Source organism: Rhodococcus sp. P4_B6 (genome assembly GCF_056402215.1).
Window position 1 is genome coordinate 1 of record NZ_JBFUHV010000016.1, and the last position, 114,003, is coordinate 114,003.

The 114,003-nt window shown below is 65.8% G+C and carries 99 protein-coding genes and 8 pseudogenes; 72 read left to right on the forward strand and 35 right to left on the reverse strand.

All coding sequences use genetic code 11. The features are described 5' to 3' along the window. Positions 1–466 precede the first annotated feature (466 nt). From AC1DWT_RS10375 to AC1DWT_RS10390, 4 genes and pseudogenes are all read left to right on the forward strand, one after another. Positions 467–679, forward strand: a pseudogene (locus tag AC1DWT_RS10375) (IS1380 family transposase); the annotation flags it as partial. Between the two features lie 225 nt (positions 680–904). Further along, complete coding sequence (locus AC1DWT_RS10380; protein ID WP_477920412.1) at positions 905–1,270, forward strand: hypothetical protein; 366 nt, start codon at positions 905–907, stop codon at positions 1,268–1,270. Positions 1,271–1,275: 5 nt separating this feature from the next. Further along, positions 1,276–3,792, forward strand: a complete 2,517-nt coding sequence (locus AC1DWT_RS10385) for an HsdM family class I SAM-dependent methyltransferase (protein ID WP_477920414.1) — start codon at positions 1,276–1,278, stop codon at positions 3,790–3,792. Next, positions 3,789–4,601: a GIY-YIG nuclease family protein gene (locus AC1DWT_RS10390; protein ID WP_477920416.1), complete on the forward strand. Its 813-nt coding sequence runs from the start codon at positions 3,789–3,791 to the stop codon at positions 4,599–4,601. Before AC1DWT_RS10385 ends, AC1DWT_RS10390 begins: the two co-directional genes overlap by 4 nt. A gap of 799 nt (positions 4,602–5,400) precedes the next feature. Here the strand turns inward: AC1DWT_RS10390 and AC1DWT_RS10395 are convergent. From AC1DWT_RS10395 to AC1DWT_RS10420, 6 genes are all read right to left on the reverse strand, one after another. Further along, positions 5,401–5,928: a DUF8176 domain-containing protein gene (locus tag AC1DWT_RS10395; protein ID WP_477920418.1), complete on the reverse strand. Its 528-nt coding sequence runs from the start codon at positions 5,926–5,928 to the stop codon at positions 5,401–5,403. A gap of 213 nt (positions 5,929–6,141) precedes the next feature. Beyond that, entirely contained in the window at positions 6,142–7,377 is a 1,236-nt protein-coding gene (locus AC1DWT_RS10400) for an insoluble domain protein (protein ID WP_477920420.1), read from the reverse strand. A gap of 108 nt (positions 7,378–7,485) precedes the next feature. After that, positions 7,486–8,895, reverse strand: coding sequence for a CpaE/TadZ family protein (locus AC1DWT_RS10405; RefSeq protein ID WP_477920422.1), 1,410 nt, complete (start codon positions 8,893–8,895; stop codon positions 7,486–7,488). 2 nt (positions 8,896–8,897) lie between these two features. Next, complete coding sequence (locus AC1DWT_RS10410; protein ID WP_477920424.1) at positions 8,898–9,248, reverse strand: hypothetical protein; 351 nt, start codon at positions 9,246–9,248, stop codon at positions 8,898–8,900. Between the two features lie 46 nt (positions 9,249–9,294). After that, a complete protein-coding gene (locus tag AC1DWT_RS10415) occupies positions 9,295–9,480 on the reverse strand; it encodes a hypothetical protein (protein ID WP_005245116.1) in 186 nt (61 codons plus the stop codon). A 32-nt stretch (positions 9,481–9,512) separates the two neighbouring features. Beyond that, positions 9,513–11,630, reverse strand: coding sequence for an FtsK/SpoIIIE domain-containing protein (locus AC1DWT_RS10420; protein WP_477920426.1), 2,118 nt, complete (start codon positions 11,628–11,630; stop codon positions 9,513–9,515). A gap of 1,248 nt (positions 11,631–12,878) precedes the next feature. Here AC1DWT_RS10420 and AC1DWT_RS10425 point away from each other — a divergent pair. The 8 genes from AC1DWT_RS10425 to AC1DWT_RS10460 all read left to right on the forward strand — a co-directional run bounded on the left by AC1DWT_RS10425 (position 12,879) and on the right by AC1DWT_RS10460 (position 22,680). Continuing rightward, positions 12,879–13,199 carry a hypothetical protein gene (locus tag AC1DWT_RS10425; RefSeq protein WP_477920428.1) on the forward strand — a complete coding sequence of 107 codons (321 nt, stop codon included), beginning with the start codon at positions 12,879–12,881 and terminating at the stop codon, positions 13,197–13,199. A 44-nt stretch (positions 13,200–13,243) separates the two neighbouring features. Next, positions 13,244–13,639 (forward strand): hypothetical protein, encoded by a 396-nt coding sequence (locus AC1DWT_RS10430; protein WP_005245113.1) that lies wholly within the window; start codon positions 13,244–13,246, stop codon positions 13,637–13,639. After that, positions 13,636–16,689 (forward strand): ATP-binding protein, encoded by a 3,054-nt coding sequence (locus tag AC1DWT_RS10435; protein WP_477920430.1) that lies wholly within the window; start codon positions 13,636–13,638, stop codon positions 16,687–16,689. The genes AC1DWT_RS10430 and AC1DWT_RS10435 overlap by 4 nt, the downstream gene beginning before the upstream one ends. Positions 16,690–16,757: 68 nt before the next feature. Continuing rightward, the gene (locus AC1DWT_RS10440) at positions 16,758–18,884 is read left to right on the forward strand and encodes a hypothetical protein (protein ID WP_477920432.1); all 2,127 of its coding nucleotides are present in this window, start codon (positions 16,758–16,760) and stop codon (positions 18,882–18,884) included. Then, positions 18,884–19,723, forward strand: coding sequence for a hypothetical protein (locus tag AC1DWT_RS10445; RefSeq protein WP_005245110.1), 840 nt, complete (start codon positions 18,884–18,886; stop codon positions 19,721–19,723). The genes AC1DWT_RS10440 and AC1DWT_RS10445 overlap by 1 nt, the downstream gene beginning before the upstream one ends. After that, positions 19,720–21,306 (forward strand): peptidoglycan DD-metalloendopeptidase family protein, encoded by a 1,587-nt coding sequence (locus tag AC1DWT_RS10450; protein ID WP_477920435.1) that lies wholly within the window; start codon positions 19,720–19,722, stop codon positions 21,304–21,306. Before AC1DWT_RS10445 ends, AC1DWT_RS10450 begins: the two co-directional genes overlap by 4 nt. A gap of 61 nt (positions 21,307–21,367) precedes the next feature. After that, complete coding sequence (locus AC1DWT_RS10455) at positions 21,368–21,955, forward strand: hypothetical protein (RefSeq protein WP_477920436.1); 588 nt, start codon at positions 21,368–21,370, stop codon at positions 21,953–21,955. Between the two features lie 167 nt (positions 21,956–22,122). After that, positions 22,123–22,680 carry a hypothetical protein gene (locus tag AC1DWT_RS10460; RefSeq protein ID WP_477920438.1) on the forward strand — a complete coding sequence of 186 codons (558 nt, stop codon included), beginning with the start codon at positions 22,123–22,125 and terminating at the stop codon, positions 22,678–22,680. Positions 22,681–23,041: 361 nt separating this feature from the next. Here the strand turns inward: AC1DWT_RS10460 and fabG are convergent, their stop codons facing one another. The 3 genes from fabG to AC1DWT_RS10475 form a co-directional block, all read right to left on the reverse strand. Beyond that, positions 23,042–23,767 carry a 3-oxoacyl-ACP reductase FabG gene (fabG, locus tag AC1DWT_RS10465; RefSeq protein WP_005245106.1) on the reverse strand — a complete coding sequence of 242 codons (726 nt, stop codon included), beginning with the start codon at positions 23,765–23,767 and terminating at the stop codon, positions 23,042–23,044. A gap of 26 nt (positions 23,768–23,793) precedes the next feature. After that, positions 23,794–24,750: a hypothetical protein gene (locus AC1DWT_RS10470; RefSeq protein ID WP_005245105.1), complete on the reverse strand. Its 957-nt coding sequence runs from the start codon at positions 24,748–24,750 to the stop codon at positions 23,794–23,796. A 432-nt stretch (positions 24,751–25,182) separates the two neighbouring features. Continuing rightward, complete coding sequence (locus AC1DWT_RS10475; protein ID WP_005245104.1) at positions 25,183–25,629, reverse strand: helix-turn-helix domain-containing protein; 447 nt, start codon at positions 25,627–25,629, stop codon at positions 25,183–25,185. A 709-nt stretch (positions 25,630–26,338) separates the two neighbouring features. On the opposite strand from AC1DWT_RS10475, the gene AC1DWT_RS10480 reads away from it, so the two are divergent. From AC1DWT_RS10480 to AC1DWT_RS10530, 11 genes are all read left to right on the forward strand, one after another. Next, a complete protein-coding gene (locus tag AC1DWT_RS10480; protein WP_143767486.1) occupies positions 26,339–26,608 on the forward strand; it encodes a hypothetical protein in 270 nt (89 codons plus the stop codon). Next, complete coding sequence (locus AC1DWT_RS10485) at positions 26,605–27,132, forward strand: hypothetical protein (RefSeq protein WP_005245102.1); 528 nt, start codon at positions 26,605–26,607, stop codon at positions 27,130–27,132. The genes AC1DWT_RS10480 and AC1DWT_RS10485 overlap by 4 nt, the downstream gene beginning before the upstream one ends. Continuing rightward, on the forward strand, positions 27,129–27,434 hold the full coding sequence (locus AC1DWT_RS10490; RefSeq protein ID WP_005245101.1) for a hypothetical protein: 306 nt from the start codon (positions 27,129–27,131) through the stop codon (positions 27,432–27,434). Before AC1DWT_RS10485 ends, AC1DWT_RS10490 begins: the two co-directional genes overlap by 4 nt. Positions 27,435–27,665: 231 nt before the next feature. Further along, positions 27,666–27,923 carry a hypothetical protein gene (locus AC1DWT_RS10495; protein WP_005245100.1) on the forward strand — a complete coding sequence of 86 codons (258 nt, stop codon included), beginning with the start codon at positions 27,666–27,668 and terminating at the stop codon, positions 27,921–27,923. Positions 27,924–29,966: 2,043 nt separating this feature from the next. After that, on the forward strand, positions 29,967–30,548 hold the full coding sequence (locus AC1DWT_RS10500; protein WP_477920443.1) for a hypothetical protein: 582 nt from the start codon (positions 29,967–29,969) through the stop codon (positions 30,546–30,548). Positions 30,549–30,960: 412 nt separating this feature from the next. Then, a complete protein-coding gene (locus AC1DWT_RS10505; protein ID WP_477920444.1) occupies positions 30,961–31,953 on the forward strand; it encodes a hypothetical protein in 993 nt (330 codons plus the stop codon). Positions 31,954–31,965: 12 nt separating this feature from the next. Beyond that, positions 31,966–32,196, forward strand: a complete 231-nt coding sequence (locus tag AC1DWT_RS10510) for a hypothetical protein (RefSeq protein ID WP_477920446.1) — start codon at positions 31,966–31,968, stop codon at positions 32,194–32,196. A gap of 1,288 nt (positions 32,197–33,484) precedes the next feature. Beyond that, on the forward strand, positions 33,485–34,267 hold the full coding sequence (locus tag AC1DWT_RS10515; RefSeq protein ID WP_005572408.1) for a ParA family protein: 783 nt from the start codon (positions 33,485–33,487) through the stop codon (positions 34,265–34,267). After that, positions 34,264–34,635: a hypothetical protein gene (locus AC1DWT_RS10520; protein ID WP_133988359.1), complete on the forward strand. Its 372-nt coding sequence runs from the start codon at positions 34,264–34,266 to the stop codon at positions 34,633–34,635. Before AC1DWT_RS10515 ends, AC1DWT_RS10520 begins: the two co-directional genes overlap by 4 nt. Positions 34,636–34,790: 155 nt before the next feature. Continuing rightward, entirely contained in the window at positions 34,791–36,074 is a 1,284-nt protein-coding gene (locus tag AC1DWT_RS10525; protein ID WP_477920449.1) for a DUF2637 domain-containing protein, read from the forward strand. Positions 36,075–36,448: 374 nt separating this feature from the next. Next, on the forward strand, positions 36,449–36,757 hold the full coding sequence (locus AC1DWT_RS10530) for a hypothetical protein (RefSeq protein WP_005574595.1): 309 nt from the start codon (positions 36,449–36,451) through the stop codon (positions 36,755–36,757). A 784-nt stretch (positions 36,758–37,541) separates the two neighbouring features. Here the strand turns inward: AC1DWT_RS10530 and AC1DWT_RS10535 are convergent. Beyond that, positions 37,542–38,486: a phospholipase D family protein gene (locus AC1DWT_RS10535; RefSeq protein ID WP_477920451.1), complete on the reverse strand. Its 945-nt coding sequence runs from the start codon at positions 38,484–38,486 to the stop codon at positions 37,542–37,544. A gap of 263 nt (positions 38,487–38,749) precedes the next feature. Between AC1DWT_RS10535 and AC1DWT_RS10540 the strand changes: the two genes are divergently transcribed. From AC1DWT_RS10540 to AC1DWT_RS10585, 10 genes are all read left to right on the forward strand, one after another. Further along, positions 38,750–38,983 (forward strand): hypothetical protein, encoded by a 234-nt coding sequence (locus tag AC1DWT_RS10540; RefSeq protein WP_477920453.1) that lies wholly within the window; start codon positions 38,750–38,752, stop codon positions 38,981–38,983. 127 nt (positions 38,984–39,110) lie between these two features. Then, complete coding sequence (locus tag AC1DWT_RS10545; protein ID WP_005245088.1) at positions 39,111–39,281, forward strand: hypothetical protein; 171 nt, start codon at positions 39,111–39,113, stop codon at positions 39,279–39,281. A 238-nt stretch (positions 39,282–39,519) separates the two neighbouring features. Further along, positions 39,520–39,864, forward strand: a complete 345-nt coding sequence (locus AC1DWT_RS10550) for a hypothetical protein (RefSeq protein ID WP_477920455.1) — start codon at positions 39,520–39,522, stop codon at positions 39,862–39,864. After that, positions 39,861–41,867: a hypothetical protein gene (locus AC1DWT_RS10555; RefSeq protein WP_477920457.1), complete on the forward strand. Its 2,007-nt coding sequence runs from the start codon at positions 39,861–39,863 to the stop codon at positions 41,865–41,867. The genes AC1DWT_RS10550 and AC1DWT_RS10555 overlap by 4 nt, the downstream gene beginning before the upstream one ends. After that, positions 41,867–42,664: a hypothetical protein gene (locus AC1DWT_RS10560; RefSeq protein WP_477920459.1), complete on the forward strand. Its 798-nt coding sequence runs from the start codon at positions 41,867–41,869 to the stop codon at positions 42,662–42,664. The genes AC1DWT_RS10555 and AC1DWT_RS10560 overlap by 1 nt, the downstream gene beginning before the upstream one ends. A 245-nt stretch (positions 42,665–42,909) precedes the next feature. Further along, positions 42,910–44,910, forward strand: a complete 2,001-nt coding sequence (locus AC1DWT_RS10565) for a cutinase family protein (RefSeq protein ID WP_477920460.1) — start codon at positions 42,910–42,912, stop codon at positions 44,908–44,910. After that, positions 44,907–45,167 carry a hypothetical protein gene (locus AC1DWT_RS10570; protein WP_477920462.1) on the forward strand — a complete coding sequence of 87 codons (261 nt, stop codon included), beginning with the start codon at positions 44,907–44,909 and terminating at the stop codon, positions 45,165–45,167. The genes AC1DWT_RS10565 and AC1DWT_RS10570 overlap by 4 nt, the downstream gene beginning before the upstream one ends. 577 nt (positions 45,168–45,744) lie before the next feature. After that, positions 45,745–47,754 carry an ADP-ribosyltransferase gene (locus AC1DWT_RS10575; RefSeq protein WP_477920464.1) on the forward strand — a complete coding sequence of 670 codons (2,010 nt, stop codon included), beginning with the start codon at positions 45,745–45,747 and terminating at the stop codon, positions 47,752–47,754. 68 nt (positions 47,755–47,822) lie between these two features. Next, complete coding sequence (locus tag AC1DWT_RS10580) at positions 47,823–47,999, forward strand: helix-turn-helix domain-containing protein (RefSeq protein WP_477920466.1); 177 nt, start codon at positions 47,823–47,825, stop codon at positions 47,997–47,999. Then, positions 47,996–49,093: an ADP-ribosylglycohydrolase family protein gene (locus AC1DWT_RS10585; protein ID WP_477920571.1), complete on the forward strand. Its 1,098-nt coding sequence runs from the start codon at positions 47,996–47,998 to the stop codon at positions 49,091–49,093. The genes AC1DWT_RS10580 and AC1DWT_RS10585 overlap by 4 nt, the downstream gene beginning before the upstream one ends. 54 nt (positions 49,094–49,147) lie before the next feature. Here AC1DWT_RS10585 and AC1DWT_RS10590 read toward each other — a convergent pair. Then, a pseudogene (locus tag AC1DWT_RS10590) lies at positions 49,148–49,328 on the reverse strand (YegP family protein). Positions 49,329–49,481: 153 nt separating this feature from the next. Between AC1DWT_RS10590 and AC1DWT_RS10595 the strand changes: the two are divergent. After that, positions 49,482–49,829 carry a histone-like nucleoid-structuring protein Lsr2 gene (locus AC1DWT_RS10595; RefSeq protein ID WP_477920467.1) on the forward strand — a complete coding sequence of 116 codons (348 nt, stop codon included), beginning with the start codon at positions 49,482–49,484 and terminating at the stop codon, positions 49,827–49,829. A 315-nt stretch (positions 49,830–50,144) separates the two neighbouring features. Here the strand turns inward: AC1DWT_RS10595 and AC1DWT_RS10600 are convergent. Then, positions 50,145–50,396, reverse strand: a pseudogene (locus AC1DWT_RS10600) (ATP-dependent DNA ligase); the annotation flags it as partial. A 178-nt stretch (positions 50,397–50,574) separates the two neighbouring features. On the opposite strand from AC1DWT_RS10600, the gene AC1DWT_RS10605 reads away from it, so the two are divergent. From AC1DWT_RS10605 to AC1DWT_RS10630, 6 genes and pseudogenes are all read left to right on the forward strand, one after another. Further along, a complete protein-coding gene (locus tag AC1DWT_RS10605; protein WP_477920468.1) occupies positions 50,575–50,853 on the forward strand; it encodes a hypothetical protein in 279 nt (92 codons plus the stop codon). Next, positions 50,850–51,176 (forward strand): hypothetical protein, encoded by a 327-nt coding sequence (locus AC1DWT_RS10610; RefSeq protein ID WP_477920470.1) that lies wholly within the window; start codon positions 50,850–50,852, stop codon positions 51,174–51,176. Before AC1DWT_RS10605 ends, AC1DWT_RS10610 begins: the two co-directional genes overlap by 4 nt. A gap of 1,250 nt (positions 51,177–52,426) precedes the next feature. After that, the gene (locus tag AC1DWT_RS10615; protein ID WP_477920472.1) at positions 52,427–53,668 is read left to right on the forward strand and encodes a saccharopine dehydrogenase family protein; all 1,242 of its coding nucleotides are present in this window, start codon (positions 52,427–52,429) and stop codon (positions 53,666–53,668) included. 549 nt (positions 53,669–54,217) lie between these two features. After that, the gene (locus AC1DWT_RS10620) at positions 54,218–54,463 is read left to right on the forward strand and encodes a helix-turn-helix transcriptional regulator (RefSeq protein ID WP_477920474.1); all 246 of its coding nucleotides are present in this window, start codon (positions 54,218–54,220) and stop codon (positions 54,461–54,463) included. A gap of 220 nt (positions 54,464–54,683) precedes the next feature. Further along, positions 54,684–55,379, forward strand: a complete 696-nt coding sequence (locus AC1DWT_RS10625; RefSeq protein ID WP_477920475.1) for a class I SAM-dependent methyltransferase — start codon at positions 54,684–54,686, stop codon at positions 55,377–55,379. A 1,211-nt stretch (positions 55,380–56,590) separates the two neighbouring features. Then, positions 56,591–56,884 (forward strand): annotated as a pseudogene (locus AC1DWT_RS10630) (protein kinase domain-containing protein); the annotation flags it as partial. 343 nt (positions 56,885–57,227) lie between these two features. Here the strand turns inward: AC1DWT_RS10630 and AC1DWT_RS10635 are convergent. Beyond that, a complete protein-coding gene (locus AC1DWT_RS10635) occupies positions 57,228–58,667 on the reverse strand; it encodes an NAD-dependent succinate-semialdehyde dehydrogenase (protein WP_477920477.1) in 1,440 nt (479 codons plus the stop codon). Positions 58,668–58,818: 151 nt separating this feature from the next. Here AC1DWT_RS10635 and AC1DWT_RS10640 point away from each other — a divergent pair. From AC1DWT_RS10640 to AC1DWT_RS10650, 3 genes and pseudogenes are all read left to right on the forward strand, one after another. Then, a pseudogene (locus tag AC1DWT_RS10640) lies at positions 58,819–59,094 on the forward strand (alcohol dehydrogenase catalytic domain-containing protein); the annotation flags it as partial. A 33-nt stretch (positions 59,095–59,127) separates the two neighbouring features. After that, a pseudogene (locus tag AC1DWT_RS10645) lies at positions 59,128–59,974 on the forward strand (IS701 family transposase); the annotation flags it as partial. 364 nt (positions 59,975–60,338) lie between these two features. After that, entirely contained in the window at positions 60,339–63,797 is a 3,459-nt protein-coding gene (locus AC1DWT_RS10650; RefSeq protein WP_477920480.1) for a protein kinase domain-containing protein, read from the forward strand. A gap of 27 nt (positions 63,798–63,824) precedes the next feature. Here the strand turns inward: AC1DWT_RS10650 and AC1DWT_RS10655 are convergent, their stop codons facing one another. From AC1DWT_RS10655 to AC1DWT_RS10685, 7 genes are all read right to left on the reverse strand, one after another. Further along, the gene (locus AC1DWT_RS10655; protein WP_477920482.1) at positions 63,825–64,634 is read right to left on the reverse strand and encodes an IclR family transcriptional regulator; all 810 of its coding nucleotides are present in this window, start codon (positions 64,632–64,634) and stop codon (positions 63,825–63,827) included. A 444-nt stretch (positions 64,635–65,078) separates the two neighbouring features. Next, the gene (locus tag AC1DWT_RS10660; RefSeq protein WP_477920484.1) at positions 65,079–66,605 is read right to left on the reverse strand and encodes an aminobutyraldehyde dehydrogenase; all 1,527 of its coding nucleotides are present in this window, start codon (positions 66,603–66,605) and stop codon (positions 65,079–65,081) included. A 55-nt stretch (positions 66,606–66,660) separates the two neighbouring features. Beyond that, positions 66,661–67,554, reverse strand: coding sequence for a dihydrodipicolinate synthase family protein (locus AC1DWT_RS10665; RefSeq protein WP_477920486.1), 894 nt, complete (start codon positions 67,552–67,554; stop codon positions 66,661–66,663). 61 nt (positions 67,555–67,615) lie between these two features. Next, a complete protein-coding gene (ribB, locus tag AC1DWT_RS10670; protein WP_477920488.1) occupies positions 67,616–68,857 on the reverse strand; it encodes a 3,4-dihydroxy-2-butanone-4-phosphate synthase in 1,242 nt (413 codons plus the stop codon). A gap of 165 nt (positions 68,858–69,022) precedes the next feature. Then, positions 69,023–69,997 carry a DMT family transporter gene (locus tag AC1DWT_RS10675; protein WP_477920490.1) on the reverse strand — a complete coding sequence of 325 codons (975 nt, stop codon included), beginning with the start codon at positions 69,995–69,997 and terminating at the stop codon, positions 69,023–69,025. Positions 69,998–70,065: 68 nt separating this feature from the next. Next, on the reverse strand, positions 70,066–70,584 hold the full coding sequence (locus AC1DWT_RS10680) for a flavin reductase family protein (protein ID WP_477920492.1): 519 nt from the start codon (positions 70,582–70,584) through the stop codon (positions 70,066–70,068). Positions 70,585–70,636: 52 nt separating this feature from the next. After that, positions 70,637–72,022 (reverse strand): LLM class flavin-dependent oxidoreductase, encoded by a 1,386-nt coding sequence (locus AC1DWT_RS10685; RefSeq protein WP_477920494.1) that lies wholly within the window; start codon positions 72,020–72,022, stop codon positions 70,637–70,639. A 584-nt stretch (positions 72,023–72,606) separates the two neighbouring features. On the opposite strand from AC1DWT_RS10685, the gene AC1DWT_RS10690 reads away from it, so the two are divergent. Further along, the gene (locus AC1DWT_RS10690) at positions 72,607–73,950 is read left to right on the forward strand and encodes an MFS transporter (RefSeq protein ID WP_477920572.1); all 1,344 of its coding nucleotides are present in this window, start codon (positions 72,607–72,609) and stop codon (positions 73,948–73,950) included. A gap of 175 nt (positions 73,951–74,125) precedes the next feature. Beyond that, on the forward strand, positions 74,126–74,671 hold the full coding sequence (locus tag AC1DWT_RS10695) for an NAD(P)H-dependent oxidoreductase (protein ID WP_477920496.1): 546 nt from the start codon (positions 74,126–74,128) through the stop codon (positions 74,669–74,671). 320 nt (positions 74,672–74,991) lie between these two features. On the opposite strand, the gene AC1DWT_RS10700 is transcribed toward AC1DWT_RS10695, so the two are convergent. Further along, the gene (locus AC1DWT_RS10700) at positions 74,992–75,888 is read right to left on the reverse strand and encodes a LysR family transcriptional regulator (protein ID WP_477920498.1); all 897 of its coding nucleotides are present in this window, start codon (positions 75,886–75,888) and stop codon (positions 74,992–74,994) included. A gap of 246 nt (positions 75,889–76,134) precedes the next feature. Between AC1DWT_RS10700 and AC1DWT_RS10705 the strand changes: the two genes are divergently transcribed. The 3 genes from AC1DWT_RS10705 to AC1DWT_RS10715 all read left to right on the forward strand — a co-directional run bounded on the left by AC1DWT_RS10705 (position 76,135) and on the right by AC1DWT_RS10715 (position 79,325). Then, complete coding sequence (locus AC1DWT_RS10705; protein ID WP_477920500.1) at positions 76,135–77,574, forward strand: amino acid permease; 1,440 nt, start codon at positions 76,135–76,137, stop codon at positions 77,572–77,574. Positions 77,575–77,668: 94 nt separating this feature from the next. Then, the gene (locus AC1DWT_RS10710) at positions 77,669–78,634 is read left to right on the forward strand and encodes a zinc-binding dehydrogenase (RefSeq protein WP_477920502.1); all 966 of its coding nucleotides are present in this window, start codon (positions 77,669–77,671) and stop codon (positions 78,632–78,634) included. A gap of 85 nt (positions 78,635–78,719) precedes the next feature. Continuing rightward, positions 78,720–79,325 carry an NUDIX hydrolase gene (locus AC1DWT_RS10715; protein WP_477920504.1) on the forward strand — a complete coding sequence of 202 codons (606 nt, stop codon included), beginning with the start codon at positions 78,720–78,722 and terminating at the stop codon, positions 79,323–79,325. Positions 79,326–79,375: 50 nt separating this feature from the next. On the opposite strand, the gene AC1DWT_RS10720 is transcribed toward AC1DWT_RS10715, so the two are convergent. Next, on the reverse strand, positions 79,376–79,993 hold the full coding sequence (locus AC1DWT_RS10720) for a TetR/AcrR family transcriptional regulator (protein ID WP_477920506.1): 618 nt from the start codon (positions 79,991–79,993) through the stop codon (positions 79,376–79,378). Positions 79,994–80,273: 280 nt separating this feature from the next. On the opposite strand from AC1DWT_RS10720, the gene AC1DWT_RS10725 reads away from it, so the two are divergent. The 8 genes from AC1DWT_RS10725 to AC1DWT_RS10760 all read left to right on the forward strand — a co-directional run bounded on the left by AC1DWT_RS10725 (position 80,274) and on the right by AC1DWT_RS10760 (position 88,747). After that, positions 80,274–82,361 carry an acetate--CoA ligase family protein gene (locus AC1DWT_RS10725; RefSeq protein ID WP_477920508.1) on the forward strand — a complete coding sequence of 696 codons (2,088 nt, stop codon included), beginning with the start codon at positions 80,274–80,276 and terminating at the stop codon, positions 82,359–82,361. A gap of 40 nt (positions 82,362–82,401) precedes the next feature. Continuing rightward, complete coding sequence (locus AC1DWT_RS10730; RefSeq protein ID WP_477920510.1) at positions 82,402–83,226, forward strand: enoyl-CoA hydratase; 825 nt, start codon at positions 82,402–82,404, stop codon at positions 83,224–83,226. A gap of 17 nt (positions 83,227–83,243) precedes the next feature. After that, complete coding sequence (locus AC1DWT_RS10735) at positions 83,244–84,404, forward strand: iron-containing alcohol dehydrogenase (RefSeq protein WP_477920512.1); 1,161 nt, start codon at positions 83,244–83,246, stop codon at positions 84,402–84,404. 95 nt (positions 84,405–84,499) lie between these two features. Then, positions 84,500–86,047 carry a CoA-acylating methylmalonate-semialdehyde dehydrogenase gene (locus tag AC1DWT_RS10740; RefSeq protein ID WP_477920514.1) on the forward strand — a complete coding sequence of 516 codons (1,548 nt, stop codon included), beginning with the start codon at positions 84,500–84,502 and terminating at the stop codon, positions 86,045–86,047. Continuing rightward, complete coding sequence (locus AC1DWT_RS10745; protein ID WP_477920515.1) at positions 86,040–87,095, forward strand: enoyl-CoA hydratase/isomerase family protein; 1,056 nt, start codon at positions 86,040–86,042, stop codon at positions 87,093–87,095. Before AC1DWT_RS10740 ends, AC1DWT_RS10745 begins: the two co-directional genes overlap by 8 nt. Before the next feature lie 40 nt (positions 87,096–87,135). Beyond that, positions 87,136–87,951, forward strand: coding sequence for an enoyl-CoA hydratase/isomerase family protein (locus tag AC1DWT_RS10750; RefSeq protein WP_477920517.1), 816 nt, complete (start codon positions 87,136–87,138; stop codon positions 87,949–87,951). A 122-nt stretch (positions 87,952–88,073) separates the two neighbouring features. Then, positions 88,074–88,346 carry a hypothetical protein gene (locus tag AC1DWT_RS10755; protein WP_477920519.1) on the forward strand — a complete coding sequence of 91 codons (273 nt, stop codon included), beginning with the start codon at positions 88,074–88,076 and terminating at the stop codon, positions 88,344–88,346. Then, positions 88,343–88,747, forward strand: a complete 405-nt coding sequence (locus AC1DWT_RS10760; protein WP_477920521.1) for an acyl-CoA thioesterase — start codon at positions 88,343–88,345, stop codon at positions 88,745–88,747. The genes AC1DWT_RS10755 and AC1DWT_RS10760 overlap by 4 nt, the downstream gene beginning before the upstream one ends. Before the next feature lie 605 nt (positions 88,748–89,352). Here the strand turns inward: AC1DWT_RS10760 and AC1DWT_RS10765 are convergent. From AC1DWT_RS10765 to AC1DWT_RS10790, 6 genes are all read right to left on the reverse strand, one after another. Next, a complete protein-coding gene (locus tag AC1DWT_RS10765) occupies positions 89,353–90,384 on the reverse strand; it encodes an IS110 family RNA-guided transposase (protein WP_477920523.1) in 1,032 nt (343 codons plus the stop codon). 75 nt (positions 90,385–90,459) lie between these two features. Further along, the gene (locus AC1DWT_RS10770; protein ID WP_477920525.1) at positions 90,460–91,605 is read right to left on the reverse strand and encodes an alpha/beta hydrolase; all 1,146 of its coding nucleotides are present in this window, start codon (positions 91,603–91,605) and stop codon (positions 90,460–90,462) included. A gap of 322 nt (positions 91,606–91,927) precedes the next feature. Then, a complete protein-coding gene (locus AC1DWT_RS10775) occupies positions 91,928–93,184 on the reverse strand; it encodes an MFS transporter (protein WP_477920527.1) in 1,257 nt (418 codons plus the stop codon). 269 nt (positions 93,185–93,453) lie between these two features. Next, positions 93,454–93,621 (reverse strand): hypothetical protein, encoded by a 168-nt coding sequence (locus tag AC1DWT_RS10780; RefSeq protein ID WP_477920529.1) that lies wholly within the window; start codon positions 93,619–93,621, stop codon positions 93,454–93,456. An 8-nt stretch (positions 93,622–93,629) separates the two neighbouring features. Further along, on the reverse strand, positions 93,630–94,670 hold the full coding sequence (locus tag AC1DWT_RS10785; RefSeq protein ID WP_477920531.1) for an NAD(P)-dependent alcohol dehydrogenase: 1,041 nt from the start codon (positions 94,668–94,670) through the stop codon (positions 93,630–93,632). 112 nt (positions 94,671–94,782) lie between these two features. Next, entirely contained in the window at positions 94,783–95,244 is a 462-nt protein-coding gene (locus AC1DWT_RS10790; RefSeq protein WP_477920533.1) for a MerR family transcriptional regulator, read from the reverse strand. Positions 95,245–95,449: 205 nt separating this feature from the next. Here AC1DWT_RS10790 and AC1DWT_RS10795 point away from each other — a divergent pair, with 205 nt between their 5' ends. Together AC1DWT_RS10795 and AC1DWT_RS10800 are read left to right on the forward strand one after the other, a co-directional pair. Next, entirely contained in the window at positions 95,450–95,896 is a 447-nt protein-coding gene (locus AC1DWT_RS10795; protein WP_477920535.1) for a hypothetical protein, read from the forward strand. After that, positions 95,886–96,767 (forward strand): hypothetical protein, encoded by an 882-nt coding sequence (locus tag AC1DWT_RS10800; RefSeq protein ID WP_477920537.1) that lies wholly within the window; start codon positions 95,886–95,888, stop codon positions 96,765–96,767. The genes AC1DWT_RS10795 and AC1DWT_RS10800 overlap by 11 nt, the downstream gene beginning before the upstream one ends. Before the next feature lie 155 nt (positions 96,768–96,922). Here the strand turns inward: AC1DWT_RS10800 and AC1DWT_RS10805 are convergent, their stop codons facing one another. Next, the gene (locus tag AC1DWT_RS10805; RefSeq protein WP_477920539.1) at positions 96,923–97,213 is read right to left on the reverse strand and encodes a DUF4193 domain-containing protein; all 291 of its coding nucleotides are present in this window, start codon (positions 97,211–97,213) and stop codon (positions 96,923–96,925) included. A gap of 111 nt (positions 97,214–97,324) precedes the next feature. On the opposite strand from AC1DWT_RS10805, the pseudogene AC1DWT_RS10810 reads away from it, so the two are divergent. Beyond that, a pseudogene (locus AC1DWT_RS10810) lies at positions 97,325–97,482 on the forward strand (DDE-type integrase/transposase/recombinase); the annotation flags it as partial. A 230-nt stretch (positions 97,483–97,712) separates the two neighbouring features. Here the strand turns inward: AC1DWT_RS10810 and AC1DWT_RS10815 are convergent. Then, positions 97,713–98,207: an N-formylglutamate amidohydrolase gene (locus AC1DWT_RS10815; RefSeq protein ID WP_477920540.1), complete on the reverse strand. Its 495-nt coding sequence runs from the start codon at positions 98,205–98,207 to the stop codon at positions 97,713–97,715. 164 nt (positions 98,208–98,371) lie between these two features. Here AC1DWT_RS10815 and AC1DWT_RS10820 point away from each other — a divergent pair, with 164 nt between their 5' ends. The 3 genes from AC1DWT_RS10820 to AC1DWT_RS10830 all read left to right on the forward strand — a co-directional run bounded on the left by AC1DWT_RS10820 (position 98,372) and on the right by AC1DWT_RS10830 (position 100,537). Next, a complete protein-coding gene (locus AC1DWT_RS10820; RefSeq protein ID WP_477920541.1) occupies positions 98,372–98,542 on the forward strand; it encodes a hypothetical protein in 171 nt (56 codons plus the stop codon). Positions 98,543–98,730: 188 nt separating this feature from the next. Beyond that, positions 98,731–98,916, forward strand: a complete 186-nt coding sequence (locus AC1DWT_RS10825) for a hypothetical protein (protein WP_477920543.1) — start codon at positions 98,731–98,733, stop codon at positions 98,914–98,916. A 469-nt stretch (positions 98,917–99,385) separates the two neighbouring features. Next, positions 99,386–100,537 carry an Lsr2 family DNA-binding protein gene (locus AC1DWT_RS10830; protein WP_477920545.1) on the forward strand — a complete coding sequence of 384 codons (1,152 nt, stop codon included), beginning with the start codon at positions 99,386–99,388 and terminating at the stop codon, positions 100,535–100,537. Between the two features lie 1,096 nt (positions 100,538–101,633). Here the strand turns inward: AC1DWT_RS10830 and AC1DWT_RS10835 are convergent. Further along, the gene (locus AC1DWT_RS10835) at positions 101,634–103,031 is read right to left on the reverse strand and encodes an exodeoxyribonuclease VII large subunit (RefSeq protein WP_477920547.1); all 1,398 of its coding nucleotides are present in this window, start codon (positions 103,029–103,031) and stop codon (positions 101,634–101,636) included. Between the two features lie 295 nt (positions 103,032–103,326). Here AC1DWT_RS10835 and AC1DWT_RS10840 point away from each other — a divergent pair, with 295 nt between their 5' ends. The 4 genes from AC1DWT_RS10840 (at position 103,327) to AC1DWT_RS10855 (ending at position 106,019) form a co-directional block, all read left to right on the forward strand. Then, on the forward strand, positions 103,327–103,953 hold the full coding sequence (locus AC1DWT_RS10840; protein ID WP_477920549.1) for a hypothetical protein: 627 nt from the start codon (positions 103,327–103,329) through the stop codon (positions 103,951–103,953). Further along, positions 103,954–104,598: an RES family NAD+ phosphorylase gene (locus tag AC1DWT_RS10845; RefSeq protein WP_477920551.1), complete on the forward strand. Its 645-nt coding sequence runs from the start codon at positions 103,954–103,956 to the stop codon at positions 104,596–104,598. It abuts the gene before it with no gap. Positions 104,599–104,867: 269 nt separating this feature from the next. Further along, positions 104,868–105,326 carry a hypothetical protein gene (locus AC1DWT_RS10850; protein ID WP_477920553.1) on the forward strand — a complete coding sequence of 153 codons (459 nt, stop codon included), beginning with the start codon at positions 104,868–104,870 and terminating at the stop codon, positions 105,324–105,326. Between the two features lie 267 nt (positions 105,327–105,593). Further along, entirely contained in the window at positions 105,594–106,019 is a 426-nt protein-coding gene (locus tag AC1DWT_RS10855; protein WP_477920555.1) for a hypothetical protein, read from the forward strand. A gap of 701 nt (positions 106,020–106,720) precedes the next feature. Here the strand turns inward: AC1DWT_RS10855 and AC1DWT_RS10860 are convergent. Then, positions 106,721–107,275, reverse strand: coding sequence for a hypothetical protein (locus AC1DWT_RS10860; RefSeq protein ID WP_477920557.1), 555 nt, complete (start codon positions 107,273–107,275; stop codon positions 106,721–106,723). A gap of 328 nt (positions 107,276–107,603) precedes the next feature. Between AC1DWT_RS10860 and AC1DWT_RS10865 the strand changes: the two genes are divergently transcribed. Beyond that, positions 107,604–108,587, forward strand: coding sequence for a hypothetical protein (locus tag AC1DWT_RS10865; RefSeq protein ID WP_477920558.1), 984 nt, complete (start codon positions 107,604–107,606; stop codon positions 108,585–108,587). Positions 108,588–108,610: 23 nt separating this feature from the next. Here AC1DWT_RS10865 and AC1DWT_RS10870 read toward each other — a convergent pair whose 3' ends face one another. Both AC1DWT_RS10870 and AC1DWT_RS10875 read right to left on the reverse strand, forming a co-directional pair. Further along, entirely contained in the window at positions 108,611–109,108 is a 498-nt protein-coding gene (locus AC1DWT_RS10870; RefSeq protein ID WP_477920560.1) for a hypothetical protein, read from the reverse strand. Between the two features lie 2 nt (positions 109,109–109,110). Further along, complete coding sequence (locus tag AC1DWT_RS10875; RefSeq protein WP_477920562.1) at positions 109,111–110,526, reverse strand: TerD family protein; 1,416 nt, start codon at positions 110,524–110,526, stop codon at positions 109,111–109,113. A gap of 357 nt (positions 110,527–110,883) precedes the next feature. Here AC1DWT_RS10875 and AC1DWT_RS10880 point away from each other — a divergent pair, with 357 nt between their 5' ends. Then, on the forward strand, positions 110,884–111,459 hold the full coding sequence (locus AC1DWT_RS10880; protein ID WP_317763229.1) for a TerD family protein: 576 nt from the start codon (positions 110,884–110,886) through the stop codon (positions 111,457–111,459). Between the two features lie 111 nt (positions 111,460–111,570). Here the strand turns inward: AC1DWT_RS10880 and AC1DWT_RS10885 are convergent, their stop codons facing one another. After that, positions 111,571–111,780: a hypothetical protein gene (locus AC1DWT_RS10885; protein WP_477920564.1), complete on the reverse strand. Its 210-nt coding sequence runs from the start codon at positions 111,778–111,780 to the stop codon at positions 111,571–111,573. Positions 111,781–111,862: 82 nt separating this feature from the next. Here AC1DWT_RS10885 and AC1DWT_RS10890 point away from each other — a divergent pair, with 82 nt between their 5' ends. From AC1DWT_RS10890 to AC1DWT_RS10905, 4 genes and pseudogenes are all read left to right on the forward strand, one after another. Further along, positions 111,863–112,189: a DUF2510 domain-containing protein gene (locus AC1DWT_RS10890; RefSeq protein ID WP_477920566.1), complete on the forward strand. Its 327-nt coding sequence runs from the start codon at positions 111,863–111,865 to the stop codon at positions 112,187–112,189. Positions 112,190–112,239: 50 nt separating this feature from the next. After that, a complete protein-coding gene (locus tag AC1DWT_RS10895) occupies positions 112,240–112,401 on the forward strand; it encodes a hypothetical protein (protein ID WP_477920567.1) in 162 nt (53 codons plus the stop codon). 300 nt (positions 112,402–112,701) lie between these two features. Continuing rightward, complete coding sequence (locus AC1DWT_RS10900) at positions 112,702–112,899, forward strand: hypothetical protein (protein WP_477920569.1); 198 nt, start codon at positions 112,702–112,704, stop codon at positions 112,897–112,899. A 465-nt stretch (positions 112,900–113,364) separates the two neighbouring features. Next, positions 113,365–114,003, forward strand: a pseudogene (locus tag AC1DWT_RS10905) (hypothetical protein); the annotation flags it as partial.

Sequence of the window (114,003 nt, forward strand, 5' to 3'; positions counted from 1 at the left end):
CCTCCACACGGTATCCACGACGGTCGCGAACCCCGTGGAGTTCACGGTAAGCCGACCACACACCCGCCGGCGGCCGAACGCATCCTTTCCGGCGGCACCGTCCCACCCCCGCCGGGACGTGTCATCTCCCCAGTTCAGAGCGCTCTTCGGCGTTGTGGCGGCGGTCATGGCGCACGGAATCTACGACCTCCCTGACCACCGTCGACCGGCTGCGCACCCACGCTGCAGGACCCAGCGGCAACGGCGCGCCGAAGGTTCTGGTCCGCGGCGACTCCGCTGCCGGCCAGACCAGGACCGATGCTGTGCGAAGGCTGCGCCGTCGCTCCTAGGGTTCCGGCAGAACGCGTCGCTGCTCTCTAGCGCCTTCTGAGCGCGGCAGCCTCCTCGTCGAGCCGGTAGAGCAGGCTGCAGGCTGCAGGCTGCAGGCGAACATAATGGCCTGCACCGCGTTGCTGCGCCTGCTGTACTGGCGCGCGCTCACGGCACCCTCACCGGCGATCCGAAACTGACGAAAGCGACCACCGGCACCCTCCGGCGCACCCTCGTCTCGGTCCCCGCCCGCATCGCCTCCTCGGCGAGGCGATTGACCCTGCGCCTCCCGCAGAACTGGCCGTGGGAAACAGCGTGGCACAACTTGTTCGACAACACCTTCGGTCGCGCACACCCGATCGTCACCTAACGCCCAGGACACCTATCCGCCCTCAACGCGAAAGCCTCAGTGGAACAACCCGACACGAGAGGTCGGATGCTCAACCACGCCCACACACCGTCCCCTGCCGCCCAACGAAACTCGCAGCGATCAGGTCAGCGAATCGGTGAATTTCACGCTATGGTGTGAAACACATCTCAAGTGCCGGTCTCGCCGGCATGCTCAGCGCCGACCGGATCCGGAGAACCGCCTGTCGTGTCAGTCCTGTCAAGCTTCGTAAGGAGTGTCGCCGACACTCTGCGCGGTCCCTATTCTGAAGCCGAGTACGTGATCGCAGCGGCCGGAATGGCCGAGGAAGACCAGCGGATCGCCGACCAAATCGACCACAACGCCGTCGACCAGTTCCTGGCATCACCCGAGCTGCGCGAGACGCTGACCGATGCCGCGGTGCTCACCGAGGGCGCGTTCGGCAAGCTCACAGGCGCGCTGACCGGTGAGAACGAGCGCGCCGACGAGTTCATTCGGCTCATCGGCGCGTATCTCTACCAGTCGCGCCGGATGCGGATGACGGACGATGGAGCGGCCCCGGATGACGTCGAAGCCTCGGACGAGAACCGGTAAGTGCGATGCGAGTAGAGGGCGCTCATCCAGGGATTCGCGCCGTTCTCCAGGCTCCGACGAGCGAAGCATTCTCCGACAAGGAGCGTGGTTCAGTCGGTCTGGAGCAGACCACGAGCCTGTCCTTGGCCCGCGCTCTCGCAGTTGGGTGTCTTAGCCGCCTGGATACAAGCCGTAGGTCAGTCGACATCTGGGATCCCGCAGCAGGTTCTGGATTTGCAGGCCTCATGCTTGTCACTGCACTGGAATCGGCCGGATTGCAGGTCCGGTATCGCGGCCAGGACATCAGCGAAGGCGCGGTCGTGGCGAGCCGGGATCGCTTCAAAGCTGTTGCCGACGCGGAACTGGCTCTAGGAGACACTCTCGAGCACGATGACTTCGAGGACTTCGAAGCCGACCTGGTGCTCGTCGACGCTCCRTGGGGCGCGGACTGGAGGGGTGCCGCGTCGGCTGTCAGAGCGCGTCAGCGTTCGGGCGCGTTCAGATTCGGTCTTCCGCGAGGTTCCGACAGCACGTGGCTCTTCATCTCACTGGCGCTTGAGAAGTTACGGCCAGCGGCCGATGGCGGCGGACGGGTCGCAGCTCTCGTTAGCCCCAGGGCATTGAGTTCCGGAGGTGCCGACGAACTTGTGCGGCGGAAGATCGTGGATGCTGGCTTGCTCGAGTCGGTGACACGATTGCCGGAGGGTCTCGCCCCGAATACGTCGATTCCTCTGTACTTGCTGACCTTGACGAACCATGACAGCAAGAGCCAGCGCGGCAAGGCGATGATTGCCGACCTTCAGACCCAGTTCACGAGTGAACGCCGTCATCGTTCGATGCCCGTCCAGGCATTCGAGGAGCTCGAGTCGGGACTGAGGGCATGGAAGGCGGGGCCCCGGAACCGCAGCGTCAGCCTTCGGCAGTTCATCCGCAGGGAGGCGCAACTCTCGCGTGTGTCCAGCGAAGGGAACCAGCTCTCGTGGCGTCTCACGACGTACAACGACTCACCGATCGACGCTCTGCTCCTGAAGGCTCGATACGGTCCAGGTTCCGGCGTCTCGGTCAGCGAAGAGCAGCGCGAGTTCGTAGACCTGAACCCCAGCCGCATCTTTGGCGATAATTCTCGTGAGTTGCTCGCTGATCTGGCGGCGAACGGCTGGCCCGGCCGACGGCTCAGCACTCTCCTTGCGCGAGAGCCCATATCGGTCAAGGACTCGACCGGAGTGGCCCACGGGCAACTTTTCATCCCGACAACGCGTGTCGGCACTGTCTCCGTTGATGCAGCTGGCTCAGGATCCGATGGCCGAATCCTCTCGATCGCACTCGACGGCGATCTGGTTGAGCCAGCCTTCTTGGCTGCGTGGCTCAACTCGGAGCAAGGGATCGCCAGCCGGCGCAGGGCGATCGATGCCAGCAGCTCCGGCACGCATGTGGTCGCACTGAGGTCTGACCCCCATTCGCTAATGCGGTGGGCCGACGAGCTCATCATCCCGGCTCCCAGCAAGGCGGTGCAGTTCGCTCTCACTTCAGCCGACGAACGCCTTGCGTCGTTTCAGGCTGAGCTGAGCAGCCAGCGAGAAGGTATCTGGGCCTCGCCCGAGGACGCGGAGGAGGTCGTGAGCAAGCTCGCGGACGCGTTCGATGACTCGCTCACTGCATGGTTCGAGCAGCTTCCCTTCCCCGTCGCATCAGCTCTGTGGACAGCGGAAACGGCAACCTCGCTCGGAGACCAGTTGCAGGCGTACCTCCATGCCTGGGAGGCTCTCGTGACCTTTCACGCGACGGTACTGCTGTCTGCCTGCCGAAGCGATCCGGGTAGCAGCGCCGAGATCGAAGCGGCCATTCGACAGGCGTTGAACGACCAGCACATCGGCATCGAGCGGGCCTCGTTCGGGACCTGGGTGGTCATCCTGGAGAGGACTTCCAAGCATCTTCGCGCTGCTGCCGACAGCGGCGATGCGGACGAGGTTGCGCGTATCCGTGCGACGTTCGGTGATCTCAGTGAGTCCGCGATTGAGCGTCTGATTGCGAAAGACGTCGTCAACAAGTTCAAAGAGGTGAACTCGAAGCGCAACCGATGGAGTGGCCACGGCGGGCACACATCCGAGGAGGAGCGGAGGGGACAGGTTGACTCTCTTGTATCGGACCTACGCGAGCTTCGCCAGCTTCTTGGCAACGTCTGGGCGCAGCTCCTCCTCGTCCGCGCCGGGAGTGCCAAGCGCGGCCGTGACGGGTACACCCAAGCTGCAGAAGTAGCACGCGGTACTCGCTCCCCATTCGTCACGAGGAACTTCAGGGTGGGTGACGCCATGCTCGACGGCGAGTTGTATCTGGTGCGCGATGGCTCGCAGTCGCCGCTGCGTCTCTGCCAGTTCGTCCAGCTCCGCGCGGCTCCGCACAATGCCCAGTACACGAGCTACTTCTATAACCGCACTGAAGGGTCCAGGGTTCGTATGGTCAGCTACCAGTACGGGCCGGCGAGCGAAGTGGGGGACGATGCGGAGAGACTCCGCCACGAGTTCGGGGCGCTGGTACTGGAATGACTCTGACGCTCGAGCCGATCCTGCGGAGCGCTGGCATCGACCCCGCGAACGCCCAGGTGATCCGCCACGCCTACGTCCGTGAGCACGAGGACACGGGTCTGGCGGGCATCGACGCCGACTCCACCGATGAGGCCATCCTGGCGTACACGAGTCGGCAGTCGGCGAAGCCACGGACCTTCCCGGTCGTGCCGCCCAAGATCTGGGTTGTCTTCGTTCGCGAGGGCGGCGACCGCGCGCGCTTGTGGTCGGTCATCGAGAACCGCGGCGAGACATCGACCGACGGCACACACCGCCTGTTCGACCTCGTCATCTCCGAGCACATGGTGGAGCTCAGGAACCGTCTCGTAATCGGCTGGAGGTCGCCGCGCACCTGGCGGCTCAATGGTCCAACCGCCGCCGGTTACCCGGTCATGGAGATCGCCGACGCCCAGCCGGTCCCGTTCCCCGGCTTCGACCGGCTCGTCCTCGACCGTGCGCAGCTCCAGTCGGTGATGCGCGAACACAGGTACGCGGCCTGGAGGACGGCGCTCTCATCGGTGGTCGGCGTCTACCTCATCACCGACACGGGGGACGGCCGCCAGTACGTCGGCAAGGCCGACGGCGCGGAGAGCATTCGCCAGCGCTGGAGCGCTTACGCGGCCAACGGCCACGGCGGCAACGTCGAGCTGCGCAACGTCGATCCGACCGGATTCCGCTTCTCAATACTGAGGGTCTTCGACCCGGCGACGCCGACGACGGTGATCGACGAGGCGGAGAGCCATTTCAAGTTGGCGCTGGACACCAGGAAGCACGGCCTGAACCGGAACTGAACGTGGGGCTGACCCGTGGTCGTTGACGCGGCTTGGGTCGCGGCCGCTCATCCTCGAAGGGATCGCCGATCTCAGCGACCTGGCGGCGGTGTCTGATCGATGTGCGCGCGCAGGTTCGCGTAGCGGTCGCCTCTTTGCGCTGGAGCACCGTCCGGGTGTTCAGCAGTCGGCAGAGGCTCAGGCGGTGCGATGAACAGGTCATCGTCAGACGTCACCGTGCTCTCGATAGAAGGCTTGAGCTGGGTGTCGTCGTTGACAGAGCCAACGGCGAGTTCCAACCCTGCGGGGCAGCAGCGGTGGCCGCGATATCGACCTCGTCTGGCTGCGACCAGTCAATCGACTGTGTGATGTCGAGGTACTCGTTGGTGGCGTCGACGTCGGTTCGGGCGAGGCCCTGGTCGTCGTTTTCGATGGCGAGTATCTGAGAGCCGCTGCTGGCGTGAATCTTCCATCCGTGCGGGGCGGTGATGTCGATTGCGAGTGCGTCTCCGCTTCCGTAGCAGCGAGCGTCGAGCTGGTCGGGGCGTGGCGTGGTGTTTCAGTGTCCGAGTAGTCCTCTCCCCAGCCGGTGATGATGCTGCCCAGATCGGTGCTCGCATCGGTGACGATCACTCCGCTGGTCGAGGCTGAGACCGCCGCGGCCATGCGGCCCTCGTCGCCTCCGCAGGCGGTCAGCGCGGTGATGGCGCCGACGGCAAGTGCGACAGCGGCAGCTGTCCGGCGGGGCCGCCTGTGGGACAGGGTCATCGGTTCGTGGTTCCTTTCGGTGATCGGTGGCCATGCCGCCCGGTGGGCGGGGTTACTTGAAGACGTCGACGAACCAGCGGCCATCGGTCTTCTGGGTAGTGACGGTCTGGGTGCCGCGGTCCACCGGTTGTCCGGGCTTCATCAGGGAGAGGTCGACCAGGTAGACCCCGTCGGATAGCTTGATCGTGCGGATGCAGTAGTTGGTGCCGACCGGCACAGCGTCGATGAACTTTTGCAACTCGGGTGCGGGCTGCACCGATGAAGTAGGTGTCGCAAGCGCTCGTGCGGCTTCCCCGTTGCGCTGGCTGTAGTACGCGTGGTTGAACGCTGCGATGACGCCCGCACCGCTCTTCTGATCACCGCGATCGGCGCGGCAATCGCCGTCCCCTGCAGCCTCCGGTTCCTCGACCCTTTCAGGTTCGGGCAGGTTGAGCGTGGGCAGTCCGTTCTCGTCGGTCGGGGCGGCCGCCGTCATCGCAGCCTGAGCTGGATCGGGGTTGTCCTCGCGCATCTGGTCGTTCGCCACCACCACGGCCGCAACGATGGCGGCGGCCATGCCAATTGCGGCTTCGGTCTTCACGTATGGGCGGCGACCACCGGCAGGGTCACGCGTTCTCCGGGCTGCTGTCGGTAATGGCTTGGCCGGCCCCCCGGGCACCGCATCAGTGGTGGGAGTGCCTGGGGGGACGTTGCCGGTGGGTGTACCACCGAGAAGGTCGATTACGGCGGGATGCCGCGAGGACTTACGTCCGAGGTTCGGCTTCTTCATGGTGTTGCACCCACTCTCTCGGTATCAGTTGCCGTGCGCGACGCCGCCGCCGACGGCGCTGGCCAGCAGGTTCCCCGCCAGACCCGGCGTGGCGTCGTTGAAGAACGAATTGAGGGTGTTGTTGACCTGCTCGATCGCTTGCTGTCCTCCGGGCTGGGCCGAGGCGAAGTCGCGGGCCTGCTGGTCGATCGCAGGCGCAGACTCGACGGTGTCCTGCACGGCCGACGCGGCGGCCTGTCCGATCGGGCCGGAGTTCTCCCAGTCGGTGAGGACCGTTTCGGTCTGAGCGGTCACTGCCTCCTGGTCGATGTCCGGGACTTCGACCTCGTGGGGTTCGCCCTTGTCGCCCGCCGCGAGCGGGGTGACCGCGGCCACTGCGATGCCGCCGCCGACCAGGGCGCCAGCAGCAGCGGCGGGGATACCCGCTGCCGCGGCACCGATACCCGCGCCCGCGGCGGTGCCGATGACGCCGACCGGCACCCATCCAATTCCGGGGAGGAAGACGGTGCCCGCGGTCATTCCGGCGATGCCGCCGATAGTGCCGCCGACCAGAGCGCCTGCGGTGGCGGCCGTCGCGCCTGCGGTGAGGGCACCGACTGTCGCCCCTGCTGCTCCGGCACCGACCTGGGCGGCGGCGATCCGGTCGGCTCGGTCGGTCTCGACACCCATCGATCGCCAGGCCGTCGACACCCCTGATTCGACCACCGCGAAGGTGTTGTTGGTGCGGTCCTTGTCCTCGTCGGTGATCCAGTTCGGCTGCTTGATATGCATTTCACCGATCCGGAGGGTGTCGCGTGGAGCGATGATCGGAGCGGTCGGCGCGACGGCGGTCGGCAGGTGCAACTCCTGCACCTGGACCGGTGCGACGTAGTAGTCGTCCGGCGTGACGTACGAGTCGTTTTCGTAGTCGTAGTTCGGCAATGCTCGCCATTCGATGTCCTGGTACGCGGCGGGCGGGGCGACCCAGTACTCCGGTTCCGCCGGCGCCTCGGGGACGTATGCGGGCTCGGCCTCGGGTGCCGGTGTGGAGGTGGTGGTTCCGCCCTGAGTGTCGGCTCCGGTCACACCTTCTTGGTTGCTTCCACCGGTGACACCTCCCTGGATCGGCGCGGCCACCGCGGACGGCGACAGGGCGATTCCGGAGGCCAGGGCAGCCGTGGCTACCGCCAGGGCAGTGGCCGCGTGCGTAGCGTTGGCTCGACGGTGCCGGCCACCTGCGCGGCGCGCGGCCCGATTGCCGGCGGGGATCTGGTTGCTCATCTCGAATGTGCCTTTCAGCTGGGATCGGCCCGAATGCGGCCGGTGAACGAGGTGGGTCGGAGAAGTCCTCGAAGTGACGTCCGGCTCGGGACTGGCCGGACCAACGCATCAGCCAGCGGCACGGTCCATCAGGCCGATGGCGGTCGAGGCGAGCACGGTCAGCGCCTCTTGGGTCTGACGGCGCAACTGAGGCAACGCGATGCGCTTGCCGCCGGCGAACAGTGGCTCGTACGGCATCCGGCATACCGGTACCGCCAGGTTGTTGAACCGCTCGACGATGTCGTGTTCGTCTTCTGGGATGTCTCCGGGGCCATCGGTGATCACGATGACTGTTCGGCTCAACAGGTCCGGTCGGACGGCGGCGAGGGCCTTGAGTGTGCGTTGTGCGCCGATCGCGGCGTCGGTGCGGATCGGCACCGGGATGAGCACCACATGCGCGGCGCCGGCCACCCACTGCCAACTGTCGGCGAGGCTCGAGTTCCCGGTATCGGCGACGATCAGGTCCCGATGCTGACTGAGGATCATTCCCAGCGCCTGCGCCTGGTCGTACCTGAGAGGCGCGGCCGCACCGCCGATCACGACATCCGCCCCGCTCGGTTGCTGGGTCAGGTACTGCCTCAGCGTCGTCGGCCGGATATCGGTTGCCGCGGGGGTGATCTCCGCCAGTAAGCCGAGCGCATCCGAGCCATGAGCGGGCGGAACCGCCACCCGATCGGGGAAGCTGCCACCCACTTCCCCGAGGTCGGCGCATACAACGCGGCGGGAGCCGCGATAGGTGGCAATGCTGTCGGTCAGCGCAATCGACAGAGGCGTCTTCCCGACACCACCTTTGACCTGCATGACACCGATCAGCGCACGGTCCGGCAGCGGGCCCGCGATGATGGTCTGCGCATCCCGCAGTCGCATCTCCAGTGAGGCTTCTTTCGGCACCAGTTTCAGCCCGAGCGCTGCATTCAGCCGCCCTCGCAGGCCGAGCCGTGCCGGATCACTTGCCACGGGCGAGGCCGGCGCCGCCACCAGATCCGCCAGCGCCTCCAGTGGGCCGGTGACGGCCTCGTCGGTTCCCTGGTACTGCGGAGTGCGGGAACGGGTCTGCGGGTGGGCCTGCGGCCGACTGGGGGCCGGCGTCTGCGGGTGCGGAACAACCTCAGACTGGGTTTCGTATGTGAGGGGTTCGGCGGCCACGACCACGGGCCCCGTCGGTGGTGCGGAGGAGTCCTCCGCCCGTGCCGGCGGGGGTGCCGTGGGCGCGGTGGTGGGGATCGGTGTGCTGGGCGTGCGCGGCTCTACCTTGCCGTTCGGGAGGACGGTCAGGTGGCGGCTGTTCTCGCCCTTCCGGTACACGACCTCCAGATCGACGTTCTGGTCCTTGGCGACTGAGTGCAGGAACCTGTGCACCACGGCCTCGAGCGTCTCGGTTTCGGTCGCTTGCAGGTCCACCGGGTCCACTTCGGCGGAGGCAAGGATCGCGCGGGCAGTCGTTTCGGAGGTGATCTCGACATCGATGGTCGGTGTCATCTTTAGTTGATCCCGCTGAAGGCGTTGGCGCCGGACAGCTCGGTGTCCATCTCGTCAACGATGGTTTGTGTGCGGTCGAGAGCTGCGAGCGCCTTGTCGCGGGCTTCGCCTTCGGGCAGTGCCTCGTACACCGCGCGGCGCTTGTCGACTGCGTCTTTGATCTCGACCAGGCGGTCGCGGGTCAGCTCCTGTGTCTCGCTGAGCTTGGAGAGCCATCCGGGCACGGAATCCTTGAGGTATCCGCGTAGTTCGGTGATCACCGGATCGCTGACACCTTTGGTGACGAACGGGCTGCGCAGCGCGCTGATGTCCTCGGTGGTCGGGGTGATCGACTGGGAGATGCGGCGGCTCATGGTGTGTCCTCTCGGGTTGTTTGTGTGATCGGTGGAGCGGTGGAAATCAGTCGCCGTAATGGGCGTCGTGGATGGCCGTCTGGCTGACGTTTGAGAGCGGTCCGAAAGAACCGCCGATAGCCGATCCGAGTAGTCCTGCAGCCGCAGCGATCGACCCGATGGCCGGTCGGGGCATACGCGGTTTGGGCTGCTGCTCCGGGGCGGTGGAATTGGTGTCGGTGTCTTCGGTCATCGTGATTCCTTTCCTGGGGCGGGTGGGGTGTTTCAGACGGTCGCGGGGACCCGGTCGGGCCCGGGGAGGAACACGACGTCAGTGGGGCCGTAGTGGACATTGGTCTTGACCCGTCCGCCGGTGTTGATGGACAACGTCGTTTCGAGAACGTCCCCGGTGACCTTGTCTCGGATGACGGTGACCGCATCGACGGTGACGGGCACTTCGCTGCCCTGGCCGTCGTCGACGAGCACGACCATGCCCTCGGTGATCGCGGAGGCCGGGATCGCGTCGGCGACATCGTCATCGTCGGCGGCAGCGCTGACCGGGCTGTCGCCGAGCACGATTGGTTCCGGAACGTCGCCGTGCTCGCGGGCTCGCTTGGCCAATGCGCGCTCGGATTCGATGAACTCGGCCAGCTCACGCGAGTAGCAGGTGAACTCCGGCGCTTCGGCTGGTTGGAGCCCGTCGATGATTGCCTTCTCCGACTCGGGGAGCTGGCTCCACTTGTTGGGGTGCCGGTCGACGTTCGGGGTCCACCACATCTGTGCGTCGACCGGGCTGCCGTCGGTGCCGAGCGCGATGCCGCGTCCCTTTACCGAGGTGTCGACCTCGCGTCCGACCGTGGAGTCACCCCACATCATCAGCGCACCGTCCTGGGAGAGATTCCCGAGGCTCAGGCGCGTGCCGAAGTTGTCACGGGCGTTACCGCTGGCGCCGCCGAAAAGACTGGCGTCCGGCCGTTGGACACCGAGCAACAAGCGGATGCCGGCCGAGCGCGCCAGGACGGCGAGGTCAGCCCACGCCCCGAGCGGGTCGAGTTCCTTGAGTCGCTCTCGGGTCTCGTCGTCGCCCGTCTTCGCCAGCCGTTGCCACTTGCCGGAGAGAATGAAGAATTCATCGAGGACCGCGATCATCAGCGGTAGCTGCGAGCCCTCGATCTTCTTGTGGTGAATGTAGGCGTTGCGGGCCATCATCTCGGTGTGCAGCGCGCGCACGAACATTGCCGCGCGGAGCGCGTCGTACACGATCGCGCCACAGCCGGGGTAACCCTCGAGGCCATCGAGTTCGATCATCTTCGGATCGACGCCGACGAACGGGATGCCACGGCGCGCCGCCTCGGTGAGCAACGTGCGGATGACGGATGTCTTGCCGCCGCCTGTCGGGCCCACGATCAAGCAATGCGGCTTGTTCGAGCTCGTTGACACGTCCCAGAACATCGTCAGGTCCGCCGCGCCGGTCGCATATGGTAGGTGCCGCAGGTCCTCGTCGACCAGGGCGAGCGGGTGGTCCACCCTAGTCGGCATCGCAGCCACGAGCCGCATCACCAGGTGGCCCTGCGAAGGGGTCCACTCCGTGGTCCAAGTGCGGCCGGACTCGTGCACGCCCGCAAGAGATGCCAGTGCTTCGTCAACCTTTGCTTGGAAGCCTCGCGCACCGGAGTTCATCGACGGCTCGAACGTGATCTTGAAGCCGGTCTCGACGCCGTACTCGTCGACCGAGTCGACGGTGACCTTCGCGTCTTTGAGGATCGCGCCGGCATCGAGCGCCGCCTGCAGCGCCTTGTGCCGCGGGGAGCGAGTGTCGGGGATGATTTCGGCGCGGGTGATGAGGATTCGATTCTTGTGCGCCTCATGCTTGACGCGCACCTCCCACTTGCCGCGGCCGGGGCATGCCTCCTCGATTGCCCTGGTCAGCTCGTCGAACGCCTTGGGCCGGATAACGGTGCCGGGGTGCAGTTTGATCGTTGCCCGGCGGATGGCCCGTCGTCCGGGAGCCAGTGAAACGATGACCTTCCGGGGAAGGTGACCGGTGGTCTGACGTACCACGGATTCGAGCATCTGAATCGACTTGTGCGCGCGGTAGCGGGACGCATCGAGCGCGCACAGTGCGGCAGCGCCAGCGAGAAAAGGCCACTGGTAGCCGTGCAGCTGGGTGAGGAGGTCCGTCGCGGTCTCGTTGCCGTCGACTGCCGGCAGCAGCCGTGGCGCGTACACCGCCGCGGAAGCGCCAGCGACAGCGATCGGTGAGGTGGGGGTGAAGCGGCCGATGCGCGTCGGGTTGCCGTCCGAATCGACCTGCTTGCCTGCGCGTGCGGTGTCGGAGTCGCCGAAGATCTCGCGGTACTGCTGAACCACCCAGTCTTTGACCGGGTCACGACTTGCGTTCACCGCGTCCCCCTTTCGCTCGGTCCGACATTGATGCGGGAGCACTGTGGCAAAAAGCGCGCGCCGGGTTCAACGGGGTATGTGGATAACTTCCGAGCGACGCGTTCGACGAATCGTCCCGAGCCCGTTGGTGCCCACGTAGAGCGTCCCGGCGACTCCGGATCACAGCAGTCTGCGCGTGGCTCACCGAGACCCGGTTTGTGCTTCGCAAGTCGGGGCGAGGTCGGTATCCGGGGAACTCGTTCGCTGTGTCGATGTGGCCTCCGCGTGGCGGTGTTCGCCGCACTTGGCGGAGCGGCGCGGGTGCAGCCATGGACCAGCCCGTCGCAGCGCTCCGAACAGCAGTCGCGGATCACGTTGCAGAGCGCCCGAATGAGCGGTCGAGTGCGAGGCGTTTCCACCGTTCTCCGACCGCTGCGTCGAGCAGGTCCAATACCCGCCCGAGCATGTGTGTGAGACGCCTTGCTGCGAGCGATACGGGCAGGGGTAGGCGTTTGTCGGTCGAAGCGGTCCCGATGCCGCCACGGGGTCCGTGGAGGGCGTGCTTTACAACGTCCCGCTGCGCGGTCGAAACAGCACCGCAGGAAGCGTGTGACATGGGCGTTTCGAAATAGGTTGGCGAGGCGCAATTTCTAGTAGTACACTCCCCCCTAGGCCCGAAGGGCCGGGGGGAGTGACCCCCGGAGGGGGTGGGTTTTCCCCGCTGTTCCGGACGCTGGATTCGACTGCTGGATTCGACTGCTCGGACGCCCGTTCTCATGTCTTGCAGAGCGCCCTCTGATCGGTGCCGCACCACACCCTGTTTCGATCCTCATTTTGAGGGTGAGAAGACGCGTGCTTGCGTGCGCCTGAACACGGTGGGCCAAGCCACCGTTTCCGCGCTGAATTTGGCTCTGCCACGCCATGCTGCAGCCCCTCCTCCGCCGCGCTCCCGTGCACTGCCTGTTGAGCTGCTCTGCGGACCCTCATCTCAGCCTGATGGGCAAGGCGTCGCACACCGAACGCCATACGACCCGTCAGGGGTCTGCGCATGGAACCCTCACGGCCCACGCAACTGGTACCCGCGCCCAGCACATCTGTGTGTCACCAGATTGTCGAAAAGCAAGCACCACCGATGCGGCGCCGGCCACCGCAACGCCTTCCCGGCGGAAGTTATCCACATACCCCGTTGAAGTCGGCGCGGGATTTTTCTTACGGTCGCCCGCACCAAGTTTCAGGTGCTCTCGCCAGATCCGACCCGAGGAGAACCCCATGTCGCTTGCGTCCACCGTCGTCGACGCCGCACTCGCTTTGCCCAAGCCCACCCAGATCGGGGGTGACTTTCTCGCTCAGGAAACCGAGGTGAACACCAACAACCTCAAGGACTGGATCGGCGACAACGTGTTCGTCGTGATCTTCCTGCTGGTTGTCTGCGCGATCGCGCTCGGAGCCCTGAAAAGCAACTTCTCGAAGGTACTGACAGTCGGCGGACTGTCTCTCGTCGCGATCACCTTCTTCGTGCTCGCCGGTAGCCAGAGCGCGATGAACGGGCTCGGGACATTCTTCCTCAGCCTCTTCGGCGTCGACGTCTGACGCGTGCTCGTCCCTGTGAACAAATCCTCGAAGGGAGTGAGCGCGTGATCGACAACGACGATCTGCTCTATCGCGTGGACTCGCACTACCTCGGCCCCTCCGGCAGAACCCTCCCTATTCGTATCCGGTACTCCGCCGTCGGGGTGGGTGCAGCGATCTTGGTCACGGTCTTCGTTGTCGCCCGCATGATCGTTCACGTCCCTCTGGGGTTCACGCCACTGGCCGTGATGGTCACGCTCACCGTCTTTCTCACGACCAAGATCACCCGGTACATCAACGCCGACCGACCCCTGCATTCCGTTTTCATCGCGGCGTGGAACGACTTGGTGGCGCCACGGTCGCCGAAGCCCGGACAGACCGTCCTGGCCCCGGTGCCAGCTGCCTCACGGCCCGCCGTCTTCGACCTGTCCACTATCCCGATCGAAGGTGAAATCCGATGAGTCTGAACAAGGACATCGCCGCCCTGTTCGACCCGAACTTCGACGAGCCGGAACCGCCGCTCGTGCCGCCGGGTGCCCTGCCTCCCTCCTGGGCCGCTGCAATGCGCAACGTCGCCCCGACTGCCCCGACGGCCGAACCGGCACCGCAGCACCTGGCCTGGTCCCAGGTCCCCGAGGCCAGCATGCCGCTGGTCGAGCCGCTCAGAACACCTATGGCGAGCCCCGCAGCCACCGAACCGCCCGTCGTCGACGAACCCGCGGGCCCGCGGCGAGGCCGCAAGCGTGGCAAGACCTCCGAAGCTGAGTTCGATCGGCAGCGCACCGCGGCGAAGAAGCAGGCCAAACGCGACCGCAAGGCCATCCGGCTCGCGCTGACCGGCGTCGAGGGCAACATCACCCGCACCCGCAGCACCTCGACGGCATGGTTCGTCCAGCCTCCGGGGCCTTGGAATATGAGACCAGTCGGCCGTCAGCGCCAGTACATTCGCAGCGAGGCTTTGGTATTGGCCAACCTCGCCGAATCCGGGGTGACGACCTTACATCGGCGGGTGGTTCGAACGCCGTGGCCGGTGCGGCAGTGGGCGCAGCAACACGACGCGTGGGCCGAGCCGATCGACGATGTGCCCGGCGCCCTGTCCTGGGCGGATTACCTTCACGGTCACCAGCACGCGATGCTGTGGGACAACCCAACCCTCAAGGGTCGGTACTGGGGCATCGACCTGCCGCCGCGATCAAGACTCGGACAGGCACTCGACGCCATCGCGCAGGTTCTGGGAAAGGTCCTCGACTGGCCGCTGCTCGGACGTCTGGCTCGGTTGGTGCGCCGATGGGCTGCCGACGCGTTCATCAATGAGCGAGACACGATGGCCGAGCATCTCGCCACCATCGAACGCCACCTCGCCGGACAGGGCGTGCGGGCGCGGCCCGCGACACCCGGGCAGATGGACTATCTGCTTCGGCGCTCGGCCACACTCGGATTGCCCCTCGACGCGGACGGCGTCCTCGCCGGCGGCGGCGACTGGGAAGCGTCCGACATCCCGGCACTCGAGGACCTCGCTCAGGTCGCACTCACCCCCGGTGACGGGTACACCACGGTCTCGGGTCTGGTGGACGGCCGCGACTACACCGGGTACGCGATCGTGCTGACAGTCGGGCGCATGGCACCGCTGCCGATCCCCGAGCGGATGTTGCCGTGGCAGGTAATCGGTGACCCATCGGGCGAGCCGATCGAATGGTCCGAACGCATCCGCGTGCACAGCAAGGGAGAAACGCTGCGCAAGATGCGCCGACTGACCTCGAAGATCGAGGCGCAGTTCGATCACTACACCGTCGAGCACGACGAGTCGCCTCCGCAGGAGTTGGCCGAACAGCACACGCGGGCACAGCACGTCATCTCCGACATTGAAGAGGACCACTCGGGCCTGTCAGTGCGCACCGAGGGCTATTACCGGCTCCTGGTGGTAGGTGCGTCCCCCGAGGAGGCGAAGAACAAGGTCGCGATGCTGCGCGAGATGTACGCCCCACACATCTCTCTCGAGCAAGAGCACGGCCAGTACCAACTGCTGCGCGAATTCATGCCCGGCGAGCGGCTGGCGAATTACGCGCACTGCCGCCGGATGAACGTCGAAGCCCTCTCCGCCGGTATGGCCGCCGTGGGAGATCGCCTCGGTGACCGCACCGGCGTGGTGCTCGGCCAGACCGCGAGCATCGCCCCCCGACCCGTGATTTGGGACTTGTTTGCCGCGCACTCGAAGAAGGACAAGTCCGGGCTGACTCCGGTCGTCGCCGTCCCCGGCTCCGGCAAGACGTTCCTCGCCGGGGTGACCGTCTATCAGGCGGTACGGGCTGGCGCCTACGGTGTGGTGCTCGATCCGTCGGGACCACTCAAGAAGCTCGCGCAACTGCCCGAATTCCGCGGCATCGCAGAGGTTCACGCGCTCACCGGTCGGAGCTCACGCCCCGGGTCGCTCAACCCGTATCGAGTGATCGTCGACCCACGCCGCACCGATCCCGAGTACGACCCGGCCAGCCCCGACTACCTCGACGACCTCGACCCGGCCGCGGCCGCGGCCGCCCAGTACGAGGCGGACATGCGCGCGGCCGCCGCCGAACGAATCTCGGTCGCGGTGTCGGTACTGAAGATGATGCTCACCCCGGCCCGCCTCGAGCACGAATGGACCGAAACCGTTCTGCAGACCGCGGCGAACAAAGTCGGCGGCGAACGACATCACAACCTGCGCGAGGTCCTCGACGCCATCGCCGTAATCGGCGGCGAGGACGAGAACGTCGATCTGCGCACCTGCGCGAGGAGCGTCCACCAGGACCTGGTGATGATGGCGGACCTCGCCGAGGCACGCGTGCTGTTTCCCGAGGAGGGCACGCGCGGCGAGGTCGACGACGTCGACAGCAGCATCCGGCTGACGGTTCTGACGATGCCCGGCCTGCAGCTTCCTCCCGAGCACACCGATCCGTCGCAGTGGACGCCGCAGCAGCGGATGGCCGGGCCGTTGATGCACATGGCAGCGTGGCTGGCCAACCGACTGGTCTACGAGCTGCCCCGGCACGTGCGCAAGGTGCTCTTCCTCGACGAGAACAAATACCTCGAACAGACCGGCGCCGGCCGCACCCTGAACCAGCGGATCTCTCGCGACTCACGCAAGTGGTACGTCCGGGCGCTGGTGTGCAGCCAGTTGCCGGACGACTTCCTCGGTGTCGACGGGTCCGACGACAAGTCCGCCTTGTCATACGAAGTGATCATCGGCGACCTCGGCGGCAATGCCCACGCGATCGAGGGTGGGCTGAAATTGCTGAACCTCCCCCTCGGTGAGGGATACGAAGACCTGCTGGCCAATCTCGGCAGCGGCGGCGAGGACACCCTCGATGAGGACACCGACACGAGCGACTTCGACCAGGCCCGCCGGTTCGTGATCAAGATGGCTGACGACATCGAACTCGTCCGGTCGGACTGGACACACTTCACGCACCTGGCGCACGTGTTCGACGCATTGAACTCGCGCGCCACCCGAAGCGCCTTCGGGGGTGCCGCATGATCGGCCCGCTGCGCCCCCGTCTCCCCCGCGTGGGCACCGCTACTGAGGGAGATCGCCTCAGGCGCTATGTGAGCATCTGGGCGCGGTTTGCGGTCGTGCTGGCGCTGGCGCTGGCACCGGTGATCACTCCCGGCGGCCCGGTCGCCGCCGCCGACGGGTTCGACTGCAAGGACGTACCGCGCCCGGAGTTCCCCAACGACGTGTTCGAGACGTACTTCGACGCCACCAGCGCCGACCGGACACCAATGCCCGAAGGCGGCGGCCAAGGCTCGACCGGCTATCAGTCCTACGGCTGGGCGGGGCTGAACTGGTCCACCTACGACCTCGGCTGCGGCAACGACCTCGTCCGCGCCCCCGACGCCGTCGGTGACACCGGACTCGGCAACATGTTCATGACCATCGGCAAGTCGCTCGCGGCGGCCGCATTCTGGCTCGACGACCAGACTAAGACCGGCCAGCAAGCCGCCGAAGACGGCGTCGGCTCCGCGCTCGAGAACTTCGACCGCATCCTCAACTCCATCGTCACCGGAATGTCCGGCGTATACGGAATCTGGCTCGGACTCGGCCTGACCGTGGCCTCAACAATCATCCTGTGGAAGGCATTCAAGGCGGACGCCGCGGGGGTCACCAAGACCGCAGGCATCGCGGCCGCCGCACTGACATTGGGCGCATTGATGGTCGGGGCGCCGCAGAAAGCCATCGACATCGCCGACGGCACCTTCGGGGCGGTGATCACCGAAACCCAGGACGAGATCTTCTCAGTATCGTTCGGCGACGGCGACGGCGCCGGAACTCTCGCCGGCGGCGAAACCGACCCGCGGAACGTGCTGCTCGACAAGATCTTCCTCGAGGACTGGCGCAAGGGGTGGTTCGGCACGAACTACGACCCCCAGGACGTCGCGGGCTTGGGTCCGAAGCTGCGAGATGCACTGGCATTCAGCTATGCCGAACAACGAGCGGTCGCCGACGACCCGAACGCACAAAGCGAGCTGGCCGATCAGAAGGCCGAGGGGTTCCGCGAGATCGTCGCGTCCCTGGAAAAGGACCACAAGCTCTCATATCACCAGTTCCAGGGCAAAGAGTCCGGCCGGTCCACGACCGGATTCATGGCAATGATCAAACTGGGCTTGCCCTCGATCCTGTGGATCGGCGCATCGCTCCTCAAGCTCACCGCCCTGCTGGCCATCCGGTTGGCAATCCTGTTCGCACCGGTGTGGGTGCCGATCGCCATCGCCCACGGCGGGCTGCTCGCCCGGGCATTCCGGATGCTCGCCTCTGCCTACCTGTGGGGGGTTGCCGGCGCTGTCATCGTGGCGCTGTACCTGATGATGGTGGTGCAGCTCTACGTCACCAGCAACGGAGCTCTCGACGGCAGCTGGCGCCTGTGGTTCATGGTGTTGCTATCTGTCGTGTGCTGGTCAGCCATGCGCCCGTTCAAGCGGATGACGCAGACCTTCACCCAGAACAACGCGAGCATGGTCAACCGCAAGGCTCGCGGCGCCCAGAAATCGATGAAGCGCAAGCTGTTCGAGGCCGGAAGCTTCGTCGCCGGCGGTCCCGCCTCGGCGATCGCTGAGAAGGCCGCGGAGCGGTTCGCCCGGCGCGGTGGCCGCGACCTCGACGACAACGACACCTCGGTCACCCCGGTACGCCCGGAAGGCCGGGGCCTGAACAACCGGCGCCGCCAAGAACTTGCCGAATCCCGCGCCGGAGCCCGCAAGAACCTGCTCAGCCAGCAACTCGGTCGCGGTGACCGCTTGGGCTCGACCAGAAGGGACACCGAGGACCGCGACGCCCGTATCGCAGGGATCGCGGCCGTGGCCAGCAGCGACATAGCCAAGGGCCGAAACAAGCTCAGCGACCGCGACACCGACCGCGCCCTGCTGGCCGGTACCTCCGCGTGGCGACGTCTCGACAAGGACGAAGCCGAGGCACAGAGGCAGGAACGGCGCGCACGTCGGGAACTGGCCACCGCCTCGGTCGGGCAACGCTGGGACGGTGGAGACGGCTCGGCCATCGCACCGATGCGGGTCTACACCTCCCACCGCGGCACCGCCGCGTCTGACGGCGCCGCGGCGGTGGCGAACTCGGCGCCGCGCCAGCGCGTGCGGAGCCAGCAGTCCCACGCGCGGCTATGGGACGCCTCGCTCCGCAATCAGTCCACCTCCCCCCGGAACACGGACAGGTACAACTGATGACATCCTCTGGCCCCAACCCCGTCCTCGCCCCGATCCGCCGATGGGTGCTCTATTCACGCACCAACCTGGCAATCACCGTCGTGTCGGCGATCCTGGGACTGTTCCTCATCGGCATGGTCTTCGGCGAGCAGAAGCCGGCCACAAACACTGCGAAGACCGCCGCGGCCGCCGCATCGAGCACCACGTCGGCAAAGGTGGAGCCCATCAGCTACGAGCTGACTCCGGTCCGCGAGTCCGAAGTGGCCGGCAAACCGGCATACAAGGTGGCCGCCACCGCCACTGCCACCGCGATGGCGTACGCACACGCATACGTCGACACCACGCCTTCGGATACGAAGTGGGCCGAGGTGATCGCCCGATACACCTCCACCCAGCCGGGCGACACCTTGCTGGCGGCAAGGCCGCAAACCATGGTGGCTATCACCGGTCCGACAGCCAGCGAACTGATCAACGCAGAAGGTGGCACACGCAAGGCTGAGGTGACGATCCCGACGCAGGCCGGGAACCTCCGAGTGACGCTCGTCGTCGAAGACACCACCGGCGGCGAACAGCGTTGGGTGGTCGACACTCCCCTGCCGACACTCGACATGTCCGAGGTGGCGATGCTCGCGCCGGACACCACTGATCGTCCCGGCCCGAACTCCTCGACACCAACTCCGAACACAACCACTCCGGAACCGACCACCACGACTGCGGCCCCCACGACGACTCCGCAGGCCAGCGAGGACACCGAAGAGCTCCCGAGCCAGAAGCCGATCCCCTCGCCCGCCCCAGTCCCGGTCCCAGGACCGATCCCTCTCCCCGAACTCGACACGCCACTCCCAGGGGCGTTGTGATCGTCAGCCGCGCCGCACGGGCGCTGCTGATGACCGGGTCGCTCGCAGTCGTACTCGGCACATCGGCGTGCTCGTTCTCCGGAATCCCGGTAATCCCGAAAGATCACTGCAAGACCGTTCCGGCCGACTCCTCCGAGGCCGACATTCGTGCCGACGGTCAAGCTGGCCCCCTCACCCCGTCCGGACCGATCCGCATGCCGGTCGAGCCCGGCACCACCCAGTTCACCTCCGGATTCGGTGAACGATGGGGCGCCCAACACCAGGGTGTCGACCTGGCCGGCCCCGTGGGCACGAAGATCCTCGCCGCGCTCGACGGCATTGTCGTCAAGTCAGGAACTGCCAGCGGATTCGGACACTGGATCGTCATCGACAGCAACGTCGACGGGAAGCCCGTCTCCACGGTTTATGGCCACATGTTCGCGGACGGCCTACATGTGCGTGAAGGCCAGCAGGTGCGCTCCGGTGATCACATCGCCGACATCGGCAACGACGGCGGGAGCACCGGTCCGCATCTGCACTTCGAGTACTGGGAAGGCGGGCGACTCCAGGGCGGCACCGCGGTTGATCCGCAGACCAAGCTCGGCGATCTGAACGCACAGGCCGGCCGTGCTCCCGCAGCCCCACACAGCGGCGACAACGTGCAGCTCGCCGCCGCATCACGATCGACAGCCGACTGCGCCGGCTTCGGCATCGCCGGTGCCGGCGAACTGGCCTCTGGCATCGTTCCGCCCGAGTTCGAGGAACCGATCCGCAAGGCCGGTGGTGTGTGCCCGGAGATCGACTCCCCGCTGATCGCCGCGCAGCTCGAGCAGGAGAACGGATTCCGCTGGGGCGCAGGCGCACCGGTCTCATCCACTGGGGCGATGGGACCCAGCCAGTTCATGCCCGGAACCTGGGCGACTTGGGGCAAGGACTACGACGGGGACGGCAAGGCCGACCCAAACTCGATCGATGACGCGGTGCTCTCCCAAGCCCACTTCATGTGCGCGCTCCACCAGGACGTCTCCGGCATGATCGGGGCAGGAAAGGCCACCGGGGACCCGGTCGAGCTGACGCTCGCCGCGTACAACGCCGGCCCCGGCGCAGTGCAGCAGTACGGCGGCATTCCTCCGTATCCCGAAACGCAGCACTACGTTCCCAAGATCATGAAGGCTCGGGCAAAGTTCACGAACCCGAACTCGACCGGACGATTCCTTCCCGGCCAGTCGGCCAATGGCGGACAGGTCGTCAACGCGGCCCGCGAGTACCTCGGCACCCCGTACGTGTGGGGTGGTGGCGGTACCGGCGGCCCATCCGGTGGCGGGTTCGATTGCTCAGGATTGACCAGCTACGCCGTGTTCGCTGCCAGCGGAGGTAAGACCACGCTCCCCCGCACCTCGGAGCAGCAGTGGACGGTAGGCGTCGAGATCCCGATCAACGACGCTCAACCCGGCGATCTCGTCTTCGGCTCATGGGGCCCTGGTGGCCCCGGCCATGTCGGCATCTTTGCCGGCAACGGCCAAATGGTTCACGCCCCAACCACCGGCGACGTCGTCAAAGAGGCGCCGTTGCAATCGGGGATGAGGGCCCGGCGAATGACCTAACCAGGGGACATGCCATCTATGCAGGTCAAACCACAAATTCGCGGACAGAAAGGAACTGGAGATGACGGTTCGTAAGGTCCTGGTCGTTCTCTTCCTGACTATCACGGCCGGTCTTCTCGTATACCTGCAGTTCGGTCGCGACGACCGAGACGACCCGGACGCGGGCGCCCCGCCGGCCACCACAAGCAGCCACCCAACGACAACGAGCGCCACCGTCGCACCCGAGGACACGACCCCACAGCAATCGCCCGGCGCCCGTGCGGCCGAAGATGCGGCCCGTCAAGGCTTGACGGTGGCATTCACTTGGAACCCGGCAACTGACGGTTCCCCTTCCGATGCGTATGCCCGGGCCCGCCCATGGTTTACCGAGGCATTCTCTGCCCGCACGATCGTCGACGGCGGCCCTGAGCGCGGGCCCGGCATTCAGTGGGACCAGTGGGCGAACCAGGGCGCCAAAGTGGTTGCCGACGTCGACCTTGGATGTTCGGGATGCCCACCAGACTCCGACACCGTCGTCCACCGTGTCGCCACCATTTCTCAAACCGCCATCGTCGGCGACCAGACCGAAAAGGTCACTCCCGACACCAACGTGTGGATCACGCTCACCCGAAACAACGAACGATGGCTCATCGACAACATCCGCTACTGACCACCGACATGCTCCGGCAACGCTCGCGGCCGGGCCTCCGGAACACGAGACAGGCGGTAGGCGTTGGGTTTTACCACCAGCGACATGCTATCTTCCCAGTTCAGGGGCCTGGCTTATGGTCTGCATCAGGGGATTTCACTCCCCACCGTTGATCGAGAAGGGCTGAGATGAGGAAATCACCACTCGCTGCTGCCGCTGCGGCAACCGTCACGGCGGTCGGTCTATCCCTGGCAGCCTGCTCCAGCTCGGAGTCCGAGACGGGCAACGCCGGAACGGTTTCCCCACCCGTGGACACGTCGGTCAAAGACCAATGGGAGGACGCGATCTCCATCGGGGTCGGCAACAAGCAGGGCACCGGCCTCGTCACCCAGTCCGCGGCTGACCAGGTCACCGCGCGCTGCATCGATGACGGCGACAACCTCAAGATCGAGTTCACGGCGCCGGACGGTTGGCAGGCGGTGCTCACGCACGGCTCTCAGATCGTGAAGGTGAAGAACGACGATCTCGGCTACCCCGAGCACGACTTCGAGACCAGAGAAGGGATCATCGAGGCGACTCAGCCTAAGAAGGATGAGCCCAACCGCTTTTCGATGGGCGTCACCTGGGACAAGCCCGGGCCCGGCGAGGTCGAGGTCCAGCTCGAGGACGAGACACCCCCACACTGGGTGGTCGACTCGCCGTACAAGGAATTCGCGATGTACGCCCACATCACCTGCGCAAGCTGACGAGTTCCCGACATCCATCTGTCAGGGACGTGTCATCTGCACTGATCAACACCGGTTTGCTCGCTTCACTTCTCCAACTACAAGTACCCAAGGAGGCCTCGATGGCATTCCACACTCCGTACGGACCCTCACGCCCTGCGCCGCCGATCACCGGACGACCACGTCCCCACAGCGCGGCGCAGCCACAGGATGGTCCGTCAACGACCGAGATGATCCATTCCCGGATCTTCAGCGACTTCCGCCCGGACCGGTCATCTCACCGAAGCTGATTGCATTTCCCCGGACGCAGAAGGCTGGGGCACTTCCGAGGAAGTGCCCCAGCCTCAGGGACGTGTCGTCTATGCAGTTCAGAGACTAAATTTCAGTGCCCCATACCGATGCCACCGTCGACATTGATGACGGTTCCGGTGATGTAGGCAGCACCCGGGCTCAGCAGGAATGCCGCGGTGGCAGCGACCTCTTCCGGCTTGCCGAACCGGCCCAGAGGAATGTGCGACAGCGCCGTCTCGACGACCTTGTCGCTGACCGCCGCGGCCATGTCGGTCTCAGTGAAGCCGGGAGCGATCACATTGGCCGTGATGCCACGGGAGCCGAGTTCGCGGGCCAGTGAACGGGTGATACCGACGACGCCGGCCTTGGCCGCGGTGTAGTTCACCTGACCTGGCATGCCCGAAAGGCCGCTGGCCGAGCCGATGACCACGATGCGGCCGGCACGGTGCTTGAGCATGTTGCGAGTCGCGCGCTTGGTGACCCGGAAGACGCCGGTCAGGTTGGTGTCGATCACGCGGATGAACTGCTCACTGCTCATGCGCATCACGAGGGTGTCGTCGGTGATGCCGGCGTTGGCGACGACGCCTTCGATGGGACCGTCTTCGGTCTCGACATGGGTGAACGCGCGGTCGACCGAGTCGTCATCGGTCACATCGCATTCGACGCCGTGGACGCCGTCCGGTACTGCGGAGCCACGGTGCGTGCCCCACACGGTGTGCCCCTCTTTAACGAGATGGCTGGCGATCGCGGCGCCGATTCCTCGGTTGGCTCCGGTGACGAGGACGCGCAAGGGTTTACCTCCAGGTAGTGATTTCATCGTTCGGAAAGATGTAGTGGGAAATATCAGACCGGTGCCGGAACGGCGTCTTCCTCGACCAGCAGGATGATAGCGACCGGGTCGCCATGCTTCTCACGCGCCGAGTGCAGCGCGAAGGTCGACGCTATGAAGCGCTCGCCGTTGATTTCAAGCTTCTGGTCAGATGGCGTCTGGCCGTCCGTTCGGGTCAACTCGTCGAGATTGACCTGCTCCATGACCTGCGTGATCCGATCCTCCCCGAGCGGCGCGAGACGGCCGATCGTGGTCAGCGGGATCTTGTCTCGGGCTTCGACGAGAAGCAGCGTGGCGTTGCTGAACCGGATGAGGGACGAGATATTAGCTTCCAGCTCACGGTGTTCGATCTTGAGTGTGAGGCCGTAGAGATGCCGCTGGTTGCCCTCATTGGTGACGCGCAGGCGGCAACTCGACCACATATGGACGTACTCATCCCCGCCGGGACGCAAGCTCCAGTAGCTCTGGATGAGATCGCCGTCGTCACCGGTCAAGGCGTCGTAGTAGCCGCCGACCATCGAAAAGGCGTCCTCAGGGTTAAGCCAGGTGAATAGGTGCTGGACATGACGTTCCTCACCGGCCTGCCGGCCGTCCCCGATCATGCCGGGATCGTCGCCACTGGTACGCGTGGTCTTTGCCGTCATATCCAGGACCCAGGCGTTGTAGGTCGGGCGCGGATTCGGCTTGCGCGAGCCCACCCAGAGAATCAGTCCCACGGGTGTGCCGTCGGCTGCGTCGATCTGATGCGTCTCGACATTCAGTCCGTCGACCGCTGGAATGGAACGCCCGTCGAGGGTCGCTTCCACTACCGCGCGCACGACTGCCTCCCCGGCCCTATCGAAACCGAGTTCGCTCGCGCATCGCTTCAGCCGACGGGCGACCCGCTCTCCCGCCGCCGAGTGGATGAACACTTCCCCTGTATGCCGGGTGCCGATGATATCGACAGCCAGCCACATCCCCTGGATAGCCATTGCGACAGCATATGGGAGGTACCCGTTGACATTTCGCGGCGCCCGGCTAACCCACGACGATTCGATAACACGTTCTCGGTTGCCCTGAAATAGCCCAACTCCCGAGTTCCGCAACACGCAACGACTTTCCATCGCTTCGTCTTGCACATGCGTTACACCGGTTGGTATGTTTTCCGCTGCGACCGCAGGGTGCAGGCACCCCCGGACCGCAAGCACCGACCGGTGAGCGATTCCTGGTTGGAAGCAGATGGCCTGCGCGGCAAGCGCGTTGGGTCCGCTTTCAGCTACCCAGAATCAGGGGAACCGGTAATGCTCACTCTCACTTCGCTTCTCGGCGGTAACTCTTCGTCCGCTGTCGCTGCGCATCCAGTTTCGCTACCCAACTCGCCACAGAAGGTCGGACCTGAGCCGTCGCCGTTTCCGCTTCATCGGTCAGGCGGGCGTGCCCGGCGGGCGGCTCCGCGCGCGTTCGTACGACTCTCGCAACTCGCCGTCCGGGATTCCGAGAGCGGCGGACAGCTTTGCGGCAACATCCTCGGTGAGACGAGCCTCGCCGCGCTCAATCGCCCCGACCATCGTTGTGCTGATGCCGGCCTTGCGGCCGAGTTCCGGCTGGGTGAGACCGAGGAGAATGCGCCAGTCACCGGGGTACCGCCCCGCGGACGGGACGACGACGAGGTCCGACACCTCAAGGCCGAGCGCGCGCACCACCTTCGCCAGGTGGTCGATCTGCGGCGACCGAGCGCCGGTCTCCCAACGACCGATCGCGGTCTCGGTGACATCGGAAACGCGCGCGAGATCCCCGCGGGACATGCCCGCTTTCTCCCGCGCCTCCTTGAGACGCGTCGGGGCGAAGCCGCGGATTACTTTTCGAGACACGAGCCGGGCTCTCCATGCGACAGGGTGACCTTCATTGCTAGACACCATGCGCCTCCAGATATAGGCTCGACACACCGTCCTTCAATAACGGTACGGTTTGTCGGTACACTCCAGCGCTCGTATCGAGGAGGATGACACCAGAACAAATGAGAAGTCCCCTGGTCGTTAGCACCGACCAGGGGACCCCGTAGCCAAACCGACTGTTAGCCGCAGCCGGAGAGCCGAGAAGTCGAGGGTTAGCCGCCCTCGCTTCGAATGCAGAAATGGACCCTCTGCCATGAGTACGTTAGTTGGCGCGTCAACTTCGCGCCTAGTTCCTACTGAGATCGATACCAATCCGCGGCATGTTATCGCTGCTCACCGACGCGTAGACGGACGATGCTCCGGTTGCGGGCACATCGCCACCAAGGATCAGCCGCTCTGCTCCGCCGCCACCCGCGCCCTGCGAATCCTTGCCGACCGCGGCACGCGGCCGACCTGCGTTCGAGCGCTCGTCGACCACTCCGACAGCGAGCTGTTAAGCCTCGCCGACGAGCACACCGGGGATCATCGGTGCCCCCGCTGCGGCTTCGTGTACTCGGCGACCGTTCGGTTCTGCCCCACGTACCGCCGTATCCGTGATGTGCTTGAGTCCCGGCGACTGGTGCACATAACCCCCGGCTCCTCCCCCGCTCGCGGTCTCTGCGCCGGTAAAGGAGCAGGCTGGACGGTGACGGGCATCGATCTGTCATCTTGGCGTAAGGCCATGGATATCTGCTCGGCTTGCCCGCTCCTCATGAAGTGCAGGGAGGAACTGAACACTCAACTCGATCTTGGTCAGCTGCCCCGCGAACAGATCGTCGCGGCCGTGCTGTTCAGCACGACCGGACGAGCCGTCACCCGCGCCGAGCTCGACGATTATGCGATTCGCCGCGGCCGCACCGCCGCATCATCTCGACGCCCATCAAGTGCCTCCAGAATTCGCGAGGTCGCGGCATGACGTCACTCGCCGACCGGGTGTATCTGATGGCCAGCGGGAAAGCAATGACCCCCGCCACCGAAGGACCAGCGGAGATTCGCTGGAACTGGTTCGCAGACCTATACGACAACCCACGCTGGGGCCTCAGCACCATCCCGGGCTTTACCGCATCGGCCGCCCACACTGTGGCCGAACTCTGCCGGGCAACCTCTACCGATCCGACAGCGGATGCTGACGTAGTTGCAGATCAGGTCAACGCTCTCGCAGCACGCTGGCAGGCCATCGATCGGCTTGCCGCGATCAAAGGTGGCCGTGCACAATCCGAGGCCGCCGACTACGCGTGGACCGCAGTCGCCGCCTCTTCAGTCGACGCCTACGACTACCTGGCCGGCATCGAGTTTAGCGGTACCGAGGCGGTCTCCTGCGCGTTCTGGGGCCAACTCGCCACCCAACCCTCCGACCTCGCCGAGGTCCGTATCAACGCAGCTATCAACGCCTGGGAGTCAAGTCGTTGTCAGGGTCCGGCGACAGGAGTCGCAGCATGACCACCGTCCATGCTCTCGACTTCCACGGGCGCCAGTGGGAACTCGTCCCGATACAGGATGTCATCCACGCCAGGAACGTTGCGGACGGCGTCACGATACCTACCGTGCTTTCCGAGCAACTTCTCGCCGAATGCGGTCCTTTGGTGATCTCGGCTGAGGCGCCGACCCTGAGTGTGGGCGCCCGAGAAGAGCTCGCCGATGTCATCGACTTGGTCGTGACGGACCCTGAGACGGCTTCCGTTGAGCAGATCCGTGAGGTCGCTTCGCTCGCCCGTCTACTTCTCCACCGACATCCCGCGTAGCAGCACAGATCTAGCGCGCCTCAGACCAGGTCAGATCTGTCCCGATCACCCAACCCTGTCGCGCCTGCTGGAAGCGGGCTTGCTTGAACCCCGCGGCCACATCCATTCAATGCTGACCCACCGATTCGTGCACGAAAGGCAGCCACCTTTGATGACCACTTCAGTCACATGCGACACACCGAACAGCACGGGTTACCCGTATCGGTTACAGGTTCGATCTAGGGTTTCCTCATGGCACAGCACAACAAGGGCCCCCGCGGGCAAATCGCTACCCGCGCGCCCCTCAGACACCACAAGGTTTACGAGAGTCGGGCAGCCGAACTCGGCATCCCTGCTGGCGACTACTCCGTGCTTATCCTCGCCATCACGCACGGACTGGACATTCCGGATTACATCAGCGAGAAGATTCGACCGGAACAACTCCGGTTACTTGAAATCGAGGCTGCAGGGTCGCTGCATCGCATCGAGCAATTGGCGATGGGCGCATGAACGACACCTGAACACGGAACAACCCCCAGGGCTTGGCGGCGTCGGGGGTTGTCCGTGTATGAAATTTCGGGACCTTACCAGCTCCCTGACCACCACTACCTCGAAAGGAAGAGGCGGTGCTTACTCCATGATAACGCACGGCCGCAACTCTGCCTTGCCTGCGAACCTCCAGTCAGTCACGTGTCTGTCTCAACGAGACCACATGCCGACTACGACACTCGCGCACGGGCGAGACCCTTTCGACGGCGCTACCTCTGTGTTGGCTTACCAGGGCGCCCAATACGCGACGGAATCTGCGGGTTCTGATCTGCGACTTCCGGTGCTGCTTGGGAGCGCACCGGCCCTTCCAACTGAGGAAGGCGGTGGGCCTGGCGAATAGCGGATCGGAACTTCCTCGATAGCTAATTCAAGAGCGGCGGTACAAGCCAAAGGGACCCCCGGCGGGGGTGGGTTTATCCAATGAATCCCGATGGGAGGACTGGCAGGTCCTCCCCGTCTAGGGCGATCGTCTGGCAGGACGGTCATTCCCTGAGGTGAGTAGAAGAAGTTAGCAGCCTCTTCAACTCGGTACTGCATTCCCCGAAGGGACTACCTGTGCTAGGTACGTCTGAGGATAAACCATGCCTTGACGCCTTTTCCACGGTTCAACACTCCGATCTCGGCGTGTCGTGGGATAAATCACACAACTCGCCGATTTCCCAAACCACGCAACCGGAAACGCACCCACTTCAGACCCCGTGGATTGACGGCCTGCGACAACTCAACACGGACACCGATCAGCGCGGAAAATCCTGGACGCTGCCCATCAACCCCGGCCAAGAAGCAACCATCCCGATCTGGACAAGCCGCGACGGATGGATGCGACAGGTCCGATACGCAATCACCAAGACCGCCGACGGCCGCGCCGCAACCGCCCGACACAGGATCGGCGTCGAAAGTATGGTCGCCATCGCTGCCGCGCACGCGTCGTCAGCCGACTCGAAAACTGGGCGCCGCGTCACTGCCACAGTTCAGAACCTCGCCGCCCGAGCAGGTGTGTCCGAATCGGTGGTCAAACGAGGTCGACGCGTGTTGAAAGCACTACACCTGGGCTACGAGCTGGTACGAGGCCGCACCCTCACTACGCGCGAATTCCAAGCCGCAGAAGTCCACCACGGTGGGCGTCAGCACCGCGCTGCCAGCGTATGGGCTCTATCCTCCCCACCTGATCTCGTCGCAGCCACCCCCGCTCCCCCACAACTAAAGAAGCGCGGGAGCTCCCACCGCAGGACATACCGCCCGGCGGAGCACGCTCGCCACACCGCCACGAAGGGTTCGAATCCCAATCCACAAGCCCGCGACCGTGACCCCCTATCTTTGAGTGGTTTTTCCCCGAAGGGGATCTCTTGTAGAGAAGTAATCACCAAACGCGCGTACGCGCGCGAGAACCGACCCTCATCCTCGAATCAGACGAACCCGCGCCCGATGAATCTCCAACGAGCCGCCTCCGCGCTGGTCGCTGCAGCTCCAGTCATCGCACCCAGTGGCCACATCGGAGCCGTGTGCGACGTCATCGAGCGTTCAGGAATCGACACCACCCACTGGACAGGACGGGATATCGCCCAAGCTTTGACGGCTGACACGGTGTCGCGAGGTGAGCTCTGGCCCAACGCAGTGCGCTCGCCAATCGGATACTTGACATGGCGTTTGTCCAGACTCGACTGGTCGGGTCCCTCCCCCAGTGAGCAACGCGCCACAGAGGCCGCGCGCAGCGCACAGCTGCGGGCTGCACGTGACGCCGAACGCGAGCGAGCTCGTCGCGCAACGGCCTCACCTGAGCGCCGAAAGGCATTCATGGAACAGATCCGCGCCACCCTAGCGCCCCAAAGGCAGGCAGCCTAACCATGCTCATCGATCCTCGTCACACCATCCACACGCGGGAACGCTGGTCGGAACGGCCGCGGACGAGAATCACCGCGCCGAGCGACATCCCACTCTCTACCGTGTCTGGGCCATATCCTGCGAGAAACACCGTGGCCGACTCGCACAGAACGGAGTGCGCTCGTGGGTAAGAACACCGTGTCCCGATCGACCCAACGCCACCCACGGGTCGATGTCAGCCGAGTCCAGGCGCATCCCCGCATTAGCCGCAACGCAGACTCGATCCGCGAACGTCTCCGCAACGGTGCCAAAACAGTCGTGGTTGACACTGCAGGTCAGCTAATCGAACTCGACGAGAAAACCTTCGCATCGGCCGGCGACGAGTGGACCTTGCGTTTTACCGCTGGATCGCAAGCACGGATTCATCTCGACTCACCACTACCCGCGACCGCTCACATCGTCGCCACTGACGCGACGACCGTGGAAGTCACCGGGCAAGTTCATGTCTGGGCCTACACCCACGCGACGGTTACAGCCTTCGATCAGTGCCGGGTTGTAGCACACAATCACGCATTCATCAGAGCGTGTGACCACTCGGCTGTGTGGGCCGACGACAATGTCGTTGTCCACGCCTACGACGAGGCCACGGTCCAGGCTAGAGATCACGCGATTCTTGCCCTTTCCGATGAGGCACGCGCAGTCGTGGAAACCGCAGTCGTGGTTCGCGGTCCAGCTCGCAATAACGTCACCATGAGGGACACCTGATGCCTGATCGCGGGCAGACGCAGCTCTAACACCGCACCACCTGCCCACCCACCAGCAGTTCCAAGATGGCCTCGTATGCCTGGCCATCGAAGTCGACCCTCTCGCACGGCAGGCGGTTCACCGCGTATTCGTTGATGAAGACATTTCAACGACGCACGACCCCAGCGAGCGCGCTCACCGGGCAAGGCGTACTTCCAGGATGTTCGGCAGCCAAGTAACCTAACCTGGCGCTGCTAGCAATGCGAGCTAGCAGCGCCAGGTAGCACTAGCTATTGCGAATAGTTAGGCGAGCATTGATGTCTCGGCTATCTACAGTTTCTGTCACGTGACGGCAGATACGGACGTCGCCGGAATCTCACCGGACGGCGCGTCGTGATGGCACCTTGGTCGGTGTCTGTGGTGGACTGCGAATATGCCCAAGAGCCGAGGCCGCCGCAAGGGCGGCAAAAGCCGACCCGTGCGTCGTGCTCCCCGGCAACTCCACCCCGCCGAGCTTCTGCTGCGCGACGCCCGGCAACTCCTCGAAATCGACGATGTGCTCACCGCTGAGACCTGGGCCAGCGGCTGGCTCGGCGAGGCGTGGTCGACGGCGGCAGTAACCGAACGCGAGCCCGAGCATCAACTGTGTATGCAGGTCACAGGCAGAGCATGCACCACACCGTCTCCGCACTCACTGGCCGCGATCGACGCGCTCGCGCGGGTCGCACCTGCGGCCGACCTTTCCATGCTGACCGACACCCTCGACATCTTGGCCGAAACCCAACCACTGCCGGCCTGGCACACCGTCGAGCCGTGGACTCCGACCGTGGCGTGGCGCGCGGTCGACGTGTACGAGAGCGAACGGGTCCTGTTCATTGACTACGACGGACCCCACCCACACACATTGATGGCACATATCTACCACGTTGGCGGGCTGATGATTGACAAGCTCGCTCTCCTGAATCCCGGCGCAGCCACCGCGTGGGATCCGCTGCGCGAGCCCGACGAGGCACCGATGCCGCTCCAGTCGGCCCCGGTCGCCGAGGTACTCGCTGATCTCGCGCACGCGTTGCGCACCACCGACATGACCTGGCCCCGCACCGACGACGAGGACTTTTGCGATCACCGGGCGCTGGCATGGTCCCGCTGCCGGGACTACCTGCCAGAATGGCCCGAACACGCCGGAATTCCCGAGCAGAGGCGCCGCCAATTGGTCGAGGACTTCCTCACCGATATCGGAAGCGACGACGACGTGAGCCGGTCGCTGGCCGAGCTGTTCCTGGACTATGGCGACGGCTACATCGGCGCCGGACCGCTGTGCTGGAGCCCGGGCGAGGTGATGTTGCTGCTTACAGATTGGCTTCCCCGCAAAGCAGTCCTCGACGCCGACCAACGCAACGCACTGCCCTTTCTGTTGCGCCGATGACTGACCTTCGCGTTGACCCAACAGGGGATCGACCGCCAGTGGATCGGCCTCGTCGTTGATGCTGTCGACACCTTCTTACCTGAGTTCCATGACGCGTTCGACAATGAAACTGCCTGGGGCCCCGGCAAACAGGTGGTCGCAGCGCTTTCCGAGCGAGGCGTCGACCTCACCGACCGCCACGCCGTCGACGACGCTATTCGGCAACTCAACGCCGAACAACTTGCCCACCGATTACTGCCCTGAACCGTCAGCTGTGAGCTCACCCGATTCACACGTCGTGCCGATTCCTTCTGAACCTGGGGAGTGCTTTCGCGCGACGCGCTGCCCAGCGAATGTGCGCTCGTTGGGAAAGCGGTGTAACCGCACTGTGCGATGCTAGTAAGGCTACCTAGCGTTGCTAGAGAAACTAAATAGCATAGTAACGCTATTCTGGCTATCTCGAATAGCTATGCGAGCGTTGATTGCCCGCCCGCCTACTCCTGCTAGGAGTGACGTAGTAGCTAGCGGTGAAGCGACCGTTGCACTAAGGCCGCTGGCGGAAGTAGCACTTCTCTCGCACCGAGATAAGGACGCTAGCCTAGCTAGCGGAGCGCGGCTTGCCCGAAACTCGTGCTCGGTTGATCCGGTGCGAGATCTGCTCGGGCAGCATGTCGAGCTGTGAAGACTCGAAGCCGGCCTGCCCTGTTTCGCCGTGTTCCGCAGTGCCTAGGCGGATGCGATCTGGTGGAGGGATGCGTTTCGCGTGACGGTGCCTCGTGCATAGTTGTGGCGGCGAACCCCTTACCTGCTGAAATATCAACGCTAGCTCCTATAGCATTGACGGGATCTACTTTGGTAGCAGGAGGGGAAGCACACCTATCCGAGCTATCTGGGCTATCGTCTCTAGTCTTCATATCGCGGACAGTTCTGCTACGGAGACGATCACAGCTACTCGTTGTAGCGCAGCAATTCTCGCAATCGTCGCTATCAGAGAGATGCCACCAACGATATCTACGTGAGCTAGACGCCATATGAGCGCTACAGTAGCGCCGTGTTCTATGGACGCTCGCATGTCTAGGCTGACTCGCCTTTCAAGCCTTACTAGGCTGGCTACGCAGTCTAGGGATCGTAGGGTAGCTCGCAGAGCTATGAGTGCGAACATAACTACGAGCGCGATGCTTGCTAGACAAGTCTGATTATCGATCATTGCTGTCATCGCTATAGGCGCAGTCATATCTAACTTCGCTATGAAAACTAGTGCAGTAAGTGTTGCGAGCAAAGCGATTACAGACACCGTAAATAGGGTCGCAATTGTAGAGATCATAGCTATGTCTGCGTCCACAGCGTCGATCGCTACGAAAGCCAAACTAGAGACGCTAGTTACGCTATGCACGCTATCTCACCTAGCAAAGGACGCTAGCGTTGCTCGGCGTGTCGAGCTAGCTCAGCAGCCAAGCCTGGCTATGCTCCCTACGCGAGCGTGCGAAGTTGCACTAACGCTCATCGCGCGCATCTGGAAGTCTCCTGGCCACGACGGAACGGAAACCAAGTCATGACACGCAAATGCGCGATCTGCAATCAGAAAGGGGGAGTGGGCAAGACCGCCACGACCCTCGGTCTCGCGAGCGCAATAAGCAACGCCGGCGGACACGTCCTCATTGTCGACGTCGACCCCCAGGGCAACGCCACCAACGGCGTAGGCGTCACCATCACCGACGAGATGATGACAACCTACGACCTGATGAGCCGAACCGAGTCGGGCACAGCGATCGACGCCGTCATTGCCACCCCATGGGACGGCGTCGATCTGATCCCGGCCGACCAGACGCTCGCGAACATCGAATCGGATGGGGCCAACGACCTCATCTTCCGCCTCGACATCGCCTTCGAGGGCCTCGACCTCTCCGCCTACGACGCAGTCCTCTTCGACTGCCCACCGTCGCTCGGCAAACTCCTCTTCGCCGTCTTCTGTGCAGTAGACGGGGTCATCGCAGTAACCGAGCCCACCATCGACAGCGTTCAAGGCGTCACCAAGCTCTTCGAAACCGTCGAGAACGTCCAGCGACGCCCCAACCCGAACCTGGCTATCGACAAGATCGTCCTCAGCCGACAGCGGGGGACAGGCGAACACCGATTCCGCGAGAGCGAACTACGCGAGGTCTACGGCGACCTCGTCGCGCGCACCACCATCCCGGAATACGCCACGCGGCAGGACGCACACAGCGCGCGCACCCCGATCCACAAATTCACAGGCGGAAAATCGCTGTCATTGCAGCTCGCCTACACCGACCTTCTCAACGAACTACCCATCAAGACCGCAGGAGCGACCGTATGAGCGTCCAACGTGAACCCGCTATCCGCAGGCCGGCGCACCCTGCCGCAGATCTTCCTGAGCGCCCCCGGGTCGTCAAAGACCCCACACCGGCCGCCGTCGACGAGCAGCCGACGCAACTTCCGACCGAATCGACGATCAGACCCGTCGCCGACGTGCCCGTCACATCGGTCGTGTCTCCTGCACCCGAGGCGGCATCGCCTGTTGAGAAGCTCAGCGAACAACACAACGTACGGTTGCGGCCTTCGACCAAGGCCCGCCTGACACGCGGCGTAGACAAGCTGCGCTACGAGACCGGAGATCGGAGCATCACCATCTCGTCCGTCACCGACGCCGCTCTCATCGAATACCTGACCAAAAACGGCTGCTAGCACCGACAGCGACGATAGCTAGCGTTGTTAGGTGGGTGTTGGAGTGCAAGTTATGCCGACCGCAACGCACTGACCGAGCCGACATAAGGAGGCCCCCGCCGATTGCGCCGGCGGGGGCCCCGTGGACCGGGACCCCGTGGAAGGAAACCCCGATCATGAACGACCTTAGTATCCGAGCAGCACGAATCCAGCTCCGCGCCCTCATTGCCGCCCTAATCGTTGCGATCGTCATTGCGGTCGGCATCACCACCGGAGCGTTCGTGCTGTCGTTCGCCGTCCAACGCGACCTCGCATTGCAGGCCGGAATCCCTCACTACCTCACCTGGATCTTCCCCGCCATTGTCGACGGCGCAATCCTCGGCGCAACGATCGCCATCGTTGCGCTAAGCAAAATCAACGGCAGCGCAACGGGGAAACATTTCTTCCTCTGGCTCGCAGTGGTCGTCGTCTTCATCAGCGTCTTCGGCAACGCCTACCACGCCTACCGCGCCGGGGAAGCCGCCGCACGGAGTGCTGCAGCTGGCATCGACCTGGGATACACCCCACTGACTCCAACCGGCGCATCGCTCATTGCAGTCATCCCGCCGCTCTTGGTCCTAGCTTTCACCCACGGTGTCGGAATCCTCATCAAGGCCATCGGCACCGCCCACACCGAGTACACCGCGGTCGTCCGAGACACTCCTGACCGCGAACATCGGGACGACGCGGCCCATTACCCGACGGTGGCGGCTGAATCGATGCCGACAACCGAACTGAACGTTGGCCATATTGCGGACATCGCTACTCCGCGCATTGCGCAGGACCCCGACGTTGCGCCGCGCATTGCTCAGGACCATGACGTTGCGGCGGACCCCGACGTTGCGGCGCGCATTGCTCAGACCGTTGCGCAGTTCGCCGACGTTGCCACGGCAGACGACTCCTCGGCAGTCGACGACAGTAGTGAGGCCGCCGTGACCGGACCTGAGAGTTCTACGCGCGTTGCGGATGCCGCGCAACCAACCGCAACGAACCCAGATGACCTCACCGATGTTGCGACCCTCACCGAGGAGCACGTTGCGCGCAGTGCACTGGACGGACGCAATGCCGATGCACTGAAGGTCGGCAATGCGCTCGAGGACTCGCAGGAGCCATTCGTGTTGCCGGACGAGGCCCAGACCATCGAGAACCTGCTCGACTTCATCGAAACGTGCGCCGACTTCGAGCCTGTAGTGAAGGAGACGGCCCGACTGCGGATCATCGAACAGCACAGTTACGCGGAGATCGCCACACTCACGCGGGCTAAGGCCGCAAGCACCGCAATGCGCCGGTTCGACAAGGTTGCGCAACGCGCGGTCGACGCCGGGTTCCGGACGCCCCCGTTGCCGGAACTCGAGGACATTGCGGACGGACGCAATGCGGCAACGCTCGATCCGCAGTACACATTGGTCGGGACACCCTGATCACACGCCCCGGCAAGGCGGCGACCGCCAGTCCCTAGTCTCCGCGGCTCGACTGGGGAGACGACCGACCAACAGAACGAAGGACACCCCACACCCAGGGAATCCCGAACCGCCGCAACACCCAGCGCCTCTGACCGCAACACGGCCCGACGTTGCAGACCAACCAGATGGAGTTGCAACGCAACGCCGACAGTGCGAGATTGGCAACGCAATGTCCGATTCGGATGCAACGGACAACCGGACGTGTGGGCCGCTAAGCGGACGCAACAACGTCGGCGATCATTTGCGCATTGCAGGTGGGCGAGCGCCGCGTTGCAAGTTGGACGCTGGTCATTTACACAGTTCACCTAAGAAGAGTGGATGAGGGAGCGGTTGTGGAATGGTTCGTATCGTTTTGGGATCTGGAGACTCAGCGGACATCGGTGCGCGCGGGGGAAGCGTCCAATCGCGTTGACGCCATGACTCAGGTCATCGCCACTGGGCGCGAGCTGGCGCGCCGCGACGACGGGTCGGTGGTCAATAAGACTGCCCACATCCGTATCGGAACAGAGCTGGCGGTGGTGGCCGGGTTCGACAATCCACACCTCAGCGACGAAAACCTGCGCTGCCGTATCGAGGCCGCCATCACCGCGAAGCAACAACACGCCCGCACGATGCAGCAACGTATATCCGTCGAGTTGTAGTTGCGGTCTCCTCGGGGGTACCTGGTGACGCTGACATCCGCCGCAGGCACACCCATCCAGCCACTCGATCTCGAAGTGGGCGAGTAGATCCGGTTCCACATTGCCCCTCGGGCCAATGTTGTTTCGGACGTCAACGCCGTCGGCGCGGCACACTAAGGTCACGAGCTGGTTGAGCCCGGTCTCGGCAAATGCCATCGCGGCCGCTTGAGTCGTTCGACGGTGCCGCGGGGTGTCAGTGCGCGGTCCGACGCTCTAGATGGGTGGGTATCGATCAGTTGCGGAACGGTTGGCGAACCCATCTCACGCGGCGCTGGTGGCAGGGGAGAGCGGACAGAATTTCATCACTGTGACGTAAATGCCCGGGCCTGGACGGTTGTCTGTTTTCTTCACCGGGGGCCGGATGGCGGCCGCGGAAATGGCAACGTCACGAATTGTGCTCCGGAACGCGCCGCGACCGTGACTGCAAGGCGGAGATAGCTAACTCCGCTACGCTAGCTAGCATTGCAATTGTAGGTTGCGTATTGCGCAACAGAACGCACCCGTCGTGTTTACAGACCGTCCCTCGATTGTTGGCTCACCGGGCCGACCTCGAACAACGGGTCGACGAGATGTAGAAGGTAGTACTACCCAGGGTGATGTTGGCAGCACCGCATCAGCACCGCATCGGCACCGTTCGAGCGGCGCGCAGCAGTGTCGCGGTATCTAGTGCCGTCTAGTGTTTCAACAGTCGGGCTCGTCGGTTCTGCGGAGCTGACTCTCACACTGACGCAGGCTCGCTGAGGGATCACAGGTCCCACAACCCCAGCAACGCGGACCTAAGGCCAGGGGAGCGGACGTAGTGGTCGGTCCGCAGCCGTGACCCGGGGTGCCCGAGATCGGTCAGCGCCTTCTCGGCGCCTGGGAGGGGGAGCGGTGACAGGCCGGTGCGCAGGCGCAGGAAGTACAGAACCGCTCCACCGGACCGTGGGATCTTCATGGGGCCGGACACCACGACCGCCGGCGCGTAAATCCACTCGTCATCGGCGGAGACGAAGATGATCACGTCGCCCCGCTTCACCCCGCTGGGCCTGTCGAGGCGAAGCGATTCGAGCTGGTACTTCGCCGCCGGGCCGCCGCGGCTGTGATGGCGGCCCCGCTGCTCGTCGAGGACCTGTTGTTCGGTGCGGGTGGGTTCGTAGTCGACGGCGTGTTTGACGAACATCCGGGTCACCGGCGTCGGCAGGAAATCGGTCTCGGTGCGAACCCTGCCGGTGACCCCGGGCAGTGGGACCGCGCGGCCGATCTCCCACTCCAGGATCGCGTCGTCGAGGAACACCTGATCGACCTCGGTGATCTCGTCCAGGTTGTCGATGAACTTACGGACACCGGCGACGATCTGGGGGTCGTCGGTGATGACCACCGCATCATCGGCCAGGGTGGAGTTTTCCGACGCGTTCGCCGACCCGATCACCGCCCGGGTGTTGGTCGCGATCACCTTGGCGTGCAGGGTCGGCGACGACAGCACCCGCACCCCCTTGTTCAGGTAGTACGCGAGGGCGGCGGGGGAGGTGGCGTGCGCCCGGACCGCAGCCTTGGAGGCGTTGACGACCAACAGGTCCCCGGCGCGCAGCGGGAGCAGGGTGGGTGCGTCCTGTCCGAGGTAGCCGATCGCGGCGTATCGGGCGCCGCGGGTGCGGATGGCGCGGGTGATGTGCGGCCACGGACTCGGCCCGTGGAAGGTGGTCCCCATACCGACAGACGGTAACCGGCCGGCCTTGCGTGTGGTGCCGGTCCCTGGCAACGCTAAAAGGAAGCTCAACGGGGGCGCCGCCGGTCCGGCGCGCCCCGGTGAGGTCGACGGCGGCGCGGGGGCGGGCTGACCGCGGTCGCCTGGGGTGCATCATCCGGTCGAATCTCGGTTGCGGACAACGCATCGGCGTCGGCGTCGACCCCGACCGGCGGCTCGCTCGTACGCTATGAGCACCACGAAACGAGACCGGCGGGAGAAGGATGATGAGTTACGAAGCGATCTACGACGGGGTCCGCTATCCACTCGCCGATGCGGCCGCCGCCCACAGTCTCGAGGACGACATCCGGGGCCTCTTCGCAGACAACGGCAACGGCAAGGGTGGATTCGTCGGTTTCGTCAGCCAGAACTCGACGGTACGGCTCCTGATCACGCCGGCGACTCCGATCGCGATTCGGGGCAGCGACGAGCCGAACCCGACCGTCGTCCACCGCTGGTAGCCCCGCCCCAGCCGACACCCTCCATCGGACCGCGACGGTGTGTCCGCCCAATGGACCAGGGGTTGTCAGCGAGACTTTCGGCAACGATCCACCGTCAGCAAAGGAGGTAGGGTGCCCGGCCTCATCTTTGGGTGGTGTCACCTACGGCATCAGCCAGACCAGATTCGAGGCCACCCGCGAGCTGCTCGCACGGTTCGCCGAGGGACACACCCTGGGAGTGGCGATGTCCCTCACCCATGACGGCGCCCGGCACCACCTGTTCATCACCCCTGGGGTACCGATCACGCTGGTGGAATGACGACTCCGCAGTGGTCGCATCATGACGGTTTCCGGCGGAGACACTGCCCGGGCAGTGTCTCCGGCGAGGCCGCCACCAGCGGCGTTAATGCCCTCGGCGGGAGGTGACACCCCGTCACAGTCTGGGCGCAACTCTGCACGCAAACATGCCAGCGAAGATACCGGCAACACGGCGCGTAGTGGGTAGGGTGAGGTCCGCGCACGTACACGGGTGGCACACCGAACACGAGTGGGTGGGGATGGCGAAGGTAGGAAATTCCGAGGGCGGCGCCCGCCGCCGCCCGACCGGGGCCGGACGAGCAGCCGTAGGGGCGGCGAAGCGCGCTTCCGGTGCGGGAGACTTCGGTGGTGCGGGAACGCCGAGTCCGGAGTTGACGGCGAAGCTGGAACCTCGGAAGGGCCCGGCGAAGGTTCCGCTCAATACCCGGGTCCTGGCCTCGACGGAGGCCCGGTTGAACTGGCTGGTGAACGATCGCCAATCCACGGTGACCAATGTCGTGGACGTGGCCCTGCAGGAGTTCTTCGACCGCTGCAGCGTCCCGCCGGCAGATCATGACGGCCGGATCACCGAGCAGGAGTCATGAGCAGTCCGTGGGAACAGATACCCCTGTTCGCACTGCCCGAGACAACCCTGACGACCTCTCCCGCTTCCACCGATGATGTTCTCCCCATCGATGATGACGTTCTCTCCGACGACGACGCTTTCTCTGTCGATGCTGATGTCTTCGTCGAAGCCGATCAGGCGGGCTCTGAGCAAGCCGCTGCCGCCCACCCCGCATCGCCCGAGCGGTCGGATGCCGCCGAAGCCGACGACGCCCCGACCCCGCCGACACCCGAGACGGACAGCGAAGCGGTGGACGGCGACGAAGTGGACGACGACGCGGCTGTCAGCGACACGGCTGTCAGCGACACGGCTGTCAGCGACACGGCTGGCAACGACGCGGCCGATCCGCCGGTGTGGGAGGCATTGCCGGCCGGAGAAGAAGCCGATGGCCATGCGTTGATCGTGACCGCCGACGGGACCTACACACCGTCCGGGCGGGAGTTGACCGGTCCCGTCGATTCGGTCGAGAAGCTGGACAAACTGATCCGCTGGGCCTCGCTGACACCGTTGGGAGCGCCCGCGCAGATCTGGGTCGTCGGACAGGCCGCGTGCGAGCTGCTCGGGTGGATCATCGACCCCGGCAGCGAAGACGACGTCGACGACATGGAGGCCCTCCGCAACCGCGCCGCCCAGGAATTGACCGCCGTCCTCCAGGCCACCCTGACACCGATGCTGAACGCGGGGTGGGAACTCCGTGGCGATCCCGGGCACGTGGTGCACCTGTCCCGCTCGATCGGGAACTTCACCTCGATGGTCGATGTGGTGATCGAACCGTACGTGTGGACGTACTGGAACAAGGACTTCGGTTGGCACAACCGGGTCGGCGACATGGGCATCCTCGGCTCACCGACGGCCGGAACGTATCTGCCGGACGAGGACCTCCCGGCGGCGCGTGAACTCGGTCGCCGGTTGGCCTGGTGCGCCAAGCACCTCGGGGTGCTCCCGGGACCGACGCCCGCGCGGACCGGCGCCGCCCTCGTCGACAAGATCAAGCGGGAACGCACCCGCAGCGGCAAAGGCATCGTCGTCACCACACCCGGCTCGGTCCCACCCCTCGATGGCCCGCCACGTGGAGACCTCGAACCCGCTGTCGGCTGGACCCGCGTCCCCGACGCGCCGGATCTCGACGGGACGAGCCGGTTGGTGTCGATCGACCAACGCGCCGCCTACCTCGCCTCCGCGGGCATGCTCGAATTCGGCTACGGGCAGCCCAAACACCTGACCGGTAACAATGCCGCGGCTGCGGCGGTGGGGGAGAAGGGTGCACCGTTCGGGCTGTGGCGGATCACCCTGCCGCCCGGGCAGACGCTGTCACTTCCCGGGAAGTTACCCCTGCCGCACCCCCACATGCTCACTGACCAACCGGTGCAGACCTGGGTGACCACGGTCAGCCTCGACGGACTGTGCTCACCGGTGGCGGACGGAGGAATCGGCGCCGATCTCGACGACCTCGACATCACCGAGGCCTGGGTCTACCCACAGCAGGGCCGGGCGCTGGACAAGTGGGCCAAAATCCTGCGCGAGGCCCGCAAGGCCGCGGTGGACACCGAGGACGACGCGACGAAGCGGTTCCTCGGCACCTGTTACAAGGGCTACATCGGGCGAATGGTCAACCCGGACATGTGGACTGCGAAGCAGATGCAACATCACCACCAACCGCTCTGGCGTGCGTCGATCATCGCGCACTGCCGGTGGCGCGGCCGCCGTGTCGCGATGCGGATCGCCCGCGAACACGGCCGCTGGCCGGTCCGCACCGTCACCGACTCCTGGGTGTACCTCCTTGCCGATGGCGAGGACATCGCCGACGCAAGCGAGGCGCTGGGGAAGATGTCGGTCGAGAAAGACGTGGTCCTCACCGACACACTCCTGTCCGCCTTCACGTCGGCCCAGGACGTGCACGAGGTGAACCTCGCGATCAAGGCGGCCTTCGCCGACAACGAGGACGCCGCCGCCGCCGACGACGAAGGGGAGGGGGTCCTCTGATGGCCCTGCATCTCCCGAAGCCGCGCACCAAAAAGCCTGCGCAGGAGGCGGTCGGCCTCGACGGCCTCAAGGTTTCCGTGGCCAACGCCGCGACCAGCGGTGTCGAAAAGTCCAAGCAGGTCAAAAGCGGGGGACTGGCCGGACTGACCAGCAAGGTCTCGGTCAAACAACTGCGTAAGGAACTCGGCAACGAGGGCCTGCGGCAGGCCGCGATCGATGCCGGCCGCACACCCCCATCCGCGCGCACACTGCGCCGGTGGGCCCAGCAAGGCCGGATCCCGCACGCCGACGTCGTCGAGCGAGCCCAGCGCCGTGCGGCGATCGAACGCCTCGGCGGCATCGACGCCGTGGCCGCCAAGATCGGCCGGTCCCGCTCCGCCGTCTCCCGGTACCGGTCCGGGGAAACCAGCGAGTTGCGGGCCGACGCCAGCAAGAAACTCAAAACCGTGAAGGCGCAGGACATCATGAAACGCGCCGGAGTGTTGCGGCCGGACGGAACTCCGAAGAAGGCGGTCATCCGCGTCAGGGGTGGTGTCATGGTCCGCAACGGCGCCGACGAGGGATACGACTACCGGGTCCGGACACTGGATTTCGCGAACTCCGACACCCCGTTCACCAGTGAGGAGTCCCGCGAACTGGCCGCCGCGCTGGCGAATGACGATCACGCCCGCGTCGTGGCACTGCTGGAGCGGCACGCCACCCTCGACTACCCGGAGAACAAGGGCTTCGACAAGTACAGCGACCAGTTCGGATTCCACTTCGACCACATCGACTCCGTCCACATCGACTGGATCTGATCTAGAGGGGACGTGCCGTTTCCGCAGGTCCTACCGCGGGAAGAGACGTCGGCGTGCGCGGTGGGTCGGGCGGCAGGCGACGTGCGAATGAGGGTTATCCACATACCCCGTTGAATCTGGCTGCCGAATTCGGTCACCGTATGCACCTCACCTCATCGGTGTGTGTTCTTCGGAGGCTGCGTGTGGCATCCCGGAGCCGCATCGAGGGGTGAGCTTCATAGCTCGCCGCTACAGATGAGGTGCCCATGCCCGCAAGACGTTCGAGAGCCCGCAGCGTGTTTGCTCTCGTTGTGTGCGCGACCGTCGCCGGAGGCGGTGTCGCGGTGACCGCCCCCGCGATCGCGCACGCCGACCCCACCGGTTGTGCGGCGACGTTCAATCTGCTCATCCCCGGCACCTGGGAAACCGATGAGAACGCCGACCCCCACCAAGCGGTGGGGATCCTCCAACCGGTCGCCGACGCCATCACCACTGCCCACGGTGACCGGGCAGAGGTCTACACCCTCCCGTACATGGCCCGCGCGTTCGACAACGGACACACCTACGCCGACAGCAAGATCGACGCCCTCACCAAGGCCGAGGCGGTACTCACCGACGTGGCAAGAAGGTGTAAGGACACGAGGTTCACGATCACCGGCTACTCCCAGGGCGCCGACGCCGCCGGCGATCTTGCCTCGCAGATCGGCAACGACCACGGGCCGGTGCCCGCCAACCGGGTGCTGGCCGTGGGCCTGCTCGCTGACCCCGGCGCCGGTACCAAGGGCTCCGCCGTTGTGGGCCCGCGCACCTCCGGTCACGGCATTGCCGACCCACGCCCGGAGGGAATGGGCAAGCTCTCCGGCCGGGTTGCTTCGATCTGTGATCCCGGGGACTTGTACTGCTCGATCCGCAAGGGCGACAACCCTCTACTGGGCTCGCTCGGGTCGATTCTGAGCAAGACCCCCAGCACGGACGGTGACACCAGCAACACCGGCGACACCAGCAAAGTCGACGGAAATGCTCAGTTGGCTACCGCGCTGACCTCGGACTTCTCCGGGGCCGACCTGCCCGCACTGGGCGAGGGTGTTACCGCACTCTCCCAGCAGCTCTCGCAGCCGAACATTGATGTCGGCGCGGTGGCCGCGACCGCATCGTCCCTCGCCACGACACTCGCGCCGATCGTGGATTTGATCGACTCCGGGGCCGCTCACGCTGCCACCGGGCAGCTTGCCGCCGCCCCGGTGGGCAGCCCCGAACACAGTGCCTCCCAGGTGTTGTCGAAGGCCGGGGCATCTGATCTGTCCACCGCGCTGACCACGGTGACGACGATCGCCGACACCGCGGGGAAGCTGGCCGAGTCGAGCTCGTCGACCGTGGCCGGGGCATCGGAAGACTTGCCGCAGCTGTCGGTCGCGGCCACTACCCTCGGTGGCCAGGTCGCCCCGCTGACCTCGGTTCCCGCCGATGCGCTCGCATCGGCCTCGACTGTGCTGTCGGTGCTCAAACCCGCCACGGTCGTCAACCAGGTGCTCAACGTCGCCACCGGGGTGACCGCGCTCGACGTCCCCGGCATCCTGAACAACCTCACGGTGCTGCCGCAGAAGGTCGCCGCCCTCGACGCCCACGGCGCGCACCAGGTGGCGGGGGAGCTGAACAACCAGTTCGCGCCGTTGGTGAAGATGGCCGCGGCCGTGGATCTGCGCTGGGTGTCACAGATCCTGTCGGTCATCCCGGACCCCACCGGGTACACCCAGATCGCCGCATTGGTGGCGTCCATCCTGGGAGGTGTCGACGTCATCCGGCTGGCCACCCTCATCGGCGAGATCCAGGAAATCGCCTGGACCGCGGTGGAGAAACTGCTGCCGCCACCCGGGCAATTGCCCGACCCGCTCGGAGCCGGTGCCGCGATGGTCGGCCTGCTGCCCGTCGGCCTCGACCTGGCCTCGGTGGCGGTGAACATGCTCTCCGGCAAGGCCACCAAGACCCCACCGGAACTACTCGGCGAAGCCTCGAACGCGGCGACCGGCATCAGCACCCACACGGAGAACGTTGATCTGCCGGCGTTGACCGGCTCGCTGACGACCATGGCGAGGTCCCAGGGTGCCGAGGACCTGACCGCCCTGGTCGGCGAAGGCCTGCAGGCCGCGAGTTTCTTCACCTCCGGTGCCCACACCAACTACAACACTCTGGTCGTCGACAACGTCGGCCGCAACGCGATCACCTGGCTGTCCGACTGGCTCAATCTGCAGATCGGACGGTCCGTATGACCTCCCGCGCCCACAACCCCGCCGCCCGCTGGACCTTCTGCACTCTGTGTCATCACCGCGGCTATCACAGCCGCGCCGACGCCAAAGCGGTCCGCAGAAGGCACCCCGGCGAGAAGGGACTCGCCGTGTTCGTCTGCCCGCACACCACCGGGCTGTTCCACCTCGGGCACCGCCCCGACGCGCTGAGCAACGGGCAGATCGACCGGCAACGACTGCGCAACCAAGCGGCCCGAACAGTAGGCGACCGACGAGGATGAGCTGCCACAGCGCCACGACCCGTCCCCCGATCGCCCTGCCGTTCAGTGCCCTCTGTTTCGGGGTCACCGGCCACCACCCTGGCATCGCCGACCATCGCGCCCCACTGCGATCCGCAGATGACTGGCCGCTAACCGTCCATTCGGGGCTACAACCTGGACGAACAGCACTCCCCGCGAGCAGATCCCGCTTGCAACATCAAAGCGTGACCTTGTAATGTCTGTTCTGGTGGGCGGCGAGGTGATTCTCGGACATCTGCTGCCCGAGGCAGGCTGGCGTGCAACGGACCGGGGCGGGGGTGTGCACGACATGCCCCACGGCACCGTACTCAGTGCGCCCGTGCACCCGGCTGGGCGGCGATGTAACCGCCTCGCCCGCTCCAAGTTCGGCGGTCGACCCGTGTGTGGGGACGTGCCGTCTGCCCAGAAAGATGCCCCGATGTGCCGCTCGAAAGCCCACGGAAGTGGTCGCCGCTGTCCCGGTTGCGGAAGCTACAAGGCCGCTGCGAAAGCCAACGCGAACAGGCGATTGGGCCGTGAAGCTCGGAAAAAGGTGGTCGACCACCTGAAGGAGCAAGGGATGGCCCTGACCGCGGACGCGGTGCAGGCGGCACCCCCGAGTGTCCTGCCGGAGCTGATGGCCGCGTTGGGAATCGACCCCTCGGTGCTGGGGGACACCCCCATGCCGAGCACCCACGCCAACCCACCGTCCGCGAAACTGCTGATCGCCCATGCTGAGACCGAACGCGCGACACTCACCGCCCCGACGATCACCCCGGCACAGGCCGCACTCGAGGACGCCGAACAACGCGTCACCGCAGCCGACGCGGACGCCGAGGAAGCCCGCAAGGCCGTCAACCGGCTTCGGGCCCGACTGAGGAAGGCCAAGAAGACTGTCGAGGACGGCACCGGCTCACCGTACGACGTCGCCGCGAAACAGAAGGACCTCGACGACGCCAAGCAGGCGCATCTCGACGCCCAGCACCGTCAGGTCGAGGCCCGGGAAGACCTGGCCGCGGCGAAGTTCGGGATGCGGGACGACATGACCAGTGGCGCCGAACGCGACGCCTACTACGCATCCCTGTCCGATGACGAGGTCGATACGATCACCCGCGCGCTGAACCGCCGCGCCGCTCCGGCTGCGGCGCAGGCGCTCACCGAGGGCGGACAGCCCGCCCTGGCGGGAACACCGCGAGACACCGGCGTCTACACTGCGGGCACCATCGCGATGGAAACCGGATCCGGTGTCACCGACGTCGAGGGACGCATCCTCGACGGCGGCACCGCCATCTACCGGCGCGGCTACTCGGACTTCATCATCCTGCAGCGCAGCGGCGACGCCTACCACCCGGTCGGGCAGGCCAGCAGCAAAAATGACGCTCTGGCCAAGGCAAACCGAATCCCAGTCCTGACCGCGCCTGATCCGCTGCCGATGGGCGCCACCGACCTGCAGAAGCAAGCCCACGCGATGAAGGGCGAGGTCGGACTGCACGTGGCCCGTAAGACGGTCTCCGGCGCCGCGTCCACGCCGGCCGCGCAACAGGCGGTGATCGACGAAGAAATGGCCGAGGCCCGAGACGCACTTACCAACGCGCTCGGCGGCGGACCGGCCCGCGCGGACATCCACGACGGCATCAAACGGCACAAGATCGCGCTGCGCGAGCAAGCGGCGGACGCGGCCGGTCAGCAGGCGCGGGAAAAAGCCCTCACCGGCGGTGCGAGCAAGGCCGAGGCCGACGCCGCGTACAGCAAGGCACACCGACGCGCCCTGGGGACGCCCACAGTCGGTGGCGGGGTGATCCCGCACTTCGACCACGACATCCCACCGCACAGCCTCGGCGCCGACAAGCACGCCAGCCTCTGGCGCAGCGGAATACGCGCCTACGGCAAGGAAACCTCCGGCGACTACCCGGTGATCGCGCAGAAGGCCGGGGACCTGAAGGCATGGGGTTTCCAGGTAGGCCCAGGCGGTCAGGTGCACACCTCGAGCATCGGGTCGCTGACCACCTCGAACGCGCAGTTCGTGCAGAAGATGCTCACCTACACCGAACGCACCGCGCTGACCACCTACACCGGCGGCAGCTACCGCTCGATCAACGCCGCGATCACCGGCCGCGACGCGAACCCGTCCGGGCACGTCAAGACCGTGGTGTCTCAGCTGGACTCGGCATTCGACAGGTTCCGTGAACACAACCCGAACACAGCGCCGATGACACTCGTGCGCGGTACCCGAGTGCCGAGCGGATGGAAGGGCAGCACCGAGGAGTACATCGACGCCGCCTTCACGGTCGGTTCCCGCATGCAGATCGGCAAGGTCACCAGCTTCTCCACCAACCACGGCACGGCACACAACTTCGCCGGCCACCCGCCGTACATGATGGTCGTCCGCACACGAGACGGACTTCCGCTCAAGTCCATCTCGAACTTCTCCTCCGAAGACGAGGTCGTCCTCCCGATGGGCACCCACCTGCGGTGCGTGAAGGTCGACCACCACGGCATCGGCGGCCGGCCGACCGTCTACATGGTCGCCGAAGATCTGGTCGCCGAAGCCGACGGCGGCACCGGCGGCGGTACGACCAAGGCCGCGTAACCCAGTCTCTACCAGCTAAAATGATACGTCCCCTTCCGGGAGGGGCGACGACGGAAGGACCACCGGCGATGGCCGCACTCAGCGACGAGCAGCTCGACGAGATCCGCCGGCAGCTCAATCAGGGGATGACCCCCGACGCGATCGCCGACTACCTCGGACGAGTCGCCGACCTAGACCTCATGGACATCGAGACCGTCCGCACCGCCGCCTACGCCATCTCGCGAGGAGAGACCCCATGGCCATGACGCCGTCGATGAGCCACCACACCGCGCCGGCCGACACTCAAATCCGGTACGCCAACGCGTTGACCGGACTGGCCGCCGGTGACGCCTGGGGCTACCAGGTCGAATTCACCAGCTACGCTCAGATGCCGGCCTACCCCGTCGCCCCACCCGCCGGCCCGTGGTGGACGATCTCCGACGACACGCAGATGACTCTTGCCCTTCATTGGGCTCTGGCCGAGGTCACCGACTTCGCCGACATCGAGACGGTCACCGACGCCATTATCCGGCAGTTTCTGCTGTGGCAGGTCGACCCCGATAACACCCGCGCCCCGGGTCGCACCTGCATGACGTCGCTGCGCAACCTGCGGGCCGGTGCCCGCTGGTACGACAGGGACGGCGCCGTCGAGTCCGCTGGCTGCGGGGCAGTGATGCGCCTGGTCCCCACCGCCTTCGCGCCCGACCCGTATTGGTTGGGTCTGACCGCCCTGCAGGCGGTGATCACCCACAAGCACCCGCGGGCCGTCGTCCCGGCGTTACTGCTTGCCGACGCCATCCGCCACGCCCCGGAGTACCGCGGTCGGTTCCTCGAGCACGCTCTCACGACTGCCGCGCAGATCCACAACGGCACCAGCACCTGGACCACGGATCCGTACCTGCGGGATGTCCTCGCCCCGATCACCGGGGACGTGACGTCCTACCTGGTAGAGGGGTTGGATGACGGGACCGTGGACATCCTCACCGCCGCCGCGGCCCGCCTCGAACAGCTCCGCCCTCTGCCGCCGGCCGAGTTCGGGGACCCGTGTGCCGGGATCGGTGAGGGGTGGGAGTCGGCCAGCGCGGTCGCTCTGGCCTTGCTGGTCGCCGACCTCGCCACCACCTCCGACAATGATGCCGCGGCCGCCGCCCTGACCGGGCCGGAGGCGCTCGCCTGGGCATCAACGAGCAACGGCGACTCGGACTCCATCGCCTGCATCGCCGGCGGCATCATCGGCTCCGCCCACCCCGAAACGGACTACTGGGCCGGAGCGGGCCTGACACCTACCTTCGAGCCCCGCTACGCCGACGAGATCTTGGCCGCGGCGAGCCGGCTCCCGGCCGGTGCTCCGGCCGGCTGACACTTCTGCCGCGTCGTCGTTCTCGCGACGTACGGCCCCGACGTGGAGCGGGTGTCAGGTCAGGTCGTCGGTCGGGGCGGTTGCCGCATTGGATTTGATCGACTCGATCCCGTTCTGGGCCGCCGCCTTCGATGTGTATCCCTGACTGGCCGCGATGATTTCGCCGTTCGCAGCCTTCAGGTGAAAGGCGAAACTGGCCGGCGGTGTCCTTGAACAGCTCGAACTTCGCAGTCATCGCTTCTCCTCCGGTGAGTCCACGAGTGTCGCGGACGCCGTGCGACTTCACGGTAGGTCGACCGAGAGCTCACCGGCGGCAGAACACTGTTTTCCTCCGGTGCTGCCAGTAGGGTCGTCTGGTCCGTACCGAAGAACTCGAGGGGTGGGAATTGTGGCACGCAAGGTCGTGGTAGAGCTGGCCGACGACATCGATGGCACCGTCTTCGGCGAGGACGGTGAGAGCATCCACTATGCCGTCGACGGCGTCGAGTACGTGATCGATCTGAAGGACGAGCACGCGAAGGAACTCCGGGAGACCTTCGAGTACTACGTCGCCCACTCCACCCGGGTCGGCGGCCGCAAACACCGCGCGGACCGGCAGGTCAACCCCACTGCTCCGAAGCGGGCATCGGGTGAAACGAAGAAGATCCGCGCCTGGGCGATTGAGCAGGGTCACCAGCTCTCCTCCCGCGGCCGGATCCCCGCCGAGATCGAGCAGGCTTTCCACGACGCCCACTGACCACGGGTGACCCGTGCAGGATCGCCACCCTCGCTGGGACACCCGCCTTCGGAATGCCAGCAGATCGTCCGCTGTTGAAGAGGTCGACGGTGGCGCTCATACCCCGGGTACCACACCAGAAGAGTCGCTGCGAGCGACCACTTGCCGAGAGGCGATATGGCGTCGCCGTCCCCCGGACCGGGTAAGACCTACAGTGCGTAACGTTCCCGGGAAGGAACGAAGCCGCTGTCACCGGGGAAGGCGACAGCGGCTTCCCCTTTGCTCGGATACGCTCCGTCACAAGGAATCCCGGGTGATCGACCCAGGATCCAGATCTCGGGCGAGGGCCACGATCTCGCCGTCGAAGGCGATGCGGCCACGCCGGTCGAACGTCTCGGACAGCGCCGCGGCCACCTCCGGGTAGGAGGAGGTGACGACGGTGAGGTTGCGGGTCCAGAGCACCGGCGGCTCACCGCCGCCGACCGCAGCCAGTAGGCGGAAGCCGTCGTACGTCATTTCCGCCGCCCAGTCGCCGGTGTTCTCCGGTGGGTCACCCGGGGTGGCCAGCATCGGCGCGATCAGCCGCATGAGCCGATTGTGCGCCCATCTGCCCAGCTCCGGCGACCTTTTCCGGGTCACGGCGCCGAGGGTGCGGCGCGATCACCGACCCGCGAGGGCCGCCCGGACTGCTCGACCGCCGGTGGCATGACACCCTGTCAGTCGACACGTCACGCCCGCCGAACGCCGGAAGGACCCCGCACCACCCATGACCACCTGGACCCTCTGGATCGGCGCCCTGTTGGTCGTCGGCGGCTCGGCCGCCCAGCTCACTCATCGCACCGCGGTGGCCCGCGTCCTCTGGGCGCTCGCCGTGCTCGCCTTCATCGCCACGACCGTCGGGGCGGTGACCGCTGCCGAGTTCTCGCTGCCGTTGGTGCTGATCCTCGTGGCCGCGCTCGCGGCGACCTGCGCCCTGATCGCGGTCACCCGTGAGCCGGCCAAGGCCAAGGCCAAGGCCGCGGCGGGGCGAGGGGGCGCGCAGTGATCACCGCGGTCTGCGCCATGGTCCTCGGCGTCCTACTCGCCGAATCGGACCTAGCCGACCGCCGGCGCACCCGCCAGTCGGAGCGGGCGCGGATCGCCGAGATCGCCGCACGTCTCGACCGCTTCCAGTGGTGGGTACTCGAGGACCTCGCCGACGCACGCCAGGCATTCCTGTACCGCGACCGCGCAACAGGGGACGAGAAGGTCCGGGCGTTCCTCGCGGCCCGTGAGACTGCCATCAAGGTCGGTATCCCCGACGAGGTGGCGGTGTACCGGCTGGCTGACCAGATGATCCGGGAACGGGACCAGCAACGGCTGGGATAAACCCCATGCAGCGGTTCGAACTTGGAAGAGACCGACGGGCCTGGCCGTCCCCATCAGGTCCGTCGGGGCGCGCACCGCGTAGGTGCCGGTGACAGCAGGTCGATCGTCGGCTGCGCCCCACCGCCGCTTCATGCACAGAGCAACAGGCCGCCACACACCGATCTGCGGGACCCCGCAGATCAGGACCGGGAACGGGTCACGGTCTGGGCAGTGAGTGGCGACCTGTTGCTCGTCGCGATCGTCACAGTAGGTCGTCCCTCTGACATTTAGTCTCGGAGGGAGTCCGCCCTCACGAGATGCGCCAGCTCCTCGAATCCCTGCAGATGCTGGCCTCGGACCAGCCTGTCGAGGACAAGGCGGCAGCACGCACTTCTGTCCGAATGCCATGCCCGCGCCGAGGGAAGCTGCCGCAAACTCCGCAAACAGGCTGTCTACGCCGAAGAGTTGACGCACTTCTCACCGACCACACCGCCACTCGGTAGCGTCGTTCGGCGCTCACCCGCGATCGCTGCGCTGTGGCCGGAAGAGGTGCGGGCCGATGCTTCCCGGGCGTACGCCCCACCGACCCGCACCACGCTTTGCGCCCCGATATTCGAACTGGGAACCTGCTGGGCAGACCCAGAGGAACCCTCTGCGTGGGGCAGCGCCGAGGCTACCACGCAATCGAACAGGTGTGCGAAAATTGCGTCATGCGGTACTCGGAATCGGCGCCCGATCTCTGCCCCAGTGGCCATCCGCTAGGGCCGGGCCAGTGCTTGGTGGGGTGGGAGGTCTGCGGGTGCCCGGCAGCGGCGGCCGAGAACTGCGGGCACCGCACGTTCTTCTGTCGCTCGTGCGGGCTGACAGTGCGAATCCCGCCCTGCTCCGGTGCGCAACCGCAGGCGGACCGGTGGTTCACTCCTCCCAAGCCTGTCTGATGGCAATCCGCGGCCGCGCAATCGTCTGTCGGTGACGCTCCGTAGACTCGGGTTGTTCTGTCGAGCATCCCCCCGGATTTTGCTCGCAGAACACCCCCAGTGGCCCGGCATCACCCCCGATGCCGGGCCACACCCATGTCGGAACCGGGCGACTCATCGAGTGCGCGTTGTCATCCGCAGACAAAGCGTCGTGAACGAGTCTTGACCAGGGGTTATGACACGTCCCCGTCGCTTCGGTCCGAGAACGTTCACCCCACCGCCCCCTGGTATCTGGTTACGCGGAGTTACAGCTACCTCTTCTGCCTGATCGGCTGCGGTTGTAGGCTCGCGCGCATGACTGACAGCGGACGCGAACTCGATCTCGTCATCTACGGTGCCACCGGGTTCGTCGGAAGGTTGCTCGCCGACTATCTCGCACGCACCGCCCCGGACGGTGTGCGGATCGGCCTCGCCGGACGGTCCCAAACGAAACTCGAGGCCACGCGGTCGGTGCTCGGGGCTCGCGCCGCCGACTGGCCGATCGTTATCGCCGATGCTGACGACGCCGTCGCGCTCGCCGAGCTGGCCTCCCGCACAAAGGTTGTCGCAACCACCGTGGGCCCGTACGCGAAGTACGGCACCGAAATGGTCGCAGCCTGCGTCGCGGCTGGCACCGACTATGTGGATCTAACCGGGGAGGTGTTGTTCGTCCGGGCAAGCATCGACGCCCACCACGAGAAAGCCCGGGCCAACGGTGTGAAGATCGTGCACTCCTGCGGCTACGACTCCATCCCCTCCGACCTGGGTGTTCATGTGCTGCACCAGAGAGTCCAAGCCGACGGTGCGGGGGAACTGACCGACACTACCCTGGTCGCGTCGCTGAGCGGCGGCGTCTCAGGTGGAACGATCGACTCGCTGCGCACCCAGATCGACGAATCGAAAAAGGATCGGATGCTGCGCCGGGTCGCCGCCTCCCCGTACTCGCTCAGCCCGGACCGGACGAAGGAACCCGACCTCGGCCGACAGTCCGACGTCGCCGTGGTCGACGGCGCGGACATCGACCCGCAGGTACGCGGGTGGAAGGCCCCGTTCGTGATGGGCTCCTACAACACCCGCATCGTCCGGCGCAGCAACGCATTGCGTGGTTGGGCGTACGGCCGGACGTTCAAGTACCGGGAGGTGATGAGCGTCGGTAACTCGCGCCTGTCCCGCGTCTACGCGGCCGGTGTCGCCGCGATCCTCGGCGGACTCGTGCTCGGTCTCAGCGTTCCGCCCACCCGGTACGTCCTCGACCGCCTCCTCCCCGCCCCCGGCGAGGGCCCCAGCGACAAGACTCAGCGCAACGGGTACTTCGCGATGGACATCTACACCACCACCACGACCGGCGCCCGCTACGCCGCCCGGGTCAAGGCGCAGGGCGATCCCGGATACCGCGCCACCGCGGTCCTACTGGGGGAGTCCGCACTGAGCCTCGTCCTGGACCGCGACCGCCTGCCCGACGAGTCAGGCGTCCTCACCCCGGCTACCGCGCTCGGCGACGTCCTCGTCGACCGGCTGCGCAGCGCCGGCGTGGAGATCTCCGTCCGCAAACTCTGAGGTGCACTCCTCGTGGAAGGCCTCGGGGCTGTTCCATGCCCGCGAACACATGCAGCAAGACTGCTGCCCCGGCGCGGCATCCCGGAGCTGTCCACACACACCTTGGTCGGCCCGGTTCGTGGCGCCAGACGGGCGGCACCGCCCCGGCTGGGGTGATCCTGATGTTGCGTCGAGGGTTACCGGCCCGGCGCGAGAACTCCGGTGGTCGGCTGCCGTGGCTGCGGTCGGTTGCCGAGACGATGCGACCTGATCGCCGCGGCGATCAGGTCCCGGCGCCGTGTTGGCGCACGTATGAGATCGCTTGCCGGGTCTCTGGGGGATAAGCGCAGTCTGTCGGGGGCATGTCATCTTCCCAGGTGGAGGCCGCACTTGGCCGAGCCGGCGTGCCAGTCTGCGCGCACGGTGGCCACACATAGGAGATCCTCCGGAGGGTATCGCCATCGCGCTCGCACCTTGCAAGGTATCGCTGTAGTGTTGTCGACGCGAACCGTAACCGAACGATCTCCCGCATCGACGAGAAGGCAATGAACAGGAAGGATTCTCACGACGATGGCCAACCCGCATCGACTGACCACCGATCAGGTCCTGGAGCTGATCAAGGAGGAAACCGGCACCGAGCTGTCCGCCTCGACGTTCCGCGGATACGTCACCCGTGGGCAAGCGCCGGCGCCGGTGGAAAAGATCGGCCGCACTCCGCTGTGGAAGCGCTCGGAGATCATCGAGTGGGCGAACAACAGGCCCGGCCAGGGCGCGCGCACCGACATCCCCAAACGGCGCCGCCGCCGCGCCGAGTGATCACACTTCATCCCCACGACACTCAGGCTGCGTGAACTGGCGAAATCGTCTGTCCACCAGCGGATGCTGGTGAGAGTGTGTGCAGGTGTCGAATGGGAGAGCCCCGTGCGGGACTGTGGTGCACCGCGACCGAGGATGCCAGGACCGCTACGATCGTCCACGGCTCGCGGGGGATCGGCTTCGCACATCAACGACAGCGCAACGACACAGGGGAACACACATGGCAGCTGGTGAGGTCACACAGGCGGAGAAGGACGGAGCCGAGAAATACAGCCGGGTCGTCCTGGCGGCGTACGACACCTTCGTCCTGAAGTGGAGCAACACCTACGCCTGGCGCTGCCCCCGCGAACGGCTCCTCACCCACTACAACACCCACCTGCGCGCACGGCACCTCGACATCGGCCCCGGCACCGGCTGGTACCTCCACCAGGCCACCTACCCGAGCGCGGCGCCCGAGATCACCCTGATGGACCTCAACACCAACACCATGGCGATGACCACTGACCGGCTCGCCGACCGCAACATCACCCCGGAGATCCACACCGGAAGCATCCTCGCCCCCATCGACCCGGCCGTGGGTGTATTCGATTCCGTGGCAGCGAACTTCGTGTTCCACTGCGTCCCTGGAACCTGGCCGGAGAAGGGTAAAGCGTTCGGGCGCATCGCCCAGGTCGTCGACGACGACGGTGTGTTCTTCGGCTCCACCATCCTCGGGACCGGCGTGGAACACAACCTCTTCGGCCGCGCCCTCAACGTCCTCTACAACGGGCCGATCAAAGCATTCGACAACAGCACCGACGACCTGGAAGGCCTGCGCACCGCACTGTCGGCAGCATTCGAGGCCGTCGACATCACCGTCGTCGGAACCGTGGCGATCTTCGCCGCGCACCGGCCACGACGCCCTCCAGTGCTCTAGTGCGACGACCGTCCCGGCCGCGAAGCATTGCTGCCCAGTCGTATCCGGTTGGCCACCTATCCCTCGCGCATCACCTGCAGCACCGGCCGCGCCTCACCAGTGAGCTGGGTAGCCAGCTCGGCCCGTTGTTCTTCGGTGCGCGGGCCTCCTCCGCCTCCGAGATCCGCGAGAACGCCAAGGCCGCCGCTCGGGCGGCCGGCACCGACTGCACCCCCTACCAGCCTCGACACCGTGCCGGAGGACCTGAACCTGCCACTGGCCCGCTGCACCGGCGACGGCGGAGACCGGGGGCATTGGGTGGTGTGCTACCAGCACTGTTGTCTGGTCCGTATCGAATGCAGCGGTATCGGGCCAACCAACACTCTGCAGAGAAAAAACGCGCTGAAGTCGGGGTTTCCGCGGATAGCTGCGGATAACTGAAATTATCATCGCCAACTGCTCATGAATGATGAGTGACGCGGAGTCGGCGCTCAGAGACCCGGGCCAAGAAGGAGTTGTAGGTTCCACGTTTCGGTGTCGGTTTCCAGATTTCGTGTCGGTTGTCCACGTTTCGTGTCGGACAGAGGCCCTAACAAGAGATGTTTCCGCAGGTCACGAGATGGCTGACCGATCTGCTATTGCCCAGGCGCCGAGTAATCCGACGAAATTCCGGGATGTCCGTTCCGGCAAAATGGGTGGAAAGCCCAGGTCGCCGACATGAACGACTGACATCGGACGTGGAACCTACATCGTTCGCGCTGAGCAGATCCCGCGTCTTACCCAGCCAGCGGGACTCCGAGTTTCAGGCTTCAGAATCACCTCCTCCACCTGAAGTCGATTGGTCGCGTTGGACACCGGTGCTGGGCAGCGATGATCGGGGCCGGTGATTGCCGCTGGTCAGTCGATCTGCCACAACCAGGCCGCAGTGAACTCGTCCGCGACCTGCTCGATGCCGGGCGCACGGCACAACGGGAGCGTGCTGCAGCGGCAATCGCAAACCGGATACCGCAACTGCCGCTCACCGGCTCGCCGGGCGGCCTCTTCGGGCGCCGCGACGCCCTCCTCCTCGTCCTCGCCACCACACTGCGCTTCGAGCAGATCGCCCGCCTTGGTCGTGCCGTCGGGACCAGCGCGCGGGGAACTACGAGCCGACAGAGAGAGAGTAGACCGTTCCGATGGGTGAAGGTGATCCGCTCGACACGTAGCGGTACCCGCCCTCCCCGGCAGCGGAGCTGGCAGGCACCGGCTTCGACGATGTCCAGGAGATCGGCTGCGGCGGTTTCGGGATCGTCTACCGTTGCACCCAGACCGCCCTTGATCGCACGGTGGCGGTGAAGGTACTCATCGTCGAACTCGACGAGGAGAACCGGGCCCGGTTCTTCCGGGAACAGCGTGCAATGGGCCGGCTGACCGGGCACCCGAACGTCAACATCCTGCAAGTCGGCGCCACCGACAGCGGCCTTCCCTACATTGTGATGCCGTACCATCCGCAGGATTCGCTGGAGCCCCAGGTCCGGAAGTTCGGGTGATTGGTTCACGCCTTTGGGAAACGCCGATCCGGCTCAGCCGGGCATCGCGAGTGACGAGTCGGTGGGATCGTGGGTGTTGGCGTAACGAACTGCGCGCTAAAGTGCTTGGTGAGATTGGCCGCTGGCACGTGCGCACCATGTTGCTCAATTCGCTACGGAAACCGGGTGGCAGATCACTAGTTTGCAATCGCTCCTACGCGTAGTTTTCTTGCCTAGTCCCGCGACACCCCTGGATCATTCGAGATCGAACCCAGCGACCGTAGCCCCGCGGAACGGGATCATGAAGAAGGTAACCGGGGTGATCTCGTCTCAGTTCTGAATAAGCCGCCAGCCCGCGCGGTCACTGGTGCATGATGCTGACGGCACGGGTATTGAGGTAGCACTCCATGGCCTCGGGGCCGCCCTCTGAACCGTGGCCGGAATCTTTCACACCCCCGAACGGAAGCTCACCCGACGGCATGGCAGGCATATTGATCCACAACATTCCAACCTCGACGTTTCGCGTCAGCACGTCTGCGTTCGACAGCGATTGGGTGAACGCGTACCCCGCGAGGCCGAAGGGAAGTCGGTTGGCCTCGGCGATTGCCTCTTCCACTCGATCGAAGCCGCGAATGGCAGCCACGGGACCGAACGGCTCCTCATTGAAAACCATGGCCTCGGTGGGAACATCGCCGAGCACGGTGGGGGCCCAGAAGTTCCCCTTGTCGCCGACACGGCGGCCACCGGTGAGGATCTCGGCACCTCGACGGAGAGCGTCTTCGTGGAGTGCTTCCATGGTGGAGACTCGTCGCAGATTCGCGAGGGGCCCCATGTCGGTTCCGTCTGCCAGCCCGTCGCCGACCTCGAGCTGACTGGCGAATTTTGCCAATGCTTGTGCGAACTCCTCTTTCACACTGTTGTGAACCAGGAATCGAGTCGGTGAGATACAGACTTGACCTGCGTTGCGGAACTTCGCAGGGCCCATCGCGTTCACGGCGAGTTCGATATCTGCGTCATTGCAGACGATCACGGGGGCATGCCCGCCGAGTTCCATGGAAGCCCGCTTCATGTGCTGGCCGGCCAAGGCCGCGAGGTGTTTTCCGACCGAGGTCGATCCGGTGAACGTGACCTTGCGGATCACGGGGTGGGGAATGAGGTAACTTGAGATTTCGGCTGGATCACCGTAGACGAGGGCGAGTACACCGTTTGGCAATCCCGCATCAGAGAAGGCACGTATGAGCGCGGCCGGACTGGCCGGTGTTTCCTCCGGAGCCTTGACGATCATCGAGCAACCCGCTGCCAAGCCGGCTGCAACCTTGCGTACGACCTGGTTGATCGGGAAGTTCCACGGCGTAAAGGCGGCGACCGGTCCCACCGGGTCCTTGATGACCATCTGTCTGACGGACAGGTTGGAGCGGTGGGGGACCAGGCGACCGTAGACACGGAAACCTTCCTCGGCGAACCAGTCGATGATGTCGGCCGCTGCGAGGGTTTCTGCCCGGGCTTCTGTGAACGGTTTTCCCTGCTCGAGCGTCATCAATCGTGCTATGCCGTCGGCGCGTTCGCGGACCAGATCGGCGGCCTTGCGCATGATATTGCTGCGTTCGGCTGGCGTCCGGTTCCGCCACACATCGAAACCACGCTGCACCGAGTCGAGTGCACGGTCCAGGTCGGCCCGGGAAGCGTGTGCGACGGAGCCGATCACCTGGCCACTGGCAGGGTTGTGAACTGGGATCGAGCGTCCGTCGATGGCATCGATCCATTCATCGTCGATGAAGAGTTGAGTGTTCGGGTATGTCATCAAATACTCCCTTGTCACGTGACAGGCAGGCTATCCCCAGCTGAAGGAGACTGTTGTGCCGACCCCCGAGGGTTATGCCGCCCATTCATCCGATGCGGACCCTGTTCCCTGGTCGTTCGAACGCCGCGACCTCCGTCCCGACGACGTCGAAGTGGACGTCCGGTTCTGCGGCGTCTGTCATCCCGACATCCACCACGTCCGCAATGATTGGGGCGGCGAGAGCTACCCGATCGTCCCCGGCCACGAGATCGTCGGCACGGTGACCCGCGTCGGTCCGGACGTGACCCGCTACAAGGTTGGCGACACGGTCGGAGTTGGCTGCCTAGTCGATTCCTGCCAGCACTGCCACGCCTGCGAACAGCATCTCGAACAATACTGCGAGAACGGCAGCATGCTGACCTACGCCGGCACGGATCGCGACGACGGGTCGCCGACCTACGGCGGCTATTCGAACACGATCGTTGTCGACGACACCGGATTCCTGAAGAAGGGCACCCGCTCGGCCGGCGTGCAGCGCCAGTACTCGGGCACCGCCGGGCGGGTGGAGAATTGCCAGATCGGGGTGTTCCTCGCCTACGCCAGCGCCGCCGGCCACGGCGTTGATCGACCGGGAGCTATACCTCCCCGAATCGTGGACCTCCGACCGGGACCGGTGCCGCGCCGCCGGCATCGGTGACGAGGTCGAGTTCGCGACCAAACCCGTGCAGGCCCAGCGCATGATCGAACGCGCGCTCGACGCGAGGGTCCCGTTCTCCTGGCTCACCGCCGACGAGGCCTACGGACAAGTCAAGTACCTGCGGGTCTGGCTCGAGGAATGCGATATTTCCTACGTGCTGGCCACCCGCCGCAACGACGACGCTCCGGACGGGCACACCGGCCGGGCCGACGAGATGATCGCCGCGGTCCCGCCGAAGCAGTGGCGCCGCCTCTCCGCCGGAGACGGCGCACACGGCCCGCGCGAATACTCCTGGGTGCGGGTGCCCATCAGGGTCGCCTGGGCGCCCGGGCGGGGGCACTGGCTGCTCGCCCCCCGATCCCTGTCGGATCCGACCGAGATCGCATACTACATCTGCGCCGGACCCCGCCGAACCACGCTCACCGAACTCGCCACCATAGCGGGGTCGCGGTGGCGGGTCGAGGAATGCTTCCAGCAGGCCAAGAACGAGGCCGGCCTGGACCAGTATCTGGTGCGCACCTACCGGGCCTGGTTCGCCCACGCCACCCTGTCGATGCTCGCCCTCGCCTGGCTCGCAGGCACGAAAACCGAAGCGGTAAAGGAGGAATCGGGATCGACGATCAGGGCATGATCGCGTACACGGTACCCGAGATCCGGCGGCTGCTCGTGCATCTGATCCTGCGACACGCCCGCCCCGACGAGCACGTCTGGGGTCCTGGTCACGCTGGCGGCGACGCCGACAGCACCAGGCCCGCACCTGTCACTATCGAACCCGCGGCCATCTACCGTAAGTGCCGTTGCAGTACTAAGACGCAGTTATCGGGTCGCGCCGGCACTCGGCGGAGCAAAGACGCGTTGACGAAGGGATTTGGGCGAGACGGTGCGATTAATGAAATTGTCGCGCGTCAGTGCGCAGAAACTATGAGTGACATCGTCCGACAGCGCCGATCGGACGATTACGCTGGGTACGGCGAGTCAGAGGTGGTGCGCGGCGGATGACGGACGCTGATCCATGGGCGACGCAACGCGACGTCGACATCGTGACCGAACTCGATGCCGCCGGCTTCGAGGACGCGGTGGAGGTCGGACGCGGAGGTTTCGGCGTCGTCTACCGCTGCCGACAGGAGGACCTCGACCGCACCGTGGCGGTCAAGGTGCTCACCTCGACTCTGGACGCGGACAACCTAGAGCGGTTCGTCCGGGAACAACGCGCGATGGGGCGAATGTCGGGGCACCCGCACATCGTGGATATCCATCAGGTCGGCACCACCGGCAGCAAACGCCCGTTCCTGGTCATGCCCTATCACGATCACGGATCGCTGGAGGCCCGGCTCCGACGTGACGGGCCGCTCGACTGGCCGGACGCGGTCCGGCTCGGCATCAAGATCGCCGGGGCCCTCGAGACCGCCCATCGCGGCAGCGCACTCCACCGCGACGTGAAACCGGCGAATATCCTCCTCACCGACTACGACGAACCCCAGCTGACCGATTTCGGTATCGCGCGTATCTCCGGCGGATTCGAGACCACGACCGGGACGATCACCGGCTCGCCCGCATTCACCGCACCGGAGGTTCTGGAGGGGCGCGAACCCACCGCTGCCTCCGACGTCTACAGCCTCGCCGCCACGGTGTTCTGCGCGGTGACCGGGCATGCCGCCTACGAACGTCGGCAAGGCGAGCAGGTTGTCGCACAGTTCCTTCGCATCAGCCGCCAACCCGTCCCGGACCTTCGGGAGGCGGGCATTCCGGACGATCTGGCCACCGCCATCGAACGCGCAATGACAGGAACCGTCGAACGCAGAACCGGCACTTCTATCGAGTTCGGAGACGAGCTCCGCGCGGTCGAACGCAACCACGGTTTGCTCGTCGACGAGATGCAGATCCGCGGCCCGCGAACGGCCTCTCCACACGAGACTTCGGGTGACGCACCGCCGCCACCCTCGACCCCGCACACCCCGTACCGGCTGCGGACACCGAGAACACCGCCCGCTCCGATCACCAGGTTCCGCCCACCCACGGTGACACGCGCACTCGTCGAGCGTGGCCGGCTCCTCGACGTGCTCCGCGCCGGACAAGCCCGACGCCTGACCTTGATCCACGCTCCTGCCGGCTTCGGCAAGAGCAGCCTCGCGGTCCAGTGGCGCGGCGAACTCACCGACGCCGGGATACCGGTGGCCTGGCTGACGATCGACCGCGACGACAACAACGCCGTGTGGTTCCTGTCCCACCTCCTCGAGGCCATCGGCCGCGTCCGCCCCGACGCCGTCGCCGAACTCGGTCAGACGCTCGAGGAACACGGCGAGGCGGTCGACCGTTTCGTGTTGACGACTCTGATCAACCGACTCCACGAAAGCGGAGAACCGGTCTCCGTCGTCATCGACGACTGGCACCGCGCCACAGACCCCGCCACCCTGGCGGCGATGGAATTCCTCCTGGACAACGGCTGCCACCACCTGAAATTCGTCGTGACCAGCCGAACCCGATCCGGGCTTCCCCTGAACAGGATGCGGGTCCACGACGAACTCAACGAAATCGACTCCCGCGCATTGAGCTTCGACCTCGACGAGTCGCACCGGTTCCTCGTCGACCGAGCCGGGCTGGATCTGGACACCGACGATGTCCACCGCATCCGTGAATCGACCGACGGCTGGATCGCCGCGTTGCAGTTGGCCTCGTTGTCGCTGCGCGGATCGGAAAATCCGGCGAGTCTGCTCCGCAATCTGCAAGGTGGCCTGCACGCCATCGGCGACTACCTCGCCGAGAATGTGCTCGACGCGCTTGACCCCGAGACCCTCGACTTCCTGCTGGCCACGGCGGTGCCCGACCGGGTGTGTGGGGATCTCGCCGGCCACCTCGCGGATATACCGAACGGACGTGCCCGGCTCGAGCAGGTGGTGCGCCACGACCTGTTCCTCAATCCGATGGGTGAGGACGGCAACTGGTACCGATACCACCTCGTGTTCGCCGACAGCCTGCATCAACGGCTCGAACGCGACTACCCGGGACGACTCGAGCAACTGCACCGCAGGGCGTATGAGTGGTTCAGCGAGCACCACTTCCTCGGCGAGGCCGTCGATCAGGTTCTCGCGGCAGGCGAACCGACCAAGGCCGTCGAACTCCTCGAACGCAACTACACCTACTTCCTCGACCGCAGCCGGATGTCGACGCTGCTCGGCCTCATCGCGAAACTCCCTACCCACCTGGTGGAGGCCAGCCCTCGCCTGCAGCTCACCATCGGATGGGCGAACACCGAACTGCAACACCGCGACCTCGCGACCGATGCACGGAACCGAACCCTGGAACTGCTCGGCGTCCTCGAGCTGCCCGACGACCAACATCGGCAACTGCGCGTCGAAGCCGACGTCCTGAAGGCCTCGATCGGCATCTCCGCGGACCGGCGGACGGCCGGGGTGCGCGACCTCGTCACCGAGTGTCTGGACCATCCCCACGACCACCACCCCTTCGTGGTGTCGATGGCCGCCATGAACGCCACGATCGTCGACATCAACGAGTTCCGATTCGACGACGCCAACCGCAGACAGCTCTGGGCGGAGCCGTACCACCACCGCACCAGTGGCCCCTACTCCGTGGCCTACGGATACTGCTACGCCGGCCTCGCCAAAGATGAACAGCTCGATATCACCGGCGCGGCGCGGTGGTATCAACGGGCGTTCCAGCTTGCAAACGACGCCGGCAACACCCAGTCCCAACACGCGCGGTTCACGCGCGCGCTCCTCGCCGAGGGGCTCTACCGGCAGAACCGGATCACCGAAGCGGAGAAACTACTGGAAGGCGCGTTCGACCCGGAAGCTCTCGGCGGCTCGGAAGATTTCATGACCCGGCACTACTGCCTGCGCGCCCGCATCAGATACCTCCGGGGCGATCATGCCGCCGCAGCGACTTCGCTGGACGAGGGTCTGCGGGCCGCCGACGCCTTAACGCTTCCACGGCTGCGCGCGGCAGTCGACAACGAACGCATCCACCTCGGCTTACACCCGCAGCCCGGGTTCACCGCCGTCACGCATCACCAGCGTCGAACATCGGGCGACGGGATCGACCAAACCACTGCGCAACTCGAAGACGAGACGGCCATCATGCTGCTGGCACGCAGCAACGATCCCGACCAGATACGGACGGCCTGCGACTGGGCCGAGGAATGGGTTCACTCACTCGACGGCACCGGACGCGAACTCGCACGCCTACATGCCACCCGGTTACAGGTGGCGTGCCTGTGGGCGGCAGGACGCACCGACGAGGCGCACACGGCCCTACGGGCAGCCGCTATCCTCTGCGCCCGGCACAACCTGATCCGCTTCCTTCCCGACGGCGGCCCCCTCGTTATAGAAGCCTTCACCGCCCTGACCGCGTCAGCGGACGAAGGACCCGACCTGCCACGGTCGTACGTCGACGCAGTTCGTGCGGCGCTCGAGTGGACCGACACCCCGCACGATTGATAGCCGTGGCGGGTTACACGAGGCCTGCTAGTCGGCGAGGCGGTCGGGCCAGCAAGTCGCGACGAGAGCCTCGCTTGTCACATTCATCTGCTCGAGGACCTCGTGCAACCGGGAGAGGCCGAACCGATAGCGCGGCCCACTCACTGTGAGCGTTGCCACGAAGACGCCGTTGGAGTCGAAGATCGACTGTGCGACCGCGGCGAGCTCCTCCTCCAGCTCGCTGTCGACGAGTGCGTAGCGCTGCGTTCGCACGCGATCGAGCTCGTGTAGGAGGGAGTCACGGTCGGTGATGGTGCGGGAGGCCAAGGCCGGCAGCTCAGCGGGCAGGAGGGCCAACACTTTCTCGGTGGGCAGTTCAGCCAAGAAGACTTTGCCGGCTGCAGTCGCGTGAAGTGGCCACTCGTGGGAGAGGGATGCCCCGGCGCGCTGGCTGCGGACGTTGACGAGGTGAGAACCCTCAGCGTCGGCAACGAAGTCCAAGCCGTAGCGTCGGTTGACGGACTGGAGTGTCACCAGCTCGTTGACGGTGTCAGCCAGCTTCTGAAGCAGTGGCTGCGCCCTGTCCGCCAGACCCTCGTAAGGATCCGCGAGGCGGCCGATACGAATGAGTTCCCAGCCGAGGACGTAGTTGTTGCCCACTCGGTCGACGAGTCCCGCCTGCTCGAGACTGGAAAGGAGGCGGAAGGCGGTCGGGCGCGCGAGGCCACTGGCACGAGCCAGCTCTGATGACGTGGCGCCGGTGCGGGGTTGATCAGCGAGAGCGCGCAGGAGGCTGGCGGCTTTCAGCACCGACTTGTTGTTGCCCTCCGGCGCATCGGGCGTGTCGTCGTCGTCCATTGGGGCATTCCACCATCGTGTTGATCGGAGTTCATTAACACCGTCCCCCAGTGGCGGTGACCCACGATCGGTCAGCCGCCGCCGAAGAAACAGTGAACAAGCGTGTTCGCTCACTGATCACAGTACTGGAATCGCGCCCCATCGAAGGTAGGCGCGTCGCGGGCGTGGCCGATACCGGGCTCAGTCATCGACCGCCCTGAACCTGCGGTAATCCCGCCATTGTCGGGATTCTTACGGCTGTCGTGCCCGTTCGGAGCCGTTCAGATCCCGTTCGGTGTGCCTGAACACATCCGTGTCATAACTGAACGCACGGGGCACGATCGATGTCGGAGGTCGCTGGCGCACAATCTTCGGACCATCTGACGAGAGGGAAGCAGTGCGCCCGGGCGTGCCGCTTCCCCTCCCGTCGATTCACCCGGTTCGGGTCCTGCGCCGCCTGTCGGGTCAGCGTGTGTGGTTGTGCATGACGTGCTTGGTGCGGGTGTAGTCGTCGATGGCGTAGATCGACAGGTCCCGACCGTAGCCGGATCCTTTGAAGCCACCCCACGGCATCTCGTTGGCGACCACGAGGTGACTGTTGACCCAGACGGTGCCGAAGTCCAGACGCGCTGCCACATCGTGGCTGCGACGCGCGTTCTCCGTCCACACCGACGCTGCGAGGCCGTACTCGACATCGTTGGCCCGTCGCACGGCCTCGTCCTCATTGCTGAACGACTCGACCGTGACCACCGGTCCGAAGATTTCGTTGCGGGCGCACTCGGCTCCCTCCGGCACGTCCGCCAACACGGTGGGCGCGACGAAGTAGCCGGGACCGGGCAGTGCATGTCCGCCGATCGCGGCACGGATGCCGGATGCGTTGGCGCGCTCGAGGAAACCCTTGACCCGCTCGAAGTGGGCCCCTGAGACGAGCGGACCGACCTCGACGTCCTCGCCGGCCTTCGCCTCACCGACGACGAGCGTCCTGACCTCCTCGACGAGGTGCCGGACGAGATCGTCGGCCACCGACTCGTGGACCAGCACACGACAGCCGGCGCCGCAGTCCTGACCGGAGTTCCAGAACCCAGCGACCCGCAGCGAGGAGGCGACCTGCGCCAGGTCGGCATCGGCGAAGACGATGACGGGGGCCTTCCCGCCCAGCTCGAGGTGGACGCGCTTGAGCGTGCTCACCGCAGCGGCAGCGACCGCCCTGCCGCTGGCCACCGAACCGGTGAGGGTGAGGAGGGCGATGTCCGGGTGCGTCGCCAGCCGCTCACCGACAACCGGCCCGTACCCGGTCACGATGTTCAGGACGCCCGCCGGCAGGTCGTCGGCGACGAGTTCGGCCAGCTTCAACGCCGACAGGGACGTCTGTTCGGACGGCTTGAGCACGAGCGCGTTGCCCGCGACCAGCACCGGCGCGATCTTCCACACCGCCATCAGCAGCGGGTAGTTCCAGGGAGTGATAGCACCGACGACACCGAGCGGCTCACGCCGGATCACCGACAGGTGACCCTCCACGTAGTCTTCGGCGGCCGCGGAGGTGCCTGCCCGGGCCGCACCGGCCGCGAACCGGATCAGGTCGATCGACTGGGCTATGTCATCGCGCGACACCGCCAGCGGCTTTCCGCTGTCGGCCGACTCCAGCCGGGCGAGCAGGTCGGCGTTCGTGTCCACGCGGTCGGCAATGCGGTGCAGGATCTCGGACCGCTCCCTCAGGGTGCGCGCCGCCCACCCGGGTTGGGCGGCCTGGGCGGCGGCGACCGCCACGTCGACGTCGGCGGCTGTGCCTTCGGCGACTTGCGCGAACACCTCACCGGTCGACGGGTCGACGACATCGATGCGCGCTTCGGACGACGACGGGCGCACTGCGCCGTCGATGAAGTGCTGCGGCTGCGGCAGGTCACCGTCCGCGAGCAGAGCGGAGTCGCTCGGGGCATCGGCACGTCGTACGGTCCGGTCTGAGGCCGGGGCGGCTGGGCTGTAGGTGGACATGAGGAAACCTCCTGAGCTGGGGCGGGCGCTGAGTGGGGTCGGGTCGCCGGGGCCGTCAGGCGTGCGACTGTGCGAGAGCGTCGGACGTCAGCTGGGCCAGTCGTCGTGCGCTCGCCTCGGTGAGGGGCTGCGAAGCGATGCGGCTCGGGCCGCCGGCCAGGCCGGACGTATCGAGGCACCACTTGATGGCCGCGATGTACGGTTCCGCATCGATGGCGCCGATGAACGGGTACAGGTTCTTCCACAGCCGCTGTGCCCGGACGAGGTCACCGGCCTGAACCGCGTCGTACACCGCGACCAGCTGGGCCGGGACCACGTTGGCCGTCACGGCCATGACACCCACGCCCTCGACGAACGAGGACAGCGCCAGCGAGTCCCAGCCGACGAACGTCGTGACGAGGTCACCGAGCTCGTGGACGAGCTTAACGGCCTTCGCCATGTCCGGACTCGTGTTCTTGACGTAGTCGATGTTCGCGCACTGGCGGGCAAGCTCACCGATGGTGTCTACCGGCACGTCGACACCCGTCACGGATGGGATGTTGTAGATCATGATGGGGATCTCGACGCTGTCGGCCACAGTGCGGTAGTAGTCCTTGACCGCGTCCAAGTTCAGTGGGTCGTAGAACGGCGCGATCACCATCGCGACGTCGGCCCCGACCTCGTGCGCGTGCCGGGTGAGCTCGAGCGCCTCGCGGGTCTGCAACGCTCCGGTCTGTGCGATGACGGGGACGCGGCCCGCCGTGTGTTCGACCACTGTCTCGACGACCTGCCGGCGCTCGGCGGAGGTCAATGTCTGAAACTCTCCGCTCGATCCGCACACGCAGACGCCGTGGACGCCGCCGTCGATGGATCGGTCGACGAGCGCGCGCAGCTGCTTGTGGTCGATTTCGCCGTCCGCGCGGAACGGGGTGATCAGCGGGGTCAGGACGCCGTGAAGTTTCTGGGCCATGGTGAGGTTCTCCTCGAGATTTGATCGGTTTCCGATGGTGGTCAGCTCCGGAGCCGAGCGGCTATATCGATGCCGATTGCAGAAGCTGGAGAGGCGTTTCGGGTAGCAGGTGCCCCATGCGTTCGCGTTTGGTCTGGAGGTAGTGCACGTTGTGTACGCCCCAGTGCACGGGGGAGCCGAGGCGGGAATGAACTTCGATGCCATTGGCTTCCAGTGCCGACACCTTGTCCGGGTTGTTGGTGATGAGTTCGACCGAGGTCACCCCGAAGTGCCTGAGAATATCTGCGGCGCAGTCATATTCACGCGCATCGACGGGCAGGCCGAGTGCTGTGTTGGCATCGACGGTATCGGCGCCGCCCTGTTGCAGTGCGTAGGCGGCGAGTTTGTTGCCGATGCCGATGCCGCGGCCCTCGTGCCCGCGCAGGTACACGAGAAGACCGTTGCGTGATTGCGCGACGAGCCGCAGACCGTCTCGCAACTGCGGTCCACAATCGCACCGCTGCGAGCCCAGTGCGTCACCGGTGAGGCATTCGCTGTGGACTCGCGCGGTGACCGGGACATCCGAACGAATCTCGGGTCCCGTTGTGAGGGCGACGTGCTCGACGCCGGAGACACGGTCCTGGAAGACGTGCGCGACGAAGGTCCCGAACTCGGTTTCGATGACTGCGCTCGACAGCGGTGCCGGCGGCGCCTCGTGCCTGCGGCGATAGGCGGCGAGTTCGGCGACGGTCACGAAGGGTAGATCCCACCGCTCGGCGAATGCGGTGAGAACCGATCCGGACATCGGAACACCGTCGTCGTCGACGAGTTCGGTGATGACCGCGACCGGGTCCGGGCTGCCCGCCATCCGCACCAGGTCGACGCCGGCTTCGGTGTGGCCACGCCTGGCGAGTACACCTCCGTCGACGGCGATGAGCGGAAACACGTGCCCTGGACGTCGAAGATCTGCGGGTGCGGTTCCCGTGGAGGCCAGAGCATGCACGGTCAGGCACCGATCCGTAGCCGAAATGCCGGTTCCCGCGTCGGTTGCATCCACCGTCACGGTGAATGCGGTCCCCATGGAGTCAGTGTTCGACGCGACCATCAACGGAAGAGACAACCGATCGGCGCGGGCCGCCGTCATGGGTGTGCACACGATGCCACTGCCGTGCCGGAGGAAGAAGGCCATCTGCTTCTCGGTCACGTATTCCGCGCCCATGATCAGATCGCCTTCGTTCTCGCGGTCGTGGTCGTCCGCGACGAGAACCATCTCACCGCGAGCAATCGCCGCAACAGCGCGTTCTACAGATCGGTTTCCCGTCATGACATCACTACCTTTTCGAGAGAAGTGCTCGGTGGAGCGACAACTTCGCTCCAACGACTCGTTCGTAACTGCAGTCCGGTCACACCCTGTGACCCGGGCTCGTCGTGCCTCTCCTCCCGCGTCTCAAGCCCGTCGCCGGGCGGAGCTGAGCGAGAGGTCCCGGCATCACGGTCCGGGGGGAGTGGCGGCTGCGGCGCGATCTGTGCGGGGTCGGACGAGCAGGACGCCGGCCAGGATGAGCGCCATGCCGGCGACCGTGAGCATGGTCAGGTGCTCGCCGAGGACGAGCACTGCCAGTACGCCTGCGACAACGGGTTCGACGGCCGTCGACACCCCCGCCGTGGTGGGGTGGACACCTCGGTGCAATCCGGCGAAGTAGGCGATGAATCCGAGAAGGGTCGATACGAACGTCAGCAACGCCAGTGCCGTCCACGCGGTCGGCGTCATCGTGTCGAATCCGAAGCCGCTAGCGGCCGCCCACGGCATGCAGAGGATGCCGGCGATGGTGAAGGACACCCCGACGAGCACCCGCGAGCTCAGACCCGGGACAGGTCGGCTGTTGACCAGGGTTTGTGCTCCGAAAGCCAGGCCCGACAGCGTCGACAGGGCGACACCGACGGCGAAGTCTCGCCCCTCTGCGGGTGACCAACCCTCACCTGCTGGGGTACACACCAGCACCAGGCCGATGAGGGACGCCACCAGGGCGGTCGCGACCGACAGACTGGGCCATCGCCGGTCACGGACGGTGGCCACCACGGTGAGAAGGATGGTCGACGCACCGATGCTGACGACGGTCGCGATGGCGACACCGACGAAGTCCAGGGCTTGGAAGTAGCAGCCGGCGAACACGACCGAGCACACAGCGGTGAGAAGGATGGTGCGCCAGGTCCGCCGGGTGTGGTGCAGGCGTCTGAACTCACCGGTGGCGATGGTGACGGCGACCACCGCTAGCCCGCCGACTGCCATGCGCAACGCGACGATGGCAGCCCAGGACATCTCGCTGTGGGACGCGGCAAGGGAGCCGGTGACACCGTTGCTCCCCCACAGCATGGCCCCGACGAGGACGAGGGTGAAGCCGCCGCGGCCGTGGGCCGGGGGAGAGACCGTCTCTGTCGACGATCGGAGCTTCTCGCGGAGCATGGGGTTCCTAGCTGGTGATGGTGGGTGGGGTGGGTCACACCGAAGAGGAGAGGCGATCTTTTTGCTTTTCAGATGTCCTGCAGCGATCGGAGGCCACCCAGCCGGCCCTTGTGGAAGAGGAGCGGGTCGCGTCCGTCTGCCGCGTCCATGTCGAGCACACGTGCGATGACGATGACGTGGTCACCGCCGTCGAGTTCGGTCTCGACCTCGCAGTCGATCCAGGCGTGCGCGCCGGCGAGCCGAGGAAGGCCGTCGGCGGACGTGAACCACTCGACCTCGTCGAACTTGTCGGGTCGCTTGCTGGACAGGACGCCGCAGACCGCTTCCTGTCCGTCGGCGAGCACGCTCGCGGTGAATCGGCTGCTGGGCCGCAGCTTTGGCCAGCTCGTTGACCCCAAACCGACACTGAACGTCACGAGCGCCGGCTCGAGGGACAGCGAGGCGAAGGTTCCGACGACGAGTCCGCACCGCTGCCCTTCGGCGGTGAATCCGGACAGCGCCACGACTGCGGTGGGCAGGTGGCCCATGACGGAGCGGAAGTGCGCCTGGTCGATCGTGGGAGTGGCAGTGGCAGTGGCGATGGTCATGGAAGTCTCCTCCTCGAGGCTTGTCGGTGCGGATGTTGTGTGCGGGCCGGTGTCAGTGAGCGTCGACCAGGGGCGCCGCGGGGCGGCGGGCCGGGTGGTCGGCCAGCAGACGGGCGTTGCCTACGCCATAGAGCTTCTCTCGCAACGTGGATCCCTCGTCGTACTCGCTCCACATGCGTCCGCGCTTCTGCAGGACCGGAACGACGTGTTCGATGAAATCGGCAAGATCTTGGTGCTTGACCGCCGAGGCCAGGTTGAAGCCGTCGGCGCCACTCTCGTCCATCCAGCGGCACAGCTCGTCGGCGACGGTGGTCGGGGATCCGACCACGCTCGGGCCGGTGCCCCCGACGCCGATGAACTCGGCGATGTCGCGCGGCGTCCAGTCCTTGCCGGAGTCGACCTCGGTGAACAGTGAGATCGTCGACTGGCCACCGTCGGTCTTGACGTGCTTGAGCGGGACGTCCGGGTCGAACTGCGACATGTCGATGCCGGTCCAACCGCTGTAGCGGGCCATGGCACCGGCGTAACTGACCAGCGAGCGATACGTCTCGTACTTCGCTTGGGCCTCCTCGTCGGTCGGCGCCACGACCACATTGAGCATCTGCAGGACCTTGAGGCTCTGGGGGTCACGGCCGGCTTCGGCGGCTGCCTTGCGGAGGGCGTCGACCTTACGCTTGAGGGAGGCGATGGTGACCGCGTTGACGAAGGCGGCTTCTGCGGTCTGAGCGGCCAGCGCGATGCCCTTGGGTGAGGTGCCCGCTTCGAAGATGACCGGGGACCGCTGGGGCGACGGCGCGGACAGGCCGATACCTGGGACGTCAAAGTACTTGCCGTGGTGGTTGATCGGGTGCACGCGCGTGGGATCGATGTAGACGCAACGCTCGGCGTCTCGCACGATGGCGTCCTCCTCCCAAGAGGACTCCCACAGCTTGAAGCACACCTCGAGGTGCTCGGCCGCCTTGTCGTAGCGCTCGCTGTGCGGCAGACGGTCACCGCCGAGGTTGCGTCCGGCGCTACCTGCGTACGAGGTGACCACGTTCCAGCCGATGCGGCCCTTGGTCAGGTGGTCGAGCGTGGCGAATCGGCGTGCCAGGGCGTACGGCTGCTCGTACGAGGTCGACGCCGTGACGCCGAAACCGATGTGCTCGGTAACCGCCGCCATCGCCGAGATCACCATGAACGGGTCCTGCGCCGGAATCTGCGCGGCGTCTGCCAGACCTGCGTCCACGGACCCCTCGTAGACATCCTGGTAACCACTGTTGTCGGCGAAGAAGACACCATCGAAGCGCGCCTCCTCGACCATCTTCGCGTAGTCGACCCAGTACTGGAGGTCGTTGTAACGGTGCCCCTGGTCCAGGGGGTGGCGCCACAGGCCCGCCGACAGGTGCGCAGGAGCCTGGAAATCGAAGGCGAAGAGCCGCATGCGTTGATCGGTCATTGATGTCTCCGTTCAAAAAGTGGACGACGGCGTCCAGATTTGCTGTTGCCGAGACTAATGCGGCGTGCGTCACACCGTCAAGAGGCAGTGCGAAAAAACGGTTCATTTCTTCTCGCTAACCGTTCGATTACCGAACGCATACGAGGTTGTGGCCCCGATCGTCCCGGAGGATCGTCGATGTGTAGTGCACGGCGATCGCCCCGGGCTGGCGCGTCGTCGACTTTGACGGGGCGGCCGCCATCTGCGATTCGCGCACGATCGCCTTGCGAAACGGAGGCCTGTAGTGGACGTGACAGGCCAGGGAGGCCGCAATGTGTTCACTTTTCGAACAAGTTTGTCGTCAATACGGCCAAGATTGCCCGAAATACTTGACGTAGGTCACACTGGAGTGCCAGCATCGTTTACGGCGAAATCAAACGCGAAAGTTCATAAAGTGAACACTTCCGAGCGACCTCAGCCGGAATCCGCCCATCGCCCGGCATCGTCTTCCCGAGGCTGGCGGCGAATGCGTCGCTCCTGCCATCACGACCACTCCGAGGAGTGCTTTTATGTCTGTCACCGACCGAAGTTTGCCCGACCAATCCATGCCCGAGGACCGAACTGAGCCCGCCCCGGCCACCACTGCCGCCTTCAAGAGACGGTTCCTTTACCGGCTGACGTTTCTTTCCGCCGGTGGTCAGTTTATCGACGGTTACATCATGGGCATCATCGGCACCGTGATCGTCGCCGTCGCTGCGGAGCTCGAGATGTCGCTCCTCTGGGAGGGACTCACGGCATCCGCGGCACTGATCGGCATCTTCCTCGGCGCTCCGCTCGGTGGGTGGCTCGCCGACAAGTTCGGGCGCAAGCCGATCTTCTTCGCAGATCTGCTGGTATTCCTCGTAGGCTCGATCGCGCAGTTCTTCGTCCAAGAACCGATCCTGCTCTTCGCGACACGGCTCATCATGGGCATCGCGATCGGCGCAGAGTACTCGGTCGGCACACCGCTGCTGGCGGAATTCTCGCCGGCTCGACTGCGTGGTCGGCTGCTCGCCCTGAGCACCGCCAGCTGGTACTTCGGTTTCATGGTCGCGTTCACCGTTGGTTACATTCTGACGCGCTACACGGATATGGGGTGGCGCATCGTCCTCGGGTCGAGCACTCTGATCGCGGTGGTTCTGCTGGCGGCTCGTCTGGGTATGCCCGAGTCGCCGCGCTGGTTGTGGAGCGTGGGACGCAAGGAGAAGGCACTAGCGATCGCCGAGCGATACCTCGAGAGCCCCGGGGACGTCGCCGACATTCAGCGCGAGATGGTGCGTAAGGGCGGTCTCGGGCAGCTCTTCACACGCGAAAACTGGCGCGGAACGACGTTCGTCACCCTCTTCTGGGTGTGCGCGGTGATGCCGTACTTCGCAATCGCCACATTCGCCCAGGGTGTGCTGGAGAGCTACGGCCTCACAGACGGGCTCGCCGGCGGCGTGGGCCTGACAGCCCTGGCGACGGTAGGAGTCGTGTTCTGCATCGTCTTCATCGAGCGGCTCGGGCGTCGCCGCCTCGCCATCTACCCGCAATGGATCTGTGCTGCAGCACTTTTCGTTATCGGGTTGTGGGTGGGAGCGCCTGCTGAGGTCGTGCTCATCTGCTTCCTCGTGTTCTCATGCTTCAACGCGATGGCTGCCACGCTGACGGGCGTCTTCCCCTCTGAGGTCTTCCCGACCGAAATCCGCGGTCTCGGAACCGGTTTCGCGGCGGCGGTGAGCCGGATCGGTGCTGCGGTGGGTACGTTCCTGCTGCCGTGGGCGATTACGAACGTCGGGGCCGCCCCGGTCATGTTGGTGGCGGGTGGCATCACTTTGTTCGGTGCGATCGTGTGCAAGCTCCTCGCCCCTGAGATGACGGGCAAAAACCTGAGCGAGACCCTGACCGTGGACGGCGGCGTCCCCGACTGACCTGCTCGGACCCCCGAGCGTTGCGGGCCGAGCGCACCGCGACCCATCGGCTGGCTGGCTGCCACGACCGGATGCACCGTCCTGGCGGCCAGTCAGCTTCTCATGGCCGGGTGCGCCATCACCGTCACTCACCGGCCCGCATCCTCCACGAGATCGATCGACAAAGGAGAACGTCGTGACTGCAGAGGAATCAACCACCGGGCCCTACGTGGCTGTCGTGTCCGGCAACCCTCGCCCCGCTTCACGCACCCTCGGTGCTGCCCACGCCGCGGCGGACAAGATCGGAAGCGACCTCGGCATCGCCGACGTCATCAGTATCGACTTGGCCACGTTCTCGAGCGAGATCCTCTCCTCCGCGCATCCCTCGGCCGACCGAGCGAAGGAGATGCTCGCCGGCGCGACTGTCGCGGTGATCGCGACCCCCGTCTACAAGGCGTCGTACACCGGTCTTCTGAAAGCTTTCCTGGACCTGTACCCCTCGGACGGATTGCTCGGCGTCGTCGCCGTTCCGCTGGTGACGTCGGGTAGCGCGGCGCACGCGCTGGCCGGCGAGGTGCACCTGCGCCCTCTCCTGGTGGAGCTCGGGGCCACGGTCCCCTCCCGCTCCCTCACCCTGACCGAACGCGAGCTCGCCGACCTCGACAGTGCCGTCGACGCCTGGTGGGAGCGCGCCGGCGAGCCGTTGCGTCGAGCCATCGGCCGCCCCGTCCCGATCTCCTGAACATCGGCCGCAGAAAGGCGCCGGCGGAGTTTGCGCCCAACGGTCAGGCTCCCGGGGCGAGGTGTTCCATCGCGGAACGAGGAGCAGCCCGAGGGGCTGTGGCGTATGAATTCGCGGTCCGGTCGGGTCCTCGTTGGCGACGGGATGTATGGACCCGACCGAGAGAGGCGCGCGCGACAGCACTCGGGTCGCCCGTTCATACAAAGTGAGAGGAACCCCCACTGGCGCGTACCTGACCAGGTGTTTCGTGGGGCGGCTGGGGACTTCGTCGGCAGTCCGCGATGTGGTGGCTGTAAAAGGTTGTCGCGATCCCGACCGAGTTAGCCGGTGCGGGTAATCAAGCCTGCATGGCCGGCTGCAATGGACCGGAGCATCGCAATGGCCGTCCGCACCCGGGCGAGCCGCTGCAGTTCACGCGGCACGATCAGCCAGTACTTGCGCAATACCGTGACCTCGTCAGCAAGGATGCGCTCCAGCCTCGGGTCGGGGTCGCCGATGTAGAGGGGGAGTGCCGCGACACCGAGGCCGGCGGCGGTGGCCAGCCATTGGCCGGTGATGTTGTTGGTCTGGATCTGGGTGCGGTGGCCGGGGAGGACCTCGTCGAAGATACGGAGAGCGGGGACGTCGAGGAGCGAGTCGACGTAGCCGATCAAGGCGTGCTCGTGCAGATCGAGGACGTGGGAGATCCGCGGGTGCGTCTCGAGGTAGGCCGCGCTGGCGTAGAGGCCCAGCCGATAGTCGGCGAGCTCGCTGATGTCCACCGACCGCGGCGAGGGACGCTCGAGGGTGACGGCGACATCGAACTCGCGGGCGGCGAGCGCGTCGTGCCTTGTCGCGGTGACGATTTCGACATCGAGATCGGGGTGCTGGGCGAACAGGGTCTCGAGACTCGGAGCCAGGAGGAACGCCCCGAACCCATCCGGAGTGGCGATCCGCACGGTCCCGGAAAGCCGCCCGCCGCCCGAGGCGGCCCCCTCCATGGCGGCCAGGAGAGCGGACTCTATGGACTCGGCGTGCACGACGAGGTCGTGTCCGGCATCGGTGAGGACCCAGCCGGTAGGTCCCCGGTCGAAGAGCCGATTACCCAGTGCGCGTTCGAGAGCGGTGATCCGCCGACCCACCGTGGTGTGGTTGACCCCCAGCCCTTTCCCGGCCGCCACCAGGCGGCCGGTGCGGGCGACTTCCAGGAAATATCGGAGGTCATCGGCATCGATCACGCCTCACCCTAACCGGGCCTGTGCATATTTGCACAGGCGTGTGCCTACTTGGCTGTTGTGATCTGCATTCCGCGCAGTGAGACTTGGTTCACACAAGGGGCGAACGCCCGGCCCCACAGTTGTCAGCCGACCTTCATGCATTGCCCCGGCGAACCCACCAGTCGGGTCGGCCGGAGCGGCGCAGTAGAGCGATCCACGAGCCCGGCTCGGGTCACGCTTCCCACATCCCGCGACGAGGAGAATTACGTGCAAGACAACGATACCCACGGAGGGTTGCACACTCCGTTGAAGCAAAAGCACCTGACGATGATTGCGTTGGGTGGAACCATGGGCGCGGGTCTGTTCATCGGCTCGGGGGCCATCATCAGCGAGGTCGGTCCCGCCTCCATCGTCACCTACGCACTCACCGGTGTGCTGATCTTGCTGGTGATGCGGATGCTCGGCGAGATGGCCGTCGCCAATCCCCGAACAGGATCGTTCACCGACTACGCCCGGGACGCCATGGGCAACTGGGCAGGCTTCTCCACGGCCTGGCTGTACTGGTACTACCAGATGGTCGTCGTCGGATTCGAAGCCGTCGTCGGCGCACAACTGCTGCAGCGGTGGATACACGGGGTGCCGGCCTGGGTGCTCTCGGTGGCTCTGCTGCTCGCGCTGACCCTGGTGAATCTGGTCTCGGTCGGGAACTTCGGCAAGTTCGAATACTGGTTCGCCGGCATCAAGATCGCCGCCGTCGTCGCCTTCGTCGCCCTGGGCGCTCTGTTCATCTTCGGTCTCTGGCCGAACTCGAGCATCGACTTCTCCAACCTGACCTCACACGGTGGAATCGCCCCCAACGGCGCATTCCCGATGCTCGCCGGTGTCGTCGTCGTCATCTTCTCCATGGTCGGCGCCGAGGTCGTCACGGTGGCCGCCGCCGAATCGAAGGAACCCGGCCTCGCGATCAAGCGTGCGGTCAACGCCGTGATCTACCGTGTCCTGTTCTTCTTCGTCACCTCCGCGCTCATCATCGTCACCATCGTTCCGTGGGACAGCATTCCCACCGGCGAGTCCCCGTTCCTGCTCGTGCTGCAGGTACTCAACATCCCCGGCGTGGCCGACATCCTCAACGCCGTCATCCTCATCGCCGTCCTCTCGTGCCTGAACATCGGCCTGTACTCGACGTCGCGGATGCTCTTCACCCTCGGTTCCAACGGGGAATGCCCCCAGTGGATGACCGCCGTGAACAAGCGCGGTGTCCCGGTCTGGGGCGTGCTCTCCTGCACCGTGATCGCCTACGCGTGCATCGCCGTCGCCTACTTCTTCCCCGACACCGTGTTCCTGTTCCTGATCAACGCATCCGGGGCGATGATCCTCTTCGTCTATCTGATGATCTGCATCTCCCAGATCATCCTCCGCAAGAGGAACGAGCGCGCACACGGCGGAAAGCTCGAATTCAAGATGTGGCTGTTCCCCTACCTGTCCATCCTCGTGACAGCCGTCATCGTCATGATCTTGGTAAGTATGATGTGGGACAACACCTCCCGAATCTCTCTCCTCCAGGGACTGGCGGTATGGGGTGTCATTCTCATCGCCTTCGGTGTCAGAACTGTCCGTGCGCGATCCCGGTCGGCGGTCACGCTCGATTCGAGCACCGACCTCGATGAATCCCCGATCTCGGAAACACGAAACCCCGAAAAGGTCTGATCGTCTCGACGGCACCAGCCTGTACCCCGCGACCCTCGCCGGGGTACAGGCGTCGTCGAGGATTACCTCGACTGATGACAGGAAAGGCTCCACCATGCTCGCCGCTTACGCCCACGCCATTGATCCCGACGATCCCGTCTCGGGTCTCGTCGTCGGAGATCGACCCGACCCGCAGCCGCGCGAAGGCTGGACCACGGTCACCGTCAAAGCGGCGGCACTGAACCACCACGACCTGTGGACCCTGCGTGGTGTCGGCATCCGCCCGGACCAGCTTCCGATGATCCTCGGCGGCGACGCCRCCGGAATCGACGAGGACGGCAACGAAGTCGTCGTGCACTCGGTCATCACCTCACCCGGGTGGACCGGTGACGACACCCTCGACCCGAAACGCTCGCTGCTCTCGGAGGTCTACGACGGAACCCTGGCGGAGAAGCTCCTGGTGCCTCGCCGCAACCTCGTGGCCAAGCCGGCGTCGCTGTCCTTCGAGCAGGCCGCGTGCCTTCCCACCGCATGGCTGACCGCCTACCGCATGCTCTTCGTCAAGGCACGCCTGGCGCCGGGATCGACCGTACTCATCCAGGGCGCCGGCGGTGGCGTCTCGACCGCGTCGATCGCCTTGGGCAAGGCCGCGGGCCTGCGGGTGTGGGTCACCGGGCGCAGCGAAGCCAAGCGCGAGGCCGCGCTCGCCCTCGGCGCCGACCAGGTCTTCGAATCAGGGGCACGCCTGCCCGAACGGGTGGACGCGGTCATCGACAACGTCGGCCAGGCCACGTGGGGACATTCGCTGAAGTCCCTGAAGCCGGGCGGCGCGATCGTGACCTGCGGCGCGACATCCGGCCCGAACCCGACGTCGGACCTGAACCGGGTCTTCTTCCTTCAGTTGCAGGTCCTGGGCTCGACGATGGGCACCCGCGACGAGCTCGAGCAGTTGCTCGCGCTGCTCGACACCACCGGACTGCGCCCTGAGATCGATTCGGTTCTGCCGCTGGCCGATGCCGAGGCCGGACTCAAAAAGCTCGCCAGCGGCGATGTCCAGGGAAAGATCGTGCTGATCCCCTAGCGTTTCACGGTGTTCGGTAGAGGCGGTCCGAAGCCACCTGAACCGACCCGTCCGAGCGGATGAACATCCAACGAAGGAATCGGGTATGCCGACGATCAACCGGTTCGAACTGTCCAGGGCGCTAAGGCAATTCCGGGCCATCAAACTGCCCCTCGACGGTCGTCGAGCCGCCGCGGTCAGCATTGCGGTCCTGATCGAGGACGGGAAACCCGCCATCTGGCTGACCGAGCGCTCATCGAAGCTGCGCGCTCATCCCGGCCAGTTCGCCTTTCCCGGCGGGCGCATCGACCCGGACGAAACAGCCGCCGAGGCGGCCTTGCGTGAGTTGCACGAAGAACTCGGCATTGCCGCCCATCCCGAGCAGATCATCGGCGAACTCGACGACTTCGCCACCAAATCGGGTTACGTCATCACACCGTTCGTGGTGTGGATCGGCGACTTCACCGGCACCCTTCGTCCGAACGCGTCGGAAGTCGCCCGCGTGCACACGGTCACCATGGACGAGGTCGACGCCGATCCCCGATTCGTCACCGATCCCCAGGTCGACGCGCCGATTCTGCAATGGCCCTTCCGTGACCTCGATATCCACGCCCCCACCGCGGCGATTCTCTACCAGTTCCGAGAAGTGGTGCTGCGCCGGCGGCACACCCGCGTCGCGCACTACGGGCAGCCGGTGTTCGCCTGGCAGTGATCGCCACCGAACCGACCACCGCGGAAGCGCGCCTGCCTCGAGCGCTCGGCCTAGAGTGTGGTTCCCAGTAGCAACCCGGCGATGTGCCGCAGCATCCGTGTGTTGCGCTCATAGGTGTAGTCAGCCAGATCGATCGCGACCGCGGCCATCAAACCGTCTATGGCGCAGATGATTCCGTCGGCGACCTCGTCGGTCGGGGCGGTCGGGCGGAACATGCCGTCCCGCTCACCGGAGTCGATGACCTCGGTGAGCTTTGCCCGCCACGCTGAGTAGATCCGGGTGATGTCGGGAAGGTACTGCTGGTTGCGGCTGGCCACCGACACCGTCGCCAGCCACACCGTGCACCGCTCGCGATCGGTGATCGCGTGTTCGAGCAGTGAGGTCATCTTCGTGGCCGGGTCGTCGATGTCGGCGGCGAAGGTCGCCCATTCCGACACCCGCCGCATGCTCGCCGCGCTGAGCATCGCCTCGATGACCTCGTCGCGGCTGTCGAAGTAGTGCTGAATCTTCCCGATGGACACCCCCGCCTCGCGGGCGATGTCGCGCAGGCGCACCTTTTCGATGCCGTGCACGGCGATCAGTCGCTCGGCGGCATCGAGAATCCGCCGCCGGCTCTCGGCGACGAGGGGATCCTCACCCACTACTTGTGCTGTATCCGCCACAGTCATCAGTCCACACCCTCCACCTGCAAGTCCCTCGCGTTTTCCCGAACGCGCAGGTCGTCTCTCGATCGTAGCGATCGGCGTAGTGCGCGCGCCCTGCCCGTGAAACGAGCAGTTCACGGACCTAGGTCACGCGTTCACGGTGTCGGGACATCCGTCTTGACGCCACAATAATTCCATATTATTGTGCGTTGCACCACACATTCTTTCTCGCGGCTTCCCACACTTCCGGGTTTCACCGCCGCCGACCACCGTGCACACCGCTTCCGAAGACGGAGATCTTTCGATGACCTCAATCGCCCTCGCGCCACCCGCTGTCCGCCGGGACCTGACCGCGCTATTCGCCCCGTCCTCCATCGCGATCGTCGGCGCGAGCAACGATCCCGCCAAGTACGGCAACTGGCTGGCGGGGCGGGCGCTGCGGGACACCGATCGGCGGCCGGCCTACCTGATCAACAAGAGCCGCTCGAAGATTCTCGATCACCCCGCTGCGCCCAGCCTGACCTCCCTCGGCCGACCGGTCGATCTCGCGGTCATCGCGGTTCCCGCCGCCGGATTCGACGAGGCCGTCGACGACGCCATCGCCGCCAACGTCAAGGCGATCGTCGCGATCACCGCAGGGTTGGGTGAATCCGGCGCCGAGGGACTGGCCCGGCAGAACGCCCTGGTCGCCCGGCTGCGCGAAGCCGACATCGCGATGCTCGGACCGAACTGCCTCGGGGTGCTCGACAACACCAGCGGCCTCGACGCGACGGTCAACGAATTCCGTCCCGGCTCGGTGTCGATCATCTCCCAGAGCGGCAACGTCGCCATCGACCTGGCCGAACACTTCTCCGAACAGGGTCTCGGCGTCGCCCGCTTCGCGAGCCTGGGCAACTGCGCCGACCTCGACGTCGCCGACCTGATCGACAGCTGCGTCGATCACGAGGGCACCTCCGCGATCGCGGTGTACTGCGAGGGCTTCAAGGACGGCCGCAAGTTCGCCCGCGCGGCCGCCCGCGCCGCGGAGGCCGGCAAGCCCGTGGTGCTGCTGTCCGTCGGTCGCGGTGCCGCCTCCACCCGGGGGGCGGCCTCACACACCGGATCGCTGGTGACCTCGAGTGTCGTCCTCGAAGCGGTGTGCGAGGCCACGGGCACCGAACTGGTGTCGAGCCCGTTCGAGATGGCGAACCTGCTCCAAGCCCTCGTCCGTACCCGCCCCCCGGCCGGGTCACGGGTCGCGGTCCTCGCCGACGGCGGCGGCCACGCCTCCCTGGCCAGCGACAACCTCGAAGAGGTCGGCCTGCAGGTCGAGGAGTTCTCGCCCGAGCTGTCCTCGCAGGTAGCCGGTGAGCTGCCGCCGACCGCGGCAACATCGAACCCGATCGACCTCGCCGGCGGAGGCGAGCAGGACATCACCTGCTTCGCCCGCGTCGCAGAGCGCCTGATCGCCAGCCCCGAGACCGACGCCGTCCTGATGACCGGATTTTTCGGCGGCTACGGTGACTACGACCCGGCGATCGTGCCCGGTGAGATCCAGGCCGGCCACGACATCGGCGCCCTCGTCGCAGAATCCGGTGCCAGCTTCATCGCCCAGACCATGTTCGCCGACTCCAAGCCCGCGCAGGCGCTGCGGGAGAGCGGCATCGCCGTCTACCGCAACGTCGAACACGCCACCTGGGCGCTGAGCCGCCTGGCCCGCCGAGCCCAGGTGCGATCGCATCCCCTTCCCGTCCTGCCGGAGCCCGCGAACACGCTGACCGAGACCGGATACTGGCCCGCCCGCCGCGCCTTGGCGGCCGCCGGCATCCCCTTCGTCCCCGCCGCGGAGGTCTCCACCACCCGGGAGCTGGAAGCGGCGGTCGTCGGCCTGCAGTTCCCGTTGGTACTCAAAGCCCTTGGCGACGAGCACAAGTCCGACAACGGCGGAGTCATCTTGAACATCGCCGACGACACCGCACTGATCGAGGCCTGGGACGACGTCCAGGCGCGACTGGCACCACCGGTCTGCTCCATCGAAGAGATGGCAGACCTCTCCGGCGCGGTCGAACTGATCATCGGCGTGCGCCGCGACCCGACGTTCGGACCGATCGTGCTCGTCGGCATCGGCGGCGTGTACACCGAACTGCTCAAGGACACCCGCTGCGCCCTCGGCCCGATCACCGCAGACCAGGCGCGCGAGTTGCTGCTGTCCCTGCGCGGTGCGGCTCTGCTCACCGGCTTCCGCGGCAAAGCGGCCGTCGACATCGACGGCGCAGCCCAGCTGGTGGCCACCCTGTCGACCTACGCCGCCGAACACCCCGAGATCGGCGAAATCGAGTGCAACCCCATCGCGGTCACCCCCACCCAGGCCATCGCACTCGATGCCCGCATCATCCTCGACTCCGCTCACTGAACCCCGGCAGACCGAAAATCCCACAAGGAGAGATAAACCGATGACCGATATCGCCGAGAACATCACCGCTCTGCCCACCAACAGCGAGAGCGAGTACAACTACCTCCTCGTCGAACGTCGGGGCCCGGTCGCCCTGATCACCCTCAACCGCCCGAAGGCCCTCAACGCCCTGTGCAACGACCTCACCGAGGAGCTGACCGCCGCACTCGACGCCACCGAAGCCGATGACAGCATCGGCGCCGTCGTCCTCACCGGCAGTGCCAAGGCCTTCGCCGCCGGCGCCGACATCAAAGAGATGCAGCCCAAGTCGTTCACCGACGTCTACCTCGAAGACTTCATCACCGCCAGCTGGGAACGCGCCTCCACCACCCGCAAGCCCATCATCGCCGCCGTCGCCGGATACGCTCTCGGCGGCGGAGCGGAACTCGCGATGAGCTGCGACATGATCATCGCCGCGGACACCGCGAAGTTCGGCCAGCCCGAGATCACCATCGGCATTCTGCCCGGCGCCGGTGGCACCCAACGCCTGACCCGCGCCGTCGGCAAGTCCAAGGCCATGGACATGGTCCTGACCGGCCGCACCATCGACGCCGAGGAAGCGGAGAAGATCGGCCTCGTCGCCCGCATCGTTCCGGCCGACGACCTCATCGACGAGGCAATCGCCATCGCGCAGAAGATCGCCGGATTCTCCCGCCCCTCGGTCCTGATGGCCAAGGAGGCCGTGAACTCGGCCTTCGAGACCCCGCTGGCAGAGGGCCTGCGGTTCGAGCGTCGCCTGTTCCACGCCGCCTTCGCCACCGACGGCCAGACCGAAGGCATGACCGCCTTCCTCGACAAGCGCAAGCCGTCCTTCACCAACCGCTGAGAAAGCGAGATCTGCACATGACTTCACCGATTGCACTCCCGCGGATCATGCGGATTGGCGGCGGCGCCGTCGCCGAGATCGGCGAGGTGGTCTCGAGCCTCGGGCTCACCCGCCCGCTGGTGGTCACCGATTCGTTCCTCGTCGGCACCGGCGCCGCCGAGCAGATGATCAAGACCCTCGAAGCCGCCGGTCTGTCGCCGCGCTTATTCGCCGACACCGTCCCGGATCCGACGACCGACTCCCTCGACGCCGGACTGGCCGCGATCGCCGAGCACGACTGCGACTCGGTCATCGGGTTCGGCGGCGGCAGCCCGATGGACACCGCCAAGGCCCTCGGGATCCTCGGCCGCCAGGGCGGGCAGATGCGCGACTACAAGGCCCCCCGCAACAACGTCGGACCCGCCCTGCCGGTCATCGCCGTCCCCACCACCGCCGGAAGCGGCTCGGAAGCAACCCAGTTCACCGTCATCACCGACAGCATCAGCGACGAAAAGATGCTGTGCCCGGGCCTGGCATTCCTGCCGATCGCCGCGGTCATCGACTACGAGCTGACCGTGTCGATGCCGCCCCGGCTGACCGCCGACACCGGCGTCGACGCCCTCACCCACGCGATCGAGGCGTACGTCAGCAAGAAGGCGAACCCCTTCGCCGACAGCCTCGCCCTGACCGCAATCGGCACCATCGGCCGGGTCCTGCGCCGCGCCTACGCCGACGGCACCGACGCCGAGGCACGCGAGCAGATGATGCTCGCCGCAACCCAGGCCGGCATCGCGTTCTCCAACTCCTCGGTCGCCCTCGTGCACGGGATGAGTCGGCCGATCGGCGCGCACTTCCACGTCGCACACGGCCTGTCGAACGCCATGCTCTTCCCCGCTGTCACCGCCTTCTCGGTCCGCGCCGCGGAATCCCGGTACGCCGACTGCGCCCGCGCCCTCGGAGTCGCCACCGCCGGCGACGACAACACCACCGCCGCGAACAACCTCGTCGACGCGCTGACCGAGCTGTGCCGCGACGTGGCCGTGCCCACGCCCAAGGCATACGGCATCGACAAGGCCCGCTGGGACGAACTGATCCCGCTCATGGCCGCACAGGCCCTCGCCTCGGGATCACCGAACAACAACCCCCTCGTCCCGACCGACGCGGAGATCCGCGACCTCTACGCCCAGATCTACGGCTAGCCGAACGCCGTCCCACGAGCCCGCGACACGGGACGGCCGCAGATCCACCTCCGCGCACGCTATTCGCTGAAAATTACTCCAGGAGAATTGTTTTCATGACTACCACCCTTCCGTCCGCGACCTCCGGTGCTACCTCATCCGGTGCACCCGTCGACATCGACCACTACATCGGCGGCCACATCGACGCCCGCGGCGCCGCAACCCGCGCCGACGTCTACAACCCCGCGACCGGGCAGGTCACCGGCCGGGTGGCGATGGCCACCACCGACGACGTCGATACCGCGGTCGCAGCCGCCGCCACCGCCTTCCCCGCCTGGGCGGCCACCCCCGCCCACATCCGGGCCCGAATCCTGTTCCGTTTCCGCGACCTCGTCGAACGCGACGCCGACCGGCTCGCCGCCATCATCACCGCCGAGCACGGCAAGGTGCACTCCGACGCCAAGGGTGAGGTCACCCGCGGCCTCGAGGTCGTCGAATTCGCCTGCGGCATCCCGCAGCAACTCAAAGGCGAGTTCTCCGAAAACGTCGGCCGCGCCGTCGACGGGGTCTCCTTCCGCCAGCCGCTCGGCGTGGTCGCGGGCATCTCCCCGTTCAACTTCCCTGCCATGGTCCCGATGTGGATGTTCCCCGTGGCACTGGCCTGCGGCAACACCTTCGTGATGAAGCCGTCGGAGAAGGACCCCACCCTCAGCGTCGAGCTGGCCCGCCTGCTCACCGAGGCCGGCCTGCCGGACGGGGTGTTCAACGTCGTGCACGGCGACAAGGTCGCGGTCGACGCGCTCCTGACCCACGACGACGTCGAGGCCATCAGCTTCGTCGGCTCCACCCCGATCGCGGAGTACATCCACACCACCGCCTCCGCGCAGGGCAAGCGCGTCCAGGCCCTCGGCGGCGCGAAGAACCACATGGTGATCATGCCCGACGCCGACCTGGACCAGGCCGTGTCCGCCCTCATGGGCGCCGCCTACGGTTCCGCCGGTGAGCGCTGCATGGCGATCTCGGTCGCCGTGCCCGTCGGCGAGGACACCGCCAACGCCCTGCGGGAGCGTCTCGTCACCGCGCTGGCCACCCTCAAGGTCGGACCCGGTACCGATCCGGAGGTGGAGATGGGTCCGCTCGTGACCGGTGTGCACCGCGACAAGGTCGCCTCCTACATCGACGTCGGCGTCGAGGAAGGCGCCGAACTCGTTGTCGACGGCCGGCAGAGCACCCCGAAGGACGTGGGAGAAGGGTTCTTCATCGGCGGCACCCTGTTCGACCATGTCACCCCGTCGATGCGGATCTATCTCGAAGAGATCTTCGGGCCGGTCCTGTCGATCGTGCGCGCCGAATCCTTCGAGAAGGCACTGCAGTTGGTCAACGACCACGAATTCGGCAACGGCACCGCCATCTTCACCGCCGACGGCAACACCGCCCGCACCTACCTTGCGCAGGTCAAGGCCGGCATGGTCGGCATCAACGTCCCGATCCCGGTGCCGATGGCCTTCCACTCGTTCGGCGGCTGGAAGCGCTCGCTGTTCGGTGACCACCACATCCACGGACCCGAGGGCGTGCGGTTCTACACCCGCAACAAGACCGCCACCACCCGCTGGCCCAACGACACCCAGGTCCGCACCGACTTCTCCATGCCGACCCATGAGTGACGCACCCTCTGTGGCCTCTGCGCCCACGTTGACCACCGACACCGTCCGCGCCGGGATCCGCGGCGGGGTCGGGGTCATTACCCTCGACCGGGCCAAGGCGCTCAACGCCCTCACCACACCCATGGTCGAGGCCATCGACACGGTCCTGCACGACTGGGAGACCGCCGGACTGCGCGCCGTCGTGCTCGATAGTGCCAGCCCGAAAGCGTTCTGCGCGGGCGGGGACATCCGCGCCGTCCAGGAGAACAGCCTGGCCGGCGACCCGGAGGCGAGCGAGCAGTTCTTCTCCACCGAGTACCGACTCAACGCCCGGATCGCCGAGTACCCGGTCCCTTTCGTCTCGCTCATCGACGGCATCTGCATGGGCGGCGGGATGGGCCTGTCGATCCACGGGACCTTCCGCGTGGTCAGCAGCAAGGCGGTCCTGTCGATGCCCGAGACCGGGATCGGCTTCTTCCCCGACGTCGGTGCCAGCTACTTCCTCTCCCGACTGCCGGGAGCACTCGGGGTCTACCTCGGGTTGACCGGGGCCCGGGTGTCGGCCGCCGACGCCCTCTACACCGGACTGGCCACCCATTACATCGACGGTGTCGCAATCGAACTGGTCTCGGCCGCCCTCATCGATCACCCGAACCGATCGGTCGACGAGACGCTCCGTGCCCTCGGCAGCCCATCACCGGGCGCCGCAAGCACCCTCGCCGGGCACCGCACCGAGATTGATTGGTGCTTCAGCGCCGACACGATCACCGGGATCGACAAGCGACTCTCGGCCACCGGCGGGGACTGGGCAGAGCAAACTCAGGCCACGCTCGCACGCCTGTCACCACAGAGTCTGCAGCTCACTCTCGAGATGTTGGCCTGGGGACGGCAACGCAGCCTGCGCGAGTGCCTCGACGTCGAACTGGCAGTCACCCGCAACGTCATCCGGACACCGGACTTCATCGAAGGCATCCGGGCGACGCTGGTCGACAAGGACCGCAACCCCTCCTGGGGAGCATCCCAATTCGCCGGCCTCGATGCGGTCGGACTACCCCGGTGGAAGCAATGACCCCTCGCTCTATCACTTTTCGACGAAGGACACGATTGACATGTCAGATGTAGTGCTCTACGAAACCAACGGCCCGATCGCCACCATCACCCTGAACCGGCCCGACAAGCTCAACGCCCTGAGCACCGAGGTCGTCCTCGAACTCGACAAGCGCATCGCCCAGGCCGGCGCCGACGACTCGATCAAGGTCGTCCTCCTCGCCGCGAACGGCCGCGCGTTCTCCGCCGGCTTCGACATCAACGACGAAATCGAAGACGGCACCGAGACACCGCTCGACTGGCAGCCAGTGCTGCGCCGCGACGTCGACGTCACCATGCGCGTGTGGTCCTGCCCGAAGCCGACCATCGCCGTCGTCCAGGGCTACTGCCTCGCCGGTGCCTGCGAGATCGCGATGGCCTGCGACATCATCGTCGCCGCCGACGACGCGAAGTTCGGTGAACCCGAAATCCAGTACGGCTCCGGCCCGGTCACCTTGCTGATGCCCTTCATCCTCGGGCAGAAAAAGACCAACGAACTGCTCTTCACCGGCGACAAAATCAACGCCGAGGAAGCACTCTCGCTCGGGCTGATCAACAAGATCGTCCCGCTCGACGAACTCGAATCCGCGGCCCGTGAACTGGCACTGCGGATCGCGCCCACTCCGCTGCCGATCCTCCGGCTGACCAAGCAAGCCCTCAACCGTGCCTACGAGGCCAAGGGACTGCGCACCGCGGTCAACGCCAACGTCGACATCTCGGCGATCCTCAACGGCGCGAACACCCCGGAACAGCAGGAGTTCGACAAGGTCGCAGCCGAGAAAGGCCTCAAGGCCGCTCTCGCCTGGCGCGACGAACGCTACGGCGCCGTCAAGGCCTGACACCGAGACCGCCATCGGGGCCGCACCCCAAACGCTGCGACCCCGATGGCGGCTCCCTGCATCTCGCCCGGACCCCACGACGGGCACCGGTACACGACCGCACAGAGGAGGAGAAGCGGCCGATGAGTCACCGCCACATGACCGCAGACCTGGTGATCACGGGTCTGCCCGTCATATCCGCCGGTGTCATGGTTCTCGATCACGCCATCCACGCACTCGACGACCACGCGATGATCTCCCTGATCGCGCTCGTCGCCGTCCTGGTCGCCGCAGCGATGGTGGCCACAGGGACGCTGGCCTGCACCCTCGCCCCCGCACTCGCCACCTACTGGGAGCACCAAACCGGCGGCGGCCAAGTCCCGACGGCACCGCACGACTGGCAGCCAGAACCGTGACCGGCCATTTCAGCCAGACGTCCACGATCCCGCTCCGCTGGCGCGACCTCGATGCGCAGCAACACGTCTTCCACGGAGTCCACGTCACCCTCTTCGACCAAGCCCGCGGCCGAATGCTCGCCGCCGCACTGGCAACTCCGGACCCCGTCTATGCGATCGCCCGCCTGGACCTCGAATACCTCCACGAACTCGGCCTCGACGACTCACCCGTCGCCGTGACCTCGACCGTCGTGACCGTCGGTACAACCAGCATCACCACCCAGGAACGAATGACCAGTCGGCACGGCACGGAAATCGCTCGCGCAACCACGGTCCTCGTGTGGCTCGACGAGACCATGTCCAAACGTGCTCTCACCTTCGACGAACGCGTTGCGCTGCTCACCACTCCTGCGGCATCCTGATCTGCGCGCCGCGAGCGGCGTACATTTTCGACACCGATACCGGTCGCGTGCACCCTGTCACGCTGGTACGACGTAGATCCGATCTGATCCTGTCAGACAAATGCTTGAAAGTGATCTACCCCAAAAATATTCGCGCGCAGTCAATTGTGGCACAGGCCACGCCGCACCAGGATGCCGTGAGGTACGCCAGGTGCACCCGTGTCAGGTCATCCCTGAAAGTGCGGGGTCCTGTCAACCCCTGCTCGACCTGCTGTTTTGCTCGTTTTCGGCCTCCAAGCGGGCAGCGCTGGGTGAGGGCCCCGTCGGTCAGGACGGAGCGCCCGCAGCGCAGTGAGGACGAACGGTCTTGACCGTGGCCCGGCCCGGCGCAGACTGGTCATCGGCCCCGGAAGCGATGAATTCGGTTGTGGGAGTGAACGGTCTCCAATGTAATGCGGGTGGTTGGGGCAGGCCGGGTTTCCTCGGCTGTCGGTCATCCCTTCGCCCGGGGGTGCGGGCATGGAGCGGTGCGCTGGCAATACGCGGGGTCAATCAGATCCGCGACCACGCCGATGACACGGGAGTCAGACCTGACAACGGCCGCGCGCGTGTTGCGTCCGGGGTGCTCACGCCGCCGCCTTGTGGCGGGTCAACGCGCGGATCTCTCCGTCGCGCAGCCCGTAGTAGACGAGGGTGAGCAGTTTGCGGGCCGCGGCGACCTTGGCAATGTTCCTGCCGCGGCGGGCCTCGATGCGTTTGCGGTCGACCGAGATCTTCGTGCCGGCCGGTTGCCGCTGGATGGCCTCCACCGCCGCCCAGCGCACCAGCTTGGAACCCTGTTTCGTGATGTGCCCGCGGTGGACGACGGTGTCGGACTCGCGGTGCTTGGGCGTCAGGCCGGCCCACGAACACAGGTGACTGGGGTCGGCGAAGCGGTGCACGTCCCCGATCTCCGCGACGAACACGGCACCGAAGGTGGGACCGACCCCGGGCAGCTGCTGAATCGCCCGATAACCAGGATGGTCACGCAACTCGGTGGCAATCTGGTCGAAGAATCGTCTCTCGTGCGCGTCGAGGACGTCGATCAGCTCGAGCAGCGAAATCACCCGCTGCGCGTACGCGACGCCGAGCGGGACCTGCGTCAGACGCTCACGTCCCTCGACGCCGAACAGGTCCGATACCGGGATCAACACCCCGGCTTTGGCGAGCACCGAGTGCACCTGGGCCTTGAGGCTCGACCGCATCGCGACGAGCTTGGCTCTGTAGCGAACCAGTTCCCGCAGTTCCCGCGTCGGCGGCGGGGCGATCCACGCCTCGGGCAACCGGTTCATCCGCAACAGATCCGCCAGATCCCTGGCGTCACGAACGTCGTTCTTCACCCGCCTGTACCGGAATCCCTTGACACCCAAAGGATGTGCAAGATGCACCGTGGCACCGGCTCCCTGCAGGGTGTCGACCGCCCAGTACCAGCCATAGGTTGCTTCCAGTACCACCTCCGGATGCTCTCCGGCCTTCTCGAGCTGCAGGGCCAGTGAGGCGGGGTCGTTGACGATTCGCACCACCGCGAGTTGCTCACCGGAATCGGTTTGCCGGACGATCACCGAGCGTTGCCGGTGCAGATCGATCCCGACAAACTGTTTTCCGTCATACTCACTCATAGGGGCCTCCTCCGACACGTGTGGACACCCCCAGCATTCGCCGGGAACCACGAGGAGCGGGAGGCCCCGCCCCTTTCATCGCATCAGGTTTGTGCGGAAGAACTCGGTCAGTCTGTCGAATGGGATGAGGTTGACCCGATCGTAGAGGTCGACGTGTCCGGCACCGGGGACGATCAGCAGTTCCTTGCCTTCACCGGCGGCCTGGTAGGCGTCTTCGCTGAACTCGCGGGAGTGGGCGTTCTCGCCGGTGATGAACAGCATCGGCCGCGGGGAGATGGTCTCGATATCAGCGAACGGGTAGTAGTTCATGAACTTAATGTTGCTGGTCATTGTGCGGTGGGTGGTGGTGTCGGGGCTGTATCCGCGGGAGGTGCGGTAGAAGTCGTAGAACTCGCGATCGACGGCGCTGGACTGGTCGGTGAGCTGTTCCGGGGCCCCGGTCGCCCATTCTGTTGCGCCGCCGGTGAATTCCCGATCACGCTGCTGTGCGGCCTGGACGATGATGGCCAGCCGCTGCTCCGGGGTCACTGCATTGCGAAGCCCATCGCGGTTGACCGCGCCCATGTCGTACATGCTGACCGTCGCGACGGCTTTGATGCGCGGGTCGAGCTTGGCGGCGCTGACGACGAATCCGCCGCTGCCGCAGATGCCGATCGCGCCGATCCGTCTGGGGTCGACGACGCTCTGGGTGCGCAGGAAGTCCACCGCGGCGCTGAAGTCCTCGGCGTAGACGTCGGGTGAGACGACGTTGTCGGGCAGTCCTTCGCTTTCACCAAAGCCCGACAGATCGAACGATAGGGTCACGAATCCCTGCTCGGCCATCTTCGTCGCATAGAGGTTGGCGGACTGCTCCTTGACCGCGCCCATTGGATGACCCACCACCATGGCGGGATTCTTCGCATCGCGGTCTATGTTCTTCGGCACGAATAGATTGCCGACCACATTCATCTGGTACTGGTTGGTAAACGATATCTTCTGCACGTCGACCTGGTCGCTGGTGTAGAAGTTGTTCGCTCCGTTGGACATGTCACCAGCGGGCAAATCCGCCGCCGGCTGGGCCACCGGCGCCGGGGGCGCGCCGGCCTGCTCGGACGGAGCGCAACCGGACGCGACGAGCACACCGATCACGGCGGCGCCGGCACCGGCCAGCTGCAGCAAGCCCGGGCGTGTGCGTTCCCTTCTGGTGACGGCGTTCGCGGGGGTATCGGGCATGGTGTTCATTATCGTGGTTCTCCGTGTGTGTGATTGGACCGGCACTGCCGGGGGACGCTAATGCGGCGGCTTCGATCGGACGGTGGGAGAGGGGTTTGGTGGGCGTGGCGCACGTCCATGGCTTGGTGCGTCTGTGGCCCTGGTCGAGGGTCTTTCGCAGCGAGATGAGGTCGATCAGCTTGACTCGATTCGATTCTCCACCACTCTGACTGGGTCCGGGAGGGCCCAGCTGACCCCCCTCAGCTTGCCGCTCGAAACAGCGACCACGGCATAGCTCCGTGGACGGGGTGAGAAACCCGAAGACTTGTCACAGTTGGCGAACCGCCGTCAGTTAGACAGGAGCCGACAGCGGTTCAGTCGCCGCCGCCTCGCGCCGCCGGATGATCTGCGCCAGCACGAGGGTGGGGATCAGGGTGAGCGCGACGATGACGGTGCCGACGGCTGCCGGGCCGTCGAGGCCGAGTGGCGAGGTCAGTGCGGCGCCCGCAATCGGTGTGGCGACGGCGGTGCCGACATTGAATGCGGAGACGCTCAGCGCGGAGCCGAGTGTTGCTGCCTTTCCGGCGAATCGGACGGCGAGGTGGATCAGCACGCTGTTGGCGCTCAGGCCGAACACTCCCAGCAGGACGACCGCGGCGATCATCGCCCAGGACGATTCGGACAGCAGGAAGATGGCGAGCATCAGCGCGGTGGTGATCGCGGGAGTGACGATCGTGACGGCGTGCGGGCGGGTGTCACCGAGGCGTCCGCCGATGAGGGTTCCGATGAAAGAGCCGACGCCGAACCCGGTGAGCACGAGCGGCACCATGGATGCGGGCACGCCGGCTCGGTCTGTCAGCAGCGGCGCGATGAACGAGTAGACCGCGAGCACTCCGCCGCTCGTGGTGGCGCAGGAGAGGAGGACGAGCCATAACCGGGCGGGGCGAAGACTGGCGAGCTGAGAGCCGATGGACGAGGGCGTGTGGTCGGGAGCGTCGGCCGGCACCCGGCGGATGACGAGAACGGTCACCAGGGCGGCGGCGAACGCCAACGCCCAGAAGGTGCCCCGCCAGCCGACGAGCTGAGCGAGGTAGGCGCCGAGCGGAACGCCGAGCACGGTAGCCAGCGAGCCGCCGGCGCCGACGATGCCGACCGCGCGGGAACCCAGCGAGGGCCCGGCGGCACGGGTGGCGACTACGGCGGCCACCGCCCAGAAGGCACCCGTCGCCAGGGCGGTGATGAAGCGCGCGAGCATGATCTGCGTGAAGTCGGCACCGACGGCCACGAAGATGTGGCCGGCGACGAAGATGACGAGCGCGAGGATCAGCGTCAGCCGCGTGGACAGGCGCAACGTCAGCATCGTCATCAACGGTGCGCCGACGACCATCCCGATCGCGAAGACGGTGATCAGCGAACCCGCCTGGGCGAGCGAGATCTGCAGGTCCGCAGCGACCTCGGGGAGGATGCCGACGACCACGAACTCCGTGGTGAGCATGAGGAACGTCCCCAGCGCCAGAATGTAGACGACGAGCGGGAGACGGGCGGAGGCGGTCGCCTCGGTTTCGTTGCCGGACCGGTGGTGGGTGGTCAGAACGGTGTGGTCCTGCATGAAAAACTCGTGGTTCCTTTTGGTAGTGCGGGTATCGGTGCGCGCGGGGCGGCATCGTTTGTGGCCGGACGGGCTCCGGCCACAAACGATCGGCTGCAACCCGCGACGGGCCCGCCCGAGCGCGCGAGCGCTGTGCGATCGGAGTCGGGCCCGTCGGTCACGTCGACGATGGGGCGGTTGAGGTCAGGGGTGGTGCAGGGTCTCGACGATGGACCCGTCAGGTTCTCGTCTCGGATATCCCCTCTCGCCCAATGCGGGCCCTGCAGAGATCAGCCCGTCGCCGGCGCCGTCCAGCAGGAGGTGGCCGGGGCGAACGAACGATGATCGGAGTCCCGGTCGGTGCGGGGGAGATAGATTTCGGCGTCCTCCGTCACTCGGATGGAGTGCTCGACGCCGTCACCGAAACCCTTGTCGCGCTGGGAATGCGGGCATTCCACGGGTGGGGTCAGTGCAGGGTGGTGGTGTCGATGACGAAGCGGTATCGGACGTCGGAGGCGAGGACCCGCTCGTATGCCTGGTTGATCTTGTCGGCGGGGATCACCTCGATGTCGGATCCGATGTTGTGGGTGGCGCAGAAGTCGAGCATTTCCTGGGTCAGGGCGATGCCGCCGATCATCGATCCGGCGAAGTTGCGGCGGCCGCCGATCAGTGACATCACGTGCAGGCTGAGCGGTTCGGCTGGGGCGCCGACATTGACGAGGGTGCCGTCGACGGCGAGCAGGCCCAGGTAGGCGTTGGGGTCGATGCTGGCGCTGACGGTGTTGATGATGAGGTCGAATCGTCCGGCGAGCTGCTCGAAGGTGGTGGGGTCGGAGGTGGCGTGGTAGGCGTCGGCGCCGAGGCGGAGTCCGTCCTCTTGCTTCTTCAGTGTTTGGGAGAGCACGGTGACCTCGGCGCCGAGGGCGTGGGCGATCTTGACGGCCATGTGCCCGAGCCCGCCGAGGCCGACGATGGCGACCTTCTTGCCGGGACCGGCACCCCAGCGGCGCAGCGGGGCGTAGGTGGTGATGCCGGCGCACAACAGGGGAGCTGCGGCGGCCGGGTCGAGGCTCTGCGGGACGGAAAGGACGTAGTCGGCGTCGACGACGACGTGGGTGGAGTAGCCGCCCTGGGTGGTGGTGCCGTCGCGGTCGACGCCGGCGTAGGTGGGGACCATGCCGTTGGCGCAGTACTGCTCGTCGCCGCCCTGGCAGTTGGTGCAGTGACCGCAGGAGTTGACCAGGCAGCCGACGCCGACGCGGTCCCCGACCTTGTGGCGGGTGACGTCGGCGCCGACCTCGGCGACGATGCCGACGATTTCGTGGCCGGGCACGACCGGGAAGGGTTGCGGGCCCCAGTCGCCGTTGACGGTGTGGATGTCGGAGTGGCAGATGCCGGCGTACTGGATCTCGATGAGGACGTCGTTGGGGCCGACGTCGCGGCGCTCGATGGTGGTGGGGGCCAGTGGCTGGCCGGCGGCGGGGGCGGCGTACGCGTTGACGCGCATGGCGGTACTTCCTTACTTCTGTGATGGTCATAGTGGTGGTGATCGGGGCAGGGCTGAGTGACCTGTGCCGCCTCGATTGAGGGGCGCGTACCGGGGGTGTGGTGGGTGAGGGTTAGCGCTTCTTGGTGTTGTGGAGCTCGTCGGCGAGTGCGCTCGCCTCGGCCGCGAGGAGCGCGGCCCGGGGTTCGTCGCCGGCGTCGATCGCGCGCCAGTAGTCGATCTTCAGGTCGACGTAGCGTTGACGGAGTGCGATCTGCTGGGCCTCGAGGGCGAGTTGCTGCCGGCGCTGGGTGAGCAACTCGATCTGCGCGGGGGCGGCCGTGGGTCCGAGTTGCCCGTTGGCGACGTACTCCTTCATGTCGTTGACCGACATCCCGGTCGCGGCCAGGCACGCGATGGCCACCAGCTGGCCCAGGTCATTCTCGTCGTAGACCCGGTGCTTACTGCTTTCCCCGCGGCTGACCGGCGCGATCACCCCGACCGACTCGTAGTAGCGCAGTGTGCTGGCCGGAAGTCCGGTCAGGGCGGCGGCGTCCTTGATCGTGTAGACGTGTCGGGTGGGTTGTGCACTCACCCCATCGACGCTAAGAACTTCAAGTACTTGAAGTCAAAGGTCAGATGAGTCACACCGGTGGTCCCGGACCTCGGCAGAAGTGCGCCCTCGACGGTAGGAAAACGTTCAGCTGGGCAGTTCCGCGTCCCGCCGGCGTGACCTTCCACCGGGTGGCCCTCGTAGGAGTGATACAATTTTGTATAACTGCAGTTGGAGGTGGTTCACGATGGCGTTGACGGATGTGGAGCGTGATCTGCGGGCGATCCCGGCGGAGAAGGAACTGCTGCATATCAAGTTGCTGCGTGCGGTGGCGCACGCGACGGACAATCAGGTTCCGCAGCGGGTGATCGCGAAGAATTTGGCCGTCACGCAGCCGGAGGTCAGCCGGATCGTGAAGAAGCTGCGGTTGAACCCGGCCGCCCGGGACCGCTCCCCGCGGGAGGTGCTGCTCGAGCACGCGGCGAAGAGGATCGACCACGACCGAATGATGACCGAACTGCTGGCGTGGGAGTACACCTTCGGGCACGTCCCGGGCGACGACCCGCTCGGGGAGAGCTATGTGCGGGGGACGTGGGATCAGATCGAACGCTCCCGCGACCTGCTGAGTGACGACGACTACCGGGTGCTGCTCGCGGCCACGGCCGAACGGCGTGCGCAGGCGAATGCAGTCTGACCCCGCTGCTGTCGCCGCCGACCTCGAGGCCTGGTGCCGGCCCGGCGGGATCCTCGACAAGGACGGCCCCCGCGCCTCGATCCACCTCTTCGACCCGGTTGCCCGCCGCCGCACGCGGGACGCGATCGTCGACGCCTACCTGGCCGAGCAAACCGACGTCGGGATCGGCCGCCAGTTCCTGGCGTTGGCAACCGCCGGCCCACCCGGGGTGGGGAAGTCGTCGAGTATCGACCGCCGACACCTCGCCGGACAGGGATGGCGGGTGCTCGATGCCGACAAGGTCAAGGACCATCTGCTCCGGGACGCCATCGAGCAGGCCATCTACACCGACCTGCTGAACATCGACCTCGCCGACGGGCACCGCCTGATGCCCCGCGAACTCGCCACCCTCGTGCACAACGAATCGACGAAGCTCCTCGACACCATCACCGAGATCTGCCTGTCCCGTGGGGAGAACCTGGTCCTCGAGGGCACGTTCAGCTGGCCCGGCCTCGGTCCGCGGCTCATGCGCGACCTCGCCTACGCGGACTATGAGAAGTTCACGATCCTAGACGTCGAAGCACCGGGGCACATCACCCGGGCCCGGGCCCTGACCCGGTGGTGGCGGGGCCGGCAGGAAGCGTTGCGTGGCGGTGACGGTTTCGGTGGCCGGTTCACCCCGGGGTTCGTCATCGACGCCCTCTATGCCGGCAGCTCCGTGGAGACGGTGTGCGCACGGAACGCCCGGGCCGCGTTCGATCATCCACTGTCCGCGGAGATCCCGACCGTCGAGCTGCTCGTCGAGCACGCCGACGGCGGTGACGAGACGTGGGTGAAGGAGAACGGCGTCGTGGTCTACCCGCAGGTTCCGGCCGACCGACCCGAGCCCTGACCTTTTCGTCCGTGCCACCCGCCAGGATGTGAATCCGCAACGCCTCGGCCGCGGGCCCACGGGTGACGTGAGAGGTTACTCGGCGACGGCGATGACGACCGAACTCGGGAAGCCGGGATCCCGGAGATGCGAGGCACTCCGATCGATCGACGTTCTCAGGCGCAGTCCCGGCAGACCAGCTGCTGATGATCGGCGAGGCGGCTGCGATGGTGGACCAGAAAGCAACTGGTGCAGGTGAATTCGTCCGACTGTTTGGGGATGACGCGGACGGTGAATTCTTCACCGGAGAGGTCGGCGCCGGGCAGTTCGAAGGACTCGGCGGTGTCGGCGTCCTCGACGTCCACGGCGGGGGACTGGGTGTCTTTCCGGCTGGCGGTCAGCTGTTCGAGGGAGGTGTCCGTCTCGTCGGATTCGGTGACTCGTGGTGCGTCGTAGTCGGTGGCCATGCCTGACTTTCCTCATGCTCTGGGTGTTCGGACCTGCCAGACTAGGTTGTGCGGTGCCGCGTCACGCGCTCGGGGGCATCGTGTGCTGCGACTTCAACCTCTTGGGGGGAGTATGCGCCGCAGGTGATCGTCACCGACGAACGCGACAGCTACCCGGTCGCCCACCGCGAGCTAATCGCATCGGTCGAGCATCGCCGCTCGAGGTACTCGAGCAATCGGATCGAGAACTCGCACCACCGACCAGACAGCGAGAACGCGCGACGAAACGGTCCACCGACCGCGACACCCGCAGCTTCGATCACCGGCCTCACCGAGACGATCAGCACCCGCGCTCACACTCACGCGTAACCGGGATCTCCGGCGGCTGTGACAGTGAGGTGCGCATCGTCACCGTCGTAATCGCCGGCCGTGGTTGTGGCGGCGCGCGCCGGGGTACGGGGGGACATGTCGTCATGGCAGGTCAAGAGCCGATTCGGATGCGCCGCAGCGCCGGTGATCATCAGTCCGTCGTGGGAATGGTGATCTGCTCTCTGCCGTCGATGGCCGAGAGCAGATAGTGCGGGCAGGTGAGCACCTGTCGTGGCACGGGAATCGCCTGACGGTCGGTGTCGAGGTAGAGGCGGTATGCGAGCTGCCCGTCTCGGTGGATACCGGTGTCCGGGTCGACGGCGCCGAGGAAGTATCCGTGCGAGGCGCCGGCGGTCGAGAAGATCGCCCGCGCCCACTCGGCGGGCTCGGCGGGCGGCAGATACCGTGGCCGACCCGTCTCGGCGTCGACGGTGTGCACGACGGCCGTGACCGCGAACCCGGCCACGGCCGGGAACCACTGCTCTGCCCCGACGTCGAACGCCGCGATGGAGGTGTGGATCCGTAGCTCGATGTCCGTTCCGGTGCGCGCCGCCACCGTGATGGTGTGTGGATCCGCTGCGATGTCGACGGTGGCCAGGGACGGCAGCGCCTGGTCGGCGCTGGGGTTTCCGGTGCTTGCGGACATGCGACAAAGGGTACGGGGGCCACAGCGCCCCTGCAGACGGGGCGGCGGGGGTTCACATCCCATGAAGGAAGAATCGGCCGCGTGTAACGCCCCGCCGGCCTTCGTCTCCACGTCGCCGGGCGGCACAGTTCGGATTACCGCCCACCCCAAGGCAGGATGAGACCGTGAGCGACGGAACCGCAGCAGACCTCGAGCGTGAATTCGCCATGCTCGCCTACGTACGCGACCGCCTCCGGGCTTCGGAGGGCGAAGACTTCCGTATCCCGACCACGGCCGTCGACCAGGTTCTCGATGAGCTCAACAGTCTCGAACGGTCGCCGTGGGATCCGAACTGATTCCATCCGTGCAGCGTCCGGGCATCGGTCACGGATGTGCGGGTTGGCCGTAACGGGGGCCTGGCCGCTGCCGCCACGGTCGAGTATCGAACGACTGGCATGAATTCGTCCCGGCGACGGCGGGTTCTGCGTCACACCAGTTGTCGCAGCAAGGGACTCGGCCCCGCCCCGGGGGGCCGGCACACACCATGACCTCGTTGACGTGCGGAGCGAACAGCCCGATCGACACGGCGACGACGGTGGAGGTGACCGGCGCCCGGCAGGGAACGGTCGAGCTGTTCGTCGTCCAGCTCGGGGCCGATGTGAAGGTGCGGACGGATGCCGATTTGGTGTTCTTCAACAACCCCACCACTGCCATAACGCAGTGTCCATAACCCGTAATGGGATCGTAGATCCGTTGGGAAAGTAAGGTATTAGGTGTTGCTTCCGCTCAGGCTCCTCGCGGCCGTGATGGCGGGCTCGAACACCTTCCCACCGTTATTCTGTGCTGGGCTGCGTTTCGCGTCATGGCAGTCCCTAGACCGCGGTGCAAGCCCGAAGCTTCCGCCGCGTTGACTGCCAGTCAATGAACTCAAGTGCAGCGCAACCATATTCGAACTTGTTCTTCACGCGATGAATCAGGAGTGCCAGGCCTGGTTGGTCGCAATAGTCCTGCCGTCCTCGGCACCGTCGACAGACGGTGCTCTGTGTTTGTCCTGCCGAGCGAAAGCGTGAGGGGCGCGGGGCCTCGGAGATCACTGCGGCCCGCGTGTGATTGGTCGCCGTTTCGATCCGCTGGCGTGAGTGGGCCGAAATGCCGCTACTGTGTGCGTTCGACGATTGCCTGGCGAGAAGGAGAACAATATGGCGGTATCACCGAGGGGTTCCGAAGGATCGGCGAAGAAGGCAGCAAAGGAGATTCGTGAGTGGGCGATCGGGGAGGGTTTGGAGGTGTCCTCCCGCGGTCGGATTTCGGCCGAGATCGAGCAAGCCTTCCATGACGCTCATGCGAAGAAGTCTCAGGTCAAACCGGCGGCGGCAAAGAAGACGGCTGCGAAGAAAATCGTTGCGGAGACGGCGGCTGCGAAGAAGCGGCCCGCGAAAAAGGTAGTCGAGGAAAAGGCCCCCGCAAAGAGAGCGGCGAGTAAGGCCCCAGCGAGGAAAACGACCAAGGAGATTCGTGAGTGGGCGATCGGGGAGGGTTTGGAAGTGTCCTCCCGCGGGAGGATCTCGGCCGAGATCGAGCAAGCCTTCGACGACGCTCAGACGCAGAAGGCTCAGGTCAAACCGGCGCCGGTAAAGAAGAAGGCAGCGAAGAAGCCAGCCGCCAAGAAGACCGCCACGGCAGCTCCGATCAAGACGACAGCGGCGAGCACAGCTCCGGCGGAGAAAAAGATAGGCGCGACGAAGACGGCTGCCGAGAAGCCGACCGGGACGAAGGCTGCCGTGACGACGCCGGCCACGGCGAAGGTGCCGGTGAAAAAGGCAGTAGGGAATATAGGTCCGGCGAAAACGACGAACAAGGAGATTCGTTCCTGGGCGATCGCCGATGGCCGCGAGGTATCCTCCCGCGGAAGGATTCCGGCCGAGATCGAGCAAGCCTTCCATGACGCTCAGGCGAAGAAGGCTCAGGTCAAACCGGAGCCGGTAAAGAAGACGGCCGCAAAGACGACAGCTGCCAAGAAGACGGCCGCGGCGGCTCCGGCCAAGAGGGCAGCCGCGAGCAAGGCTCCGGCGGAAAAGAAGGTAGTCGCGACGAAGACGGCCGCGACAAAGAAGGCCGGGAAGAAAACAGTCGCGGCAAAGGCAACTTCGGAGAAGTCGGCCGTGAAGAAGTCGGTCGCGGCGAAGGCTCCGGTGAAGAGGGAAGGGGTGAGTAAGGCTCCGGCGAAGAAGCCGAGGGAGATTCGTGAGTGGGCGGTCGGGGCGGGTCATGAGGTGTCCTCCCGCGGCCGGATTTCGGTCCAGATCGAGCGAGCCTTCCATGATGCTCAGGCCGCGATGCCGGTCGCGTAAGTTGCGGCAATGCCGTGATGCGCAGCGTGTCCATCGTGCCGCGAAGGCTATGAGCCTGTGGGGATCATGATCCTCGGCGGTGGGCGGTTGTCCGCGCAGCGGTGCCGGGGAGGGGTGCGAGGTATCCAGGCGAACCTGACTTGACGATTCCCGCGCGGAGTGGATCGGGAGGGTCGCATATGCGTTGGGGAACCACCGGTGACCGCGGTTGCCGCCATTTGAGCACCTACCGATGACACGATGGGCGGATGGGGAGGCAGAGCGGGATCTTCGGGGTTGTGGGTTTGGTCGTCGGGCTAGTGGCGGCGGTGGTGTTCGCCGCGTTTACATCGCGACCGTACACAATGGCGTCGTCGTTCCGGCCGGCGTGGACCGATCCATCGATTGTGGCGGCGATCGTGCTCGTCGGCGCCGCGGCGGCCGGGGCCGGCTGCGGGGTGGTGCTGTGGCTGTCCGGGTGGCGGGTGGTGCGGGACGCGGCGAGCGCGGACGAACGCCGCCGTCGGCGCACCTTCCTGCTCGGCCGGACCGTCGCCGCAGCACTCGCCGGTATCACTGTGGGGCTGTCGCCGATGCTGGTGTTGCTGTATCTCGCGTTCACCTCCGCGGTGAGCATCGCCGTGGAGTGGGCCTCGGTGTTGGTGCTCTACGCCGGCAGCGGAGTAATGGCGTACGGGTGCGCACTGCTGGGTGTGTGGTGGGTGCTGGCCGCAGCGGGTGATGATCGGCGCGGGGCGACCGTGCGGATCCTCGCGGTGTTGCTGCCGGTCGGTGCGCTGGCGGCGACCGCTGCCGGTGTGGGCGCGGCCGGGCTGTTCGGGTATTCCACCGTCCCTGCGACGTTCGTGTGCGTTATCGCGGTGGTGGCCGCGGTCCTGACGGCAACAGTGGCATTGGCTCGGGTGCTGGCCCGGGCCCCGGGGGGGGGGGGGGCGTCAGCGCTCGGTGACCTCACCCCGGCTCACCCCGAGTCATCGCGTCCTCGGCGGGCGCTGTGTTGTGGACAGTCCTTCCTGCCGAACAGCTTCATGTCGTCGCGATCGCCCCGTTCGAGGGCGCGCTCACTGTCAACATCCGCACCGGTGTTGGTGTGGTGTCAGGGTTGTGTGAGCTCTGGTGGGATGTGTGTCCAGAGGGTGCGGTATCGGTGGGGTGTGCGGGCTTTGCGGGTGGCGCGGATCCAGTCGTGTGTGTTGTGCGGTGGTCGGCGGAATCGCATCGATCGTGGTGGGGTGGTCGTGGGGGTTTTGTTGTGCCAGCATAGGGCGGCGAGGAGCAGGGTCGTGGCTCCGGTGGTGATGGGTACGGTGGGGTTCGGTGACAGCAACGCGGCCGCGGTGACTATCCCGCCGACCAGCAGTGTCGCGATGGCTGCCAGGACGCAATGGAGCTTGACTCGTGCTGCGCTGCCGGTGCGGAGTTCATCGACGTACGCGTCCCGCCAGTAGCGGGTGTTGTGGGTGGTTGCGGTGTGCCATTGGACGAGCTGGTCGTACCGTGCGCGGTAGTCCTCGGGTGCGCCGGTGGGCTGCTTCTTCGCTGCGTGCAGTCGGGTGGGCGTGGGTGTGATCTTTTTCTGTGCGGCAGTGGTTTTGTATAGGTGCCCGGCGAGTTGTGTGCCGAAGGCCGACGGTGTGGTGAACGATCCGGTGGCGGCGTAGTCGGCGTTGGTGGGCTCGTCCGCGGCGTGTCCGAGGGCGACCATCACCGGAACGCGGCAGTGGCGGATGGCGTGTGCGAGGTCGGCGTCATGGAAGGACCACAGGTCCGTCCAGTGGCCGCCGCCGCGGGTGATGACGACGAGGTCGGTGCGGCTTGGTTCGATGGTGGCGAGTTTCTTCACGAGGTGTTCGGCGATCTGGTGGCGGTTCATCGACACCACGACCGGTTCGAGGGTGGGGACACCGACTCGTACCTTGTCGAGCATCGCCTTGATGTCGGTGACGGCTTTGGAGCCGTTGGAGGAGATGACGGTGATGTGGCGGAGCTTGTCCGGCCACTTCAGGCTGGTGGGGTTGCCTTGAGTGAACAGGGACTTGGGGAAGCCGAGGGTCGCGAGCCTGTCTCGATGTGCGTTCTCGGCACAGGTCACGGGCCCCAGGTCTGTGCGTTCGGGGAAGACCTGGTTGGCGCGCAGTTGCAGAGCGCGGGTGTAGGAACTGACGGTCAAGTTTCCTGCGATGGTGACTCCGGCGCCGTTGGTGATGTGGTCGCCGAAGCGGCGTCCGACACGGTGTTTGAGGAATCCGCCTACTGCTGCGGCGACATCGTTGCTGAAGTACACGGGTATGCAGTCGACGGCGCGGCCGTGTGGGGAGGCGAGGTCCATCTGCCAGCTGCCACCGGAGAGTCGTCGGAGCTCGCGGCACTCTCCGGCGATGACGATCTGCATGTCCACGCTCTGATCGAGGTGGGTCTGGACGTACTTGCTGGTTTCTGCGACGGTCAGACTACGTCCGCGGCGTTCCGCCCATTGCGCTACTGCTGTATCCACCCCGATGAACCCTTCCTCCCCGTATGTGCCTTACTTGCCGCCCCTGCCGTGTGTGGTCGGGGCAGCGCACGACAGCCTGGCACATGGCCCCGACACCGCACGGACACGCGGATCTGCGCCGCGGGCGGACGGGCCGAGCGGACCGGTCCCTCGGCGGCAGGTGGTATCCCCCGTCGGGGGGTCATCAGGTGACTCGCCGGGCACCAGCCCGTCACGGACGCGGTAGCGACCCCTCCCGATCCGCGCTATCATATATTTGTGTGTGATAATAGGTGAAAGCGAGGGGTTGGGTGTGATGAACGAGGCCACCGATGCCAGCACCGAAGCCCGCTACCTGCGCGGCGATCTCGGGTTCGAGGATGCGCTGCGGGAGGTGACCGGCACCGACGTCGGACGCCAGTTCTTCGCCCAGATCCTGCACAGCCTCTCCGACCGGAACCCGGCAGCACCGCCGCTGTCCGACCACGACGCAGCCCTGCTCGATCGGGCCGGGTTCGTTGACGACCCGGCCGCGGCGACGGCGGCACGGGTGGACCGCGACATTCGCATGCAGGAACTGGTCCGCAGCTCCCTGTCGATCGCGGAGGCCGCGGACCGTCTCGGGGTGACCGCGGCCCGGATCCGGCAACGCCTCGGTGAGGGCACCCTGTGGGCGTTCGCGTCGGGCCGCAACCGGTTGCTGCCGCCCGCCCAGTTCACCGACACCGGTGCGGTGCCGCACCTCGACCAGGTGGCGCCGTTGCTGGCGAAGGATCTGCACCCGCTGACCGTGCAGGCATTGCTGACCCTCCCGCAACCGTCCCTGACCGTGGACGGCCGGCCGGTGTCGATCGTGGCGTGGCTGATCGGCAGCGCCGGAACCGCCGCCGACATCGAACAGGTCCGAGACGTGATCACCGCCGCCGAATGGGAATCGGCATAGATGGGGTCGATGCTGCCGACGCCCCCGACCATCGCCGACCTTCGTGATGCGGGTGTGCGCGGCGAGGAAGTGCTGGACTGGCAACCGGCAGAGGTGGTGTGGCGGGTGCATCGCACCACCGGCACCCACGTGCTGCCCTGGAATGGGATGCGCACGTTCGGGCCGATCCTGCGGTTCGACCACCACCCACCCCCGCGCGCCGAACATCCCGGCTACGGCATCTGGTACGGCGCCTCCAGTCCCCGCGGCGGGTTGGCCGAGGCGTTCCAGAGCGCCCGGGTGATCGACCGCCACCGCGGCGACCCGTATCTGACCGGGCTGCGATTCACCCGCCCGCTGAGACTGCTCGATGTGTCCGGCATCGGCGAGGGGACGTGGGCGACCCGGGTCGGCGGCAACCACGCCCTCGACTCCGCCGCGCACGGCCGAACCCAGCACTGGGCCCGCACCATTCACCGCGCCTACGACGACCTGGACGGGATCGTCTACCGCGGCCGATTCGCCGGCAGTGTCTGCATCGCGATCACCGAACGCGCCACCGACGCCTTCCCCGCGCTGCCGGCGTTGTCGCTGCCGTTGTCGCATCCCGGGTTGTCCGGGCCGATCGACAGCGCGGCCCATCAGCTCGGCTACACCATCACCTGACGCTGCGACACGCGTGGCGAACCGGTTGGGCCCGCGGCACATGTCCCGTGACCGCACGGCATCGACTGCAGCACGCTTCGGTGTCGTAGAAGGGAAGTGGGCGGCTACGTTCGTGGACTGCACGACGATGGCACGTGTGCTCGGTGTCCGTACCTCGTCATTCGGATGGTGTATTGACAACCGAAAATATTGCATCCGAGTGCATTACGGATGACGTGGGTTCCCGCCCCGCGAACCTGCGGTGCTGGCAGGTTTGGTTGGATCCAGGAATGATGACAGCTGTTCGCCTCTCGGTCGCGACCGCACTTGCCGGCCTCGTGATCATGCCTCTGGCAGCGGGAATTGCCGCCGCGGAACCTGCCTCGCTGCTGCCGCCACCGTTCACCGCGGATGTCGACGGCTCGACGATCAACATCTCACTGACCCACCCGAACGATTATGGACGGTGCGGTGCGGTGGTCCTGCCGACCGGTGCGGAGCTGGCGTGGGAGAACTACGTGTGGCCGAAACTGGAGGGTTTCGACTACGCGATCTTCCCTGCGCCGCACGAAACCAAGACCTACTCGATCCCCGATGTCGCTGTCGGTAGCTACCACGTCCTCACCGAGTGCTGGGATTCTGCTTCGTCTCAGTACGCGCGGAATGAACCGAAGGTCGTCGTTGTCGCGCCGGCGCCGGTGACTGCGCCATCGACCGGCAGTCTCGACGGCCTCAACTTTGGCAGCTAGAGGTCGTCTCATTCGATACGGCAGTGCCGCTGTCGTTGCATCGGGAGTCCCCGCCCAGCCTCACCCACCGACACAACCGGAGAAAATCATGCGTAGGAACATACTGGCAGCAGTACTTGCTGCCCCACCCTTGCGATGGGGACGGGTTGTGCATCGGAGGAATCCGCGCCGCCTCCGCAGCCCAGTGCCACCCCCACACTGACGGCAACCACAACCGTCGGGGCCACCAGCACCCCAACCGAATTGCTCCCAAGCTCCGAACCGATCGTGGACCAGGTCGCTCCCGCGCAGCCGATCGAGGTGGTGAAGACCTTTCTGTTCTGCGACGGGCACCCGCTGGTCGGGGTGTACAGCGGCTCCGACGGCCTGCAGTACTCGGTCCCGAACGACCCGCAGTGCGAGTACCTCACCGATCAGGAAACATTCGCTCCGCCGACCGAAGTGGTGAAGACCTTTCTGTTCTGCGACGGGCACCCGCTCGTTGGTGTGTACAGCGGCTCCGACGGCCGGCAGTACTCCGTTCCCAATGACCCGCAGTGCGGGCAACTCGCACCAGCCGAGACCGCGCCCCCGTACCCGACGGAGGACGAGTCGTTCATCGAAACATGCATGGGCAAGTCCGGTCAGACCCGCGAAGCATGCATCGCCGATATCCAGGACGGCATCGACAAGGGATACATACGCGTCCCGTGACCTGAATACTTCTCCGAACTGGGCGCTACCCGGAGCCTCCGGTCAGCGAAGTTCTGCTCATCGCCCGCGATCGGGGCAGGATGAGACGGTGAGCGACCGCACCGAAGCAGACCTCGAGCGTGAACTTTCCATGCTCGCCTACGTACGTGACCGTCTCCGCGCTTCGGAGGGCAACGATGTCGTATCCCCACCACCGCCGTCGACCAGGTGCTCGATGAGCTCAACAGTCTTGAGCAATCACCGTGGGATACGACATGATTCCGCTCGTTCACGGCCGCGGTGGTGGCCATGCAGGCGAACAATAGGGTTGGTCGCGCCGCCGTGACGACGTCACCATCGGGTCTGGTACGTCCGGGTACGGAAGCAGCACACGTTTCCTGCAGGATTTACGTCGTCGCGATCGTCACGCCCGTACCAGGCGGAAATGCCGGACGCGGCCTGCACGGGGCGACTCGCGGCGTCCCCGGTCGGAGCAGGACCGGGCGACTCTGGGACAGGCCCGGTCCCTCGTCATATGAAGAGCGTTTCCGTCGCCGCGCCTGAAAGCGTTGGCGTCGGCGGACGTTCCCGATGAGACCACTGGAGAACGACACGCAGATCCAAACGGCTGTCGCCCTCATCGTGCTTGCTCTGGGCTGACCCTGACTGGCTGCATCGAACCGACGCCGGCGCAGGAATTGCGGCCGATCGCTACGACAGCCTTAACCACAACGATGTTCGGGCCGAGTTCGAGGCCCTAGCGGACGCCCGATGAAGGCCTTCCCTTGGTTCGTATTGAAGGTGGGGTCAGCAGTCGCCGTCGGCGGCGGCGTAGATGGCGCGCTCGATTTCGGTGCGGTCGGCTTTCGGGATTTCGTCCCACGTGGGTCGCTGGGGTCAGCGGCTGGGACGTCGATGTCACCGGACGCTTCGAGGTCTTGAAGAAGCTCGTCGCCGCCGGTGCGTGCGAGTTCGAGCAGGCCGTCGGCGGCCTGTTTCGAGTCGAAGGGTTCGCCGACCATGTCGGCGAGTTCGCGGACCGCGTCGAAGTACTCCAGCGTGTCGTGGCACGTCTGAAGGTAGAGCGCGGTTCCGTGCAGGTCCTTCCCGCTCGTGGTCTCGGCCGCCGCGGTGGTGGTGGTGGGTGGGACGGTGATCCGTTTGATGGTGGAGTCGGCGTCCTGCGTCGAGGTGGTCGCTGACGCCGAAGCGGCGTTGCTTGCGGGGGTGGCTGAGTCGTCGCTGCAGGCGGTCAGGATCAGCGTGACCGCGCTCATGCATGTAGCGATCGAGAGGATGCGGCGGATTCGCATGTTGTGTGTCGACTGTCTGAAGTCTTGGCCGGGGGAATCTTTGAGATGACTGGGAGCTGTGGATCGGTGGGGAGCGGCTCCCTGGGAGTAGATATCAGACGTGCCGGAGGTGGAAGATAACTGGGGGGTCGCTGGCGGTAGTCGCCGGCACATGGGATGGCTTGTCGTGCCCGCGCAGGGTGCCCAGCGGTGGCGCAGTAGTGTTCTGCCGGTGTCCTTGACATCTCAGATCGAGTGGGCCGGATCGCCGTTCATGCGGTTCGCGCAGAACTCTATTCCCAACGCTGGTGCGGTGACTGCGGTTCACGACGGTGTTCGCAAGCCGGCTCTCCGGACGAAATCCAGTCATACCGGGAAGAGGCCGGACTGGGGGCTGATCGGAACTGCCATCGATTTTCGCCTGAGACTAGCGTTCACCACGGACGATCTCGTCCCGGTGTCGGCGCGGAGGGGTCATGCAGCGCTGACCAGAAACCATCCGGAAGCCGCCGCCTTGCTGGGTGAGTTGACGGCTGCGATCGCCAGCTTGCTCGCCGAGGCACCCCCACAGTCCGCCGACCGTATCGAGCTGCCCGAGTCGATCGAGAACGACCTGCTCCGCCTCTGCGTGGTCGCCGGCCAGCTGGATCAGCTCTACCGTTCGTACCTGCACGTCATCGACAAGACTCCACTTCTGGACGGCGGGAGGGCGGTGACGTTCGATCAGGCACGCGCTCAGGTGCCGTGGTTCGTCATCGCCCAACTCCACGACCAGGTCTGCGTCGCGAACACCGGACTGGGCGAGCTACGTGCCCGTGCGGGCACGGCGCGTTCGGGGATAAGCTTTTCCGGGTCTGGCGCCATCGACGGTGCCGACGCGGATCTTCTGGTCGACGGGTTGCTTCTCGACTTCAAATCCACGCACGCCGCGACGACGATCACCAAGTCCGATGTCTATCAACTTGCCGGTTATGCACTCCTGGACTTCGACGACGAACACCATATCGATCACGTCGGGATCTACTGGACGCGCCACGGCATCAAGCGCACGTTCTCGCTCCCCGGGTTCTTCGAACTGCTCGGAGCCACCGAGACGGTCCCGGAGCTCCGTGCCGGCCTGCGTGTCGAACTCGCCGCATACAACGAACAGCGCCAGCGCGCCCGGGACGCGGCGCGAAACGCCGCCGAGCACCGTGAGACTGCCGATGCCGAGGCTTCGCGCGAGGGCGGCGAGGAGATACCGGTCCGGCGCATCCATCAGACGCGGCGATGGCTGAGCCGTGTCTTTCAGCGCTGAGACCTAGTGATGCGGCAGGGTTGTCAGCTGCCGAAGAATGGCAGCCCCGGTCGGGTGGGTTCGGGTTCTGGATCCGGTTTGGTGCTCCCCTCGACGGTGAGGGTGAATTTGTCGCTGCCGGCCGCGGATTGCACGTCGCCTTGGAGCCAGCAGTACGCCTCCACCGTGTAGTCCCCGGGGTGGGGCACGGTGATGAGGAATTGTTTGGTCTCGCCGATGGATGCGCCGAAGCCGGGGACGCTGGCTTGGGGCAGGGTTGGCCACATCCATGGCATGTCGCCGCTGGTGTTCTGGTGGTCGGTCAGTTGCGGGAAGCATTCGATYCCCGGGTAKGTSAGCGGGCCGGGGTTSGGGTTGGTGACGGTGGCGYGGACGACGAGCCCGTCCGCGTCGGCGGTGATGGTCGGCGCCAGAACCGGTTCCGCGGCACTGGCGGGACCAGCACCGAGGAGAAGTRTCCCGGTGATGACGGTGAGCACACCGGYGGCACGGGCATGGCGTTTCGGAGTGTGTGGGTGCATGGTCAGTACTTTCCTGTSGGGGTGGGGCAGCGGCCGGTGTATTTGGTGAGTCCGATTCCGCGGTTCGCTKTCTTGCTGCGRCCGACGGGTCCGCCCTGAGGTTCGCGGACCCAGGTGCCGGTGGTGTCGAGTCCGGGCATSTGTTCGCTGCCGGGGTGGCTGTARCGGGTTTCGCCGTCGACGGTGAGGATGCCGTCTTGCACGTCGATGTGGGCGATGGTGGCCCAGTAGGAGTCCTGTCCGTTGCCGACGTAGACGAGGATTTCGTCGGCGTCGTCGCCGGGGAGCCCGCCGGGTGCGGCGCGACCGTATCGGATGGCGACGCGGGGGCGGCCGAAGGCGTCGATCGCGCCGGTTCCGTTGTCGACGCTTTGGTAGACGTTGACCAGGAGGTCTCCGTTCTCGGTGGGCAGGACGCGGACCTGTTCGACGGCGGGSCGGTTGCCGTTGCCGGGGCCTTTGCTGTCGCCGTCGTGGTGGATGAACGGCCACTTGTCGAGGGTGCCGCGGTGGCGGGGTTCGCCGCTGATGACGACGWACTTRTTGGTGACCTCGTCGCGGCAGAAGAAGTACACGTCGAGGTCCCCGGTCCCGTAGYGGGTGACSCGGCCATAGGGGTCGTAGTGGGCGCCGCGGCCGTCCCATTCGAGTCCGACGGTCAGCACCCAGTTGGGGTCGCCCTGGCTCTTGCGGAGGTCGATGCGGGCGGTCTTGGTGGCCGAGTCCTTCGACAGGGTGACCTTGACCTTCTCGAAGCTGATCGGCGACACCGAGACCGACGCCGGCGGTTGTGGTGGGGTGTGCGGGGGAGCGGGAGGGGCGGATGCCGCCGCGGYCACGACCGGTGGGTGCACGGGCGTGTGCTGGTGCGCCGCCGCCGGTGCGGGCGGTGCCGCTGCCGCCGGCGGCGGGGCGGGTTGGTCTGAGACGTCGACACCGTGGTGGGTGACCAGGGCYGCCAGCCCRGTGTCCCAGCCCGCCGAGACATTGCGGACCTTCCAGGTGCCCTGGCGGCGGTARACCTCGAGCAGGACCGCTGCCCGTTCGGTGGTCAGGCCGAGCGCCCGTGCGGTGACCCGCATCCCGGTCGGTTGTTCGAGGACGACCCCGAGATTGCCGGTGTGCGCGAGACTCCCGGCGACCTGCTCGTCGAGCGCCACRGCGATGGACAGTTTCTCGATGCMGGCCGGAACAGCGCGGAGGTCGAYCGTGATGCGGTCGGCGGCGACCAGTCGGACYGCACCCTCGGGGGAGGTGGGTTGGTTGAAGAAGATGAAGTCGGCRTCSGAGCGGACCCGTTGATCACCGCCGAGCTGGAAGGCCATCAGGTCGATGGCGCCCTGGCCGACGCCGGAAACGGCCACGGTCAGCGAGCCGTCGTCGATGGGGGTGTTCTGGCCGCGGGCGAGATCGGTCATGAGKTGCGGCCGGAGCCGGTCCTTTCCATCCAGGTGCTGGTGAGGTCAGAAATGGGTRTCGCGTGGGCCGCCCGCAGGGGGAGGTGGTCGACTCATGYGACCGTCGACGGACRAGGCAAACGCTCAGCCACCGAACACCCCCGCCGGRCAGCATCGCACCGAGCGATCCTGCGACCCGCGTCCTCGATCTCCGGCGTGTGCTGTCTGGCAACCGATCACGCGCTGATAGTACGGGCATCACACGGATTCACCCTGCAATGGCGTGTCCGAAACATCACGTTCTAAGGTGGGTAGCCTGAGCGTCGAATGGGGTGGGCAAACAGTGCGCATCCACACGCTGCGGGCGGAAGGATCTTCATGGGCGTCACCCTGGCCAAAGGCGGCAACGTTTCCCTCGACAAGCAGGCACCGAACCTGACCGCGGTCGCGGTGGGGTTGGGATGGGACGCACGCTCGACCACCGGTCACGACTTCGACCTCGACGCGAGTGCATTGGTGACCGGCGAGAACAAGCGGGTCCTGTCGGACCAGCACTTCGTGTTCTACAACAACCTGCGCTCACCCGACGGTTCCATCGAGCACACCGGCGACAACCTCACCGGCGACGGTGATGGCGACGACGAGGTCATCAACGTCGACCTCAAAGCGGTGCCGCCGAACGTCACCAACATCTTCTTCCCCGTCTCCATCCACGACGCACAGCAGCGGGGACAGAGCTTCGGGCAGGTCACCAACGCGTTCATCCGCGTCGTCGATCGCAGCACCGGCAACGAACTGGTGCGCTACGACCTGACCGAAGACGCCTCCATCGAGACGGCAATGGTGTTCGGGGAGTTGTATCGGCATGGCGGGGAGTGGAAGTTCCGCGCGATCGGTCAGGGCTACGCCTCCGGTCTGGCCGGGATCGCCCGAGACTACGGAGTCAACATCTAGTCCCTCGCCGGAGGTCGGTGCCGCGTCCTAGGGGCGCCGCCCTCCCCGTCAGGTGCGGCAGTGGTGACACAGATCCGGACTCTAGTTGGATGCGCTGTATCGCAGTGTCATTCACTCGATCGACACGGTGAGTGAGCCTTCGGTCACCACTTGGTCGGGCGCGTGCTCCTTCGCTCGGCCACTGCGGTGCTTGTGCCATTCGGAACGAATGCTGCAACTGTCACCGCTGGGCGCCGTCTGGCTGTCCTGGACCGTGGACGGGGCCTCCTGACCCGAGGCGCCCCACCCGCACGGGGTTCCGGTGGTCCGCTTCGTGCTCATCGAACGGACCCATCGAAAAGCTCTCGTGCGACATTTTCACTCACTATTTCTTGACCACCGCGCAACCATGAACGGAGCCCACATGCCCGACTCGGTCTCCCCCGGGTGGTACCCCAATCCATCGGGAGAACCCAACTCGGTCCGCTACTGGGACGGCCAGACGTGGACGGAGGAGCGACAACTCGACGCACCCGCCGCCCAGGCTGCGTCCACGGACACATCTGCATCGGCCCCGCCCAAGCGCAACCGCAAGGCCATGTGGATTGCAGCGGGCGCCCTGGTCGTCGTTGCGGTCATCGTCGGGTTCACCGTGTTCGGCAACAACACCGAGGACGAAGCCATCGACCGATGCACCAGCGCCGTGGCCGATCGGATGAGTCACCGAGCACGGCCGAATTCAGTGACGTAACCGCGTTCGAGACGGACAGTCTTCAGACTATGGACGAGGATTATGCGCAGTTGGACAGGTATAGCAAATACACCGAACTGAGCCGTTGGGTGGTCACCGGCGATGTAGACGCCAGCAACTCATTCGGTGCCACCGTCCGCAGTGAGTTCAACTGCAGCGCCATCGTCGGTGACGGGACCATCGCGGGAGTCGAGATCGGCTACATCGAGTAATTCCCGGACCCGGAAAGTCGGCCGCCAACGTCACGTTCGGCCGTCGAACCTACACATCGGCTGATCCTGCGTCTGGCCGTCATATCGTGCTCGCCTTCCGTCAGTGAGGCCGGAGTACCTGTTATGTCCGGCCCGTCTGGTATCAATTTTCACGGGGTTCGTAACGAACGTGATGGTGCGGGGCGGCTCCCATGATCGCCCCACAGTCCACACTCCTGACAGGCCACCACCAGACATGCGAATCCGAAGCACCCTTTCGCGCGCAACGCACATCGGCATGCTCGCGCTGTACCTCACTGCGTGCAGCGACGACTCGGCCGCAATCGCAGGCCACGCGTCRCCGGCACCGTCGGCCAGCCCGACGGTGGACCCCGAGTTCACAGTCACGCGGATTACCGCACCTCCCACAACCAGAACGGCGGCAGCGGCACCGTCGGCGACGAGAAGCCCGAACACAAGTGCGCCTACCTCGACGTCGGCGCCCGTGTCCGCGAGTGATGTTTTCACTGAGACGTGCAACGAGATGGGCCCAATATTCGAGGCTCGCGCTGAATTGCATGCCTCCCAGACGGATCAGAATGAGTTCGCCGAGGCGATGCTGCAAGAACTGCGACAGTCTCCGGAATGGGATGCGCACAGCCGTGTCGACCAGGCCGCAGTGACGAAGGCCGTCCATGCTGCAGCGAACGGTGACTGCTGAGCGATTCGCCTCTGCTTGCGGCGCTGCCGTGCCATGGTCGCCCGCGAATCTATGGGTCCTCATTCATGGATGCAGTGGGAAGAATTCGATGGGTAGTGGGGCGGCCGCTGATGTGGCGGGCAGCGCGAAGCAAGGTGTCATTCGGATGAATGACACTGATGTGCAGGGTGACTGACACACCACCGCGGTTCGGGGGTGTCCGAGCGTCGGTGTCGGACCGGTCGGTGATACTTGCAGTTCTTGATGGGTGGAAGGGGGTGGTCATGTCTCCGAGTGATGGTGATCCGATCGGCACGTTGGAGTGGTCGGAGTCGGTGGCGTTGGCGGCGATGCAGGTGTCGTTGATGCGCTCGGACATCGCCGCGACGAAGTCCGACAAGTCCGTGGCCGTCAGGGAGGCGGTGCTCGGCGATGCCGTGACGGACTTCCGGAAGGTGGCCGCCGAGGATCGCCCGGATCGACCGGATTGGTTGACGGCCCTGGTGGTGGACATGGATACCCAGGAGGCGGCGGATGCTATCGCCGAGCACGCCCGGCGCCTCCCGCAGCTGTTTGACTCGCGGGAGCGGTCGTTGTTGGTGCTGGTCGATCTCGTTTTGTTCGATCCGTGGCTGGCGAAAGCGTCCTGGCACACCGCGACCCACCGCACAACCCTCGAGGCGTTGGTGGACGATTTCCCGCATCTCGACCGGACCGATCTGGACCGGATGCGCGAGGAACACAAACTCCTGCTCCGCCGGCTACGCCGCAAGAGTGTGCATTGGGGCAAGGTGGCCGTCATCGGTGCGGCCGGCTTGGCGGCCGGGGTTGCCACCGGTGGGTGGGCGGCACCGGCGATCGGCGCCGCGATCGGCAGCGCCGCCGGGCTGACCGGGGCGGCAGCGACCTCGGCCGGGTTGGCC

What these genes read in the sequence shown, in the direction of transcription:
- AC1DWT_RS10755 (WP_477920519.1), top strand. Translation starts at nt 88,074, where the DNA reads ATGAGTCACCGCCACATGACCGCAGACCTGGTGATCACGGGTCTGCCC.
- AC1DWT_RS10585 (WP_477920571.1), top strand. Translation starts at nt 47,996, where the DNA reads ATGACGCCGTCGATGAGCCACCACACCGCGCCGGCCGACACTCAAATC.
- AC1DWT_RS10860 (WP_477920557.1), bottom strand. Translation starts at nt 107,275, where the DNA reads ATGAGCGCGGTCACGCTGATCCTGACCGCCTGCAGCGACGACTCAGCC.
- fabG (WP_005245106.1), bottom strand. Translation starts at nt 23,767, where the DNA reads ATGAAATCACTACCTGGAGGTAAACCCTTGCGCGTCCTCGTCACCGGA.
- AC1DWT_RS10740 (WP_477920514.1), top strand. Translation starts at nt 84,500, where the DNA reads ATGACTACCACCCTTCCGTCCGCGACCTCCGGTGCTACCTCATCCGGT.
- AC1DWT_RS10535 (WP_477920451.1), bottom strand. Translation starts at nt 38,486, where the DNA reads ATGGGGACCACCTTCCACGGGCCGAGTCCGTGGCCGCACATCACCCGC.
- AC1DWT_RS10765 (WP_477920523.1), bottom strand. Translation starts at nt 90,384, where the DNA reads ATGAGTGAGTATGACGGAAAACAGTTTGTCGGGATCGATCTGCACCGG.
- AC1DWT_RS10675 (WP_477920490.1), bottom strand. Translation starts at nt 69,997, where the DNA reads ATGCTCCGCGAGAAGCTCCGATCGTCGACAGAGACGGTCTCTCCCCCG.
- AC1DWT_RS10745 (WP_477920515.1), top strand. Translation starts at nt 86,040, where the DNA reads ATGAGTGACGCACCCTCTGTGGCCTCTGCGCCCACGTTGACCACCGAC.
- AC1DWT_RS10795 (WP_477920535.1), top strand. Translation starts at nt 95,450, where the DNA reads ATGGCGTTGACGGATGTGGAGCGTGATCTGCGGGCGATCCCGGCGGAG.
- AC1DWT_RS10625 (WP_477920475.1), top strand. Translation starts at nt 54,684, where the DNA reads ATGGCAGCTGGTGAGGTCACACAGGCGGAGAAGGACGGAGCCGAGAAA.
- AC1DWT_RS10605 (WP_477920468.1), top strand. Translation starts at nt 50,575, where the DNA reads ATGACCACCTGGACCCTCTGGATCGGCGCCCTGTTGGTCGTCGGCGGC.
- AC1DWT_RS10845 (WP_477920551.1), top strand. Translation starts at nt 103,954, where the DNA reads ATGGGGTCGATGCTGCCGACGCCCCCGACCATCGCCGACCTTCGTGAT.
- AC1DWT_RS10660 (WP_477920484.1), bottom strand. Translation starts at nt 66,605, where the DNA reads ATGTCCACCTACAGCCCAGCCGCCCCGGCCTCAGACCGGACCGTACGA.
- AC1DWT_RS10825 (WP_477920543.1), top strand. Translation starts at nt 98,731, where the DNA reads ATGACCTCGTTGACGTGCGGAGCGAACAGCCCGATCGACACGGCGACG.
- AC1DWT_RS10665 (WP_477920486.1), bottom strand. Translation starts at nt 67,554, where the DNA reads ATGGCCCAGAAACTTCACGGCGTCCTGACCCCGCTGATCACCCCGTTC.
- AC1DWT_RS10885 (WP_477920564.1), bottom strand. Translation starts at nt 111,780, where the DNA reads ATGAGCACGAAGCGGACCACCGGAACCCCGTGCGGGTGGGGCGCCTCG.
- ribB (WP_477920488.1), bottom strand. Translation starts at nt 68,857, where the DNA reads ATGACGGGAAACCGATCTGTAGAACGCGCTGTTGCGGCGATTGCTCGC.
- AC1DWT_RS10850 (WP_477920553.1), top strand. Translation starts at nt 104,868, where the DNA reads ATGATGACAGCTGTTCGCCTCTCGGTCGCGACCGCACTTGCCGGCCTC.
- AC1DWT_RS10735 (WP_477920512.1), top strand. Translation starts at nt 83,244, where the DNA reads ATGACTTCACCGATTGCACTCCCGCGGATCATGCGGATTGGCGGCGGC.
- AC1DWT_RS10570 (WP_477920462.1), top strand. Translation starts at nt 44,907, where the DNA reads ATGACCTCCCGCGCCCACAACCCCGCCGCCCGCTGGACCTTCTGCACT.
- AC1DWT_RS10520 (WP_133988359.1), top strand. Translation starts at nt 34,264, where the DNA reads ATGAGCGTCCAACGTGAACCCGCTATCCGCAGGCCGGCGCACCCTGCC.
- AC1DWT_RS10615 (WP_477920472.1), top strand. Translation starts at nt 52,427, where the DNA reads ATGACTGACAGCGGACGCGAACTCGATCTCGTCATCTACGGTGCCACC.
- AC1DWT_RS10555 (WP_477920457.1), top strand. Translation starts at nt 39,861, where the DNA reads ATGAGCAGTCCGTGGGAACAGATACCCCTGTTCGCACTGCCCGAGACA.
- AC1DWT_RS10715 (WP_477920504.1), top strand. Translation starts at nt 78,720, where the DNA reads ATGCCGACGATCAACCGGTTCGAACTGTCCAGGGCGCTAAGGCAATTC.
- AC1DWT_RS10565 (WP_477920460.1), top strand. Translation starts at nt 42,910, where the DNA reads ATGCCCGCAAGACGTTCGAGAGCCCGCAGCGTGTTTGCTCTCGTTGTG.
- AC1DWT_RS10685 (WP_477920494.1), bottom strand. Translation starts at nt 72,022, where the DNA reads ATGACCGATCAACGCATGCGGCTCTTCGCCTTCGATTTCCAGGCTCCT.
- AC1DWT_RS10620 (WP_477920474.1), top strand. Translation starts at nt 54,218, where the DNA reads ATGGCCAACCCGCATCGACTGACCACCGATCAGGTCCTGGAGCTGATC.
- AC1DWT_RS10890 (WP_477920566.1), top strand. Translation starts at nt 111,863, where the DNA reads ATGCCCGACTCGGTCTCCCCCGGGTGGTACCCCAATCCATCGGGAGAA.
- AC1DWT_RS10880 (WP_317763229.1), top strand. Translation starts at nt 110,884, where the DNA reads ATGGGCGTCACCCTGGCCAAAGGCGGCAACGTTTCCCTCGACAAGCAG.
- AC1DWT_RS10505 (WP_477920444.1), top strand. Translation starts at nt 30,961, where the DNA reads ATGCCCAAGAGCCGAGGCCGCCGCAAGGGCGGCAAAAGCCGACCCGTG.
- AC1DWT_RS10815 (WP_477920540.1), bottom strand. Translation starts at nt 98,207, where the DNA reads ATGTCCGCAAGCACCGGAAACCCCAGCGCCGACCAGGCGCTGCCGTCC.
- AC1DWT_RS10690 (WP_477920572.1), top strand. Translation starts at nt 72,607, where the DNA reads ATGCCCGAGGACCGAACTGAGCCCGCCCCGGCCACCACTGCCGCCTTC.
- AC1DWT_RS10495 (WP_005245100.1), top strand. Translation starts at nt 27,666, where the DNA reads ATGGCACAGCACAACAAGGGCCCCCGCGGGCAAATCGCTACCCGCGCG.
- AC1DWT_RS10405 (WP_477920422.1), bottom strand. Translation starts at nt 8,895, where the DNA reads ATGACACCGACCATCGATGTCGAGATCACCTCCGAAACGACTGCCCGC.
- AC1DWT_RS10655 (WP_477920482.1), bottom strand. Translation starts at nt 64,634, where the DNA reads ATGGACGACGACGACACGCCCGATGCGCCGGAGGGCAACAACAAGTCG.
- AC1DWT_RS10425 (WP_477920428.1), top strand. Translation starts at nt 12,879, where the DNA reads ATGTCGCTTGCGTCCACCGTCGTCGACGCCGCACTCGCTTTGCCCAAG.
- AC1DWT_RS10635 (WP_477920477.1), bottom strand. Translation starts at nt 58,667, where the DNA reads ATGACATACCCGAACACTCAACTCTTCATCGACGATGAATGGATCGAT.
- AC1DWT_RS10525 (WP_477920449.1), top strand. Translation starts at nt 34,791, where the DNA reads ATGAACGACCTTAGTATCCGAGCAGCACGAATCCAGCTCCGCGCCCTC.
- AC1DWT_RS10470 (WP_005245105.1), bottom strand. Translation starts at nt 24,750, where the DNA reads ATGGCTATCCAGGGGATGTGGCTGGCTGTCGATATCATCGGCACCCGG.
- AC1DWT_RS10680 (WP_477920492.1), bottom strand. Translation starts at nt 70,584, where the DNA reads ATGACCATCGCCACTGCCACTGCCACTCCCACGATCGACCAGGCGCAC.
- AC1DWT_RS10830 (WP_477920545.1), top strand. Translation starts at nt 99,386, where the DNA reads ATGGCGGTATCACCGAGGGGTTCCGAAGGATCGGCGAAGAAGGCAGCA.
- AC1DWT_RS10800 (WP_477920537.1), top strand. Translation starts at nt 95,886, where the DNA reads ATGCAGTCTGACCCCGCTGCTGTCGCCGCCGACCTCGAGGCCTGGTGC.
- AC1DWT_RS10730 (WP_477920510.1), top strand. Translation starts at nt 82,402, where the DNA reads ATGACCGATATCGCCGAGAACATCACCGCTCTGCCCACCAACAGCGAG.
- AC1DWT_RS10435 (WP_477920430.1), top strand. Translation starts at nt 13,636, where the DNA reads ATGAGTCTGAACAAGGACATCGCCGCCCTGTTCGACCCGAACTTCGAC.
- AC1DWT_RS10775 (WP_477920527.1), bottom strand. Translation starts at nt 93,184, where the DNA reads ATGCAGGACCACACCGTTCTGACCACCCACCACCGGTCCGGCAACGAA.
- AC1DWT_RS10720 (WP_477920506.1), bottom strand. Translation starts at nt 79,993, where the DNA reads ATGACTGTGGCGGATACAGCACAAGTAGTGGGTGAGGATCCCCTCGTC.
- AC1DWT_RS10410 (WP_477920424.1), bottom strand. Translation starts at nt 9,248, where the DNA reads ATGAGCCGCCGCATCTCCCAGTCGATCACCCCGACCACCGAGGACATC.
- AC1DWT_RS10515 (WP_005572408.1), top strand. Translation starts at nt 33,485, where the DNA reads ATGACACGCAAATGCGCGATCTGCAATCAGAAAGGGGGAGTGGGCAAG.
- AC1DWT_RS10455 (WP_477920436.1), top strand. Translation starts at nt 21,368, where the DNA reads ATGACGGTTCGTAAGGTCCTGGTCGTTCTCTTCCTGACTATCACGGCC.
- AC1DWT_RS10650 (WP_477920480.1), top strand. Translation starts at nt 60,339, where the DNA reads ATGACGGACGCTGATCCATGGGCGACGCAACGCGACGTCGACATCGTG.
- AC1DWT_RS10460 (WP_477920438.1), top strand. Translation starts at nt 22,123, where the DNA reads ATGAGGAAATCACCACTCGCTGCTGCCGCTGCGGCAACCGTCACGGCG.
- AC1DWT_RS10805 (WP_477920539.1), bottom strand. Translation starts at nt 97,213, where the DNA reads ATGGCCACCGACTACGACGCACCACGAGTCACCGAATCCGACGAGACG.
- AC1DWT_RS10445 (WP_005245110.1), top strand. Translation starts at nt 18,884, where the DNA reads ATGACATCCTCTGGCCCCAACCCCGTCCTCGCCCCGATCCGCCGATGG.
- AC1DWT_RS10390 (WP_477920416.1), top strand. Translation starts at nt 3,789, where the DNA reads ATGACTCTGACGCTCGAGCCGATCCTGCGGAGCGCTGGCATCGACCCC.
- AC1DWT_RS10725 (WP_477920508.1), top strand. Translation starts at nt 80,274, where the DNA reads ATGACCTCAATCGCCCTCGCGCCACCCGCTGTCCGCCGGGACCTGACC.
- AC1DWT_RS10490 (WP_005245101.1), top strand. Translation starts at nt 27,129, where the DNA reads ATGACCACCGTCCATGCTCTCGACTTCCACGGGCGCCAGTGGGAACTC.
- AC1DWT_RS10575 (WP_477920464.1), top strand. Translation starts at nt 45,745, where the DNA reads ATGGCCCTGACCGCGGACGCGGTGCAGGCGGCACCCCCGAGTGTCCTG.
- AC1DWT_RS10785 (WP_477920531.1), bottom strand. Translation starts at nt 94,670, where the DNA reads ATGCGCGTCAACGCGTACGCCGCCCCCGCCGCCGGCCAGCCACTGGCC.
- AC1DWT_RS10550 (WP_477920455.1), top strand. Translation starts at nt 39,520, where the DNA reads ATGGCGAAGGTAGGAAATTCCGAGGGCGGCGCCCGCCGCCGCCCGACC.
- AC1DWT_RS10400 (WP_477920420.1), bottom strand. Translation starts at nt 7,377, where the DNA reads ATGAGCAACCAGATCCCCGCCGGCAATCGGGCCGCGCGCCGCGCAGGT.
- AC1DWT_RS10750 (WP_477920517.1), top strand. Translation starts at nt 87,136, where the DNA reads ATGTCAGATGTAGTGCTCTACGAAACCAACGGCCCGATCGCCACCATC.
- AC1DWT_RS10770 (WP_477920525.1), bottom strand. Translation starts at nt 91,605, where the DNA reads ATGAACACCATGCCCGATACCCCCGCGAACGCCGTCACCAGAAGGGAA.
- AC1DWT_RS10485 (WP_005245102.1), top strand. Translation starts at nt 26,605, where the DNA reads ATGACGTCACTCGCCGACCGGGTGTATCTGATGGCCAGCGGGAAAGCA.
- AC1DWT_RS10580 (WP_477920466.1), top strand. Translation starts at nt 47,823, where the DNA reads ATGGCCGCACTCAGCGACGAGCAGCTCGACGAGATCCGCCGGCAGCTC.
- AC1DWT_RS10560 (WP_477920459.1), top strand. Translation starts at nt 41,867, where the DNA reads ATGGCCCTGCATCTCCCGAAGCCGCGCACCAAAAAGCCTGCGCAGGAG.
- AC1DWT_RS10840 (WP_477920549.1), top strand. Translation starts at nt 103,327, where the DNA reads ATGAACGAGGCCACCGATGCCAGCACCGAAGCCCGCTACCTGCGCGGC.
- AC1DWT_RS10415 (WP_005245116.1), bottom strand. Translation starts at nt 9,480, where the DNA reads ATGACCGAAGACACCGACACCAATTCCACCGCCCCGGAGCAGCAGCCC.
- AC1DWT_RS10540 (WP_477920453.1), top strand. Translation starts at nt 38,750, where the DNA reads ATGAGTTACGAAGCGATCTACGACGGGGTCCGCTATCCACTCGCCGAT.